Raw genomic sequence first — 115343 nt, 5'->3', positions numbered from 1 at the left:
AACCCTGCCAACACAGACAGGAAGCCAGCTGAAAACAGCCATGATACCTTTTCTGCGTCTGCTTTGTCTTTTCGGCGCAACCAGTCGCCCGTCATAATTCCTAACAAGCCTGTTGAAATAGCCGGTAGTGTACTGAGTATTCCCTCGGGGTCCCAGGTCCGTGCCTGCCGCCATAAATGCCGCTCTCCCATTACTGTGCGGTCCAGCCATGCAGCCAGGTTAGTGCCCGGCTCGAGGTTAGCCGGCCCATATCCCGGAACAGGGACTACCGTCATGAGCAGCCAGTATATGATCAGAAATGCAAAACAAAGCCATATACGGGCCTTAGTACCCGTTTTGAGGTAGAGTAGCGAGATCACCAGGAAAACGATCGCAATGCGCTGTAAAACCCCTAAGATCCTTAGATTATAAAAGTCAAAGGAAGGGATCAGGCGAAAGGCCCATCCGATAGCAAATAAAATAGCCGCTCTGCGGAAAATGTGAATGATGAGTTTTGTATGTCCCGCCGCATCGTCCCTGCGACTAGTCAAAGCAAAGGTGACAGACACCCCTACCATGAACAGGAAGAAAGGAAATACCAGGTCGGTGGGTGTACAGCCGTTCCATTTTGAATGTTCCAGCGGGGGATAGATGTAAGACCAGCTTCCCGGGTTATTGACCAGGATCATAGCTGCAACGGTCAAACCCCTGAAAAAGTCGAGCGACAGGAGCCTCTGTTTCATTTACATAAACGATTTGGTTCTGGTTGAATCTTTGCCTTGCTGGTAAGATAGCAGAATAATCTTTATGTTGCACTAACTGTATCGGGAAAATAGTGTTGCTGTTTATTCCTATCAGCTACCTGCTCCTGCCTTATAAGCGAGGAACGCCTCTCTTCCATAATGGTCTGCCTTGCGGGTCGTTTCCGGCAAACGATATTCTATACACATCTTCAACACCAGCTGCGTAGCGGTTTCCAGTGAGATCTTATGCCCTACAGACACAAACACCGGGCTGATACCCTTTTGTGTACGCAGTGCATTTCCAATATGCTCGCCATCTTCTTCTGCCAGCAAAGCGCTGACAGCACCACGTTCAGCAGATAGCTCTTCATACTTTCCGGATAATCTTGTTTTGCCACATCCCAACGTAGGTATGTCCAACAGCACACCCATATGGCACGCAAGACCGAAACGGCGCGGATGAGCTCTTCCTTGTCCATCACAGATGATAATATCAGGATGTTGCTGCAACTTCTTCCATGCCTCAAGTAACACGGGCATTTCTCTGAATGAAAACAAACCAGGGATATACGGGAATGTTACCTCCATACAATGCGTTGCTACCTCCACTACTTCCAGCGTGTTATAGTCGAGCAAAACAAAAGCACCTGCAATCACATCGCTGTTCTTATCGTATTCCACATCTACTCCAGCGATCAGTTTTATATCTGCAGGCAACCGGTCTGACTGTATCACCTGTCCTCTTAGCTGCTGCTGCAATGCTATAGCTTCCTCTTCTGTTAGATTTGTATTTATCATGTGCGTAGATAAATTTATAGAAAACATTCCGTTCATCCAGACGTCTGTTCATCTCTGTAACTTTTCCTTTGCATCCCCGTTATACAGTCATCTATACCCGAGTTATCAACCAGACTACATGAAATGAAACAGTTCTTTGCTTTTTGTATCCTTATACTGAGCTTATCATGCTCAAAGGAAACTAATAAATCTTTCAGGGGGATCGTGTCAGCGGCGGACAATTGCTGTTCTTCTGCAGAAGGCGGCAGACTTTACAAGGTCAACATTATTGGCACAGACAGCACCATTACAACTGTGCTACCGGCTGAGATCAGCCTGGGCGATACTATTGCATTTAATATGCATGGGACAGATGCACCGCCGGCCGTATTTTGCCTGGCCATCTGTTTGACGCCGGAATTGGTACAGTTAAAAGATGTAAGTAAAGTGCGGTAACAATACCCCTATTTCTTGATAACCCCATCAAACTTCAATACCTTATTCAACTCTTCCCTGATCAGTTGCGAAAATGAAGGTTTGAAAACGTCGGCTTTACCTGCATCGAGCACATATACCGGAGGATCGTCTTCCAGCTGTTCACAATCAAAAAAATAAGAAGAAAGTTCCTGCCATTGCCCAAAGAAGAAATGGCTGTCTTTAATTGTAAAAGTACCGTTCCCCATACTGCCCAATGCTTTAACAGCATCTTTCCTGTTTTGTGCCAGGTATGCTACTTCGCTGGAATAATTTCTAAGGATACGTCCCCTCTTTTTACCAAAAATGGAGATAAATTCTACATAGGCTAAAGGCAGCTTAACATTAAACTGCTGTTCGATCGCCTTGATCTCGGTCTCACTAACTCCCTGAGGATCACCCAGGTGCTTCGCATATTGTTGTAAAAAGTCCAGATATTTTGCCATCTGTTGATCTGATATAAAGTTTAATATTAACAATATTTTCTATAAAACATATAAGTATTTCTATGAAAGCAGGTTAAAGTTGGCAAAAAGGAATCCTATATATCACAACATGCAAGGCATACCGTTTTATTTCCACAGATTAACTATATTCCACCCATAAACCCTCAGGCATACAAATGAAATTACTGGAAGTAACAAAAGGTCTGTACTGGACAGAAAACAAACTATTCTATTTCAAGGAGGCTGCAGACGGCTATTTCCAACTGGGCGAATACCTGAACACATTTCAGTTGGCAGATATCGATGAAGAGATCAGCAACCTTGAAAAAATGCAGACTTTTATTGAAGCAAACGAACCTGAAAAAACGCGTGACTATATCATGAACGAGCTTGCAGGCTTTGACGATTATGACGGTGAGGAATTCGCTTGCATCGGAGGCGATTTCCAATTCAGGTCACGTCTGCTCTATGACAGGGACGCCAATAACACTTTTCTTTATCCTAATTACGGGGACGGGGGGAAGTTCTATATAACGCTGCCCGACGCTATTGACCTGCTGTTACAAAAGAAAGTATTGGTCCAGACGCTGCTATCGCTATAATAACCAACAGGCCGGGTATAGTACCCGGCCTGCCAGTTCATCCTATTAAAATTCAGGAAAGACTGATTTGATAACACCATTTTCTTCAAACCAACGTATCCAGACGCCACTATCGGACCTGGCGCGGAACATACGGGTGTAACCTTCCACATTTGATTTTGCAGGATTCCTGATTGCCGAAGCACACTCCTCCATGATCTTATCGATACTCCATCCTCTTGGGAAAAAGGTTTGCGGTTCTCCTCCTGTCTTCTTCGGCATCCACCTGTGACCTACTACCTGGCCTCTGTCGAGCAAAGGCTTCCGCATTTCAATATCACCCTTCATCACCCCTAATGCATTAGTTTCTACCGTCACTCCCGGAGCAAATCTTACATCTATATCATCTACCGCCTCAATCACGTGAACACCTTTCTGTTTTCTCAGATCACCTTTTAAAATATGTTCTTTTAAATCCTCATTGGCCATGAGCTGCTGAAGAATATGACAGTCATTGTGTACAACAACACCTTCATTGCCTATACAATAATTATGAGTGATCGCTGTCTCAAAGTTATACACAGTCGCCGATGTGTCCATCGGTGTTACTGCCAGCACCGTTGCCATTAAACGGCCGGCCATCTTTAACTGCTGCCCTTTCATAATACTAACCGCACTTCTCCAGCCTTCTGCTGTCAGATAAGGATGTTCCGGTGTTGACAACAGCGTGTCCCCTGCTGTAACGATCTTAATCAACCTATCCGCCTGTTTGCTGAATGCACGGGTTACTTTCTGCCATACAGTATCGCCGGTTGCCGTATTTACACCCAGTACCATATCGTTTTCCTTAATCGTCTCAATTACCTTTACACCTGCAGTTCCTTTTACAAGCGTACCAGCTACGAAACAGGAACCTCCTTTACAGACAATTGTATTGTCAGCCTTTCTTATCACCATCAGATCATCTGTCATTTCTGCGCCCCCTTCTACCTTCCGGTAATGCGCATTTTCAACGATCTCCTCGATCTTATCTCCTTTATTGACCAGATTACCTGTTCGGTCAACAACCAGGCTTCCATCAGCAGCAGTATGAGCCACCTGGTTTCCTTTCTGGTCCAAAAACTTCAAAATGCCTTTTTCTTCTTTCTGTACAAGCCCGGTAAGTTCCTTGAATTTCGAAATGGTAGTACTGAAGGCCCTTTTGACACCTACCTTCAACGGATTGTACCAGCCCTTCCCAAATCCTGCGGCCTCACCAGATAATTCCAGTTCATCACGCATATGTTTAACGGCTTCTATCTGAGGTACATTCTTTCCGGAATACAATGCCAGATCGGCCTCCGCATCATAGGCGCTTTTCAGGAACTCTTCTGTTTTCATCCTCGATATCTTGGCCAATCTTCCATTCCTTAGAGATAATCCCACATTCGTTAACTGCAGCAACATACAAACGTCATAACACTTTGTGATTGCTTTGGCAATTTTACTATCCGGCGGAAAAGCTTCCAGGTTCTTCGCAAGGTTGCCTATAGCGACGATCTTCCCTCCATATTCCAACGTCTTGTATATATAGTTTGCCGTTTTACCCAGGAAGGCTAATTCACCCACGGGAGTGATCACCGTGATCAGATCAAATCCTATCTCTACACCTTTACTGATATCCTTGCTGATCTTCTTTTCCTCGGCATATTGCAGTACAATGGCCGGCACCATCTGGATTTGCAGCCCCCCGGTATTAGAGACCTCAGAAAAAAGGCTCAGATCTGACCTGTTTACAAAAGATACCAGCTGCAACGGCTTCAGGTCAAAAGGCGCTTCTTTCTCCCAAACAGGCATAGAAGAAGTATATTGCCCTAATCCACTTAAAAACGAAGCAGAATCATTTACCATCCTTTCAAACTCTTCGAGTAAGGGAGATTCTATCACGGTCCTTGCCTGCGCGTCTCCGAGTATGCTCGTCACCAAAGGACTGCTCAGAACCATTTCCGATATAAAGTTCCCTTTCCTGTACTTATATTCTACCAGCTGCTCTTTTGTTAATGTAATACCACCGTCTTTTATGTTATGTTCAACATCGTATTTATTAATGCCGGCCGGAGGGTCTGTCATCAGCGACAACAGATAACTGCGGTCCCACACTATTTTTCGCTTATCTGCATCCGCGTCCAGATAATAGTCTTCCACATCCTTTTCAAAATGAGAGGACCCGTTCACCAGCTTTATAAAGCTTTCCATCAACCGCTTAGCTACATCATCTTCACAATAACCTAGAAAACTTCCTGATATATTGTTGGTGATCTGCGACAACAGGCACCAGCCCACCTTCATATTAGGCGATTCAGCCGGCTCTCCTTCAAGTGTAGTGAACGATATGGATGCGGGCGCCAGTTCATTCAGTAGAGACATAGCATCCAGTATAGCGTCAATATCTTCAGCAGGTGTTTTTTCCAGCAGACCGGCCACCAGTTCTCCCCTGTAGCTGCTCAACGGTTCCCCGGCCAGCATCTTTACGGCATATAAACGCTGTTCCCTTGTAAATACACCATATGCATTATCCGTAACCTTGCTTAGCAAAGCTTCCATCTCTTCCGCCGTCTTCATCTTCAGGATATTGTCTTTCACCGCAGGATAGTTCAGGTAATCTTTATTATTGCCTGCAACTGCTTCAATAAATTCTTCCATATACTGAGGCGCATTATGGAAAGCCAGTTTAGACAGATAACTTTTGAGAATATCCTTGTAATTAGTAGAGATATCAGAATCGATGTTGTTATGCGGATAGTAGAGATAGAACTGGGTAGTTTTATTCTCTTTAATAAAGACCTTAAATTTCATGAATCCACAGAACAAGGTCATATTATCACTACCCGAAAGCATAGGTCCAGTAATACCCTTTATGATGCTCCTCGCTTCTGCCAGCGCCTGATTTGCAATAGCAGCACTCCTCGTCCCGGCATTTTCCTTGCTGAGCAGTTTTTCCAGTGTAGCATCTTTTCCCAGTGAATGCTCAAAGCTCATCGGCACAAAGTCAACAAGTAACACATAGGTCTTAATCTTTGTGTCCGGCGCATTATTTAAATCCCGCAACAGTTGATCGAGGTCGACTAAAGTTTTGTCATCCCGGAGAATAAAACTGCTAACAAGGTTAGGATCTTCCTTGTCATAGATAATGCGACGCTGCCGTATAAATTCCTTATCCAGCACTACTACTTCCGGTACTCCATCCCTGGTTGTCATATTGAGGATATAACCATTCTCTTCAGAACGTCCCAGGGAATCATTCTTCTTATTCTGTTCAGACAATCTTTTGAATCCCTCCCTCCCTTTTTCGATCATCTCATCGATCAGGCTGTCTTTCCGCTCAGCAGCAAATAGAGCTCCTGTAAACAGCATCAGAACGATCGTTATGTATAGGCTTCTTAACATACACCGTTATTTGCTTAATAATTCAATTATTAAATTTTCTACTTTTTCTGACAGCTCATCCACGATCTGCGCTTCAGTCTTATTGTTCTTCTTCTCGTCATTAATGAAATCTACCAGGTGCGCACCATTTATCCGGAATATCTGTACCAGCAGGTTGTAGTATTCCTTGTTGGTAATATCCCTGTCGAAAATATCAATCGCTGTCAGTTTATTCTGCTCCTGTTCGGCTTTCTTATAAGCTTCGCTCAGGCGGGAGAAGTCAGAATCGTCCGCTCCTGATACACTTGTACTGTCTATGAATATAATAGCCGCATCTGGAGAGATGGCTCCATCCGCAGGCACTTCTGCTCCATTGAGGAGGGCCTTTTTAGTAGCCGTAATCAGCTCTTTCAATTCTTTCCTGGTTTGGGCAAGCGTACTTTCAGTAGCTGTTCTCTTTTCCTGATCATATTTCTTCTTCAGATTCCTTATCGCCTTTACCATCAGGTCTGTTACCACGTCTACCACTTTAGCTTTCTCCTTTTCTATTGCATCTACTTCTTTTTTAGCTTCTTCAAATGTCTCCTTCGCCTTATCCATCTTATCCTTTGCAGCAGCTTTTTCTTCAGGCGTTGTAGCATTCTCATATTCTTTCTTCGCTTCGTCGTATTCCTTTTTGGAATTCTCCAGTTTATCTGCTGCTTTTATGGCCTTGTCTTTTAATTCCTGTGGCAATTCGTCTTCGGCTATTTTCCTGATCTCGTCTGCCATTTCTTTCACCAGGATATAATCTGCGTCAATAGAGAGATGCGCCAGGTCTATTACCACGCTGCCCAGATCCTTTACCGCCTGTATCACATCACCCGCTTTCACCACCTGTGTTTCCAGGCTGTCAAAAGTGGTCAGGATCAAACCTGTCAGCAATTGACGATTGGTATTGACGGTGATATTATTAAACTTCACCTTTATCTTCGCATCACTCAGGAATGGTATCATTACATAACCCGTTCCCTGGAATGTGCCTGCACCTGATACCGTCATGAGACGTACCGGGAAATCGCCCGCCATGATCTGATCGCCGTTTTTCAGTTCTTTTATAGCCGTCTGATTAGCCAGCTTGATATCAGGCAGGAGACCACAATTCTTATTAACAGAAGAATCTTTTGCCGGCATCTTAAAGCCATGCAGATCTCCCATTGTTTTTGTTTCAGCTACGCAATAACCTCCTACACGATATTCATAACTTCTTCCTGGTATTGCATCATAGATGGCAACATGATCTTCGGATGTTTTCACATTGAACCATTCCGCATCATCCTTGCTTTCGCGATATTCTACTATGTATTCAGACATTTTCGGCTGTGGCAACCAGCTGACGGTAACTACATTCTTTTCAACTGTAGCCAGTACCTGTTGTGGCGGCTGACAGTCCTCCTGTAATATGAATGTGTATATCTCACTATACCCATTGTTTAGAAATACATCATACTCATCGATACCCATCTTTGCTTTTGCCTTTACACGCCAGGCGTATCGTTTACCAGGAATAAGCTGTGGCTGCGCAGGCCCATATAACAATGTTGTGGCAGGTGTGATCGTCTGGTACAATGGCGCCGTATTCAGAAATGCCGCTTCCGGTGGAATAGTGGTGTCCCACAATTCGGATAAGGTGAATTCATACTCTGTCTGGAATGCCGCATTTGCGCTGCTCATATGCCGTGGGGTCCAGTTGAAGGTAAGGTTCAGCGGCTCTCTGTAAGCAATCCCTCCCCCTTTGAGAGGAAGGTTCAGTAATGGCGGCTGACTGGTACTGATCCATACCGGTGACGAACAACCCAGTGCGCTGGCGCTGATCACCTGACCACTATTCACCTCCACCACCTCTATGCAAAACGTATAGTACCCATCTGGTAAACGGCTATTCTCCAGCAACTGAGACGGAGAGATCCCCGTAGCGTCAAGATTGCTTATCTGAAAATAAGGAGCCAGATCATCCAGCGTTAGTCTTAGAGGAACACCTGCATCCAGCTGGATACCGGGATAATAGCCATAATCCTTATTGCGCAACATCGCATTCCCACCTTTTATAGTCAGCCGCAACCTTACAGACAAGGAAGGCTTTTGCAGATCTATGTTCAATAGGGTGATGATCATCCTGGGCTGTGTACCACTATACAGATTGGCAAGCTGTGGCGATACCGGTTGCAATAACTGCACCTGTACTTTCACTGCATACTGCTGCGCTGCCGATCTGAAATGACCGGCGCACAGCAGCATACCTGCCAGCAATACTATACGGAACGTGTTATATATGCTTAGTTTCATTTTCTGACTGCTACTTGTTTAGTACAATTTTCCTGACTGCATTGCCCATTGGTGTTTCCAGCAACAACAGGTATGTACCCGCTGTTACATTCAACTGGTAATTGATATTGAACTGTGTTGCGGCATTTTCTTTTCTATCGCTGACCAGCTGATTGGAAATGATATTGATCATGCGTAACCTGATCTCCGATTGTTTATCCAGCTTCACCTGAACAGAAAACTGTCCGTCGGTCGGATTAGGCATTACATTGAAGTCGAGAATGAACGGCATCTGTGCTCCTCCCGGTATAGGGAAGTCCTGCCCGTTAAGGATCGTGAAGCGCTTGGTAAACACCTTTTCACAATTACCGATATATGCACGGAGCGAAATGGTATAGATACCGGTATCGGCAAACTGTAACTCTACCAGCATATCTGTTTTACTCACCACACTAACACCGTTGCCTTCTGGCAATACCCATTCTACGCGTTCAGGTCTTGGGTTACTTATGTTTACGAACGAAACCGTCTGTTTACTGAAGGCCTGTGTCGGAGCAACGAAATCCGCAGCAATATCAGCCTGATATTGTTTGATCGCAATGGTATCCGCTCCTTTACAACCCTTACTATCTGTTACCTGAACATAATAACGACCGGTCTGACTAAGCGTAACAGCAGGTTTATCTGCACTGAAACCATTGTCGCCACCCCATTTGTATTTCGCCTGCGCGTCAGGGATAGCCGCATTTACTGTCCATGTCTGCGCGTTACAAAGGGTTTTATCAGCACCAATATTAATAACAAGCGGTGCAGGATTATTTATTGTAAAGGACTGTATGCGTTTGCAATTATTGGCGTCTGTAATGGTCAGCGTATATGTACCGGCGCAAAGTCCTTTCAGATCTTTTTCCTTGCTGCCATTGCTCCATGCATAAGTGTAAGGTGCGATGCCTCCGCTTACCCCTACTGTGATAGCGCCATCACAATAGTTATTACAGGTCGGCGCTTTCACAACCGGCGCTGTCTTAATACCTTCGGGGATATAAACATCTGCCTGTTTCAATGCTACACAACCATGCGCATCTGTTACATACACCATGTAGGTACCTTCCGTCAGATCATTAATGGTAGGTGTGGTTGCACCATTCGTCCATTCATAATGATAAGGTTGCGTACCACCGCTTACATTGGCTACGATACTACCATCCATACCTGAAGCACAGGTTACGGCTTCCGTAGTAAAGCCTATTTCCAGTTTGGCTGGTTGCTGTAACGTAAATACCGGAGATGTACGGGTGATGTTATTGAAGTCGGTCACCCGAACCAGGTAATTACCTGCCGGCATACCTGTAATGATACTATCTGTTTGCGGGATCAGCGTTTCCACACCATTCAGCACACTGTACCACTGATACTTATAAGGCAGACCTGTAGTAAAAGGAATGCCTCCCTGTGCATGAGCGGCCACCTTACCATCTGCGAGGTTGATACAGGAAATATAGCGATACTCCCTTAATGCTGCTTCCAGTAACGGTGGTTCATGTAATGTATAGGTAGCTGCAACATAACACCCCGCAGTACTGCCATCCGCAGAAATAATATATTGTGCATCTTTTACTTTCAGCGTGTAACTACCATCTCCTGCATTCTGTAATAAAGTAACTACACCGTTTGCCACCTTTGTTTGTGTAAACGTAGTTAGCTGCCTGCCTGTGGCATCTGTCCATTCAATATTATAAAGACCTGCCGCATCAGGCGTACCACCGGTCAATGTTACCTGGATAGTACCATCAGCATAACCGAATGCTTTAGGATCAATCTGTATCACATCTGCTACTGCCAGCGGCATTGCAGGTTCAATGACGGTCGTATCTTTCTGTACGATACAGGCATGTCCGTCTGTGAGCAGAAGTCCATAGTTCGCTGCTGCTACATTGATAATATCCTGTGTATTGGCACCGTTAGTCCACGACCAGGTGTAAGGCAATGTACCTCCTGTCACGGTCGATTTCACAAAACCATCTGTTCCGCTATTACAGCTTACCGCACGTGCGGCCAGTTTCACTTCAAGTAATTCCGGTTCTGTCAGTGAGAAAGTATCTGATTCTTTGCTTACAGTATTTATGTCTGTTACGATCACTTTATACTTGCCTGCAGAAAGACCGGATGCAATAGCGGTTGTTTGTGACAATAATGTTGCTGTTCCATTCTCCAGGCGGTACCATGCGTAGAGATAAGATTGTGGTCCTGCATATGGCATACCACCAGTCGTCACTACGCTCAGTGCACCGTCTGTATCTCCTTTACAGGATACATAATGAGATTCTGATACCGTTGTGATGATCGGGTCCGGCTGGGTTACATGGAATGGCTGTTCAATATAACATGCCTGAAAATCGGACGGCAAACCGGCGCCTGAGTAATTGGCATCAGTCACCGTCAGTACATAATCGCCAGCACCGATATTATTAAGGATTGTTTCATAACCGCCTGGCTGTACGGTGGACGTGTAGTTGCTTAACACAGTACCATCCGCTCTTTTCCAGGTAATATTGTAGGATGCATCCGCTTTCGGCGTACCTCCTTTCAGTAATACACTGATATTACCATCTGTATACCCATAACCGCGTGGGAAGGTAATCGGCGCATTAACAATATGTAATGCCTCCGCAGGCTGTCCGATGAATGACAGATCGGACACTTTACAACCATGATAGTCTGTAACATCCAGTGTATAACTGCCCATAGCAAGATTCGCAGCTGTTACTGCCATTGCACCACTGGTCCACGCGTAACTGAATGGTGAAGTACCCCCTGTTACGATCGCTGTAGAAGTACCATTGCTACCACCAAAACAGGATACAGGCGTTTCATTAAACTGTATCTTCAGGTCTCCGGGTTCTATAAAATCTTTAGGATCTGAATATTTCTGAATGTTATTGGCATCTGTCACCAGTACCCTGTATCGTCCTGTATTCAGCCCTGTAGCCTCCATACTGGTCACATTCAGGTCCTGCCAGCTACCGCCTGCTTCCTTATACCAACGGAAAGTATAATAAGGCGCCAGTGCCATTTTCACACCTCCCGCAGGTACTGCACGCAAACTACCATCACTCTCTCCGTAACAGGAAATACTGTCAGCTACTTCAATACCCGCTTCCAGTACCGGTGGTTCTGTCAGTGTCACCTGTGTTGTATAAATACAACCTCCATTTCCTGCGGGTGCAGCAGCATCGTAGTTTTTATCCTTTACTGTTAGTGTATAGACACCATCCCCCAGGTTACTAAGGGTGGTCGTATAAATATTATTTCCTACTGTATTTACAGGTGCAAAAGATTGCCCGCCTTTTGTCCAGGTAACATTATATGAGCCATCCGGGAAAGGCGACCCACCTTTAAGACGTACCGTAATGCTGCCATCTGTACTGCCATTTGCCAATGGATCAACAGCAGTCACATTATCTCTTTCCAACGGAGCATCCGGCTGTGTTACTGTTACCGCCACTTCCGTTGCACCTGCTGCATTTTTCGCAGGACAATTGTTTTTATCGGTGATGGACACCACATAATCTCCATTCCGCAGATTACTGAAGACGTTAGGATTAGCCGTGAAATCTGCAACACTGAAATCGGGTGCGCCGGCATTCTTATACAATAAGCGATATCCCGGCGTACCACCTGTAGCCGTCAATGTGATTGAACCATCACTTCCGTCAAAACATTTTACTGCTCCTGGTACTGGTGTTGAAAACACCAGTGGATCTGGATCATCGATCGTAACGGTCGCTTTATGCGTAGCATCTCCTGAATAGATAGCATCTCCTTTATATCCGCCGATCAGTGTTATATTGTAAGTACCTCCCGGCAAGGGTCTGTCTTCCGGTGTTGTAAATGTACTATCTGCACCTATCGTAACAGGGTATGTCTTAACTGTACCTCCCGGTCCGGCATTAGGATCGACCACCTGCAATTCCAGTGTTTCATTAGGATACAGCCGTCTGCTGAACTTTAACGTGACTCTTCCATCCTGCTTTCCGGGACAGGTAGCATCTATACCTTTAGCATTAAGTATGTCCGGAGCAGACAACCTGATAGTAAGATTATACGGCGCGGAATACCGGTCATGCGCACACATATCGTACCCTTTGATGGAAATGGTCCGGCCTACATAATCAAGCACATTATTCCCTAAAAGGTCCCTGGCCGAAAAATAGATCGGATTCTTCCGTATCAGCAACAAGGGAATCCCATCCGGGAACCAGGTTTTAGTCGCCCAGTTATCAAAGCTATACATCCAGCTCATCACATCTGGCAGTATAGTCGGATTTACCGTCGCCATATAGATCTTTGAATCTACCGGCAGAATAGTATTATTTACTTCGGGCCCGGATTTCAGGTACATAAAGACCTGCCTGCGCGAAACGTTGACAGTCGCATCTCCGGCAGACAGACTTCCGTAAGGCTGCGCCACATCAAAATTGAAATCCTGCCCGCCATTACTAACGGTGATCTTCTTCGTTGCCGTTTGCCAGCCCTGATTTGACTCATTCTTCCATTTGTACGTGATGTCGATATCCTTTATCACTCTGCCGGGATAAACCATTATACTACGCGAGGTCCGTTCGTCTATGTAGGCGCCAGTATAGCTCTTATACTGAAGACTCATATACTCACTTAACCCTTCGGTATAATTGACAGTGGCTGTTGAGTTGAATTCATAGGCATATCTATTCAGTTTGTGGTTCGTATTCAACGTCAACGTATACATGTTTGTCGTTGGCCGGAACTCCACTGAAAACTCTGAGTCGTTACGATACCCCGGAAAGACATCATTGTTCGTGTTCTTATGTACCAGGCGGTTACATACCACCGTCCAGTCTATATTGGCGGTGTAAAAATTTCCCTGCCCCGCTACACTACAATTCTGGTTCTTTTTGACAGAAGTAACACGGAAACGTCTAACCCTGTTGGCAGTTGTGAATGTATATGATCCATAGTACAGTCCAAATCCACTTCCTCCGGCTCCCGGATACACATCATTTGTTGCATTGTATGCTACCAGTTCTTCCGTTCCATTTTCCATTTCAGCAATAACAGTAACATAGCTATCACACCCTGTCCTTCCATCCTGGCCATACAGGCGTACGCTCCAGAAGATATCATAGGGAACAACATCATTTTGGGCCCAACAAAACTCTGCAATCAATAAAAACAGCCAAAAGAGCAAAAATCTTTTCATAGCGATTGCGTTTATATCTTTAATATTTAACTTCTAATTCCTGGTACTGCCCCATCGCGCCATTGTCCTTTACCACACGGATACCATATTTATAAATAGTATTGATCCTGATCTCCCGGTCTGTAATACTTCTTGTGGAAGCATCCACAACTTTCCAGAGTGTTAACGGTTGATCCTTCTCTCCTTTATACAACTGGTATTCCGCAGCCTTGTCTGCTATGGCATTCCAGGATACTTCTATATACCGTTCCTGTCTGTTGGCCAATGCATTGAATCTTTTCACACGGATAGATTCCGGACTTACCGGTACTGTCACCGTTACCGGTTGAACGGGAACAGATTCAAGACCACTGCTGTCTTTTGCCGTAATAATATATGAGTAGGTGATACCTCCGGTAACAGCGGCATCAGAATAACCGTATATACCAGGGGCTGTGCTACGGCTGATAAGATCCCATTTGGTTGTTTTATCCAGTCCGGTTTTCCTGTACAGCAGATGTTCCGCCACATCTTCGTCACTGCTGCGTGCCCATGACAGATACACGGTATCGTTCTTCACACTATACCCTGAGAAGACCGGAGATGCAGGCGGCACTACATCCGGTTTCTTCGCCTCCAGTACTTCCGAGAAAGGAGATTCGTTATAACGTTGGTCCACCGCTTTCACTGCGTAATACACTTTCCTGTTCAGTGACTTTACCACTACACTATCCCTGAATACATTATTACGGTATACTGAATCAGTAATCGCAGACATTTCTTCTCCCGGATTGTTACCGCGGAAGATGGCGTATCCCAGCATGTCTTTTTCTTTATTCTTTTCCCATTTCAGTATCACCACCCCATTACTGTCTATTACTGCTGTAAGACCTACAGGTGCTGCAGGCGGCACGGAATCTACCGGTTGTATCAGTACGGGAAAGGAAGTAGTGGTATTACCTCCGTCTTTCGCTACAGCTGTCAGCGTGAAATAATTCGTAGCATTGAGATTACCGTATTCCAGGGAACGTTTGTCGGGCGCGATATTATCCACCACTACCTTAAACGGCCCGCTCACAGTTGGCGCCTGATTAAGACGGAAGCCCCTGATCAGTTTATTACCTGCTTCTTCAAACTCCCAGTTGATCGTCACGATACCTTTTTCATCCACATTATTACTGCGGATGTTCGGCACATATCTCAGCAAACTTTTACCTTTACCTGATGCTGGTTCTGAAGCAGGTCCCAGCTCGCCGAAGGGCGAGATACCCCTTACACGGTAATAACAGATCTGCTCATTATCGGGTAAGGAATCCATATAGTACATACGCGGAGAAGGCTTATTGTCCTTCTCATTGATATTGGCCACCGGAAGGTCCGTAGCACGTTTATAGGTCACACCATTGTCCAGCGACTTCTCAATGATCCACGAAGTATAGTAAGACTTGTAAGCATTATATTCCCAACTCAACATCACGCTTTTATCGCCGAATATGGCGCCCACATCACCTGGCTTGGGTAATTCTTCATAATTACTCATACCGATATACACGTTGCCGGTATCTATTTTCAGTTTGCTTACAGGCGCCAGCGAATAAATACGGTAGAGGTATCTTTCCGTAGGCCGGGTTGTATTGTCTTCCCAGCCCCAGCCAGCCATTTTAGCTGCGGCGAAGCTATTGTCCGCGGCATACAATGAGAAGGCAAAACGCTGTTCCTGTTCAGCAGACTGCGCGATGATAGAAGCCACGCCCTTATTGCCTGTATTACCGGACACCTCGAAGGTCTTTCCATAAAGCGCCTGTGCAATAATAGCCGCGTACTGATCCTTCTGCGATATGCTTTCCCAGGCATCCAGCGGCAAAGGTTTCAGCGGTGTATTGTTCAACACTTTTCTTTCGGGCGCTTTCAATACCTGTCCATCTCTGGCAACGGTATATCTTACCAGCTCAAATCCATATTGATTGGTCGTTTTCCAGGCAGCAGGATTATCCGCAGCCCAGCGTAGCAGCACACCTGACTTACGTACAGTAGCTTTCATATACAATTTGTTCGCTGCTTTACGTTGCGCACTTGCGGGTGTCTGGTATAATACCCCGGTCATCAATAGCAACGACAATAATATTTTCAGTTTCTTCATTACCGGATTTTCAAAGAATTATAATAGTCAAACATTGCATTGCTGGTCTTCGTACCATCTGGCAATACATATTGGTATTTCACTTTATAGTTTCCGTACCGCATAAAAGGGAAGGAGCTATTGAGGAGCACATTGGCGGAACCGGCATCTCCGGTATTTATATACCGCTGTACTGCCCTTGTCTGCATGTCGATGAAGTCAGCTTTATAAATGAACGGCAGATCATACAGGTAAGGGATCCTCGTTTTGTACCAGGAGGTAACACCACCCGCTGCTGCTTCTGCCAGATAACTCGGCATGATGAGCAGTGCTTTATCGGGCACTACGCCCAGCACATTCACATCCCTGTTGGCAATTGTGATCTCACCATCTTCCTGATAATGCTGATATAATAGCGGGTTGATATCGGCACCAAAGTAGGCGTCTTCCATAGTGGCAGTAGCTGTGATCAGCGGACTAAAACCAGTACCGTCGTTACCGGTCATTTCCGCAACCTCGAAACCTTCATAATTACCAACGTCTGCCAGGAGCCTGATCACATCAGAAGTGACACGTTCATACAATCCGTCTTTCAGCTTCAGTTTACCCATCTTCTCCGCGAATGTTTTATGTACGCTGGAGTGGAAACTGTAGTTAAGCAGCGACTTGGTAACGTCTCCTCTTGTAACCACCTGCGCTTTGTTGTTTGCCACTTCATAACTGCCGTCTTCGCTTTCTTCCTTCTCCGGCAGCTTGTAAACAGCTACAGTATCTGTAGCCGATGCATTTGGCGGAATGGCTATGATATCGAACCGGTAAGCTGTACCCAGCGCCAGCGCTGCCTGGTTGTAACGGATCACTTGGTTAATCGAATCATAAGACATATCAGCCTTCAATGTATTGCCACCTGCAGCGGCTATTCTTACCTCATATTTCCAACGTGGATCAAACAGGTACGACTGTCCTCTTCTAAGAGAAATGAAGCCCTGCGGATATTCATCCTTATAGAAGTTCTTCTGGTTCATCACCGGATAGGTGTATGCCAGATTGCTGACTGGTATATAATCAGGCGCTGTACCTGTTGTAAACGTGACTGTTTTTTCCTCGATGCATTCCTTGCCATCTGCGTAGTAAGTCTGCCAGGTGCCATTCTTTACTTCTTCGAACGTGATCTTTACATATGCTTTCAACGGTCTGCTGGAAGGCAGGATCTCTTTTGAATAGAAAGAAACATTATCCCCGTTGTCATTCCATTTTAACACACCCGGTATTGCCACACCGTTATCAGTAATGGTGAACGCTGATAAACGGGAGCGGTAAGAATGCTTACCATAATCATCTTCCACCTCAAACACTTTACCTACGCTCATATTAAAGGCTGCCTGCGGAGCAGTGAATACATCCACGCCATCGCTTTTATCAGCCGGAGTAACGTCAGAGATCATCTGTACGTCGATAGGGCTGCCGGAGCCATTGACGATCTGGCACTCTTCACCAATGGTCACTTTCAGACGCATATTTCCTTTAACCAATCCGCCGAGTACACTGAACTTCACAGCCATATAACCACGCATCCAGGTTGGATTGGGCAATTTCGCCTGCATCAGTACAGCTGCGGCGCCAGAGATGATAGGGAAGCGTCCTTTGATAAAGCGGAGATTTACTTTTACCCCTACCTCACCCTGCAGGTATACATATGACTGGCCATTTGCGTACCAGCCGTCCATACCAATAGGTTCGGTACTACCCACACAATGCGCCTCACCATAGTCTTTCAACATGATATCGAAACCAACACCACATTTAAAGTTTGCATAAAGAATAAGGAAGGTGATATCGCCGGTTTCCACTGTGAGACTAGCGCCGAACGCAAAGCCTTTACCTCCGCCGGTTGCGTTGAGGTCACGCATATAATCCAGCTCACTCATTTCCACACCCAGGATGTCAGCCACTTCCTGTGGAGGAGGCGGAGATCCCGGAATATTATCTCCTGCCATCAAATATCCGCCCGACTGTATTTTGATACTACCCAGACTAAACTTCAGTCCCAGCCTGTTTTCCGGCGTACCCATATAGAAGTACCATTCCCCAGGTGCAATGTGTATTACAGCCCATCCGGCCCGGTTACCACTGGATACGCCTGTTAGCATACCGCCTGCTATGTTGACATAAACATCGAAATTCGCGTGGAAGGTGGAAGATGTAAAGTCATATTGAATACCTACGTAAGCAGACAAGCCGGTTTCTCCTACCCGGTAATCGTCACCCGCCATTGCCTGTCCGGCGGCTGAAGGATTGGATACTTTAAGTGCAGCCAGTTTTTCTCCGACGCCTCCCAGGCTCTTGATCGCTTTGGCTTCTTTTTCTGCGAGCTGCTGGAATTTCTTGCCCAGCCGCTCCGTTACATTGCTTACACCAGGTATTATTTTCAGTATCGTAGCATATCCGTAGAAGCCCATAAAGTTGATACCTCCGCTATTATTGAAGGCCACCTCAAAGGTCACCTCTCCATTCGCCACCTTCGCGCCAACAGTGAACAGTACAGTAGCTTTAAGCCCTAACCCGGTATTTTCATCCGGAACGTAGTTCACACCTGTAAGGGAAGCCTGCATATTGACCCCGTCTTTCTTCATGTGGTAATACGCGCCGCCGCCAAATCCATTGATAGCAATAGGCGGTATGACCATGATGCCCAGTCCGAGATCGGCTTTCGCCTCTACGTACCAGTAACGGAAGTCCTTACTGCCGAACAATGCCTTTGCATCTATTTTTACTTTCCCATTCAGTACTTTCATCTTGAGGGTACCGCCGATGGCATCACCATAAACAGGATCATCCCGCATGATCACCAGTGTACCGTCTATGGTCATAGCGCTGCCCAGTTCTGCATGTATGGAGATCATGTCCAGCTGCAGCTTTTCGAATTTCCATGACTGGTAATCTCCTTTTTCTTCAAAGGCGCCAACCACAGATACTCTCGTTTCCCCACCGAACTTGCCCGACATAAGGTTCACCTTCACGCCGAAGAACAGGGATGCATTTTTCTCATTTGCAGATAATCCTATCTCGGTAATGGTCACCGGGAAGTTGCTGAACTTCGCTTCATCATTGTAACCGAAATAAGTAGCTGTGAGATATGGTGCTTTTGTTTGCAGGTGCAGGTTCGTAAACTTGATACCCTGGAAGCTGACGATCTTCTTCTTTGTACTGTCAGTATCTCCTGCGGTACCCGAGGTCGTGATCCCTATCTTACCATTCAGATTGGCTTCCGGTTCAAAATGCCCGTCAGCCAGTTTCAGCTGCACCCATGAATTGGAATCCAGATCAGCTTTTGCACCCCATACATCAAAAGACAGCTTCTTCAGTGTACCCATTTTCAGCAGGTATTCGTTATCCGCAGTAATGAGCGCAGAGTAGAAAAAGGGTGTAGAAGAAACTGGTAGCTGGATGGTACCATCAAAACCTGCTCCTGTGAGATGGTTAGCCTCCAGGTCTAAATTGAATTTATCTACCGAAAATTTCCATCCTGAGGCAGAACCTGATGGTAGTATATTCTGGCCGAAGATAGTGCCTGAAATACCGTTATTATCGATCACAAGGTTCCTTGCCCCGAAGGCCACCCGCTCCTTGATATTTTTGCCCTTGCTGAACTGCCGGGGAAGCAGTACTTCCAAGTCCTGTATATAAACGCCTCTCCACAATTCCGGCCGGCCAGCCGGCATGTACCGTTCTGCATATCCTTTCGGATAAACGATGTCCATACTGTTCCTGACATCACTACCATCATACACGGCCTTTCCCACATGGAAGCCGAAGTCTTTCAGTGAAGTGATCTCAAATGCAGGTAATGATACGCTCACAAGAATGTCATTCCAGTCCCTTACCGTAGTCTGGAAAGACGCCTGTACCACTTTAGAACTGTCTTTTACTCTTTCATCGTTTTTATCCAGTGGTGTAAGCAGCGAACGGGGGAACATGATATCCGCAGAAATACTCAGCTCTTTAAAACCGGAACAGTCCATGGTAACATAAGTCTGGTCCAGCCCCTGCCCTGTCTGCATATCCATGCCGCCCTTGAGGATAATGGCCGCACTTCCGCCATTGATATTGATAGGAATATTTCCCAGCAGCACCAGTTTGGCATCGCCAATGATACCGCCGGTATAAGAAAGTTTCAGTCCTTTGATACCAAAGAAGATCTTCTTCGGGTTCTGGGGAATTTCCAGTTTGGCATACACGGTCAGCTCCGCATAACCGGAATGGAAGATCACGCTGCTGATAGCTATTTTCACATTGGTATTGCCGATCTGCTGTGACAGCCCTATGGGCAATTCATTCAGATCGTCGGGTCCCAGTTCGCTGGTATAATGATTTGATTTATTCAGCTTTTCAAACTCCTCCTGCGCTTTCAGCTGATAGGCATTCACGCTGCTGTCTGCCGTATACAAGCTATTAAGATACGCTGTTGTGAACAGTGACTCTGTAGTGGCGGGTAATGCAGTGCCAGCCAGCAACTGATCCATCTGAGGAAAACTGCGCTGTTCAGTCATCATAATATTGTTCACCGGAAATTCTTTACCCGGACCATGCAGCCCGGAAGAATCAAGGTCTCCGGCCCATGCCTTCGTGCAGCACCAAAGCAGCATAAACAGTAAAGAGAACGGATAGTACTTATTCATAGGTAGGGATAATACGTAACGTTAAAAATTATAGTTATAGCCCAGTGTCACTGTCTGATCATTCACTGTTCCTTTCACAGGTATCCAGCGAAGCTGTTGCATAGCGCTGAGGTTTAGATTATGTTTCTTCTGCACCCTGTATCCGGCATTAGCGCGAAGGTTCAGCACTTTCCCCTGCTCAACGCCACTCGCGGCACTGGCATTGTAAGACACACTACCTCCTGCCGTCATCTTCTTTTTGAACAGACGGCTATTGAAAGCAGCCGTAGGGCCCCAGGTAAGATTATCTTCCCTGCCGATCGTATTGTAACTCAGGTTAAATGCAGCAGTCACATTGACCTGTGCAGGAATGAACATCAGTGAATACGCCACATTACTGTTATAGAAGCGGGAGCCATCACCTTTGTGCAGCACTCCTTCACGCAGGTCGGCAGCATCCTGCAAACTCAGATTCACGTTCAGGTTATGACTTTTACGTTTATCCGTTTTCAGGATGTAGTTCACATTCAGTGCTGTATTCTGTGAGATCTGGGTAAAGTTCAGTGTGTCAAGGTTCTGTATAGGGGTGGTCTGATTGATGGCATCAAACTGCGAACGCATGTTCATGTACGTCTGGAAGTTCGAATACGTGAGACTCATATTCAGCCTGTCGCCCGGATTGTAATTCATATTGACAGAGCTTACCATACGGGATGTCCGTCCTGATTTGGTATTGGCCAGGTCGTCACGCTGATAGCCTACGTTAACGCTGACATTAGCTTTGCTCTTCAGGAAAGGCTGTGAAAAATTCACAGTAATATTCTCCAGGTCATTATTGAAATAATAAGCGCCCAGGGTCTGATATCCCGGGTCTATCCGTTCATAACCCACTCCTATTGTACTTTTCATGAAGGTATAATTCATACCTGCCTTGATAGCTTTATAGAACAGTGTTGACTTATGATCATACATGAACACACTGCTCAATAGATTGCCTCCCTGTTCTTTTACGATATTGAAGTCCCTTTTATTCATCTGCACGGCGCTATTGGCATATTCCATCGTCAGCTCAAGGCCTTTCGCAGGGCGCACCATACCATTAATGCTAAAGGTCACGTTCTTTTTGGGGAAGATGTAGAGACTATCGGGTATTGTTGGATTAGAGGAAGGATCATCCTTCGCGGCAAAGATGGAAAATCCCAAACCGTACTTTTCCTTCGTGAGCGTCAGTTTTGTACCATACCCCATACGCTGGTACGTTGGCAATACATTCTTATTGGCAGTGTCATAAGCTACTGCCCGCGATAGCCGTCCATACATTGCACTTACACTCCACTCATTGGTAGGGGCCACATCCACACCGACACCCCTGAACTGCATACCGTTGAGCGTATAGGGTGAAAAGGTCATGGCCACATCTCCTATATGTCCTGTAATACCTTTGTACGTAGGATGTAAACTTAGCCGGTTAGGGGTAGTCGGATAGGTATAGTTGATACCCGCATTGGTAAGGTTAAAAGAGAATGGCAGATTTATCTGATTAAAAATGCTCATGCTCATATTTCCATTCAGATACCATGTAAAGGGTTGACGGCCCGATGTTTCACTACCGTTATGGAAAATGGTACTGGCATTCAATCCGCCCCTCACTTTTAAAGGAGCGTCCTTACTGAACATTCCCTTCAGATTGGCAAGATCTACCTGTTGCGCATGCGATAGCAATGGCAACAGCAGGATGCCCAAACAATACAATAAATATTTCATACACGTAAGGGATCTTCTTTTTTACGACTTTCAGTTTGCTGCTACTTCTTCTGTACTTTGATGTCTATGATTATATATGAGGATGTACCATTGGGTACAAACGTTTTTACTTTAATGGCTCCCATTCTGCCATCGGCAGTACGGAATAAAACAATACGCGGGCTAACTGCATTTGTAAAAGGCACCCCGCCTTCTGCACTACTATTGATACTTATGTTCTTCAGCGGCACATCGTCTGTCATCGCATCGAATTCGGCGGCGGTAAATGTCAGGCCGCATCCACAAGCTTCCAGGCTATTGATGTAACGTGTATATTTAGCCCCGGGTATGTTTCCAAACGCATAGGCGGTTGATGAATCGGGCGAGATAAACATGTTATAGCTGAAGCCCTGATTCAGCCCGAAGAACACAATATCAATATCCTTACCTGCCGTGGACAAATCATCCCCGCTCCTGAACACCTTACGGAGACTGGTTGAATAATAAGCCCCTATCGTCGATTGAGCGGCATTGATACCCAGCTTAACATCCCTGATAATACGCAGGCCTGTATTAGCTCTTACTTCTATAGTCTTTGTGACCGTCTTTGATTGTTTTCCATTCTCTGCTGTTAATGTTACATTGTAAGTACCAGGGTCTTTGAAGTGGATGCTTGTATTTGCGGCAGTGTCATCAGCTATTGTTCCTCCTGTTGCGGTCCACTTTCTGGTTAACAGATTTTGGGCTTTGCTCTCCAGTATTGCTGTTAATGGCGCTTCATCATCTTCATCATCAAATGATGGCTCCATTGTAAAATCATTTGTCAATGCAGGCTTTACCGTTATGATCTTTTCTGTTGTAAACTCCTGCCCGCCATTAGTGACCGTAAGTGTGATCTTATGTGTACCCGGTGTTGTAAAGGTTACATCAGGCGGCGATTGCACGGTAGCGCTGGCCGGCTCTCCGTTTTCAAATGTCCATTTGTAGGCTGATGCTCCGGTTGTGTTATTAGTCAGCCGGACGGTTACAGGTGAGAAATCATTGATCAGTATCTTGGCATCAAAGGCTGTATTTACAGTGCTGTCGATGTGAATGGTATGGGTCTTTATTTGCCTTTCGTCTTCATTCCATGCTTCGAGTGTGATCTTATAGTCTCCGGCCTGCCTGAATACCACTGTTCCCGGATTTTCATAGTCAGAAGAAGCAGGTTCTCCTCCTTCAAATGTCCACTTAAAGTTAGTAGCACCTATAGTGCGGTTTGTAAAACTGATATTTGCGGGTGCGGTGTATATGCTATCTTTTGCAGTGTAAATAAAATCAGTAGTAACGGTTATTCCTACTTCTTTAAAACAGGATGTCAACAATAGGCATAACCCCAATCCGTAGGTTATTCTCTTCATAGGTAGGGTCTGGTTGTCCTTAACAAACTCTAATCAGCCACAAATATATCACAATAATCCCAAAGTATATATATTTTTTATATATCAATGATTTCCAGGAATTCATATACAGCTGACTGGAGAATACGAGGCCACCACCTCATAAGGAGAAAAAAGTGAGGGAAAAGTTGTGTGGTTTCCGGGTACTGTCAATTAATGGTAAATGGATGAAAGGCCTTTTTTCACGTTACGAAAAGCTGAAACCTGGGTACTGTCTTGTTCCCAAATTAGATGCCAGAATGTGGGGCATTTTACACACCAGTATTCGTATAGTACTGCCAGAGCACGGTTTGCAGGCATTGTCATTACTGTTTTTCTATGTACATCATATGGCAGCGAAAGGAGAGCGCTATCCTTTGAAATAGCTTGCCAATAAGGCTTTAAACCATTTCATGTTTATTCCGGTTAAGCATTTCTACCTAGCCCGGCGGGAAGATATGATCAGCAAACGCTTACTCCTGGCATTTAATGGTACGAAAGTGGTATGATACTTTGCATGAGAAACGGAACAAGCGCGACTACCAACATAGCCGGGACGAGGAAGGAGACGGTAACACGGGATATCAGACGGAACAGCTCGAAGGATATTGCCGTTATTGCCGGAGTAAGCGCCATTGCAGGCTCACGTGCAATGCTAGCTCCTGCCCTGCTCTTCCCTGAAAATAAGGTATTAACGTTAATGGCCGCCGGAGAAGCCTATGTGGATAAACTGCCAGGCATAGGCGACAGGATCGAAACTTCCGGATTGATCGGAAGAAGTATCTCAGGTGCTGTAACCGGAGCGATCGTCAGTAAAAGAAGACGTCGCAGTATGTGGTTGGGCGCTTTAGTAGGCGCTGCGGCAGCTTGTGCCAGCGCTTACGTAACCTACTATGCCAGGAAGGAACTGGGGAAGATCACCGGAATGCATGATGCGATTGCCGGACTTGTGGAAGATGTGGCAATGATATGCCTGGGTAGTATACTACTTGATGACGACCGGATATAGACTATGTATAAACCTAAGGCCGTCCGCCAATGGCGAACGGCCTTCTTGTTTTATAACTCTCTTGTTAATGGCGGATGTGACACAGGCACTATCACCACCGGATATTTTTCTACGCTTACGTTGCTCATATCAAGCCCAAAGTTCACAGACTCTTTCACACTCATATACTTCAACGTAAAATAACTCTTCATCAACAGGTTCTTCCAAAACGGCATTGCGTTTTCGAACGACAGGAAAGAATCTGTCAGCAGGAATTTATAGTCTCCTATTCTATTATCCTGGTAAGATTCTTCGCATCTTTCTGAAACGTCCACCTCTTTTGTAGCCACGAGATCATTTACCACCTGCCTGAAATAATAATCGATACGCGGATTTATCCTGAAACCAAGATTGAATTCAATAAAGTAAACGTCGTTTTTTACAATGGTATCAACATGATAGCGCATCGCATAAGGCTCATCCAACACATTTACATGCACAAACCAATAGATATCAGCACGCTTAGGAGAACGGGAAAGAATAGAGTCGATCGCTGTCTTTTCTATCTTACGCGGGGTACCTGAACTGGTGAGGTACACAAGGTTAGTAGCATGTTTCGGGATGTTCATATCCATACTTAACCTTTTTATCAGTTCGATGTAGCCGTCTACAGGCAACATCTTCTTCAATGAATTAGTAATGTACCGGCCCTTTTTCCATATATACATGACCATAAAAAGCAGTATACCGATCACCAGTGTGATCCATCCGCCTTCTTTTATCTTTTGCAGATTAGCGATCAGAAAAGACGTTTCTATTGCCAGGAAAAAGCCTGTCAGCAGTACGATCCATACAAACGGAACACGTTTGGCGTGCAGGTAGAAGTTGATCAGCACTGTGCTCATTAACATGGTCAATGTTACACTGAGGCCAAAAGCTGCTTCCATACGGGTGGATTCCCTGAAGTGAAGCACCATTCCGATACATCCCAGCATCAGGAACCAGTTGATAAATGGTATGTAAAGCTGTCCTTTGATGTTACCAGGAAATAATACCCGGTGTCTTGGCCAGAGGTCCAGGCGGATCGCTTCGTTAATAAGTGTAAAACATCCGCTGATCAATGCCTGGCTGGCAATAATTGTAGCCAGTGTTGCGATGATCAGTGCAGGCAAATAGATCGCGTCCGGAACGATATGATAGAACGGACTGATAGTACCTACTTCTTCTCCTACGTGCGATAATAACCAGGCCGTTTGCCCCGCATAACTCAGGATCAGCATGACCTTGATATAGATCCAGCTAACGCGGATGTTATTCCTTCCGCAATGTCCCATGTCACTATAAAGTGCTTCAGCACCTGTCGTACACAGGAAGATACTTCCCAGCAACCAGAAGCCGTTAGGTACCTCTTTCAACATCACATAAGCGTAATAGGGGTTCAGTGCTTTAAATACAGCCGGGTTGTGGCTAACCGCCATTACTCCCAGCACACCGATGAACGTGAACCATATTGCCATTACCGGTCCGAAGATCTTTCCTATTTTCTCTGTGCCGAACTGTTGGAACAGGAAAAGCCCGATCAGGATACAAATGACAATCGGCACTGTATCTATATGTGGGTTGATCTTTTCTAAACCTTCGATCGCAGAGGCAACAGAGATCGGCGGAGTGATGATCCCGTCTGCCATCAGGAATGCACCACCTGCCATAGCAGGGAATACCAGCCATTTCCCCCAGAACCGGCGGATCAATGCATATAAAGAGAAGATACCACCTTCACCTTTATTGTCCGCCTGTAATGTGATAATGACGTACTTAAGCGTCGTCTGAAAAAACAACGTCCAGAAGATTGCAGATAAAGCGCCTAAGGCAACATCTTCTGTAATAACGCGATCATGAAAAACTGCATTGAGTGTGTAAAGCGGGGATGTCCCAATATCGCCGAAAACGATTCCCGTAGCAATGAGAATACCGGCAGCCGTTATTTGCTTATGAAATACGGCAGGTGACGAAGCATGCATGTGTTCTTAAATTAGCGGCACCAAATTACAATTATTTCCAATCTAAGATGAAATGTGCACAAATAAAAAGGGAGGCTACCCGTGATAGCCTCCCTTTTCTACTAACAATAGTATCTAGCGTCTTTCGTTATACACCCCGAATTCTGCGATAGCAGGAGGCGCACTGAATTCATCTATGAGGATGCGCACTTTTCCACCCCATACACTGTCAAACCGGTGGATCTTCACACGTCCTCCGCCTTCACCTTTTCCTAATGGTTTCCAGGTTCCATTCTCATTATATTCAAGACGGTATTTTTTTATTTTGTCGCCATCTTCCACAATGCTGATCATGTTAAAGCGCTGGTCCTTGTCAAAATCAATTTCATACCAGGGTTGTTTTACCGCAGCATTAGATTGCCAGCTGCTGCCAAAGCGGTCATCGTTTGCAAAATCCATGATATTCATATCATCGCTCCAGCTGGAATTGCTACGCTGGAACTTGGCGATATTTGATGAAATGATAGGCGCTTCCGCTGGTGGCAAAGCCGGCATAGCACCGGTGTTCTTCCAACGTTTGCCCACTTCTTCCAGGGCCTTCACTGCATTCGGATCGATCAACCCTTCGCGGTTAGGCGCTACATTAAGAATGAAGTTACACCATGCCTTATTCAGCGGTACCAGGATCTCATCTGTCAGTTTCACCGGATCTTTCACTGGTGTGGTCGGAAAATTCTCTTTCCAGAACCATGCGCTGTTGATAGGCAGACAGGATAAAGCAGGTAGTCTGTTAGCCTCTTTAGAGATATGTTGTCCTGCACCTTGCTCATAAGATTTGATATCGGTGTAAAACAACGCTTCTGTCGGATATTTTGCAGCATTGAGGTCCATCACCAGGCAATTAGGTTGCAAGCTCTTAATGAGGCGGTAAACCTCTTCAAACGGGATCTCATCATAAGAGATCCTGGACCAGGGTGCATCCCATCCGTCAATAATAAGAGCAGTGATCTCTCCGTAATTCGTCAGTAATTCCGTCAGCTGCGCCTTCACCATGTCAATATGCTTGCGTGTAATATCGTGCGGGCGCAGTTTATGATGGGTGTCCAGGATAGAGTAGTACAACATTACCTTCAGGCCTTTAGCGCGGAAAGCATTTGTATATTCCCTTACCACATCTTTTTTATAAGGACTGTTCATCACGTTATAGTCAGTCGTCTTTGTATCCCATATACAGAAACCACTGTGATGTTTGGTAGTGAGACAGCCGTAGCTCATATTCGCTGCCTTTGCAGTAGCGGCCCATTGGTTGCAATCAAGCTTCGTCGGATTGAAGAGCGATACCGGTGCTTCCGGATCAGGCCAGTCCTGGTTTGCGAAGGTAGGGATGTTGAAATGTATGAACATCCCAAAACGCAGATCAACAAATTGCTGTTGCAATGTAGCTAGTGGCGTACCTGCGGATTTCACCTGTGCTTTTAACAGAGCAGGTATTAATAGTTGGATGCTCAGTAAGAGGTGTAAACAGAATGTCTTCTTCATAATAACTTTTAATTCGATTTTGGATTTGAGACCCTGTGGATTTCGTGGATAATTCCTTTCTACAATGCTACTAAAATATAACAATCAGCATATGCATTCCAGCTATGATAATACAATATAACTAAATGCGAATATCCCATTAGTTGATGCTTTTTAACAATTTAACAAGAATAAGCATGAGTACGTTTTAAAATGTGGCATGGTGTTGGATTTATCCGAGGTATTAAGGGACAACAGCAAGAGTCATTTTAAAAAAACAACATTTATATGAGACATAGAGTCACATTATTAGCTTTATCACTACCTGTTCTATTATTCTCCTGCGTTAGTACGAAGAAGTTCAAGGCTTCTGAAGCTAAGTATGCAGATCTAAACAACCGTTATGCAAGTCTGCAAAGTAAACTGGAAGATTGTCAACGTAGTTTACGAGATACCGCTTCCGCATTTGAGCGTGCCAGAAGCATTAGTGAAGAAAGAGTGGAAGGTCTAAAGCAGAATAATAGTACACTATTGAACCAGTTGAAAGATCTTTCCGTAATTAGCGGTTCACAGGCGGAAAGCATCAAAAAATCATTGGATAATATAGGCGCTAAAGACGCCTACATACAGGACCTGCAATCGGCCATTGCACGTAAAGACTCACTGAACATGGCGTTAGTGATGAACCTGAAAGGCGCTATCGGTAACCTGGATGACAAAGACATTAACATCAAGGTAGAGAAAGGTGTAGTTTATATTGATATCTCTGATAAGATGCTGTTTGAAAGCGGCAGTTACGATATCACCGCCAGAGCGAAAGAAGTGCTGGGTAAAGTGGCGAAAGTATTGCTTAACCAGCCTGATATTGAGTTCATGGTGGAAGGACATACAGACACCAATCCATACAAAAAAGGCGTACTGCTGGATAACTGGGATCTTAGTGTGAAGAGAGCTACTGCAGTAACAAGGGTATTACAGAATGACTATGGTATTCCCCCTGCTCATATCACTGCAGCAGGTAGAGGTGAATATCTGCCGATTGCCAGCAATGATACACCTGAAGGCAGGGCTACGAACCGCCGTACACGTATCGTGATATTACCACAACTTGACCAGTTCTTTAAACTGCTGGAAAAGAAATAATATCATCCATTTCATTATAGCAAGGAAGGGCGTCTCTTTAATAGGGGCGCCTTTTTGTATGTTATATCATTACTGCCAGTGCCTGACGCGTTTTTGTATCAAAGAGCAGGATCCCCTCGCTGGTAGCGTCCAGCTGTTCAACAAGTACTCCTGTATTATCCCATATGGCGGATCTGCCGGCGCATTCAAATCCATCGGACTCGCCTACTGCATTGGCAAATAGAACGGTCATCTCATACTGCTCACCGATTTCCGCCAGCCTGGCAATAGCTTTATCAATCCCTCCTGTCGACTTCACCGCACTGGCAACATAGATCTCCGCACCACATTTATAGGCATCTTCCACATGTTCTGGTACAGACAATTCATAACAGATGGCCAGTGCAACATCATGTTCTTCTCCCAGCAGACTGACAGTGCTTTGTCCGCTAACGAAATACGGGTCTTCATCTGCATGCAGGTATTTCTTCGCATACACATCCCGTTCCTGGTCAGGCTGGAATAATACCATACCAATAGTGATACCCGCATCAACTTTCAGTGGCATACCCACCCCAATAGTTACTTTTTGGGTATTGCTGATGTGCTGGAAATCGTTCAGGCATCCGTCATTGACAGCGATTGCCAGTTCTTTGGCTAATGTGGGCTCATAACCTGTTATTGACAATTCCGGGAAGATGATGGTGTCTGCTCCGTGAGAAATAGCCAGATCAATGATCTTCCTGTGGTTCTCTATGTTGCTCCGGATATCTCCTTTTACCGCTTTGGCCTGCGCTACGCATAATTTCATAGTCTGCTGAGTTTTTTATGGGCGCTTACCGGTTCCCTGATAATGTAATATTATCGCTATATTTTAACAAATAAAAGGGCCATCCTGAAAAATATCAGGATGGCCTTTTATTGCACCGCCGGTGCTATAAACTAATTGTCGTTACTCAGTCTGGGCGTATTAACACTCGCTGCACGGCTATTGGTCGTAATTACCTTGCGTTGTTGCAGATCAAAGCGTTGCCCCCTTCCCAGGAAGTAGAATGGTCCGTCTGTGTTATACTCTCCCGTAGGACTTTTCTGTTTTTCGTTAATATGCGCTATATCGTAAATTGCTACATACGAATTCCCGATCACTTCAAATACATCTTTCTGCACTACAATTGCCGTACTTTCATCAATACCTATACCTAACAACTCAGGATGTGCTTTAATAACACCTACCAGGTCAAATTGCCGGTTACGGCGCAGGATGTGCTGGTCAATAGCAGTATGATGGACCAGGTCAAGTCCCTGCAGATGATCTCCTTCCAGGATGCCATTCCCTTTGGTATCACCTCTTAGCAGGAATGAGCCCTGGATAGTAGCACCGGCGGAAGTTCCTGCTATTACGCCCCCGCGGGTAAGCACTGCTTTGATCTCTTTTTCTGCGAGTGTATGCAGGTAAGCATCTGCGATCTTCCACTGGCGGCCACCAGGGAACCAGATGCCCGTCGCTTTCTTTAGAGGCGCTACAAAACTCTCTGTATTCGCAACTTTAGGATCACGTGTGTGCAATACTGTTACCTGTGCCACGCCCAGGTCCTGCAACAGCTCTTTTTCGAATGATCTTCCGGTAGCGAGCGCAGAGTCTTCACCGGCAGTAGGGATCACTACAATATTGGCATTAGGGCCACCTGCCAGCTCAATAAAGCGCGCCCATATTTCGGGGCCTACCTTACCACCGCCTACAATTATGAGTGCGCCTTTCTGAGGACCAACAACGGCATTGGCCTGTTGTGCAGAAGAGGATGTTTGTGCATTAGCGCCAGCTGTTATGAACAGAAGGCCAGCAGAAAAAATTGATATGATCAGCCGTTTCATCAGGTTGTTTATTTAAAGGGTTTTATAATTATGTTTAATATCCTGGATTGGGTTCGAGGTCTTTATCTGCCAGTAATTCATCCGCAGGGATCGGGAACACCAAACGATTGGGATCTGTTACCCCCAATACAGCTGTAGCTCTGCCAGTGCGTACAAGGTTGAACCAACGATCGCCTTCAAAAGCAAATTCCAGCCTTCTTTCATTTTCTATTGCCAGCAACAGCGCATCTTCCGTAGCAGCATTACTGGGTGCAATGCCTGCACGGTCACGGATGGCATTCAGATCATCCAATGCAGTTGTCAACTGCTTATTCTTTGTCCTCGCCTCCGCACGGATGAGGTACAGTTCTGCGATCCTTATCAGGTATGCCGGATCAGTCCCTGTAGGTGTGCGGTAAAACAACTTGCCATACCACAGATTACCGGGGGGAGCTGTTTGCGCGATCAGTGCATTCCTGTTACCACCGATCGCCGGATCGTTCAGGAGCTCTACCAGCTGGGCGTTAGGCGCCCATTCCCTTCTGCCGCCGAGGGCAGGTGGCAGCCACCAGTTGAAATGTCCGTTCTTAAAAGACACACTATAACCGATCTCAAACACCGATTCCGCCGTTGCCACTGCATTGTTGGCATAGAAAGCATTATAAGGCTTTAATAACTGATAACTTGCGGCATCGTCAATGATCTTTGTGGCATATACATCGGCAGAGTCCCATTGCTCCCGGTACAGGAAATAACGGGCCTTTAATGCCCATGCAGTTTTACGGGTCGCCTTATTCCTGTTGGTTGTCAGTGGCAGTAATTCCACCGCCTTATTCAGATCACTGAGCACTTGTCGATAAGTCTCCTCCAGACTGCTTCTTTTGATGCCTGCGTGATCGCCAGGCAGGCGTGTAGGTGTCAGTATTAACTGCACACCGCCCCAGCCACGTGCCAGATCAAAATACGATAATGCTCTCACAAAATAAGCTTCTCCGGTCAGCTGATCTTTCTTCACCTGTGTAAACAATGGATCAGATAATTTCGGAATAGCGTCGATGATATAATTCGCAGAAAGGACCGTTCTGTAGATAGCAGCCCAGGAAGAAGCGACGTTGCCATTATCCGCACTTAACTGCCTGTTGGCAATCTGCGCAGGCGCTGACTGAGAGCCCGTCCACTGAATATCTCCGCCAGACAGATAAGAAAGCGCCTGGAAGTTGGAACCATAATATGCATCAGCACCCAATAAGTTATAAAGACCATTTACCGCCGTCTCTGCACTTCCTGCACTGGTGACTGCTTCTGAGGCATCCACCTGCTGCTCCGGCTGTACATCGAGGAACTTTTTGCAGGAGCTTGTTAACAGGGAAATACCCGCTAAAAGATATATACTCAATCTCATGTTCATCATTTTAAAGTGTAAGGTTCAGGCCAAATTGTACGGTACGCGGCTGTGGTGGTGTGCCCAGGTCATAGCCCTGTACATTAGGATCGGAAGTAACATTGACTTCCGGATCAGGCCCTTTGTATTTTTTCAGCAGCCAAAGGTTCGTACCACTCAGATAAAAACGGATGTTGCTGGCATGAATACGGTTGGCCAATAGTGCAGGCACGGTATAACCCAATGTGAGGGAACTTAGTCGCAGGAAAGAACCATCTTCCAGAAAACGACTGATAGGATTCAATGCATAGTTATTACCGATGGTAGTGATCCTCGGCACATCGGTCACATCACCGGGTTTCTGCCAGCGATTAAGCTGGTTCTTGTTGATAGCCCTGCGGTCGTCCCGTGTACCACCAGATTCATGGAAGAAACGATTACTGTTATATACTTTATTGCCCCATTGGAAGTTGAAGAAAACAGCCAGGTCAAATCCTTTATAACTTACGTTATTGTTTAATCCTCCGAAGAACTTAGGCGTAGCCTGGCCTGTCATCTGCCGGTCTGCTGCGGTGATCTTACCATCCTTTGTTATGTCTTCATACACCGCATCGCCTGTTTTATTATCAACATATAACTGGCGGTACACAAAGAAGGAGTGCATCGGATAACCTTGTGCCATTCTCTCCACAGCATAAGAAGCATCAATTGGAATATTGAGCTTTTCAATCTTGTTGATGTTGCGGGAAATATTAAACCCGGTTTGCCATACAAAATTTTTACTGCGGATATTGGTAGTGTTGATACCAAGCTCAAAACCTTTGTTACTGATCTCTCCGGAATTGCTGGCAATAGTACGGAACCCGCTGCTGACAGGCAAAGGCAGGTTCAATAAAAGATCGCTGGTGTATTTATCATACCAGTTAAATTCTATGCTGATACGATCGTCGATCAGACCCAGGTCCACTCCTAAGTTCCACTGCCTTGTTGTTTCCCAACCCAGTTCGGGATTGGCTAACTGCTGCGGAATAGTACCCGGATTATCGAGGTAATTGGAACCACCGCCCCATAGTCCGCGGGAGGCGAAATTACCTATACCGTTCTGGTTACCTGTCAGCCCATAGTTGGCCCTTATCTTCAGATCACTGATAGCATCTATGGCTTTCAGAAAACGTTCTTCTTTTGCCCGCCATGCAATACCCAGTGAGGGGAAATATCCCCACTGTTTGTCTGTACCGAATTTAGAGGATGCATCTGCACGGAAATTTACTTCCGCCAGGTATTTGCCTTCATAATTATATTCTACGCGGGAAAAGAAAGATACCTGCCTGTTCTCTGCACGGTTAGAAGACGCTGTAGTAGTAGCCGCAGAGGCGATCTGTTTGAAAGCATCACTAGGAAAATTAGTGCCTTGTGCAAAGGTTTGCTGGGAAGTATTACCCTGGATAGAGTTACCCACCAGTACCCCCAGTGTATGCTTCTGCCCCGGGCTGGTGCGGTATGACAATGTTTGTTCATTTACCCATACCAGGTTCTTACTTACACTGGAGGTAGCCAATCCTTTACTGGCACTGCCCCGGTTCGTATAACTGTTCCAGTATTCATACTCATCGTAGTCATTATAGTCAAGGCTCCAGCTGGTGCGGAACTTCAGCTTACGAAAAATATCTGCTTCCGCATACAGATTACCGATATAACGTGTACTGATAGAATACATATCTGTGTATTTGATCAGCACATCCAGGTTATCAAAACCTGCCCACTTAGCGTATGTACCATCGTCATTGAATTTCGGAAGATATGTTGGTGTATGCAGGGCTGCCTGCAAGATCCCTCCCTGCGGCCCATCACCAACACGCGCATTCGTGCGGCGGGAACGGGACAAAGCGTTACTACTTCCTATGCGTACCCTGTCATTGATCTGCTGATCAAGATTAACTTTCAGACTGGCGCGTTGATAGTCGTTCGTTTTGATATTCGCCAGTTGTTTGTTATAACCGCCACTCAGGTAATATCTGGTTTTCTCGTTACCACCTGACAATGAGAGATCATAATTCTGTATAGCGCCGGTGCGGAAGATGTCATGCAGACGATCAAAAGTCGGCTGCTCTTCCGGCAAACCACGGCCGCCTTCTGATTTAGGTCTGAAGGGGCGTGTAGCAGAAGGCTTCCCATCGTTGGTCCAGGCCTCATTGATGATCGTTGCATGTTCCGGGCCTGATACCAGGTCCCACAATTTAGGCGCCCATGCTGCACCACCGTAAGTATTGAATGCCACTTTCGGGCGGCTGTTATACGTGCCACGCTTTGTGGTGATCAGCACTACACCATTGGCCGCACGTGCACCGTAGATGGCAGTAGCGGTAGCATCTTTCAGGATAGAGATGGACTCGATATCCGCAGGATTAATATCAGCCAGCGGATTATTTGCTTGTCCCTGTGTGGTCACTTTTTGCAGCGACTGATTATTGATGAATACACCATCTACTACATACAGCGGATCATTTCCGGCATTAATAGACGTTGTTCCGCGGATACGGAAAAAGATCCCATCACCGGGAACACCGGTATTCGCGCTGACCTGCACACCGGGAGCACGGCCTTGTAACTGCTGATCAAAACTTGCAACAGGCCTGTCTTTGATGCCTGCGGCTTTAATGCTGGTCACAGCGCCTACTACTGCTTTTTTACTTTGTGCACCATAGCCGACAACGATCACTTCGCTCAAAGCGCGGTTCATTGAAGATGCAATGGAAGTGTCTGGAGGAGTTACGGTTTGTGCATTGCTGATTAAAGGCCCCACCAGTATGCATAGCATGATACGGACGTGTAAATTTGTTTTCACATCGGACAATTTAGATAATGGAATACTTACCGGCAGCAGCTGCCGGCAGTTCTGGAAGATTTGCTAAAGTATTGATAGGTATCAGCCGTTTTGTGTTGGTGGGATACAAACGGGCTTTAGTCTACTAATTATGTAGACAAAAGTAATTCAAAAAATCAGTTATCAAAATATTTGGGGAAATTATTTGGGGTACTATCTTTTTACAGAGTGGTTTACTGTGTAGTGACCTCTGGTATGGATAAGACAGGAACTGGTGCTCGTGAAATCAAAATTGATTGAAAAGATCAGGCAACTTCTGTTGCCGTTCCAAGTCAAGCAGCACAGACTTATTTTTTAAACCACCTGCGAATCCTACAAGCTTGCCAGACGCTCCTACGATCCTGTGGCATGGTACAATGATAGCGATCGGATTTTTGTTTAATGCACCTCCTACTGCGCGAACAGCATTTTTATCACCGAGCATCTCAGCCAATTGTCCATAGGTTTTTGTTTCACCGAAAGAAATATCAAGTAAAGTGTCCCATACTTTTTTCTGAAATACTGTTCCTTTGCAGTCCAGGGGAAGGGTAAAAAATGTACGCTTCCGGTTAAAATAGTCGTTCAATTGAAGTTCTGCTTCAAAAAGTATTGGGTTATCAGCTTCGTGTTCAGGATAAGCCAATTTGGTCCTTTTAAAATCTTCGCCTTCCCACAACACTGCTGCCAGGCCTTTCCCTGTTGCAATCAGTCTTAGTTTCCCAACAGGAGAGTTAATATCTTTATATACTAATCGATTTACTATTGTTATCATAGGATAGGATGCTTTATGGAACTGGCAGTCAATACGAACGAAATTTTCGATCCGCTGTTGCTTCTTCATAGGTAAGGCTACCAGCCATCTACAGAAAACCAAAAGTATAACAAAGTCTGTTATATTCTGAATAATCCATATAATACATCCATGTAGGGATCACCGGCTCTCTCTCTCTGCAGTGGCAACATTACCTGGCAGGTCTGTTGCCGTGACGAGGATGCGCGTACCTTTTAATGTAGGATTAGTAAGGGTAGTTGCATATCTCCAGTAAGAAACCCTATCACCCGGCACAGCCTCTCCCTCCTCTAATTCGATACCTGTTGCAGACAGCAGTCGCACCTTCACAGATTGAACACAGACTACGTTTTTGACTGCAAGAGTGATCACATCCCCGATGGTACCGCTATACTGTTTCGTATCAATTAAGACAATCTTAGGAAACGTCGCCGCATCCTTAAAGGCGACATTATAGGCAGTTTGTCCGCCTTTTGCAGCTGCTGCATACATCAGTTTCTTTATGGGATCAGCTATCGCTTCCCTAGCATACGATAATGCGTCTTCAAATTTATCCCTTGCAACTAATTGCCGCATTGTAGGCGGTAATGTGTCAGGACCACGCTTAACACACACCACAGTTTTACCCTTTCTGACCTTAAGGGTCATCTGTTTGGCGATGGTACCGGACAGACCATTTACGAATATATTTTGTTTTACATAAGCCATACTTTCGTTTTTAAAGGTTAAAAAATAAGGTTACCATTGGTTGCCGGAATCTGTCAAAGGAGGCGCTTCTCTCCTGTTGCAGATGAAGCAACTTTGAGCAATAAAAATAAACAGTTTTGTCTTTGTTCGGATTGCAGAATACCTGGGGCGACTAGGCAATATCTACCGTGCGATCATATGCTTACAAAGGTACGAAAAAATGCTCATTAAAACATCAGAACAACACTTACTTATTCCTGACCAAACCCTTACTGTACAAGGATTATACAAGCTTTATCTTACGTTCATCTTACGTTCAAAGACGTAAGATGAACGTAAGATAAAGCTTGTATAATCCTTGCATAATTGAGATTAAATGGGCGCCATTTACAAGTTAAAATTGCGTAAAACCCGCAATGAAAAATACCGTAATTTTAAATAAAAAAACTATGGCAAGAACAAACAATCATTTATTCGACGGCCTCAAAGTAAGCCGTGGAAAAAACACCAAAGACTTCGTGTTAAAAACACGGGGCGGAAAAACATTTGTTAGCAAATGTCCTGACATGAGCAAGGTTGTTCCTTCAGCATTACAGCTTGAATACAAAAACAGGTTCATGCTTGCAGTGGAATATGCTAAAAGCATCATTAGCGATCCGGTACAGAAGGCTAATTATAAGACAAGGCCAGGCAGTACAGTATACCATTCCGCAATTAAAGACTACCTGGAGAGCCTATAATTCCAGGTACAGGTAATAGCTTATTCGCATTAAAAGGTTACCCTCAAAAACGCACTAAAGCGTCATACCAGTAACCGCTACTCCACCGGGCTTGTAGTAACGGCAAGCTGAATATATTTCGAATTGATATACCATTGGACCTTCGTCGTGTCTGAGAATGTAGAGATCAACCTTCCATTGGCATCAAATCCCCGTATCGTCATCTCGTAGGCACCTTTTCCTCTTGCCGTCACATGATTCCATGACACGCCTTTATCAGATGAATAATAACAGTTGGAAACATCTAAATTGGGGCGGTTCACAAAATAGGCATCTACTGTTATATAAAGCGTTCCTTTTGCATTCATGTGTACTCTCCTAATTACTGGCACGCTCACATCTCCCGGCAAAGGTAACTTCGTAACAGTACCTCCAAAATTTGCACTGTGGTAGAGGCCTCCTGAGGTAGCAACATATATATCGCGATCCTCACCGGATGTAAAATCCCTTAAACTCTCCATGCTATCTTTCTGAAACACTATCTTCCATGTTTTCGTCATTTGATCGTAATACAAGATAGCACCGGAATACATTTGAACAAATATATGCCCGGCATTATCAACCACAACCTTTTCAATTGAATTGTCATCATAACCTGGAATTAACAGCGTTTCAAATGTAGTCCCCTTGTTCCTGCTATAGACTATATAACATGATCTTTCGCCGTCTTTGTTGTCGGCAGTAAGACCAACATACAGTACACCATTTTTATCCGTGCACAACGTGTTAAACGCCCTTACGCTCAGTGGCACATTATACTTAATATCGGACACTGTGGTATAATCTTTCTCCAACCGGAGCAAGCCATCTGTGTTTGTGCCCCAATAAGAAGCACGCAGGTATAACTCGCCGTCCTTACCACCTGCCATTTGCTCCAGAGAGGTTCCATATTGTTTATGCTCATAATAATTTTTCTGCATTAACAGTATATCTCCGCCTATCTTTTCAACTTTATATGATGCAACCCATCCGAACATACTGACATGGAACAGACTATCAGGCGTAGCTTTTACATCATAGTATCCTATGTCGGTCTCTTTTACAATATCCTTATATCCTATCCAATAGGGCACAGGACGTGGTGGTGACGGTGACTCCGGGGTTTCATTCTTTTTACATGCGTTAATGGCTGCAAGAAAGATCAGCAGCACTAAAAGTTTACGATAATACTTATGCTTCATAGTGATATAGGAATATAAAAATGCATGCGAAGGTAATTATTTCCTATAATGATGATGCATATACTATCCATAACCAACTGCGCCCTTTCATCCCGGAAGGTGAAAGAGCGCAGTTAAAAGCCTCTTTTTTACATGCTGAAATTCGGGAAGTCGGTAAAGCCTTTCTCTCCATTCCTCGTATAATATGCAGAGCGATCAGCCACAGTTAGTTGCCAATCGTTCTTAAAACGGGCCACCAGATCCGGATTCCCTATAAACGGCCTGCCGAAGGCTATCAGATCTACCCAGCCGGTAGCTAATGCTACCTGTGCGGACTCTTTGTTAAAGCTGCCACACCAGATGATAGCGCCTTTAAAGATGTCCCGTGTTTTCCTTACGAATTCGTCCGGCAGATGGCGCTCATTGAATTCGGTGACCTCCTGCATGTTTCCTTTCGGCATTAATTCGTAAAGCAGATGGATATAAGCGATACCCCGCCGGTTTAACTCATCGCACAGGTGGAAAAAGGTTTCTTCTCCAAGCGGGTCATCGGGCATACTGTTGTAATGCCCGAACGGAGAAAGCCTTACTCCTACGCTTCCGGCGCCTAACTCCGCTATTGCTGCATCTACAACCGCTAATAGAAAACGGGTGCGGTTCTCAAATGTCTGACCGCCATATTGATCATCACGTGTATTGAGCGTTGCGTTCATGAACTGCTCAAACAGATATCCATTTGCACTGTGGATCTCCACGCCATCGAAGCCGGCCTTTCTAACATTGCTAAACGCAGTTTTAAAATCGTTTATTAAAGCAGGCAGTTCGTCTGTTTCGAGCTGTCTTGGTTTGCTGGCACGTACGAATGTCAGCTTGCCTTCGGCATCATGCGCAAACACGTCTGACCCGATTGCCTGTTCATCAGTAGCGCCCCATGGTGCTTGTCCTTCAGGCATCATGGAAGTATGTGACATTCGTCCTACATGCCAGATCTGCATGAAGATCTTACCGTTATTGCGATGCACTTCATTTGTTACCAGTTGCCATCCTGCTATCTGGGCATCTGTATAAATGCCAGGTGTCCATAGATATCCTTTGCCATGCGGCGCTATATCCGTTGCTTCAGAGATCATTAACCCTGCGCTTGCACGCTGACCATAATATTTCGCCATCAGGGCGTTCGGCACATCACCGGCCGAGGTACGTGTTCTTGTCATTGGCGCCATTACCACCCGATTCTCTAATTGATGAGATCCCAGTCTGTTTGATTCGAATAAAGTCATCTTTTTTTAAGCAAAGTACCGACACACTCACCTCATTTGCAATAACTTACGACAATGTAAGTGTACTGAAATCAAGGTTCGTATTGTTCATTTTCAATTACTTGCTGAATTGGGAAGGCCGACTTATGACGCAAGAATGACAGTCATTCTGAGCGTTTTCTGCGTTAATTTTGTGGTTAAATAAACCAGGTAAAAATTGGCATATAACAGAACACAGCGATCAGCATGGGTATCCAATCCGGATGCATGCGCAGTTGAAACAGCGCTTGCTACCATTGGTGGGAAATGGAAACTCAGGATCTATGATCTCCTGAGAAGAGAACAATCTGTAAGGTATAATGCTCTTAACGCCGAACTGGGAGATATATCAGAAAAAACATTAACTGCCCAGCTGCGCGAAATGGAACAGGACGGGATTATCAACCGTATTGTTTTTCCAGAGGTACCTCCACGGGTTGAATACCAGTTAACGCCCCTGGGAAAATCATTGCAAAGCGTTTTTGACGCATTATTGAACTGGGGAAGAGAGTTCGCAGAGAGTAAGACCCCTATAGCTTAAAAGCCTGCTGATGCATAAGGAAATGGATCATTCGTTATTCAGATAACAAAACAGGAAAGCAAAAGCTTCCCCGTTTTGTTATAAGCTTCAGATACTTTAAAATGATTTCATCACATACCCGAAAACCCCATGTGTTTCATTAGACGGGCCGGCTGTATAAAAGAGTTGTTTAGCATTAGTAGACGGTACATTGTTTTCGAGCGCCCACAGGCCGTCAATAACAATAGGCGTACCACCTCTGGTCAACGTACCTAGTAATTTTCCATCCTGATCGAACACATTAATTTTCCCGTCCCCAAAATTGCCTATAATGATGGTGTTATCAACTTCCCAGAAACCATCTGCAGCAGCAACAATTCCCCATGGTGAATTCAATGATCCCTGTGAAGTAAATCTCTTCACAAAGGAACCATCCGGGTTGAATATATTCACATATCCGTTACCCGCTCCTGCTTCATCATCTTCCTTACCAGTTTCCTGCTTGGCATATGTTACATACAACTGGTCTCCAATACTTCTGATATTAAACGGAGCAAAACCGGCAGGCATAGTAGCATCTGCAAAAGGTTTGGTATTGACTAAATTAAAATCTTTATCAAACACGTCGATCGTGCCTGCATAGAAGTTAGCCGCATACAGGAAATAATCTGCACCATCTTTCGCTAAAGCGAGTCCTTTATATACTGCATTGGCCGCTGAGCGATCTGCTACAATGGGAGCTACTGTTCCCGAAGCCCATGCTGCAATAGTACCATCTTCCGTATCAAAAATGAATTTAGCAGGCACACCACCTACCTTGAAATCTGTCGTATTGTTATACACAATACCGGTAGCTTTACCTCCTGACGGACTGCCCGGAGATGCAATGGCAACTGCAGGCAATAGTGTGGAACCGCTATTATCATATATCGTACTGAAGCCTGATCCCGCATTGGCTATCCAAAAGGCCCCTGTAGGAGTAAAGGCAATACCCCAGGCGTTTACAAGTTTCGGATCGACATTGGTAGAGCTATATGGGCCTCCGTCAACATCTGTAACCAAGCCGACCTGGGTGTAATTTTTATTACCTGATGGGGGTGGATTGGGATCACCATCACCATCACTTTTACCACAACTGATATTTAGTAATAGGAGTATGGCTAAGATGCCAGCTAAAGATCTGCCGGCAACCTTTCTTATGGCGGATTCAATGGTTGATGGCTTTATCCCGGCCCCTTTCTCAAATAACGGTATCATTTTCCTCAATTTTAACAGTGAATGGATAAACGCTCACATGAATATGTTCCTCACTACAGGATTCATTCAGAATTGTTTTGTTTACACTTCTACTATTATTAGGGCAGGAAAGAAAACTTATTTATATAGGTAGTCTTATTAGTAGATACGTGCGTTTAGCCGGAAAGTTGCCTTGTAGTCAAAGTATATTTTCCACTTCTGCCTTTGCTGCATGTTATTTTGGCACTGGTAAACCAATCTCTTTCTAAAACACTACAGATCAATCCATTTTAGAATATTCTTTTAACATGCAGATTTTTTTTCCGGGGTACCCAACCTTTCACTATTCGTTCACCGTTCATCTTTATAAAATAACTTCTCTATGAAAAAACTTATTGGCATTATGGCCCTTGTGGGCGCCATTGTTCTTGTACAAAGCTCGTGCAGCAAGGAGGCAATGGACCAGAAACTTAAGAACAACGGCCTGGCATTAGACCACGATTCACTTCCTACGGATAGTCTTCCTCATGACAGTATCCCATACCCTCCATATGATTCAGTACATCTGCCTCCCGATTCATTTCCTCATCTGCCACATGACACTTTCCCGCATCTACCGCATGATTCATTCCCATACCCACCACACGATACTTTCCCGCATACACCTTACCCACCGCATGATACTTTCCCACAACCACCCTATCCACCGTATGATACCACATTCCCTCCGAATCCGCCGTATCCTCCTTACGATACCGCGCATCCTCCGTATCCACCATACGATACAGTTGGCGTACATAAAAAGTCCCGGAGGCGATTGTAACTAATCAGGCTACGTAGCGTTACAGTTGCTAAAGGCCACTGGTTTACTGTAACAGGCAGGCTATATAAACGCTTTTACCGGAGATGCCCATAAGGGGGGCTATCCGGTAAAAGGCGTTAAATTGCGGCGCTATTAGAGCGGTAAGAGATCAGAATAACTTATTGTATACTCATCGGAAACTTCATTTGGAAGATACTCAGGAATTGATCAGACTGTGCGTAGCTAACAACCGGTTAGGACAGGAGAAACTTTATAAGAAGTTTTATCCTCAGTTATACCTTTTGTGCCGTAAATTCTTTCCTGAACAGGCAGATGCATTGGAAGTACTGAATGATGGTATGCTGAAAGTTTTCAGGAACATAACATTATTTAAAGACGATAAGGGACAATTCTTCAACTGGGTTTATACAATAGTCCGCAATACCGCCCTGGACAGACTTAAAGGAGCAAAATGGTCAGAACATGTAGTCGTTGATGATATTGAGATATCTAATAGCGACAATCCGCTTGCCGCTATGGAATCGGGCGATATTTATAAATTGCTGGATATACTACCACCTGCCACCAGGGCGATATGTATTCTATTTTACCTCGAAGGATTTTCTATTAATGAAATATGTGCGAAGCTGCAATTAAGTACGGGCACTGTGAAATGGCATTTGAGTGAGACAAGGAACAAATTAAAGCCGGTATTACTAAAGTATTATTCTTAAAATGACGGAACAGCAATCGGACCATACAAATTTCAACAAAGAGGAATTACCAATTCCTATACCACCTGTGGATCAGGCGTGGCAGTCCATGCAGCAAAAGCTGGACATGGAATTGCCTGTGGTAGAAAATTTGCCGTCCCGCCCTGCTATGCGTCACATTTGGATAAAGACCTTAGTGATCACAATTTCAGCGGTTACTGCCATTACGGCCTTGTGGTTATATAGCCATAAGCATCTCAAAAACGCGCCGTCATCTGAAAATATTGTTGATGATACCAGCTTAATTATTACATCTCAAAACACACCTTCTCATAGACTGTCTAACACAGTACTTCAGCAATCTGCACCTTCAGCAATAAACAACATATCAGATGAACGATCTGATACGGTTCATAACAACCAACTATGGATATCCTCTTCCTCATCCAGATCATTACCATCATCATCGCCGTCAGCGGAATTATCTGTGCCACCACGGCAATCTGTGAACAATAAACAATATCCTTCCAGGAAAAATACTGGTCACCCTTCCACAGACCTGCAAACAACACACCAACAGGAGACACGATCAAAAGCGTCTGACAAACGATATTCGATGGAGAAAGCGGATGCACTGGCAACTGCCGCTCAACAGATAACAACGCAGCAACCATTACCATCACCTGCATCTGATCAGGAGCATCCTGTTGAAAAGACAGCTGTTGAAGCACAACAAAGAACAACCAGCCAACAGTTGCCGGCGGAACATAACACTTACACATCCGATCATTCTACAGGTGGGACGACAGCACATCATCCATTGCAGTTAACCCTGATAAAAACACCGTTTGCGAAATATAATACCAGCCTTCAGCATAAAGCAGCCCCGCTGGTACTTCGTCAGTTCAGTAGCAGAGACCGAGAGAAAAAATGGGCTTTATATATTCAACTAAATATACCTGTCCCACTATATAGAGACAGTATTTACTTTGTGGGACCGAATGGCAAAGATCAGTTCTATCGTAACCTTGTCCCTGCATTAAGAGTTGAAAGAAAATTATGGGAGGGCGCATTGTCATTAGACATACTGCCTGCCGTCAGTTCCGATCTCAAATCCAGCATACCTGCAAAAGATTCAGGCACCACATGGTTCCCGTTTGATACTTCCAGCGCAGTTCTAAAACAATATGGATGGGGATTAGCTTTGCAATATCAATTCCTTATTCACAACAAATGGCAGATCGGCGCAGGTGTACAAACATCCTTCCTGCAAAAAACTGTTGTGTATCGGGCTACCAGCGATACTTTCGGGCATACAACATCTGGTATTTATCCGGCCCTGCCGGCAGAAAAACAAGACCTCTCAAAAGTGCGGATCAATGCTATGGCTGAATTAAACTATGTTGCCGGCAGATGGCAATTAGGCCTTCGCACGCTCGTACCAATTACACGAGTAAGCAAAACCAGGGATATCTCCGCAAGACCGTTGAATATGGAATTTATAATCAGGAGAAGATTGTGGGCGAAGTAAGCGCTATTAATTCTCTAACATGTGTGCCAGAATAGGCGCACATTTTTCTTTACAGGGTGCATAGAAATGTCCATGTTTCCAGGTAGCAGACTTAGGCGACTGTCCCCACCAGAACTCAGCCAGCGCCAATGGCTGCATCTCATGTAAAAAGGCATATTGCAGTAATTTAGGCGCTGCACATTCTCCCGCTCCCGCCGGAGGATTCTTATAATCCGCCTCTTCAAATATGTCTATCAGGCTCTTCGACCGGCCCGCCCGGTTCAGAAAATGATACTGTTCAAATATTCTTCGTTGTAAGCCCATAGAATGCGTTTTACGCAGCTCTCTGAGCGCATGTACCCTATCATCTGATCCATGTGCTTCCAGGGCACTTATTTCGGCGTTAATACGGGTTAACTCTCTCATTCCATCATTTACAAATCCACCTTCCACCAGGCCATCAAACACAGGCGGAACAAATTTAGCATGATGGTTCCCTCCTGCCAGCTTGCCCGAAAACGCCGCCAGGTATCCCAGCTCAAGTGCTTTTGTTCTCACTACGAGTACACCGAACATCTTTCCGATCACTGCACCTGCCGCTCCGGCAGACAGGCCGAAATTATGCTCCCATTGGTCTTGTTCTTTCAAATGAGCCTGTAGCTGGCTGACTGCCAGCAGGCAGAGCGGATGAGGTTCGTTATCCTGCGAAATGGAAAACACCTCCGGCACCTCGTGCAAGGACGCGGATCCGTCGAAAGGACTGAAGATCAGGTTTAGCTCTTTTGTTGGCGGTGTCATTTGAAGGGCGCAAAGTTAAGGAGATTTGAGAGAAAGGGGAAGAATTGGAAAGACTACGTTACCAATATTTTTATTGGCAGAAAAGTTGCCAATAAAAATATTGGTATATATTTGGTGAAATATTTTCATCAATGAGTTGGTTATCACCCAATACCATTACCGGAGATGCAGCTACCGGTAATAGACTTTTCAGGAGAGAAATGATCAATGGAGAGTTTTGGAAGGAAATAGAAAAAGGTAACCACATTCTTTTTGTGGCCCCCAGGAGGGTTGGCAAAACTTCTATAATGATGGACCTTGCCGAAAATTGCTCTGATCAATATTCCTGTATATACCAAAATATTGAGGGAGTCAGATCCCGAAATGAATTCTATCAGCGCTTGTTTACACTTATTATACAGTGTCTGGGAAAGAGCCGTGCTCAATCTGTTAAATCTTTTGTACAAACGTGTTTAAAAAGATACGCCATAGAAGAGATTACGGCGTCCGGTCTCAAATTTAAAACCAAAGAATTAGACTACGAACAGGAATTACGAAATCTTATTCTCTCTCTGGAAGCAACAAAAGTGCATACTATCATATTCCTGGATGAGTTTTCAGAGGTCATCAGTAAAATGAGCAGATCGGGTCAAAAAGAAGATGCAATTGCCATATTACATACGTTAAGAGAGATCAGGAGTTACAAAGAATTTAAGAATTTCTCCATAGTCTATGCAGGATCTGTTGGATTAGAATTTGTAATCAGGAATATTGCCAGGCCAAAGCTCATCAACGACCTCCATCCAATACAAACGGGTGCACTCACTATTGAAGAGGCGCAACAGTTTATTCATCAGTTGACAAAAGGCGCTACTATAAAATTGTCGCGGCAGTGTGTACAACATCTGATAAATGTGATAGAGCATACTTTACCTTATTATATTCAGTTGATGTTGGAAGAGATTGACCATATAGCCAAACTTCGGAATAAACCCGAAATATCTGAAACGGATATTGACAATGCATTCGAAAGCGTGCTTAAGAAGAATAAAAATTTTGAAGATTGGCACGACCGTCTCAAAGACTACCAGTCCACTCACTTTGGATTTATTAATGAAATATTAAAACATGCAGCGCATAAAGAACAAATAACAATACAAGAGATTTACAACATAGCCTGCCATGAAACATATAAGAAGCAGGATGACTATATGGATTTTATAGATCAGCTAACCAACGACGGATATTTAATCGAGTCCCCTAAACATATTTATAAGTTTATTTCTCCCTTCCTGAAGAGATTCTGGCTGGGAAAATACCCCGTGTATTATGAACAATTCAATTTATCAACGCCCTCTATTTTATCAATCCGCTAACGCTGATGACGAAGCTATCAAAGCGAACTTCCTAATCCGCCTGGCTGAATACGACATTATTATCCAGGATATCCTGAGAAATCCCATGAAGGGATCCGTTCAGCATTACCTACTGATTGGACGCCGGGGTAGCGGAAAGTCTACCCTTCTGAAACGGCTGCAGGTTGAAATAGCGTCCAATCCTCTTCTTAAGGGCAAATATATACCCATCAATCTTGCAGAAGAGCAAGCGAATATTTATAAGTTATATGATCTTTTAGAAGAGATCATTCGCGAACTGGCGCAACACGGAATATCCAAAAAAGAACCGGTATTCAATGACGATATTCACGTTTATTCCAGACAATTATTCGACCACATACACCTACTGGTTACCAAATCCGGGAAGAAAATTGTTCTGCTGCTTGATAATGTAGATCGCATTTTCGAAAATATAGGAGAGGATGCAAGTCTATTGAGAGAATATCTTCTTAACCATGATGATATCAGGATCATTGGCGGCAGTACGAGAATGACTGAACATTTCTGGAAATATAACCAACCATTCTATCAGTTTTTCAGGGTACTGGAGCTAAAAGCATTAACCGCCGAAGAAGTAAGGACCTTATTACTTAGCTGGAGCGAAAAGCAGAATATTCCACAACTTAGATCCTTTATCGAAACCCGCCCCGGACAACTAGAGGCGATCCGGTTGTTAACAGACGGATTACCAAGAACACTACAATTCTTTGTAAATATCCTATTAACAAATACACAGGATACTGGTTACGAATATCTGCGCCATGTAATGGATAGCGTTACACCACTATACCAGGAAAGACTAAATACACTACCCTCCTCACAAAAAAAAATCGTACTGCAAATGGCTTTTATCTGGGAAGCTACTGGCACCGGGAAGCTCGCTGAAGCAACGAAAATGAATAACAATGTGATCTCAGCACAGTTGAAACAACTAAGTGAAAAAGGAATTGTTGAAAAGGTAGAAACAGGAACTAAAAACCATTTATATAGGCTGGCAGAACGGTTCTTTAATCTCTGGCTCATATTTACACAAGGAAGTCCGGCAGATAAAAGAAGAGCAAAATATCTAACCATTTTCCTTGAAAATTTCTATAATGCAGAACAAATACAGCTATTGGCAAAAGAACACCTTGATGCATTGGATAAAGGTGCAATCCCTCCCAGTAAAGCAGTTTTGCTTACCAAAGCATTTGTTCAATCCAACTGTATCAAATCAACGCTCCGCGAACAGCTAATTACGAAAACTTTGCAATTAACAGATATCGATGACGATATTAAAAAACACCTTCCCCCGACACTAGAACATATCATGGACAGCATTCTTTCCCTGGTTGAAAATGGTAAATTCATGGAAGCGCTCCAGCTAGCCGCTGAAATTGAATATGAAGGTGGGATACGTGAATTCATACAAGGTTATATATACCTTATAGAAGGGAACTCAGAAGAAGGAGAAAAAGTACTGCTGGCTAGTATTAAAAATGGTTTCCCATCCCATCATATGCTTGCATCTCTACACTTAAGGCATAATAATGTGACTGCAGCAGAAAAAATGTTCCTCGAAGCTTTGAGTCAAGATAGTAACATCCAAATTCCAGAGCAGGAATCTGCATACAGCGAGGATGATAAATATACATTATTATTAAAAGCACATTTTGTAGAGGAAATTGAAAGGAACAGTGAACTGGCTAAAAGCATTGCTACCATTTACGCCGCTAACTCAGAATTTGAGGAAGCTGAATTTTTTCTCCGACTGGGCATAAAAAAAGGAGTAAAGAGTGCCGCACACGACCTGGCACTCATTCTCTATCAACAAAATATTAATAAACAGGAAGCGTTACAATTAGTAGCCGAAAACTATGAAGACTACAAAGATGATATTGATTTCCAAACCGTATCAATTATTGTAAATGCATGGTGTGGTAATCTTCAACACCTCCATCGTGAAGTCTATGACTTCGTAAAAGCTTATCCCAACGATTCCTGGGCAATACTGGAGCGGCTATTATGTCATGGCCAATCCAATCTTGTTTATCAGATATTTCATTCTTCCGAAACAGCAGATGCATTGCGTGAACGATACTTACCTATTTACTATGCATGCCTTCTGTTAACTCAAAACAAAGAAAACATTCATCTAAGGATCCCTCCTGAAATAGCATCAACTGTTAATGAAATTATTCAGGAAGTAACACTCTCCATAGAATATTATAAAGAGAACTAATGATAAAGCTGAACAAAGACGGGGTAATATCGCCTAATACAGCTTTATCACCTGGCCCGTATTCGCCCCGAACACAGCTTTCCGAAAGCCATATTCCAGCTCCTGCATAGTTACCGGAATATCTCCAGGAAAGAAAGGAAAATACTGCGGAGAGCTCTCTATGACCGTGGGACTTATAGCATTGATCCGCACGCCATTTTCCAGTTCAATAGCCGCCGCTCTTACGAATGCCTCCACGGCACCATTAGCAGCAGATGCATTGGCAAAGTTCAACTGCGGCTCATACGTCAAAGCTCCGGCTATTAACGAAAAAGAACCTTTAGGATTAATATAATGCTGCCCTATCAGTACCAGATTAATCTGTCCCATCATTTTTCCGTCGACACCTTTTCTGAATTCTTTGTCAGTCATTTTTTTCCAGGGCCCTACATAGGTCGGGCCTGCAGTTGAGATAAGGGCATCAAAAGCACCTACCCGCTGATACATGTTCTCAATGGATGCTGTAGAAGTGATATCCACCTGTACATCGCATCCCTTAGTCGCAGCTGTAACCACGTCATGTTCCTTTCTGAATACGTTTGTCAGATGTTTTCCCATAGTGCCAGAGGCGCCAACAATGATAATTTTCATTTGTATAAATTTTGATAGCTTATTTATACAAAAGTAAATGCAGCAGTAGCTGGTACGATAGGACAATGATACAGTTGCGTGGGACTTATTTAAAATTATGTCTGAATACTTCAGGAGAGTAGCCTGTATGTTTCTTAAAGAACCTGATAAAATAGGACACGTCTTCATACCCTAACAGATCCGCTATATCCTTTATCTGATTAGGTGTTGCCAGCAGGTATCTTTTTACTTCAAGGATTATATGCTCATTGATCAGATCTGAGGCTGTTTTGCCAACAATTGATTTGGTGATATCGTTCAGCTGATATGGAGAGAGGTTCATCAGGCCGGCGTAATGTACTACCTGCTTATGTATAGTTATATGCTTATCCAGCAATTCCAAAAATTCCTCAAAGCGCTCCTGCGTATAAGAATTTGTAGCTATATCCTCCGTTTTAATATTATTGCTTTGTCTGACAAACCCGATACATAAAACATCCAGGTATGCCTTAATAACGTCCTGATATCCTTCTTCCCTGTCAGTCAACTCCTGAAACATCAGGCCGAGCGTTGTATTTATCTGACTAAACCTGGTTGCATCAAGTTCATAGTAATTCCTGTTACTGGCCTTTCTCAGCCGCTGACCTGATAACTTTTCTTTAGGATGATAAAATCCGTTATTAAACTCAACAAGGTAACCTGTACAACCTTTCTTCAATTCAAGCTGATGTACCTGACCGGGGCGCAAAAAGAAAACCGAATTATCAGCAACCTTATAGTTTGTAAAATCTATTTCATGAGATCCATTTCCTTTCTGCACAACAAGTAAAAAAAAGAAATCATGCCTGTGAAGGTCTTGTACCAGGCTATTATCACCAATAATATCCTGTAGGCGGCGTATCGTAAACCGCTCGGAAGAGGATGCCCCCTGATGAGCTGCTGTGATCTGCCTTATTGGAATCTTTTTCATGTTCACGCTGTGTTGTCCGGCTAAAGTACGCATAATGCATAAAAAAAAGGGCACAAGGCCCCAACAGCTCCTTATTGCGATCCTATCACTTGTTTCCCTTAAACATCCTTAGATCGCACTGTAGCGTGAACATAAAATACCTTCCCAACAATCTGTTCTGACTTTCAGTCACAGTGTTGCCCGATATGGACTGCGATAATCTGGACGTTTCATCCAGTACATTAAACCCCTGCAAACGGCAGGTAAGCTTCCTTTTAAAGAGTGTCTTCTCCAATGTAGCATTTATCAACAGCGGATTAGCGGTTAACGCGCCGTTGAAACCACTGTTCAGCTGTTTAGTAAGATCAGCGCCCAGGCTGAATGTTTTCAGAAAATATACCTTTCCGTTCATGTTAAAGTTCCATGTACTGATATTCGTGATATTATTCTCCTGGAGCACGTATACGTTCCGGTTGTAGGTATAGGCAACCCCTCCTGTCAGTTCCAAAGATTCCCTCAACATATTACCTCTTAAAGACTGCGACAAGACCAGATTCTGCCCTGTTTTACGAACATTATCCATATACAGGATATTATTATTGTAGCTACTGTTCCCGTCCAGGAAAAGGTTGTACTTGCCGTTAGCGAGGCGGTAAGACCATCCGTAGATAAACCGAAAATTATAATCGCCATCTGTATTCAAGAAACGGGTTTCCTGTTTAACGGTATTAAAGCTATCCTTAACAAGCGATACATTCGTCACTACCTTATCCTGAGTAAAGTTGCCGGAGAGGTGAATGAACAAGGTATTTGTCCCTGCATTACGGTAATTGAAGTACACCGAATTTGTAAATGCAGGACGCAGGTCCGGATTACCTATGATGGGGAACTGTGCATTCGTAAGGTCAGCTACCGGCTGTAATTGCTGGTAGGTCGGGAAAAGTACATTGCCCGCATAAGAAATGCTCATCATCGCCTGTTTCGTCAGTTTGTACTGGATGCGCATAACTGGCACTAACTTATTACTTGTAACGACAGCCCTGTTTGCACCTCCTGCCATACTGCTGGTCAGACTGGCAGGCTGTAATCGCATACCGAAGTTATAATCCCACTTCTTTGTAGCCCTACGAAAGTTCAGCTCCACCTGTTGTTGTACCATCGTGTAGATATACTGATTGCTGAGCGAGTCTATAACATTGACCTTACCATCGGGATTGACCCAGCGGGTTTCCTGACCATTATCTGTACGACTGTAATTGACCGAATAACGCAGTTCAAGACTGTTTGTTGAATCCAGCGGCTCAACATAAGACAGTTGGCCATTGGAGGTAAAGTTGGTATTCTTTTTATCCAGCAGCTGATGCAACAGGGAGTCCTTTACAAGGATATTGTCGGCATTATAATAACGCAGGCTGTCAACACCATCCTGTAGATTATCGTTCTTTGTATTATTAACATAAAGGCCAAGAGAGACTGTCCTCCCCAAACCCTTAAAACGGTGGGATGCGAACAATCCCGCCAGGAACACGGGCGAAGTACTTGTATTCAGACTGGAGGTGATCTGGTCCTTACGTTGCAAACCCGTTTGTATCGCCCGGGTGATATTGCTGTTATAAGAATTGTTGCGGCTATAGTTCAGGTTGAAATTAAGCATGTCCCCTGGCTTCGGTTTGTATTCCGTCCCGATATTGATATTAAGATTATCATTACGGGCGTTGCTGTTGCTGGTATTCTCACTATTCAGCGTACCGTCTGTAGTGACTGTTTTCACAGTACTGAGAGACTCCTGTTCACTTGTTGTGCGTCCGCCGACAAGACCAACATTCACAGAGAATTCTTTGGAGTAGTTTCCGCGGTAGTTGATATTACCGGTGGAGGTGACAGTGTTCCCTACCTGTGCCGTGATATTGTTGGTATTACCATTAATAGACAACTGTTGTTTCTCACTGAAATAATTTGCCAGTAAAGCACCATTATAACGGCCATCATTACCTATACCGCCGAGGAACTGGGTTTGATAGACCCTGTCAAGATCTGCTTTTGTCTGGATGTTAAGCACCTTTTCCGGCTCTCCCACCTTTCGCCCTGTAGCACGCGCCAGATCACCATAATCGTCTATGAGCTGTATCTTATCGATGAGATCTGCCGGTAAGAGGCGTGTCAGTGTTTTAATATCTGTGATCATGAAGTCTTTACCATTGATCCTCACTTTGGTGATCCGTTGCCCCATGGTCTGTACATTGCCTTCCATGTCCACCTGCATGCCCGGCAGACGTTTCAGCAGATCCTCCGCTACTGCATTCTCCCGGAGGCGGTACTGGTCTGCACGGTACTCGATCGTGTCTTCCTTTATGACTACTGCCGGCAGTTGCCCTTTCACAACCACTTCTTTCAGGGTGCTTGTTTTTATAGACAGTCTTATTAAAGGCAGGTCTATCTGGGTACCGGCTTCCTTATAGGAGAATTCCCGGTACCAGGTTTCGAACCCGAGCAGCGTGACGCGGAGTGTAAAAACCGGTTGGGGTACATTCCGGAAAGTGAACCTGCCGCTTTCATCGCTGAAGGTATGCAGCGTATCCCTCCCGGTGATCAGCCATATATTTGCGCGTATCATTTCCTGACCAGTTGTGTCCTTCACAGTGCCTGATACGCTATAGCCAGTCTGTGCCAGCACTGTATGCAGACAACAAAGGAAACAGATGAGCAGGAAGATCCTCTTCATATAAAAAAATGAAATTCATTCAGACCTGTAGAATTTTGAGGGATACGTTTGGTTACGGGCTAACTGGTTAACTGGGCTAAGCGGCTAATAACAAATTATCATGATTCCGGGTCTCCTGTAAGTGGCAAAAGTATCCGACAGCGATAAGCTGTTTTGTTTAAACAATTTAGGCATTTTTAGGGAGACGGCCAGTAAAAAAATACCACTACTGCACCATGATTGCGGTATGGGGATAAAACCGGTAAAAAGCTCCGCAGGGAGCTTTTACACAGCTTCAAGCGTTTGCTCTCTTTCCATCATTTTGCGCATGTTCATAACGGCATAACGCACCCTTCCCAGTGCGGTATTAATACCTACATTCACGGTCTGTGCGATCTCTTTAAAAGAGAGATCGGCGTAATACCGTAAGATCAATGCTTCGCGCTGTGCTTCCGGCAGGCGATCTATTAACACATGTACGGAAGCATGGGTTTCACGCGTAATGATGTTGTCTTCGTGACTGTTCACGTGGTTGTAATTATTGTTCGCTAAGTCATCCCTGTAGATGAGGGCAAAAGCAGCTGTCTTCTTACGAAAATGACTGATGCAGCAATTATGGGCTATCCGGACAGCCCATGCAATAAAGCGGCTGTTATCCAGGTAATGCCCTTCGTTAAAGGCATTGATGATCTTAATAAACACATCCTGGAATATATCTTCCGCCAGGCATCTGTCTTTTACCAACAGCATGATCGTCGTAAAGATCCTGTTCTTATGGCGATGCACTAGTACCGTAAAGGCACGGTCATTGCCGGATCTGTACATTTTTATAAGTTCTTCATCTGTCAGGTCACAATATCTGTTCATATCATTATGTTTTAAAAATACCGGGCAAAAAAGAAGTTTTAAAAACCGGCCGCCCTGGATAAAGCAGCCATCTTACATGTGGTTTTGATGGAGATGGTCATTAGTAAACTAGTTTTTAAAGCCAAGGAGTGCTTTCACCTCAGCATAATTGCTCCAGTTGATGCTTCTGCCACGTGCAGCGACATTACCCGGAACTACTACATATCTTATCTGGAACCTCTTGTTACCGTTAGCTGTTTGAGTACTTACATTGTAGTTGCTGAACAATAGTAAGCCGCCCTCAGTTATTACTTCCCTGATGTACAGATCACCCTCTGCATAAGGAATAGATGTAATATTCGGCTGATCGGCAGTAAACAGGTTCAAATATATTTTTACAAAACCGGTGCTCAGTAATTCAGCGTCTATCTCTGGTACGTCCACGCCCCATACATATTCACCGGCAGCTGTATCCACTTCAAATTGTGTATCTATCCAATCTGAGTAAGTAATAGTTGTTGATCCCGGATCACCTTTATCCCCTTTGTCTCCCTTATCTCCTTTATCACCCTTCTGGCCAGTTTCACCAGCCGGACCTGCTGCACCATCCTTTCCGCAGGATGTGATACCGATCATCAATGAAAACATACATGCGACAAAGAAGTAGCTGGAAATTCGTTTCATAAGTAAATTGTTTGTTAGTGTTTAATGAAGATGTTTTTGTGAAAAATTATAGTTCTGTCATTCCATCCTTTCGGTTAAAAATTGTTTCTCGGGCAGAGGTCTCCATAACGGTTACCAAGCAGAAAACCGATGAGTATTTCATGTGTGCCTTTGCTGACCACATTCAGCGATGACATGGTGTAATCATAGGAATAACCAATATTCACCGTCGAGCTGATATTCACACCCAGCATGGCAGCAAAACCATCCTTGATGCGATATGAGCCGCCAAACCAGAAGCGGTCCCTGTACAGGAATTTGGCATTCACATCAAAACTTACAGGTGCTGCAGTCACGAGTCTTACCATGACGGATGGTAACACGCTGACATCATCATTCATCCATAACCTGTAACCTCCCGAGAAAAAAAGGTGCGGCACCAGCTTTCCCCTGTATAGAGAATCACCCACTACTTTACCATTATCATAGGCTACTTCCTGGGGAACGATATTCTGGGCAGCCGCACCTATATAGAAGTCTGCACCATACAGTAACAAACCGGCGTTCACTTCCGGGCGCCATTTGTTCAACAGTGAACTTGAGGCCACCACGGGATCGCCGGGCTGCTGGAATTGCAGTTTAGCGGCATCTACCGATACGGATTGCATGCCTATGGAGATACCACCACTCACATTCAGCCGCGATGACAACGGAATGTGATGCGCATACGTAGCACTGATCGAGAACCTGTTCAATGGGCCGGTTTTATCGTTCAGAACAGTCAACCCCATTCCCGCGTGAGAAGGCGGTGTGGTATACTCCTGCCAGTAAGCCCTGCCCCTGGGATTCTCACCCGGAGGCGTCAGACCTGTTACACTGGCTACAGGGTAATCACTTTTACGAAGAGGACCGTGAACGGTCAGATAAGTCGTAACCGGTGCGCCATTCAGCCCTGTCCACTGGTGCCGGTGACTTGCCTTTACATCCCAGTAATTTTCAATACCAGCCACTGCGGGATTGATAATGAACGGGTTCAGGATGTACTGCGTATAATGCGGCTGTTGCTGTGCATATATGCCCTGCGATAAGACTGTCAGCAGCAGCAGCAACAATGGTTTTCTTTTCATAAGCTTTTATTTTTAAAGTGGTGTGCGGATAGCTTACCTGCCGCTGATGATCCTGAATTCCGTTCTGCGGTTACGCGCACGGCCTTCCGGATTGTCAGATCCATCAGTATTTGTATTCGGTGCTATCGGACGTGTTGCTGCATATCCTTTAGATTGCAGACGTTCAGATGCTATTCCCTTGCTTACGAGGTAGTCCACGCAACTCTTCGCTCTGTCTTCAGATAATTTTTCATTCAGTTTATTCGAACCCTTGCTGTCCGTATGCGCGCTCAGTTCGATCACGATAGCCGGATACTTTTGTAGCATAGCTACCAACCTGTCAAGCGATGGGAAAGATGCAGGTTGCAGATAAGACATGTTGAAATCGTAGTAAATATTCTCCAGTACGATAGGACCATCTGTTGTTGGTGGTTCCAGTGCAATGATCTGTGGTTCTGGTTTTGGCGCAGGTGGCGGAGGAGGAGGAGGTGGTACTACTTTCTGCAATGAGAAAAGTTCCAGACAACAAGCTGCAGCGCGGTCAGACGACAACCATACATTCTCCAGGATATTTTCCTTACTCCCCTTACTGATGAAATACATGTCATCTTTTACGGAGTTTACCGGATAACCGAAATTAACGGGCTCACTCCAGGCGCCTGCGGAGTCTTTTGCGTAGAAGAAATCAAAACCACCCATACCTACTCTTCCATCTGTAGAAAATATCAGCAGCCTGGAAGCAGCATGCACATAAGGCGCTTCTTCATTCCAGGCAGTATTGATCACCGGACCGAGATTCTTTGTAAAGAAAGGCGTTCCTTCTCCGTTCAATTCTGCTTCCCAGAGGTCAAATCCTCCAACGCCTCCAGGTCTGTCACTGGCGTAGATCAGACGTTTACCATCGGGTGTTACGAACGGCTGTTGTGAACTGTAACCCGGTACATTCAATATAGTATCCAGCAATACAGGTTCGCCCCAGGTATCGCCGCTCTTTTTACTACTATAGATGGCAGCGCTCTTTTTACCCTGCTTCACTGTCCAGCGTGTCATAAAAAGGATATTGCCATCCGGACTTAATGCTATTACGCCCTGATCAACATCTTTTGGTTGTGCAATAGCGAGACGGCTTACTGTATCCGGCTGTCCGGAGGCGTAATTAGCGCTGTACAGGCGGTTCACAAATGCATGTCCTTTAGCGCCCTTCTCAGGTCTTGTAGAAGTAAATACCAGCACACTGTCTTTAAACCATACAGGCGCATAGTTGGCCCCTACAGGATTGATCACTTCAGGAGCCTTTTCCACTTTATACAGATTGAGATCAGGCTTCGCCATCTCTGTAATGATGAAGCGAAGGTTTTGTAATTCGCGTTGCGCAGTTTCACGGTAAGTGTCCTGCATTGTATATGATTCGAGGAAATAGGTAAAAGCTTTCTCTGCCAGTTCATGCCGGCCTAATGCACGTAATGCTACCGCATAATGATAAGGAGCCAGTGGGAAAGCCGCTTTATCGAACTCCATCGCTTCTGCATACCAGGGCACTGCCTTGCTATAGTCGTGCAGCAAACGGTAGCTCTCCGCCAGTTTATAGATAGCCTGTTGTTCTGTACTTACTGTTGCTAATGATTTCTTGGCTGATGGCTGCGTGTTATATGGCCTGTATGCAGCGTTGCTTACGATCGTTCTGGAACCTGCCAGGTATTTTTCATAATACGGTGCAGCAGAACTATACTCTGCATTTTTATAGTAATAATCAGCAGACCTCAGGTAATTATAGGCAACCTGTGCTTTGCTTATTGTTACCGCCGAAAACAGTACTGCTGTAAGAAATATATGTTTCATGTTTTTCTTTTGATACATTTGATGGATGAGGGTTCATATTAGAGGCGCGGACAAACAAACTCCACTTCCTGTGACCTGAAAAGTTTTCTGCCGATGAAGGTGAGCGACAACTCAAAGCTGTTAGAACCTCTTGCCATCTTGCTCAGTTCTGATGTATTAATATCATAGCTCACACCAAGCGTAAAGCTCTTGTAGGTAAAACCGGCGTGTGTGGAAACTGCATCCTTGAACCTGTAGTTGAAACCCAGCAATACATCCGTCATAGGGTTTACGAATAATTGTCCGTAAGCACCAGCCATCTTCTCTTCTGCATTACCTTGTCTCAGATACAGGATGTTAGGCGTTACGCTGATCGTTTCTGTAACAGCCAGTTTCACCCCTGCATGTCCTGTAAATCGCATCGGAAAACGGGCATCGCCGTTCTTACTGAACTGGTCGGTCGGACGTGTAAGATGTGACACAGAGAAACCACCGAAGATGTTATATTTCTTTCCCGGTTCTGCATCATAGTACAGGGCACCGGCACCGGCGTCAAATGAAGTAGACGATGTTCTGCTGAAAGCATCCCCACTTGGCGTACCTGGATTATAACCGGTAATGGGGTTCCATTGATCGCCAAAGGTTAACTTGGAAGCATCGAACTTACGCTGTATCATGCCGAACTGTAATCCGAATACCAGCCTGTGATAGCCTTCATCGCCGAAACGGACACCGGTGTAAGAAGCGCTTCCGTAGGCAGTGGTATAATTGTAACCACCATCGCCTGCTTTCTGGTTCAGTACACTGACACCGAAGTTGAATTGTTTGTTAGTGGTAAAATCAGCCGCCACACCATACGTTGTGAACGGATCACTGATGTTTCCCCATTGATTACGATAGATGGCAGAAATACGATATTGGCCATCAAATGCGCCGGTTAACGCCGGGTTAAGCCAGGACGGATACACATAATACTGGGAAAAATGCGGATCTGTCTGCGCTGTTGCTGTATTCCCTGTAAAGATCAGAAAGGGCAATACCAGGATGATAGATAGTATATTTCTCATTTTGGTCGATATTTTAGAGGTTGTTATTGTAAAATGACTACATACCCACTTAGCGGTGCGAATCCATTCTTTAGTTTTATGATATAGTAATAGGTAGCCTGTGGTAATGAGCGGCCCTGATAAGTACCATCCCACGGTGTACGATAGCCTTCAGAATAGTACACGCGCTGTCCGTAACGGTTGAACACTTCCACTGTGCAATCTGCATAGTCAGACAGGTTAGTCAGTTCCCACCTATCATTCATCTGATCGCCGTTCGGAGAGAATGCGTTCGGCACTTTTACGGGTTTGAAGACTTTCACTGACAGTTCATCCGTTGCTATACAGCTGCCTTCTCCGATCGCAGTCAGTGTATATACCTGGTCTTCCATTGCCTGTAACGTTGGGCGCAGCGCCGTAGGATCAGATAATCCATCGGGTGGCGTCCAGCGGAATTTCAATACAGTAGAATCGTTGGCAGTTGCATTGAAAGTGACTAAGCTGGCCTGTGTCACGATGAAAGATTGCCCTGCATCGATAACCGGCTGAAGATATACCACTACATTGCTGGTGAATGGTACAGATACACAACCGGCTCCATTAGCTACCACCAGTTGTACAGGATAATCACCTGGCTGACTGTAACGCTTCACCGGATGCTGTTCTGTAGATCCACTGCCATCACCGAAGGTCCATGCCCACGATACGATGTTGTTATCTGCATCTACACTTCTGTCAGTAAAGACATTGTCCGCACCCTGGCACAGCGTATCGGGAGATACAGTGAAATCTGCCAGCGGCTGTGCGAAGAAGGCATCGAGTAGTTTTTCCTTACTTGATGTACAACCATACACAGAGGTAGTTGTCAGTGAAACAGTGTAAGCACCAGCTGCGCTATAACTATATGCAGGAGAAGCGACCGTTGATACGCCTCCATCACCAAATGCCCACTGGTAAGTAAGTCCGGCGTTGTCAGGAACGGTGGACATGTCAGTGAACCTGGCAATACCTTCCGGCATACAAATACTTCCAGGTAATGCAAAGTCTGTAACAGGTATAGCATGCACCGCTACTGTTCTGGTGGCAGTGTCACTGATACAGCCGTTGTTACTTACTGTTACCAGTTTTACTTTATAAGTATTCCATACAGTGAAAGTCTTGTCAAAAGGAACATTGTCTGTCCGGTTTTCATTAGTGCCGTCTCCGAAGGACCATTTCCAGGTGGCAATAGTACCTGCTGTAATGGTGGACTGATCTGCAAAGTTCACCGCTTCGCCAAGACAAATATTCTCATTGGCGGTGAAAGCAGGTTGTGGCTTCGGATTCACGGTAATAGTAGCAGATACGGAATCGATACATCCTTTCTGAGTAGTAAACACATACCACACAGTATGTGTGCCTGCACCTGCTGTCAGCGGATTAAAAATACCGGCAGCCGATACGCCTGGACCTTTGTAGGTACCTGTACCAGGCACGCCATTCGTTACACTGCCTTTCGCTACAGATATGATGCTCTTATCGTTCACACATACTGCCGGTAACGCTGCTGTAAATGTGAGACGTGGCTTCAGATTGAAATTGGCAGACACCGTAGTGTCCTTAGAACAACCCTGGGCAGTGGTAACAGTATATTTGATATTATAAGCACCGAAGGTGGTATAGTTGTGCTGTGGATTAGCTATTGTAGCAGTATTCGGATTTTGCGGTGTAGCACCTGCATCACCAAAGTTCCATGCATAAGTGCTGATCGCCTGTCCATCCGGCACAGTGGTTGTACTGGTAAACTGTACAAGCCCGTCTACCTCCAGACAATTATTTGGATATGTGAAACCTAATATTGGTTTCGCATTGACCTGTATCTGCTTCTTCACAGTATCACTCACACACAGCTCACTTATTTTTACAACATGTGCAACAGTATATGTACCGAACCTGGAATAATGCGCAGTCTGTGTTGTTGATTTATCCAGCGAAGCTGTAGTATCATTCCCAAAGTTCCAGTACCAGTTCTTCATCGGAGCTGTACCACCATAAGTGGACTGGTCTGTCAGGCTAACACTTCCGCCTTCACAAAGCGCAGCAGGTGCTGTAGTAAAATCAGCTACCGGTTTTGCCACTACAGTTATCGGAATGATAGTATCTGCCAGACATCCCTCTTTAGAGATCACACTCAGCTGGATATTCTGCACACCTACCGCGAACTTACGTCTCACCAATGCACCACTGTCCTGTATCGCTCCCGGGAAGGTCCACTTCCAACGGTCAATATTATATCCGCTTCCGCTACTGTCGCCTTTAAAATAAACAGTATCCATTGTACACCCGGTGAAATCAGTTTTAAAAGAGGCTGTTGGCTTACGTTTAACATCTACATAGATCTTTACTTCTTCTTTATGATCACATTTTTCAATACTTGGATGTGTATTGGTGATCGGTATTTCATACTTGCCGATCGTACTAAAAAGATAAGTGCCTGGTAAAGTATATTTATAATACGGTACGCCGTTCACCAGTTCCTCTCCGGTAGGTAAAGGATTGGTAAGAGATACATCAGCATTAGGCGTTATCATATTTCCTAGCTTGCTGATATTCCATTGCATTTCTGTTGGCTTGTATGCCAACAGTACTGACAATTCCACCGGAGTTTGTGTACACGTAAAATCATTCTTATAAGATGATGTATCCTGTTCATTGTGAATAACACCAATGACGTTCAGGTTATTGATGAGGGTACCGGCGTTATAACCATAGCTTTCCACCGAGCCTAAACCATAAGTAACGGCGGTAAACGCAGAGTCACTTTGTACGATAGCCTGCGCCTGATTGGAATTCCATCTTTTTATAACAATGGCATAACCGGGTTTATTCGGATGATCTATCAACGAAGACCACGCGTTACTCTGCCCATCGATCATAAGGGATCTGGTCCCCTCTTTAGGAATGATCAGGGTAAGATAATTCACGCGGATACTCTCTCTGTTATTTCTGTAGAAACCGATCCTTTTAATGGATTGCTCTACAGGACTGAGATAAACCATTTCAGGGTCGCCATCACCACCTGTATTGGGACAAGCGCCGGTAGATGCCATATATTGAGCGATCAGGATAGGCTTATCTGATTCTATATAATCCGGTGTATTACTTTCAAATTCGTAGAAAGAATTATTCTGCAAACCGGTTAGCTGCAGACCGTTGCGTTTTACAATAGTAGTAGGATCTTTCACTACAACCTTATACGGATTGGTCATGAAACTGGCCGGATTATTATCAGTCGAAGTAGGCGCTGTGAGGTAACGCTTGCCCCATGCCTGCGATGGAAAGACTTGCTGGATATTATTATCGCCACTGGACCCAAAATTGCCCTGGCAGGCGATAGCCGTACGGCTGCTTCCTGAGAACACTGCCACCGGGAAACAGGTATCATTCGCGTTAGCGATCGATCTTACTGTAGTACCTGTCATTTCACGGCCTGCACTACCACCCAGGGAAGCACCCACCACCTGGTAGATCTCACCTCTGTTCAGTGTAACCGTGAAAGGAACACCTGCAGGTTTACCATTACGGGTCAATACAGATGGGGTGATCTCTACAACAGTATTGTTATCTTTTGCTACAACGAACATCCAGGAGAAGCAGTCGAAATCATAATCCTGCTGGCTGTTCAATGAAACATAATAGTAGCCCCATGTTTCTTCCGGCATCAGCATCGTAGCACCGGAAGAGGCGGAACCATAGATGTGCGCATACGCTACAATGGGTACATCACTTACGATATGAATTCCTTTTTTTGTAAAGAGGCCCTCTCCTCCTGTACCACCGAATGTGGGCGGTACTGAATACAATCTTGCATCGAAGGTACCTGTCTTGGGGATCGGGTCCGTAGCTATAACAGTATTGGCAGGAATACTGAATGTTCTTGTCCAGGTAGTGCCATCTAATGTTACGGTTACATTTGCGGGTTCTTCGGCACTCAGGTACAATACCATTTCCTGCGAGTTACCTCTATTGGGCTCCATAAACTGGTGATGGCCGTATCCCACCCAGAAGCTTTTACCTCTGTTGGATAAATTCTGACCATAGGTTTGCAAACAAGTCAACAGAATGAGCAGTGTAGCTATCAGACTGCCGATCGACCTCCTGCTGCCAGTGCCCCCGCCGGAAGGCGGGGTGCAATAGCGAGCAAAGATTTGTCTGGATAATAATAATGTCCATTTCTCCATAAAACCATTTTTAATACTACCTGAGAAGGTTGAGTGTACCCTTTCTTTCTATCGAGGTACCATCAACCAGTTTCAGTTTACAGATGTAGATGTATACTCCGGAAGGCTGGGCCTTGCCTTTGTAGCTGCCATCCCATCCTATATTCTGCGTATTGGATTCGAATATCTTCTCACCCCACTGGTTGAACACCATGAAATGAAGCTCTCTCACTACCGCGCCGTATACCTGCCATACATCGTTCAATCCATCACCGTTCGGTGAAAATCCTGAAGGGATAAATACACCGTCTGGCAGTGTTTTACCGGTAGCTGGCTGGGACACTTTCTCTTCACAACCTGTTGCTTTCACCAGCAGTGTTACTGACTGCTGCGGTTTAAGACCGCTTACTATATGCTCAAGTGCTTCTGAACCTGCAGAAGGCGTGATCCAGGTGGTGCCGTTGTCAAGAGATACCAGGTATCCTGTAGCACCAGCTATTTCATTCCAGGTGAAACGGATCAGGTCCACTCCTATTGAATCTACACGGAGTACAGGGGTAACCAGCTGTGGTAATACCAGTAATACTGCTGGTGTACGTGCCAGACCTGCACAACCACCTTTCGTTGTTTCTACGTAGTATACTGCAGGGCTAACCGCGTCTTTTATTTCGAGTGTAGTACCTGCTTTGATCAATGCACCGCCTGTCGCGGCGTTGTACCAGTTGTAGTCAGCAGCAGGGTCAGGGTTCTGTACAGTGAATGTGGCATCAGTATGTGCACAGATCTTCAGTGTATCCGAATTAAGCGTAGCGGCAGTCGGTTCGTTCACTTCAACTGTCTTCACTGTATCGCCCACACAACCGTCTTTCGTAATTACATGTAATGTTTCAGTATAGCTACCGGCAGCTTCGTATTCCTTCGTCACACTGCGGGTATTTGCTGTAGTACCATCGCCGAACGTCCATTCCCATTTGCTGATGGCTGCATTGTTCTCAGTAACAGCCGTTCCGTTGAATACTGCTATGTCGCTGATACATCCGTTGTAACTGATAGAGAAGTCTACTACCGGCGCAGCAATTACTTTCACACTGAGATAAGTAGTGATACTGTTATCACAGCTGGCGATATCAGGGTTAGTCACCTTAACCGGGATCTGATAAGTACCAGGAGCAGTGAATGTATATTCAGTAGCGATTTCGTACTTGTAGTAAGTCTGACCATCAATGACCAGCGTATCTACCGGAACAGGATTATTAGTTGACACATCTGCAGCAGGCGTCAGATTAGCTACCTGGCTCAGTTGCCATGTCAGCGTAGCTGGTACCATTGGCAGCAGGGCTGTGAGACGGAACGGTGTTTTAGCACAGGTGTAAGTATTCTTATTACCTGTTGCGTTGTTTACGTTTGTCAATGCAGGCTGCACGTTCAGGTTCCTTATATGCATGCCCACATTATGTGCATAGCTTACATCAGTTCCGAAACCATAAGCTATAGCAGTGAATGCAGAATCACTCTTGATCGTACTCAGCCCGTCCGCGCCATTCCAGCGTTTCACTATTACTACATAGTCAGGCCTGTTCGGATGATTATAAGAGTAGCTGAACGTATTAGTACCATCAATCAGCAGGGAATTCAGACCTTGCTTATGGATAACAAGTGTCACCAGGTTATAAGTTACAGCAGCTTCATTGTTACGATAGAAGGTTGCTTTCTTTACTGCCTGTTCTGTTGGTGTGAGGTAGACCATATCCACATCTCCACCACCCGGATTAGCACAGGAACCGTCATTTGTGAAGTATTGCGCTACAGTGACCGGCTTATCAGCTAGGATGTAGTCGGCTGTTTTACTTTCAAACTCGTAGTAACTATTATTGATCAGGGTATTGAGCGGTAATTGTGTATTATTTCTTTTCACCACTGTTGCAGGGTCTTTAACCAGCACGCGATAGATGTTCGTCATCAGGCGTATCGGATCGGCCATACCGGAAGATGGCGCTGTCATGAAGGTCTTACCCCATGACTGTACCGGCTGGTTCTGCTGCACCACATTATCACCATCATTACCGAATCCGCCACCGGAACCACCACAACCGAATGAAGTGTAACTATTTCCGGAGAATACGGCTACAGGGTAACATTTACCATTCGCGTTCTGTACTGCGCGTACTATACTACCGGAAAGGTCATTGCCTTCAGTCTGATCTTTCATTGCGCCTAATACCTGGTACACTTCACCTCTGTTCAGTGTTACGGTAAATGGCTGACCTGCTGCATGTCCACCATTGGTTGCCTGTGATGGCGTGATCTCTACTGCGGTGCTGTCATTGTCGGCGATAATATAGAACCAGGAGAAGGAATTTGCGTCAGCAACCTGGCGGGCTGTCATCGGACGGTATTCATATCCGTATGTACCTACCGGCATCAACAGTGTAGCAGCGGCTGTGCCCCAGCTGTACTGATGTGCATATGCTGCTATCGGTGCGTCACTTTCAATGCTGATACCGAAAGGAGACAGACCTTCGCCGGTCAGACGGGCATCACTTAAACCAGATTTAGGTATCATGTCGGTAGTCAGCGCTGTATTGGCAGGCACCAGGTAGTCTTTGCCCCATGCTGTACCATTCACCTTCACTACAACATGCGCGTCGGTCTGTCCGGCTACGAGATAAAGCGCCAGGTTCTGATCATTGTCTGTCATGAAAGATCTGTCATGACCATAAGCTACCCAGAAACGGGTGCCGATATTAGAAGTATCTGCACCGGCAGGACCGTCCTGTTCGAATATCAGGTTGCCTCTTAAACCGGTGAATTTGTCGAGATATTGTAAGGCTGTATCTGCAATGATATTGTTCGCTACATCTACCGTACTGCTGTCATTGATGATCCAGTTATTGGCAGCATTTGTTCTGCCCAGGCGGATGTTCTTTTCCCTGTCCATATAGCCTAGCCAGGAGTCTACATAGAACTGTTCCAGGTTGAATTTATAAGCACCACTGCCGGTTACGTCAATATCTGTATAGAAGTACATGTATGGCGTACCCGCAGCCAGGTTTGGAGGCACCACACCGGAGTAACGTTTCAGGGTAATGCCTGTAGGTACTGCCGTGTTAGGGTCCCAGGTGATCTTCGCTACAGTATCAGAACCATAGAGGAACTGCTGCGTAATACCCGGAGCCGGTACCGCAGGAATAGCCTGCAATACAGTTGGCTGTGCCGTAGGCAGGAATTCATAAGCACCCATGTCAGGCACACCTGCTGTTAAAGTAACAGGTCTTGGGTTCCTATTAATATCATGATCATTTCCGGTTACCTGTACACCACGACCATGAATAGCCCATACATCAGGATTGGTCAGTGCTGGTTCCAGCGTGTTGGTGTTAGCGAAAGCTGGCTTATGAACAATTGAACTGATATCAAGATCAGAAGCGTTGATCCAGTCAGCCAGGTTATCATAATCGTCACCTGTACCGCTTCTTGAGATCAGTACTGTACCTGTTGTATAGTAAGTATTGTAATCGCTGTTGATAAAGTCGCTGAATACAAATTCTGCAGCCACACCACCACCTTCATTTGTAAAGATGTTGTTACGCAATTTCACATTACCTTCTGTAGGGTCTGTATGAGAGAAATATCCGGCCACATTTGTACCTACAGCTGTGGACGCATTGTATACGGAGTTATTGTAGTAGTTGATATTATTACCCTGGTTGCTGTACAGGCCATAGGCTACTGCTCCTGACGTATTCACGCTGATCACGTTGTTCACAGTGGTATTGTAGTCAGATGCATTGTTTGACAATCCCCAGATCATACCAGTATTACCTGTTACTGCCAGTATCTTGTTGGCTTCAACCAAACCAGTAGCCGCAGCTGAAGCTTTACAATCTTCGAGAGAGATACCCCAGGCCGAACCACTTGTATTGCTAATGGTAACGGTATTGTTGGTAACCCTGTAGGCAGTATCACCATGTGTAATTAGAATACCATAAGCGGCAGTAGCCAATGGATCTTTAATTTCAACGGTATTCTTTGTTACAGCCGGACGGGTAACGTTCGCAATATTGATACCACTGGTATATGCACCGCTCACGTTATTGCTGTCAATCACCAGGCCACGCACCTGCTCTACATCTGAAGGCCCGGAGAAGTGGATACCACTTGCACCGTTTCTGATCTTGTTGCCGATAATGGCGATGTTACCACCTCTGAAGTCTTCAGCAAACACACCCACCGCATCGGTATTGTCTATTGTAACTGCAGGAACATTGATCGTGTTGGTCAGTAAGCTGTCTTTGGCAGCGTTACCTGCAAATACGACTGCACGTCCGTTTGTTGCATCGCTGGCAGTGATGGTGATATTCTTATAAGTAATATAGCTCGCGCTATCAAGTTTCAGTACATAATTATCAGTAGCAGTACCGGCAAAAGTCAGGATAACTGAAGCAGGGTTACCGTTCTGACTACGGAAGGTTACACGGCTGGTATCTGACGCACCAGGGATCTTATGCATGTATACCTGTTCTGTATAAGTACCTGGTACCACATCAAAGATCACTTCACCGGCAATACCACATTCCATAGCGGCTACTGCGGCTTTAAAGGAAACAAAATTCCTGCTGCCCGAACCCGCAGGGTTAATAGTGTACAGACCTTTCACCAGCGGCTGGTTCATATTCACAGATGCCACTACAGACCAGGCTGTGTCGGTATTGCTACATACCAGCTGGCAACGGAAGTAATTGTTGGCGCCCAGTTCAGTTTTCAGTGCAGGAATGTAAGCAGTATCACTGATATTCACCCACGGACCTGTTGCTGAATAAGAACCCTGCCATTGGTAGGTCAGTTTACCAGCTGTCGTATTATCTATCAGGTCAAGTGAGATCATAGTACCCATACAGATACCTGTAGATGGATCTACAACTGCTTTACCTGCATTAATAGGCGTCTGGCAAAGCGGCATGCTTATTTCGTAGGCACCCACATCCGGAGTGGTCGCACTTCTTGGTTTACCAAGTATATCGATGGCCACACCTTCAGGTGTACCTGTGTTATCCATCTTATAGAACAATGGCGACAGGTTACCTCCCGCGAGGTCTGTATAGATAGGATCAAAATCTGTAGCTGATGTATCCTGTCCGGTAGCAGTTTTCCATTCAGCCAGTGTTCTGCGGTCTCCATTGAAATCGCCGATGTAGTTATCAGTACCGCCGGCTTTAACGAAGTAGTTATTATTCTGGTGGGTCACAGTTCCACCGGAGATAGAGATTCCATATTTCAATCCTGTTCCTGTACTGGTGACTGTGATATTGTTGTTGGTGAATTTAATATTGTCGCTGAAGTTAATATAGGCGCCTGAAGTTCCTGTCCAGGTAACACTACCACCCTCACGGTCTATAGATACAGTATTGTGTGTTACTACGATATTGTCTGACCAGTTCACATAGATACCATTGCGGGTACCTGTGCTGTTCAGGTTATACACGATGTTGTTCACTACTGTATCCGGCTTGGTATCGCTTACGGCGACGTTGTCAATTGCGATACCATAGTAGGTATAATCGTCGGCCTGTGGTTTACCATCGGATATTTTGTTACGGGCGATCTTAAGCGCATCAGCACGTCCGCCGATAGAAATACCATATACGGTCCAATCGCCATCCTGACGGGTTGGACGATCTACTATATTCTCTGCTATCAGGGCATTGCTGCTGTATCTCACTTTGATACCGGCGGCGTAGTAATCCACTACCTTGTTCTTAGCGATCACATTATTTTTGATAGCACTATTGGTGATACCTGTCAGGGAAATACCGTAGTAACCACCTGAAATTTTATTGTTGGTGAATGTATTACTGTCACACCAGTTGTTACCACCTGTGTTATCAACATCCTGATCAGAAGAACTAACTACGATACCATTGTAGGAAGCGCTGGTAGCATCTAATGACACCAGGATCTCACATCTTGTAATGGTGTTGCTGTCTGCATGATTGAACAACTGTACGCCATAACCATAATCACCCGTACCGGTAGCATCAATTTTAAGGCTATCAAATGTGATATGATCCGCTTTACGCAGTTTGATCACCGCTCTTTCTGTTGCGTTATCACCACTATAGTGAATGGTATTACCATTACCTCTGAAAGTGATCGTATTGATCGCGGATGTACCTGGAATGGAATCCAGTATGAGCTGCTCTTCATAAGTACTACGGCCTGCAACTACATCGAATATCACCGGACCAGCAATACCGCACATCATTGCGTCTTTGGCGGCATTAAAGCTCACAAAGTTTGTAGCACTTGGAAGCGCGTTCTTGTCGATAGTATAGGTATTACCTGGCAATGCGTTGTTCACTGTCAGTAATACCGGAGCCGAGTAGCTTGTATTGACACCGCAGGTTAGTGCCGCCCTGTAGTAGAGCGTAGCCGTCGCCACGATTGTCGTATCGGCATAGTCGCCTGCTGCTCCGAGATCTGTATAAGGACCGGTAGCAGTAGTAGAATATTGCCATTGGTAGGTCTGCGATAAACCAAGCGTATTGCCTGTCAGGCTTAATATCACCTCATTACCGGCACACACTATCGGCTTGCTCACCTGCGCCGTACCACCAGTAGGCGGTGTTACGCACGGAGGCGGCGTAAATTCATATGCTCCCAGATCGGGCGCACTTGTATTACGTACAGCATTGTTGATATCAATACCCACATTTACTACAGCACCTCTGTCATTCAGTGTGGCGCTTGTGGCAGAGTAGTTACCGCCAGCTATAGCCTGGTAGAAAGGGTTTGTTGCAAAAGAACCTGCATCCTGTTGGCTGGATGTTTGCCATTCTGCCAGTGTTGGCTGGTTCTTTTCATAGAAACCTGTAAACTTATTTGCAGCCAGCGGACTGATAAAAATATCATTCTTATCAGAGATCACATCACTGGTAGGATAGGCACTATTGAAGTAGATACCATATTGCGAGATATTCGACGTCGCTGTCAGCGTAATGATGTTATTAATAAACTCTACGCCTGCAGCAGAAGATGTTTGCATATAACCCGCTATCCTTGAAGAAGCAGTATTGGTAGTAGAAGTACCATCCATAGAGATGGTATTATGATAGATCCTCACATTGCTGGACCCGTTATTGTAAATACCATAACGGATACCATTACCATTCAGACCGTAGACCAGGTTGTTGATCAGTTCATTTTCCAGGCTCGATATCGCGTCCACATTTTCTAACAGGATACCATAGAAAGAACCGGTATTTGTCAGGGCACCACCATAAGGATTACTGATGCGGTTACCGTCCAGTATCACTTTCGTATTCAGGTCTGTGAGGCTGATGGCGGTAAAAGCAGCTACGTTCGCTCTCGTCGGCCTGTTGAAAGTATTATTCTTTATCACAGCGTTAAACGCTCCATGTAAGTACACACCTCTTGAATAAAACTCCGTGATGTTGTTATTGAGTACCTTATTCCGCTGGTTCGCCACTGAAGCGTTACCTACCAGCGTAATGCCGTAGTAACCGCCTGTGATGGTATTATAGCTGAACGTATTGTCATCACAACTGGCAGCTCCCCTGCCAATAGGGTCCGTGTCAGAACTACTGACTACGATACCCGCATAGGAAGAAGAAGTGAGTGTTTGTTGTATAGGGATCACGCAACTGTCGATCGTGTTAAAGTCAGCGTCATTGATCAGCTGTACACCAAAGCCCCATTGAGCGGATGTCGTCCCCTGCGGAACTATCCGGAGATTATTAAATGTAAAATAGTCTGCACCATTCAGTTTGATCACTGCGGACTGGTTCTGCGTAGTGGGGAGATAAGTGATGGTCTGTCCACTACCATTGAAGGTGATCGTATTGGTAGCAGAAGCACCACCTACAGGCGTGATGATGAGTTGTTCATCATATACGCCACTGCCTGGCGCTACGTTAAATACCACTGGACCGTCGATACCGCATTTGATGAAATCATATGCTGCATTGAAGGAAGTAAAGTTACCGTTACCGGCAGGGGAATTTTTATCAATGGTGAACCAACCGCTTATAAGTGTAGGACTGGCTACCTGTATAGCGGTAGAGTTAGCGCTGCTACCAGAGCCGGTACACGTAACTACGCAACGGTAATAAGTGCTTGCCGTCTGTGTCCTGTTCAGGAAGGCGGTGTTAGCACCCTGAATATCTGTCCAGGTTGCATTATCAGGTGAAGATTGCCACTGGTAAGTCAGTCCGGTAGCAGCTGTGTTTCCCGTAAGACTTAATGTAAAACTGTTACCCACACATACCGCATTGGCAGTAGTAACAGTAGTACCGGCCACCGGTACACCTGTACAGGCAGCAGCAGGCGTATAATTCAATATAATGTCAGGACGGGTGGTCATGGTACCAAAATTGCTTGTACTATTGGTACCACACAGATTGCCCAGTCCATCTGACCTGAAGGTATGAGAGCCATTAAAACTCAGTCCTGTCGTCCATCTTACACTGGGGTTCGATGTAAAGTCATTACCTCCGTTACATACTTCCACCAGCAGGTTATCTGTGCCATTCCAGAAGAAGGTTGGCAGTAATGCAAAGCTGTTCACACCAACAACCGGTTGGTAATCTACCGGTCCGAATACGGCATTTCCCACAGGCTCCCATGCATTAGCATCCAGGGTTGCCTTTGTGGTAGATGCGATCTTGATCGTATACGCTTCGACAATATCGGTGCCGTTTACATTATTGACAGTAAACTTCACCGCGTTAATGAACCCTGGCTGCATCCCTGCAGCTATCAGTTCACTTGCCCGGTACAGATACTGCGCCCTGGAGCCTTCATAGAAATCCTGTAAGGGACAGGGATATGCATTGCTGGAGTTGGCGCCGTTGTTCAACCCGATCGTGATATCGACCTGGGCGGAGAGGCGCAGTACGGATAACAACAATATGACCAGGTATAAAGAAGCCTTGTATAATACAGGAACAGGCTGTTTTTTCATGGCTGTTTATTTTAAATATTTCTTTCTTGGATGAATGATAGGGTGATGGTATTACTGTTGCCAGCTGATCCACGTACGGGCATCTCTTGCATTCACCATGTCATAGGAAGTACTGCTTGTCTGCACGAAATAGAACCCTTCGCTTTCCTGGTATTTGGCTGTGATCTGCGCCATAGTAGCTGCTGCTGCTTCCGGTATTTCCCCGAATCCTCCGCCGGGATAAACAAAGGCAGTAGTGCCATTAGTCCTGAAAGAGGGCTTAAAGGCCGGACCAAAGGCAAACTGGTCGGGTACTATACCTGCAAAGTCATAGCCTTCACCATAATTGGGGTAATAGAACATAAAATTGAAACCTGCAATACGATTCACGTCGTAAGCATCATCTATTCCATTGACGTGGAAACCTTCTGTAGATCTCCAGAAAGCGCCAGTTTGCAATGCCTGGTTATACCAACGCTGTCCGGCGTTCAGATCTATCATCAGAGGTTTAATCACGCCCGTGATCGTAGCTGCAGCATCGCCGGCCTTCAACGTCATCTTCTGTCCGGATGCGTCCCATTTAATATCTGTCAATGCAGAGAAGCTAAGTCCATCGTCATTAAAAGGGCTGGAGAATGCAATACCAGTTCCGTCGAAATAGTAGCTGACGTTAATGGCCTTTTCGTCATCACCATCGGGGCGCACAAAGCTGATCTGGCGATACAGCCGGTCAACATACACGTCATACTTTTTGCTACTCACGGTCAGTTGTTTGAAATAGGTAAGGAACCGGGATATATTATTGAACTCCCAGTTCCGTTTTTTATCGTAATAATCCTGTGCCTCCTGTGAGGTAGCTTTGACGAGAATGGCCTTACTACCATTCAGGCGTCCTGTAAGTTTTATGGTATCGCCATAAATACCTTCTATGGCAAATTCAAAATCAGAGAACAACCCTTTTCCATAATATCCGCCGTTCTTGCTGGCATCAGGATCACATAACACATGGATATAGGAATAGGTATCAAACAACAGGCATGGCTGCTGTAAGGACTTCAAACGGAAACTGCTCTGCCGTACATTAACGGACGAGAGCGAGTCAAAGTCTGAAAACATATCGACCCTGTTGGCCGTATCAAATTTGAAATAGAAACCGAATGCCGTATTTGGCAAACCGGAAGGATATACAAGTCCTTTCCAGCCATAGGGTGCACCCGTCAACGCATCATTATATGCTGCCAGCGTTTCATTGATCCTGGTGTCCGGAGATTCATCAAAAACATCGTCGTACTTCCGGCAGGAAGCAATTGTAACGATAATCAGTAAAAAATATAATGATAGATTTTTTCTCATAAGGAGTTCGAAATTGATCTGGTTGATAAAGCCTTAGTACAACAGTTGTACAATAGATTTTCTGGTGTTATCCTGCAGACTGTAGAAATCAATGTTGTAAGACGCTTTGAAATAACTTACCACCATCGCTTCCTTCTGTCTTAACCGCTCTTTTGCCTGCGCCTGAGAACTACCGTTTACACTGAATCCTTCAGGAATACTATTCACGATCCTGTCAAAACCAGCCTTTCCTTCTATCAGCATCATAGCAATCATCTCAACAAAATCTTCGTTTTCATTAGACATGGCATAGGCTGTCACAAAGCCGTCCTGACGTGCTTCAGAATCAAGGATATTATTCCAGTTACCAGTGTAGTATCCGGCACAGATCTTTTTAAACTCAGGAGGGTACATCTTTGTCTGATGGAGGATATGGCCGAATTCATGTTCAATAACATGAAAGATCTGTTTCACATTTCCCGTATCTCTCATCGTGTATCCGGGCATCGTTTTTGTACGGAAATCGTTCAGCAGATACATTACTACTTTACGTCCGCCTTCAGCAGTACCAAGTGTGATGGTACCGTTATCGTTCCATTCGGCGCTGCCCGACAGGATAAAGAATTTAGGGCAGTATTTTTTAAAGAAAATTTCATCGGCCGCATTGATATAATTATCTATCCACACTTTCTTGATAGCCATGATAGCAGGTATCACGACTTCCTCTCTTGGCGGCACCAATGTTTTGGTCACATCAAATTCAAACTGGTCCCATTTGTATTTCACCTCAATATTGTAGGGAACGGTCATTGTATCGTGCAACCAGGCATCTAAAGATCCCGGAACCCAGGTATCGCCACCCAGGCCCGGGATGTCTTGCACACCACTGAGATCGTCTTCTTTTGAACAGGCAGCGAATACCACTGCTGCAAACAGGAAGAAGAATATTTTTATACGTTTCATATTTGTAAGTTCTTTTTGTAAGGGTTGAGATTATCGGGGATTCAATGCTATACCGGAAGTAGTTGCCGATACAGGGATCTGCAGTACGCGGCGTTTATCACCTGCTTCCAGCACCATCCTGTCTCCTTTGTCGGTATAATGTGTTACAGGCTGTTTGTACCGTTGCAGATCGAACCAGCGATGTCCTTCCTGTACAAACTCCGCGCGTTTAAAATCAATGATCGTCTGCAACAAACCACTGGTCACATCCTGGATACCGTAATAACTTCTGATCTTAGTTGTGGTAATACGGTGCGTGGCAACATTGTAGTTGGTGATACGCTTGCTTGCAAACAGGTTCAGGTCCGCCAGTACATCATTGTTATTACCCAGATAAGCATTGGCCTCTGCCCTGTTGAACAGCACTTCTTCCGTAGTGAACAGCGGCACCATTACATAGGGATCACCGATGGTCGCATTTACAGATGCCTTTACGAAATATTCTGTCAGTTTTGGAACAAAGTAGTCTCTGGTACCATAGTAGTACAGCGGATAAGCAAAGGCGCCACCGGTTACATTGCTGCCCAGTATTTCCTGCTGAATGTTATAAGTAAGTCCGTATCTGAACTGTGCCACATAACGGCCATACAGCGATTGGGTTTCCACCAGCAGAAGGTTCGCTTTCTCAGATGCTTTGGCATAAGTATCCCAGATCACTGCCGGGGTCATAGTTTTATAGGTGGTATTCCACGGGCGCATATTGCTTGCCAGGTCATTGTTAGGGAATGTCTGGTTAGCATATTCCAATACCTTCTGATAATCTTTCTTAAAAAGGTAGAAGCGTGTGGCAAATGCATAAGTGGCCGACTTGTTGAAATGATAGCGGGGCACATCATAATTCTCATCACTGATCAGCTGCATACCAGCCAGCAGATCTTTCTCTATCATATCGTAGGTATAAGCAACTGTTTTGCGCTCGTATTGTTTCATCACTACCTTCTCCGGTTCTGTTACATAAGGGATACCCGGATCGCTGGAAGCGGTCGTTGCATCATAGAACTTCGAGAAAAAGGTCACCAGCATAAAATGTGCATAGGCCCTGGCTACAAGCGCCTCCCCTTTCTGCGCGGTGTAGCGGCTCTTATCGGGAGCAGTTTCACATGCCTTCAGCGCATTATTCGCAGCAGCGATAGCAGTATAACAAGCCTGCCAGTAATACTCAGGAGAATCCTGTTCGGTAGCAGATACATCGTTAAAGAAATAAGGGTCCAGGTTTGTCCTGTCGGTAACACCTCCTCCCTTATCTTCAACATTATCTGTCATCGCTTCTGCGAAAACTATATAGTTAGCCTGTGGATAAGCAGTACCTAACAACTGTGATACTTTGGTGGGAGTATTCAATTCTGTCCAGGTACTATCAGGCGATTTGTCAAGATATTTATTACATCCAGCTATGGTTATCAAACAGCATCCAATAACTGATACCCGTGTGAAAAATTTCGTCATAACCATCTTTATTTAGAGACCTACTTTTAGTGAAAGCGTAAATTGTTTCTGTATCGGCTGTGCCACACCACCCGTGTTAAAGAACTCAGGGTCCTGTCCTCTCAGTTTCTTATCTGAATAGATCAGCCAGGGATTGATAGCGGCGCCCGTGAGCGTGATATTGTTGAGGGCTGTCCTTTTCAACAGGGTTGCAGGTAGCTGCCAGGTAAGTGATACAGTTTTCAGACGTATCATATCACCTTTTGCTACTCTTGCGGTGGAATAGTTATAGTTGTTGTAAGGATAAGCTCCTCCCAGCATTACTTGTTCCAGACCATCAAGAATAGATGGCGTCTGTGTTTCTTTCTCATCTCCCGGCATGATCCAGCGGTCATAGAACTCTTTAGGCATAGCGTCCAGATCAGAGTATGCAGTTTTGAAAGCAGGATACAGGCGGATCTTATTACCCCACTGGTAGGTCACAAATACGTTCATGGACAAACCTTTGTAATGGAAGGTATTAGACAGACCACCTGTAGCCGGCGGATCGACTGGGCCCTGGTATACCAGGCGGGAAGTATTCAGGTCTTGCAGGAATACATCTTTACTTATAGCACCATGTGGGTTTACAAACTGTGGAGCACCTGTATTCGGGTCAAGCCCTTTATATTCGAGAGAGAAAAGACCTCTTACGGGGTAACCTTCCTTGTTACCGCCTTCAGCTACTACCAGGTCAAAGATCCTCGGGATGTTTTTGGCATTAGTGATCTTATTGGTATTGTAACCGAATGTCACATTGGTTTTCCAACCCCAGTTCTTCTTCTTAACGACATCTCCGCCGATCAGCACTTCCACACCTTTTGAATCCATATCTGCATAGTTCGCGGCTTTGAAAGTTTCACCACCGATACCGGAAGTTTTGATGATACTGATCAGGTCAAAGCTCTTACGGCTGTAAGCATCGATGGTGAAGTTCAGACGTCTGTTAAACAGGGTACCATCCAGACCGATATTGGTCGTATACAGTTTCTCCCATGTCAGATCATCGTTTTGCAGATGAGCAATCTTGATCACTGATTCTACTTCATCAAGGTGTGTTCTTTTTGTATTAATTGTCTGGAATACAATGTTAGAGTTAGTGGCAGGTCCCATACTGGCTGTTAATCCATAGCTGGCTCTGAGTGCCAGGTAATCGACCCAGCCCAGGTCCTGTATGTAGTTTTCCTTGTCAATATTCCATGAAGCGGACACGCTCCAGGTAGGTAACCAGCGGGCGGTGCTCGATCTTCCCAGCCTGTTGGAACCATCGTAACGGGTGGTACCTGTCAGGTTATATTTGCTATTGTAGGAATAAGTAGCAGTCGCATAGAATGCTGCAAAGCGGTCGTAGTCCTTGCTCATACCGTAATACGGGAAACTGCTCTCGATAGTTTGTTTTAGAATACGATAGTCGGTGAAAGGCACGCCACCATTATTATACTGGTAGCCGTACCCTGTATTGGACGAATTCTGACGGTCAGCATATTTCACCTGCTGGCCGATCATGGCCGTCAGACTATGACGATCGCCAATAGTAGTATTATAGTTTAAGCTATTACGGAAGTCGAAGTTGACCAGCTGATCTTCTGTGCGGTTGTAGAAACCACCATAAGGCAATACGATGACCGGCAATGCATCAGGGTTGGCAGGATCGTGATAGAGGAACTTGTTGTTCTCTGCGATCGTAGCATTGTCTGCCGCACGGTAAGCATTGGCCATGTTACTGTTTTCGGTGATCTGGTGTTCACGGGAAGACTTTACGTAGCGCAGGGCGCCTACAAATTCATAACGCAGGTTTTTAGCCACCTTCCAGGAGAAGTCGCCCTGGAGACGAAGGTCCATCATACTCAGGTTCAGGTAATTGTTTGCCGATTCGTTGATGATATTGAACGGCGCGTAATTCCGTCTGAAATATTCCAGGTTTCCCTCCTCATCGAACGCTGTCAGGGTACGGCTGGTGTTAAGGGCATAACTGAATGGGTTGATGTCAAAATCGCGGTCGTATTGGCCTTCTACGGGGTTGCTGGTACGGGTCAGTGCACCGGGTGCTCTTTGCTGACGCGCAGAGCCTAATACAGAGAAGCCTGTATTCACCCTGTCAGAGATCTTGTAGTTGTTACGGAAGTTGAGCGTATAACGGCTCACTTTATCAGCAACGGTCCAGCCGTTGTCATGGTAATAGCTGGTAGAGAAATAAGACTGTCCTTTATCTGTACCAGAAGAAATACTGAGGGAGTGTTCCTGGATAAAGCTGGTCTTAAAAAGGATATCAAACCAGTCTGTATTAGCGGAAGCATATCTTAAAAGGAAGTTCCGTTTGGCAGCGGGCGTATTCTCCAGCGGAAAATTTCCCTGATCATCCGCATTCAGCATTTCATACATCTTACCGTACACACCGATATCGCCACGGGACAGGATATCGGAGGTGAGCATGCCCTTCCGCTCCAGCTCTGCCAGTACTGACATCTGCTGGGCGGAGTTCATGATATTATAATTGCTATAGTTAGGCTTCAGCTGCGTACTGTAGTTGCCGCTGTAGGTAATAACAGGTTTTGCACCGGCACGTCCTTTCTTAGTAGTGATCACCACCACCCCGTTCATAGCGCGTGCGCCATATAACGCAGTAGCTGCGGCGTCTTTAAGGATGTCAAAGCTCTCGATATCGTTTGGGTTCAGACCAGCTACGGCAGAACCGAGCAAGGTGGTAGGATCACCGCTTGATAACTGGTCGTTTGAAATGTTCACCACATCTTCCAGCACCACGTTATCTACCACCCATAAAGGCTTATTATCACCGTTAATAGAAGTAGCACCACGCACACGAATCTTCGGAGCCGTGCCAAATGTGCTTGACACATTCTGGATAGCCACACCCGCTACACGGCCTTCCAGCATACGGCTGACATCCGGCATACCGTCTATCTTGGCTTCATCCATTTTGATGCGGGCGGAAGCACCGGTGAATTTGCTCTTATCGATATCCTGGAAACCTGTTACAACCACTTCCTGCAGTTTGGTCGTCTTTTCCTGCAGATGTATATTGATGACGCCACTTTTGTAAGCAGCTACATTTACTTCCTGTTGCTGATACCCTGTGAAATTGAATACCAATATGGCATCTCCTGGAACGTTCTTCAGCTCGAAAGTTCCTTTGTCGTCGGTAGTAGTTCCCCTTGTAGTGCCTTTAATAACAATGGCAACACCAGGGAGCGATTCATTCTTAGCGGACATCACTATACCTTTTACGTCCTGGTTGCGCTGGGTTACCTGCCGGTTGTTTTCCGGAACGGTGAGGTTGTCCATTTTTTTTTCAATGGGCCTGATCACTACACGGTCATACAGGACCGTATAAGAAAGGGACAAGGGCTTCAGCAGTTTCTTCAGCAGGTCTCCCACTTTTTCATTGTGAGCGCTGACATCTACTTTATTAGCTACGATTATCTTGTTACCTGCATAGATGAAAGATACTTCTGCGAGGTTACCGATCTTGTCCAGAGCTTCTTTTAGTAACACATTCTTCAACTCCAGTGATATCTTTTTGTCGAGAGCATCCTGTATTCCTGAAGTAGCTGCGGAAACTGTGATTGACTGAAGCAACACGAGTAACGCGAGCATTACCAGGTGGAGGGATAGGGTCGCCTTCTTAAGCATCGGTTATGATTTGATTTTGGTTCGTTTCGGGAAATAGAAGTCCCATTACCGGTCCTTGCGGGATCAGTGCAATAGGGTGCCTGCTGCAGTGCAGAGCATATTTGGTTTACGAGTTAACTTTTATAGGGTATAGTTAACCTGATGGCGTTCTTTCCTGAGTCGTCATAGAGCGATTTAGTTTGGTTGTGTGCAATATTTATACAAAAACAAGCTGGCAAGCATACACGGGTATGCTCAGTACATATATTTGATTAAGGCATCTGGCAGGTTAACTGTAAAGTTTGTGTCTTTTGTCTAATGACAGTTACCTCCGGCAATTATATAGCCGTTTCCATTTTTATCCTTATTGATTTTGGCGTTCAGCGACACTGCGATCAGATCGAGTGCCTTCTCCAGGTCATCCACAATGTTTACATCTCCGTAAAATGCACAGTGTTGTATCCTTCCGTCTACTTTGATCTCCGTATTATAAAACCTTTCCAGGTCGTTTACTACTTTTATTACTTCTTCTCCATCGTAAATAAACCGTCCCTGCTGCTTCTGTGAATAAAACCTTGCATCGTCGGTGGCGTCGGACATTTCCAGCAAATGAGTGTTCTTATTATATACAGCTCCTTTGTTGGCGGTTAGGATCATTTCTTTATCCTCCTGGCTTTCTTCTCCTTTTGCTTCAACCTGTACCATTCCTGTCAGTACAACTACTCTCGCCTCTGTTACATTCCTGGCTTCCATGTTAAAGGAAGTACCCAGTACTTTAGTGCTGATCAGTGCTGAAGCAACTATAAAAGGGTGTTTGTCATCCTGCTGTACATTAAACAGTGCTTCTCCTGTAAGCGTTACATTACGTTCTTCTTTACCATAGTTACCGGTATACTTTAAAGTAGTTCCGGGTTCAAGATAGGCGACCGAACCATCAGGCAGGGTAACTGTTTTCCGTTGCATCCCGGATGTAACTAAAAGCTGTTTTACAGGTTTTCTGAGCAGGCTTAAGATGCCTGCTCCTGCAATCAGAATAATGATGGCAGCAGCGGCTACTTTCCAGCGTCCGAAACTGATCCTCCTCACAACAGGCTCTCTTCTCGAGCTGATGCGCTGATGGATCTTCTCCAGTATGCGCTCTGAGTGTTCTCTTTCTAGTACAGGCTCTTCGCTAAGCACATCAGCATCATATGCTGACGCAGCGACTTCCTGCAAGTCTGTAAGATCGTTCTCATTCAAATATTGCAGCAGCCAATCCCGGTCTTCCTGTTTCCACTCTTTTTGTTGCAACAGTTGCTTTAGGTATTCCTTCCTGTTCTGCACTATTTTGATTGATTTACCCTAAATACGGCGACCCTGAGGATATGGGTGGGTGCGTTTACGAAAAATATTACATATTCTTATTCTTAATGTGTTCAAGCACAGTACGGCTGGTTTTTTCGCATATGTCTTTTGGTTATATAACGGCCCTGCCATTGGGTTCAGGGTAATTTTACATTCTCTTCCAATGACAGTCCCTTATGGTTTACGACTTAATTTTTCATAAATAGCAGGAGCAACAGTACATATTTGTGTTCCTTATTTTTCTGAACATACTCATTGATGCGGGTCATCGCGATAGATAAGTGTTCTTTAACGGTATTTCTTGAAATTTTCAATTCTTCAGCTACTTCATCGTACGTCTTGCCTTCCAGTTTACATAAGGTAACGATCTTCTGCTTTTTTGGAGAAAGCTGGGAAATTGCCTCTTCCAGCAGATGATATTGTTCTTCGTAAGCAGCCGGGTTATCTTCCCAGTTGCTCCCCTCAATGTTCAGATTGTATAATTCCTTGTGAAAAGTATGTTCACGCAGTTTCTTTCTGACATAGTCCACAGAAAGATTGAAGCTGATCACAAACAACCAGCCGGCAACGGATTGACCGGCATTAATGTCCTTTCTTTTTTCCCATAGCCGGGCATAAACTTCCTGTAAAATATCTTCTGTTGCAATGGGTTCCTTAACAAACTTGAAAATATTTCGATAAACTGCCTGGTGATATTTCCAGTACAGGGCATCAAAGGCGCTTACATCATCTTCCAGTAATTTTACTACTAACTCGGCATCTTGTGTATTCATATCACGTCGTTTATATAATTCGTACTTCCCAATACAAATTATACGGCAGTTTTAATGGCTCCGGGTTTTCATTACAATGTTAAATCTCCATCTTTTCGACATATAAAATAGTAACAATTCTTTTTATTATGTACTATTTTATAACAAAAAATTAAATTAAAAGTATTTGGAATGTATTTACTACTGTGGAAAAGGGAAAAAGAAAAAAGGCAAAAAACAGGAGCTACCACTTTAAGTAGGTGGTATTCCTGTTTTTTGCCTTTTTTATACTATCCTGCAAGCAGGCAGTTCATTATTGCTTGATGATCTTCCTTATCTCAGTATCCTTACCGTTAGAGATCCTGATCAGGTAAACGCCTTTGCTTACTCCTGACAGATCGATCTTCTCACCATTCACAATACGTTTCGCAGGCAGTACAGTTTTGCCATCCAGGGCGAACACTGTTACGTACAGGAATCCTTCCTTGCTTGTAGCAGTTGTTCTCACAACCACATCATTCACGAACGGATTTGGTAATACATTCAGCGTAGTGCCCAGTTTGCTTTCAGCAGCTGCTGTACTTACCTTCTCTATGTACTGCAGTGAGCTTGTAGTACGTGCTGCCGCAGCTGTTGATGGCTGGATCACTACAGAAGAGGTCCAATCGTTCAGGTTCAGCGGTGCACCGTTCAGTGAAAGATTTACAAGACATGCAAAATCTCCTCTGAATACATATGCATCTCCACCGAAGTTGTCATGCTGATAAAGGATAGCCTCATAACCACTTCCAACTCTCAGGGAAGAGATATCATCATTTACTACACCTCTCGCCTGCAACTGAGACAATGTATAGCTACCTACCGGTAATCCGATGGCATAACCACCATAGTCGCAATCCTTGTAAACCGTAGCCACATTAGTGGAAGAAGAACCGATGGTACCGGTTATTGCATAGCTACCCAGAGATCCGTAGTTGGAATAACCTGTATTAGCCGGATTCAGATATCCCGTACCGGTTACAGAAATGTAATAGGTACCCGCAGCAAGTGTTGTGTTCAGAGAAGCTGACAACCCTGCCGGATTATCGGTAGCTACTACACCGCCTCCACTGTTATACAATGTTGCTACGATATCCAGATTAGGATGGCGTGTAGGCGTTGCGAAATTAAGTGACAATGTGCCGCCGCTTGTAGTAAAGCTATAAAAGTCTGCATCGCCGGTGCGTTCTATCACACCATTCCTGTTTACCGCACCACCGCTGCCAATGCTCAATGCAACAGCTGCACCGGTAGAACCGCCTGCATCATCAGTTCTGTAACCTACACCGAATGTGCTGCTCGCAATTTTCGCCAGGTCATCTTCCAGTTGGTTAGCGCTTGTATATTCACCCTTGCTCCACTGTACTACCGGTACATAGTAACCTACACCCATGATAGGCGCCCAGTTGCCATGACCTGCGTAGTAACCTTCTGCTGGCGTGTTACGGCCATCATGTCCCAGACCGAAAGTGTGTCCTACTTCATGAGAAGCAGCATCACCAGCACCTTTCACACCACCGTTGAATACCCAGCAAGGTGTTTCATTTCCCCAGTTGAAAGAACCGATGTATGCAACACCACCTGCTCCCGGAGCAGCAGTATTGGTCGGCGTGAAGATACAACGCATTCTCCTGTTGGCAGGATAAGTGTTATATACAGCTTCACTGTTGGTAACATTCAATTTAAAAGGACGGAAATCTTCACTTACCAGTTCCCATACTTCCAGTTGCTGTGCTTCTGTAAGTGTAGCTGGCGCTGCATTGATAGGGTTACCGTTGTTCCATAATGTGCCTGATACATACTGACCGTCAAAGTCCAGCAATACTACACCATTTGCGCCCGGAAAACTTTGCAGCTCCGGCAATGCCAGTGCATCGAGCAGGCTCGTATTAGCCGGTGCCGTTCTTGCGGCTGTTTCGTCCGGTGCTTTATTATAGTCGATACATATCAGAGATTCAATGGGTACTTCTTGTACATAGGCGGCGCCTGTTTTATCTGTATAATATTTATAACCTTTTTTACTGCTGCGCAGGATGATGTTTCCTGTTACATCTCCATCTTTTACCTGCAGGTAAAAAGAAGAACCTGGCACATTCTCGATCTCACCGATCACAGATTCCATATTCTTGCCATCTGTATGACGGGTGTTCACTTTACCTGTCAATACAGCCCCTGCGCCTATTTTAAGTTCCGCTGCACTTACTAATCTCGCATGTGGCTTCTGGGCCTGCGAACGGATGTCCTGCAAAATACCGGCAGGTGTTCCGAGACGATAGGGTTCTTTTTGTTGTGCATATGTAACTGAGGCCGCCAGTAATGCTAATGACGTACCTGCTATATATTTTAACATTTTGCTCATAGGGTAAACTGTTTGAAGTTTTTAATACTGATCTTGGTTTACAATTTGGTTATGCGGAACCAGTTAATGTTCCAGCCACCTGTTTGGGCGAAGACGCCAAAGTTGTAGGTGCCGGCATTGATAGTAACGTTGTGCGAGATGGTCGTCCAGTTCTGCCATCCTCCTGTAGAAGGAATGTCCAGGTAACCGAGTACGTTTGCACCTGCATTTACATCAAGCGACAAACGGCCGCCGCCACTCTGGCTGGCTACGCGGTATTCGACCCTGTAAGTGCCGGTAGTAGGAATAGTTACAGCAGGATATGCCATCCAGTCGCCGGTTTCAATATAACCAACGTTAGATCCGCCACCGGTATCAGTTGTACCTTCTATCTGTACGCCAGACATTGAACTGTAAGATTCTGCCTGAATAGTTTGCGTAAAGCCACCTGGATTGGTACCTCCGCCATCCTGGTAAACTCTTACATAGTCTACATACATTTTACCTGGCAAAGCGCCATTGTTCACGTTAAAGCCAGGCCAGTTACCACCAATAGCAAAATTGAGCAGGAGGAAGAAATCCTTATGGAACTCATCGGTACCACCTACATTGTTGGCGATGTTGATCACGTTATATTGTGCACCGTCTACAAACCATTTGATGGCATTTGCATCCCATTCGATGCTGTAAACATGATAGCCCGTCACACCTACAGGTGTAGTGCCGCCATAAGACGCATGTCCATTGGTGCCTGTCCAGTGCACAGTACCATTTACTTCTGCATTTGTGTTCACGTGTTCCATAATATCTATTTCACCACAGGAAGGCCATCCGAAACCGGGCTGTGTAATGTTGCTGCCCAGCATCCAGAAAGCAGGCCAGGAGCCTGTGAAAGATGGAATAGCGATACGGGCTTCTATCTTGCCGTATTTCCATGATTTCCTGCCCTGGGTTTTCATACGGGCAGAAGTGTAGTTCATACCGCCAAAGCTCTCCTGTTTGGCAGTGATAACCAGCTGACCATTTTCAATAGTAGCGTTTTCGCGACGATAGTACTGTAATTCATTGTTGCCCCATCCTCCGGAACCGGTACCGGTTTCGAATACCCAATCGGGGCCTATACTGTTCGTAAATTCGTCCTGCCAGACCAGCTGCCAGTTCTGGGCTGATGCGGCGCTTCCTGCAAGCGCCAGACCAGCGGTTAACATGAGGGACAATTTTAATGATCGCATCATAAAAAGGGTTTTGTTTAAAATGGTTAATAAAAGGGACTGTAAAAAAGGGAAACACTCTCCGCCGGAGGCTACGGATCAGATTATCTCTTCACGAATTTCTGAGTAACTTTTTTCTCGCCTTTGGTATATACCAGCAGGTAGGTACCTGAAGGCAACGCATCTACGCTGATGTTGCTAACGCCACCTTTGGCATTCAGCACTTGTTTACCATTCAGATCATAGATAGTGATAATACCACCTGGCTGGTTGAAGTCACCTTTCAGGTTCAGTGAAGTAGCAACCGGGTTAGGGAACAATAAAGGTGCTTTTTCAGCAGCCTGGTTCTCTAATACTGGTTTTACGCTTGTTGCAGCTACGGTTTTAGCAGCAGCGCTCACTTTTGTAATACGGAACCAGTTAATATTCCAGCCACCTGACTGAGCATAGATACCTACTGAATAAGTACCTGCAGTAGCCACATTCACATTGTGTGAAATAGTGGTCCAGGTCTGCCATCCACCGGTAACAGGTACGTTCAGGTAACCCAGTACAATAGAACCGGAATTGAGGTCGAGTGATAACTGACCACCAGTGCTCTGACTAGCTACCCTGTACTCTACCTTGTAAGTACCGGAAGTTGGGAAATTGATGTTGGAATATGCCATCCAGTCTGTGCTTTCAATATAACCTACGTTAGAACCTCCGTCTGTATCAGTGCAGGCTTCAACCTGTACACCTGACATAGAAGTATAGTTCTCTGCCTGGATCAGGCCAGCAGGAGGATTGGGGTTATTTCCACCACCACGCTCCTGCTTAACCTGGTAGATAGCACTCAGCAAAGAGTTACCATTGTTAACATCCTGAGACAGTTCCCACATCATGATACCACCACCATTATCAAATGCCAGGTTGGTTTTTGATTTGATGGTTGGAATGCCGTTGTAATAGTCGCCTCCGAAATAGTCAGAGTTTGGACTAGCACCCTGATTCAGCAATGTTGCATAGCTGTTCCAGGAAGGACGCGCATAGAAAGGAACGCCTAATACTGCCTTAGATTTAGGCAGGCCTCTACCTGTCCAGTAGGCCAGAGACTGAGAAGCATAAGAGTAAGTAGAGTGTTCGTAATTATTATAATCATAAGCCATGAGGTTTAAGAAATCAACTACATTGAATACTCCGTTGAGGATGCTGGAGCCACCGGTACCAACAACAGCTGCTGTCAGCAGTTTACCTTGCGCATGCAGCGCGTTGGACAACTGAGTCATCAGTGTAAGGTAGTTGTTGGCAGAAGCTCCGTCATTCGGATACTCCCAGTCCATGTCAACGCCATCCAGTCCGTATTGGTTTACGAAACCAACCAGGGCGTTTACAAAATTGGTACGGTAGGTAGCATTTGCAGCAAGTGCCTCAAATGCACCATCATCACCGTTATTCCAACCTCCTACTGCAATCAGCACTTTCACACCATTGGCGTGACCGCTGCTAACCAGGCTGGATAATTTGGAAGGATTTTCGATAGGTTGTAACCCACCGGTGTAAGTTGGTAATGCGAAGGCGTAATTAATGTGCGTCAGTTTACTGTACTGGATCGCACTTACACTACCCGACCAGGAAGGCATATAACCTACTACCTTGAATTGGGCAAATGTTTGAACGGACATGAACGCACCTGCTGCAAGAAGCAGACATGCTTTGATCCATTTGGTTGTTTTCATGCTCTGTTTGTTTTGAGGGATTTAAAATGTGCCGGTGATTAACCGTGCATTGCCATATCACAAGTTCTGCCCATTGCCTCCGGACAAAGAAGTGTTTCCCTTTTATACTTTTTATTCAAGAAGTGTAAAGCAGAACTTGCAACAAGGATATATTTCAAATGGTTATTGTTTTACAAACTGACGGGTGATCACGTTGCCACTCTTATTAACAACAAGTGTGTATACTCCCGCTTTCAGCCTGGACAGGTCCAGTCTGTTGTTGATATTCCTGAGTGACATAACCGGTCTTCCCGCCAGGTCAAATACCTGCAGGAATGCGCCTGCGAGGTCTTCACCGGCTGCCAGCCTTAACTCATTGTTGGCCGGATTAGGATAGAGGATAAATCCTTTTAGTACCGGTGCCACAGAAAGGTTTGTCTTCCGTCCTGCTTCATCAGAAACAGTCCTTGCACCGCTGCCGGCGCGTACTATCAGGGAGCTTGCCAGGTCGTTCCAGCTTTCGTCTACCAGGCAGGAATTGCTGCTTGTTACAGCCAGGGAGTTACCGCCGAAATTATCGTTTACGTACAGCCGTGTACTATATCCACTGTTTACGTTTACGGAAGAAATATCGTCATTCCTGATACCATAGGAAAGTAATCTCGCAAGTGTATAATCGCCTGTTGGCAAACTGATACCCAGTCCGCCGTAATTGCAATCTCTGTAAAAAGTAACTGCTGCTGTATTAAGCGTACCTCCGCCAAATACATTCCTGATGGCAGTAGCATAAGCGGCCGTCTGCGAGCTATTGTCAATATCATCATACAGCCATATGAATCCACCTTTAACACGTGCATTGCACGCATTCTTCCATGTATTCAGCTGGCTTTGTACCTGTGCTGTTGTTTTCTCCGCATCCCATAAACCGGCATATACTGGTATAGTGCCGAAGTTCCAGTTACAGGGAGAATTATTACGGCCGCCGGAGTAACATTGCAGGTCTACCCTGTCAACTGTTCCCGGCCGCTGATTATTGGTATTGGTCGCTACGCTTGTCCAGAAACCGGAGTTGGTATAGGGACACAGGCTCACTTTAAATCCAAGATTGCCCAGCATCACCGCCAGTGCGGTAGCTGAACTTACATCATAGGTGCTTTCATCATCAAAGTTGATTGCATCCACCATTGGAAACGTATTCCGTAAAGCCTGGAAGTTTCGGTACAGGATGCTACCGGAGCCTGTTCCCTGCGACGCGATGAGATTTCGTATGTTAGCAAAAGTAGAAGATCCCCAGGCGCTGAGACCGAACTCAAGCCTGTTGATCGTAGTCGGCGCAGACTTCAGTCTGGCCATATCATCCGCAAAATTGGGATAAGCACTTCCTCCTATATAAGTGCCATTCTGCACCAGGGGAAACTCTGCATTGAAGTTGAAATTACCGCTGGCATCAATGTGAATGGTCCACACCACAACATATGTATATCCTGAATTTCTCAGCTCGTTGATGGCATAACTGCGGTTCTTGTAAATGGGGCCGCCTCCGTAAATACCTGATTGCGCCAGCACCGTTAGGTGGCCGGCTGCAATCAGGACAGGAATAATAAAGATCTTAAAACATAAACGTGTAAATTTTTTCATCATACTATGGAATTTAGCGTTATCTGATACCAGTTATTATGAGGGAGGTGAAGGGGCGCTCATGGCCTGCTCCACAGAAAGAGCGTGTTAATTACAGTATTTCTGAACAGTGTATAAAGCAGCATATTGACTCTCTTTAGAAGACATGGTTGACAGAAAAATCAGAAATTAAGAATCAGGAACTAAGAATATCGCAACAACAAATGATCTCTTAGTTCCTGATTCCTAAAAATACCTGTTACAGGCGTATTACTTTCGCAGTGCCTTTACGGCTGCTCTTCAGATTGCTGGTTTTCAGTATCCAGGAACCTGCTGGTACCTGAGAAACATCCAGATCAACTGTTTGCTGGCCTTTAGCGGCTGCGATATATTGTTTACGGATGATAGCGTTACCGCCGGTGCTCCATAATTCGATCAGTACTTTTTCACCTGCCGCAGCGTTGAACTGTACTTTCAGTACATTACCTGTCAGCGGGTTAGGGAATACCAGTACTTTCTCATTTACAACAACTGCATCAGGTACCGGAGATACTGCCGCTACTGTAGCTGCACCTGCTCCGCAAGCACCCAGTGGCTTCCACCACCAGTCAGCTGTACCTGGAGTTACGTTATACAGTCCGTTAGACTGGCTTTCGTACAGGTTACCGTTGTATACCACTTTATCGCCCAGGTTGTACACCGCAGGATATGTCTGATAAGTCGGTACACCTGCACAGTTGCCGGTGTTACCACCGTTACCTACCTGGATAGTTACTGCCGCGCTGGTAGTTTTACCGTTGGCGTTATCAGTTGCTACAGCGGTGATGCTGTAAGAACCTGCTGCAACATTGCTCCATGTGTAAGCGTATGGACTTGCTGCAACTTCACCCAGTTTGTTGCTGCCATTAAAGAATTCAACTTTAGCAACAGTGCCATCAGCATCGGATGCTGTAGCCTGGATAGTTACGGTAGCTGGCGCTGTAAATGAAGCACCGCTTGCAGGAGATGTGATAGATACTGACGGAGCCTGGTTACCAGGATTTGTACCACCACAGTCACGTACATATGTCCAAACCTGACCGGCGCCGCTGTGTGTATCAGGCTGATCGCCCTGTGTCCACCAGTTTGCAGAGTATACCTTACCGTTATAAACAGCCTGTTGGCTACCTGTATAAACTAAGGTAGGTGACCATGCTGCAATGCCATCGCAGGTATTACCACCTGTGCCATTTACGGTCACGGATATTGCAGATGATGTTGAAACTGCACCGCCGTTATCAGTAGCAACAGCTGTGAGGCTATAAGTACCCGCAGCTACGTTAGTCCATGAATAAGAGTAAGGACTTGTTGCATCTTCGCCCAGTTTGGTGCTACCATTGTAGAATTCAACTTTAGAAACAGAACCATCAGCATCGGAAGCATTAGCAGTGATAGTGATGGATGCAGGTGCATTAAAAGTAGCTCCTGCAGATGGAGAAGTGATGCTAACTACCGGAGACTGGTTACCCGGGTTAGAACCGAAGAAGTAAGGATAGTAGTTAGAAGCGAACTCTCTGTTGTGCGAGTTATCCCAGTTAACGGACCATGTCATGATACCACGCATGCCAGGATATCCACCTGCTTTACGCAGTGTGTAAGCACCACCAAAAGACTGGCCTTTGGTCAGATAGTTCAGCGCTTTCTTCACTTCAGCAGGCTGCGTATAACCGCTACCTGCAGCACCTGGTGCAGCTGGCAAACCAAATGCTACCTGGTCTTCACGCAGTGCAGGGAAAGTCTGGCTTGTACCTGCCACCGGGAAACCTTGTAACAGCATCTCAGTCATCGCTACGATGAAATCGGCAGTAGCTGAGTTGTATACTTTATTGTCAAGACCATTTACAGAACCTGTGTTATACAACTGTGGCTGGATCCAGGACAGTTCGTTACGCAGACCGTAGATGATTGGCAGGTAAGCGCCTACCAGCGGAGAATAAGTGCTGCTGTAAGCAGTTTGTACATAGTAAGTTTCAGGAGCCATTGTCAGCAAACAGTTTTTGCCCTGACCCTTACGGTAAGCGATGATCTCTTTTACGGCAGAGATCAGGTTAACTACTTTAGGCGTAGTTGGCGCCATGAAGTTGTTATCGCCGTTGTTCAGAATTAAAGAAGTACCACCTTCAATATCGATATCGAAACCATCGAAGTTATAAGTATCCAGGAGGCTCTTCATGCTGTTAACGAAAGATGTTCTGTTAGCAGCGGTAGCCAGTACAATTGTACCGGTTTCACCACCCAGCGACAGTAACACTTTCTTACCCTGTGACTGCAGTGTAGCGATATCAGCTTTGAAGTCAGCTACAGTAGTTCCTTCCGGAGTGAAGTTCACAGTAGAGAGGTCGCTACCGGTAGTACCGAATGCAACTTCAATAACATTGTAACGGCTGTCCACATCGCGTAAGCGGATATATGGAGAAGATGCATTGTTCCAGTTCTGCCAGTAACCTACGATCACCTTACCAGTGGTTGGAGGAGGATCTACAGTACCGCCGTTGTTAACGGTAACAGATACTGCGGAAGAAGTAGTTGAAGCGCCTGAATTGTCAGTAGCTACAGCGGTGATGCTGTAAGTACCAATAGCTACGTTACTCCAGTTAATGCTGTATGGAGCAACTGAATCAATACCCAGGCTGGTGGAACCATTGAAGAACTGTACCCTTCTGATGCTGCCATCGCTGTCAGTAGCGTTAGCGCTAACAGTGATGCTTGCAGGTGCAGTGAATGTTGCATTCGCAGCAGGTGCAGTCAGGTTTACAGATGGCGCCTGATTTACAGGAGTGCTGCCATCAGCAAAGGTTGCATTGATCTTGTTTACCAGTGGAGAAGTAGTATTAGGACAATAGATAAGCTTGCCCTTAGCAACGGTACTGCTGGTCATGTTCAGCATATCACCGTATACCTGCCAGATAATTACACCTGCCAGTCCATTGTCCTTGATATATTTAGCTTTTTCTCCTACAGAACGCTCGTTATCGTAACTCAGGAAATAATTGCCTTTTGTTTTATAAGGAACTTTAGCTACATCATCCCAGCCTTCAGTCCAGCCTGAACTTGTTTGCTGAAGAATGTAGCTGTAGTTCGGTGTACCGTCCCACAGGTCTTTCGCCCAGTTGGTATAGTCGGCGCTGGTCTGGATAGGACCATCCGGCTGTACCGTTTCTGCGCGTTTGGAAGTAGCGCCGTTCAGTGCAGCAGGGCCAGTGGTAACTACGCCACGGCCATAGAAAGGAGCACCGATGTTTACTTTAGACATATTTACGCCCAGCGCTCTCAGTGCTTTTACAGTAGCATCTACAGAGAAGTTGCTGTATTCAGCACCAGGATAATCGTACAGAGGAGCGTTGTGACCGGCTTTGTTAGACCATCCGCCATTGTAGTCGTAGGTCATCATGTTGTAATAATTCATTGAATTATTCAGACGAGGCCAGTCAAAACCCTGCAGCTTAGCAGGAGAAGCGGCGAAAGCTGCAGTGATCAGTTTATTAGGACCGATAGCAGTTCTTACTGCTTCTACCAGCAATGCGAAGTTGGTGTAATCGGCAGTGCTGTATCGTTCGATGTTCATACCCGGATCGTTAGGATATTCCCAGTCGAAGTCAATACCGTCAAAACCCATGTTGATCAGGTCTACGCAGTTTGCTACAAATCTTGCGCGTTTGGTTGCATCAGCTGCCATTTCAGGGTAGTGCTTACACATACTCCAGCCGCCGATAGATGCCATTACTTTTACGCCTTTGGAATGCGCCAGGTCCAATACGCCCTGTGCACCGCCCTGTTTAGGGACAGACAGCGGGAAGGCGCCTGTTTTGCCAGTATTTACGTTTTTCCAGCCACTACCTTCATTGCGGTATCCGAGGGAGTAAGGATAGCTACCATCAGAGATATAATATATAGGAGCTTCCAGTTCACCATACAGCAGGAACATGTCCCAGCTGCTATAAATGTCTTCATTTACCAGCGCACCCGGTTCCTGTACCTGGCCTACCTGGTAAATGTTCTTGTTACGGAAATCCCCGCTGTGCAGGGAACCGTCTTTAGCTACACCGAAGAAAGAGAAGTTGAGGATGGTGTACTGTGAATAATCTACGTTCAGCTGGTTGTAACCACCTTTGGGCACAATACCGGCTACGTCTTTCCATGCATCCCATTGGGTGATATATCCTATCACCTGTTTGTTGTGGTTCTTTGTCGTTGCGGGCACCTGCGGGCTAACCTGTGCCATGAGGGGGGATAAGCCCAGCATTAGCACCAGCAGCAGGAGTGCATGCCTTACATAATGGTATGGCAATGCGCTACGAAAGGTAAAGTTTACTTTCATTTATAACGGTTTTTTTGAGACAGACGATATGGAACTACTGGTTTATTTCTGCTTACAATCCAGGCCACAGGTTTTCATTATGTCAGGTTGCTCTCTAAGTAAGTATGTGCAGATATAAGACCGGTCTTCACAGGCAAATGGTATTTTAAGGCGTATGGTTAATACAAAATGTCTTTTAATTCGCTCTTTTCCAGACTCTCTATAAAGGTGTCGTACCTAAAGTAGTAAGGTACCATCCCAAAAATAATTTTTTTTATTATATGCAAAACGCCCTCCCGGCATCTAACCGGGAGGGCGTTCCTTTATTTAAGTAGTATTATCTTATTTGTGAATGATTTTCAGCATTGTACGTCTGGCGCGCATGTACTGTTCATCCGTACAAGGTGCACCTTTACCACATGGATCTGCAGGGTCCTTACCGATGTTCTCGTAGTAAAGTCTGCTGGATACCACACCTTTCTTCACCAGGTAGTCAATTACCGCATAACAACGTAAAGCGGAGAGGTCCTTGTTGTAAGCGTCAGAACCACGGGCGTCAGTATAAGAACGGATCTGCAGTTTCCAGTCAGGATACTGGTTCAGTACCACCGCTACCCTATCCAGCAGGTTCCTTGACTTAGTGGTCAGGATCGCACTGTTATAGTCGTAGTAGAACTCCATAGTTTCCATTTTGTTCTGGATAGCATGGTCCATTTCTGACATTTCCGCTTCCTGTTTTGTTTCCGGTTGTGGTTGTGCTACTGCTACAGTTTCAATCTTTTCAACCGGCTTTTCTACAGGTTCTTCTGTCTTCGTTTCCGGCACAGGTGGTGCTGTTACAGGAGCAGCTACGACCACCGGCTCCTTCACTGGTTTCTTAACAGGTGTTTTAGCAGGAGGACGTTTTGTCGGTGTTGTTTTTACCGGCTCTTTCGCTGGTTCGCCTACCGGATCATTTTTCGCTACTACCGGATCAGACACAGGATGCTGTGTAGATGTAACGGCACTAGGAATATCTATCGGAGCAGTTACCTGCTGTCTTGGATTCGTTACATGTGGTTCTTCAACAGGCTTTGTAGGCGTTGATGTAGATGCTGTTGTTGTTGGCATGCTGATCGGCGCACTTACGGTCTGTCTTGGAGAAACAACTGTCGGTTCGTCTGGTTTGGTAGCTACGCCTACAGATTCGGTTTGCTTAGCAGGCGTATTCTGTGCCAGTATTACCGGATTTGGCGTTGATCCTGGTTCAGGATCTTTATAAGGCTGGATACCCTGATCATTATTGAACCTCTCTGTGAAGTGAGTATCCATGAAGCGGTAGATATCATCGCTACCACCACCACCGGTACGGTTCGAAGAGAAGTAGCCTTCATACATATTTGCTTTCATGATGAAACCCAGATCATCGCCACCGGAGTTGAAAGGATAGCGCAGGTTCTGCAGACGGTGCCATTCAGATCCCTTACCTGCTACACGGAAGAGGTCAAAACCTCCCATACCCGGATGTCCTTTACTGGAGAAGTACAACATATCTTCTTCATTATAGGTCGGGAAGGCTTCATCGAAGGGAGTGTTGATAACCGGACCACAGTTCTTAGGTTTACCCCATCTGCCGTTCTTTTGTTTCTCACTGAACCAGATGTCCATTTTACCCTGACCGCCTTTTCTGTTGGAGGCAAAGTACATGGTCTTACCATCACGGCTGAGTGCAACATGACCGGAAGAAGAACCGGCAGAGTTGATCTCTTTCAATGGTTCCAGCGGTCTCCAGTCATCACCTGTTTTCACTGACCAGAATACCATCATTGTACGCTCACCATTCACAGGACCGCGTTTCTTACGGTTTGCGATGTCCTGTTGCCAGGAGTTCAGTGTAACATAAATGGTGTCTTCTCTGGCATTGAAACATACAGGGCCGACGTGATAAGGTACCAGGGCTAATAATGATGGCACTACTTCTTCAACGAAAGTATTGGCCACACCCTGTGAATATTGTTTAAAAATGTATGCTTTGTAGTAAGGCTGATTAGTACGACTGTCAATCTTCGGATTTTTTTCCGGTAACAGGTTCATAGTCATTTTACGATAACCGTTGGATACCAGCAGGAGCCCCTGTCTTGTAACACCGCTTACGTAATCAGAACCTGAAGAGCTCAATTCCTTGATATTCTCCATCGCCATGTCCAGACGGTTGGTCCTCCATGCCATAGCACTATCACAACCGGCTATCATACTATTTCTCAGCAGGATACTATCCGGCTTTGAACTTGTAAATTTAGCTAACTGTTGTTTTGCTTCAACATATTTACCCGCGCTTTTTAAGATTTCTCCATATTGCAGATGTACCACTGGCGGACAATCCGGGCGGTCCTGCATTTTCTCATACCAGAAAGCTGCATCATCATACTGACCAATTTCGCGGTTGCACAGCGCTATACGCTGCAGGAGATCAACAGAAGTTTTAGTTTTCTTCTTTGAGATGATCCTGGCATACAGGGATCCTGCAACAGCATACTCCTGCCGTTGATAAGCCTCATCAGCCCTTACCCGCACGCTTTTTTGCTCCTGGCCAAACAGCATCACCGGAACCGTCAGAGTGGTGCATAATAATATCGCGTAACAACGTAGCATATTGAGATTTGATGATCTTTTTTAAATATTAGAAATAGCGAGGATTGGATGTGCTGAATAACTTCGAATTAAATAATATGCCAATCGAAAGCTCATGAGAACCACCCTGTAATCCTGCCAGTTTATTCATGCTATAGTCGTAGGAATAACCTACGCGATATTTAGCAGAAATGTAGTATTCAAGAATGGCGCTTGCCGCATTGGCTTTATCAAGAGTCTGACCGGATACAATTGATTTCTTGTTAAATACAGAGAGGTTTGTTCTGTAAGAACCACCCACCCATAAAAGTTCATCAATATGCATCATCAATGTTGCATCCAGACCTGCAGGACCTGCAAAATCTGTTTTGAACAGCACTGATGGTTTGAGGGAAATGTTCTCGTTTACCGGGAACATATAACCCGCAGTTAAGTAAACATGTTGTTTCCTACGGATACTTTCATATGTATAACCTCTCCATTTGTAACCGGAGCTGCTGTACTTTGAGAAAAGATCAAGTGCAGACAGGCCGATATAAAGGGAAGGAGTATAGAAATAGATACCAACGCGTGCATCAGGAGTAGTGGACTTCGCAGAACCATCAGGGATGATACGGTCACCATTATCAAGATATATAAGGTCCTTTCCGCTCAGACCATACTGTGTTGCACCTACACCGACACCGAGGCTGATGCGACGGGTGTCTTCTTCGTCGAGGCGTATACGATACGCATAGGAAGCATACAGAGAGATCGCGCTCTGAGGGCCGAGATTGTCCATCATAGCCTGTATACCAAGACCTACGTTTGCGTCCTGGCCGCCTCTGTTCAGCGGGCCATCCAATGAAATGGCTGCTGTACGTGGAGCGCCGTCTATACCAGTCCATTGCTGGCGGAAGGCGGCATTGAGATGCAGTACATCCTTATAACCTGCATATGCAGGATTGATGCTCAATCCATTAAAAATATACTGGCTGAACTGGACACTTTGCTGTGCACGGGAACCTGCTGCCAGGCAAAGTAAGAATACTACAGTAAACCATTTTTTTGTCATGTACATAATTGCACTTTTAGGATCACAGTTCATTATCTAATAATCATTACCCAGCCTTTGAAGACCTGCACCCCATCGTTAGGTGTGTTTAATTCAAGGCGATAGTAATAGGTACCTTCGCTTAGTCCCGTCGCATTCCAGCTGTTCTGATAGTCCTTGTTCTGGTATACAACACCACCCCAACGGTTGAATATGGTTAATGCACTTCCCGGGTTCTTTTCAATTCCCCTTACATAGAAGAAGTCATTCTTACCATCTCCGTTTGGCGTCACAACATTGGAGATCACCATACCTGCAGCCTTACCAGTGGTCTTGATACTTGTTACAGTACCCTTGTCACAACCTGGTTCCTGCGGATCGCAATGGAATGTTGCCTTAGAGGTAGAGTCGGAGTTACCACCGATCTGCAATCTCGCCGTATTATCTATGCTCTTTATTCCGTCCGGAAGCGGATCAACTTTTACTTTAAAGTGAAGCTGTCTTGGAGAAGCACCTGCTGGCAGGTTATTGATCGCCCAGTTAACAGTGTTTGCACCTCTCAGGAACAGACCACCATCTGCAATTGATACGAAAGTTGTCTGTTGAGGAATGTTGTCACTTACCTGAAGTGTTTGAATATCGGTGTTACCTGTGTTACGTATATATATGGTATAAGACAGTGTTTCGCCTGATGATACAGTACCTTCACCACTCTCGTTTATAACGATCATCCAGCCTTCGAAAGAAACAACACTAACAATTGGAATAGAGGAAGATGGTTTGCCTGCGCCATTCGGATCTGGCAGGTTAGGATTTGATGCCATGGAAGGTAATGTTGCAACAGCCCCTTTACCATTCCCGTTATTTACATAAGCTGTATTTTCTATGGCCTTGATACCTGTCAGCGCTGCACCTAACCTTGCACGGAAGGAAACTACGGCTGACTGTCCCGCATCTATTAGCGGAATGGTCCATGACAGTAAGTTATTTGCATCCGGAACAACCTGTTCAGTGGCGTCCACAAAGGTGGTACCGATAGGCAGGTAGTCCGTTACAAGCACACTGGTCAGCGCCACATCGCCTGTGTTCTGAACATGTATTGTATATGTGATCACGTCACCTGACTGGATATTACCGTTTGGACCGGTACCATTGTAAAGAGCACTCAGCCAGGAGATAGAGTTCATTCCATTGTCAACAGAAGCCCTGGTAGATGGCCATCCTTTGTCGATCCCCATTGCCGAGTTGATATTATTATCAACTGCAGGAGCCCATGTGTGTTGTAATCCGGCACCATCTCCTATATCAACGTATCCTGTGTTATTAATATAATCAACACCGGTTAATGGTCCTTTGACAGTAACTGTTGCTGAAACGGAGATCTTTTGACCCGGAGCCAGGGTCAGGCCTGTCCATGACAATACGTTATTATTCAGGGTGCCTCCAGGAGAAGCTCCATAGAATTCTGTGTGCAGCGGTAGTGTGTCCACTACACGAACGTTAGATAATGCCTCATCACCGGTATTCTCAATGGAGATCCTATATTCTATATTATCCCCTTCTTTCACTGCATTCCCTACGCCAGAACCGTTATAGGAATAAGCCACCCATATATTAGCAGACTTAGTATAAGGCTTACCATTAACAGCAACTTTTTTTCCGGCTGCTGTGTTATTTGCCATTGCTGGCAACCAGGTCATACCTACCATAATAAGTAGTATGAGGAGACTACGATCAGATATCTTTCTGATGTTGGTGAGGATCATGCCAACTCGCTGCTGCATAGATTTTTGCAGATTTAAGCGAGTGGTATTATAATTTGTGCGCATAGGCTTAGGATTACTGCAGATAGTAAATTTGAATGCTATTGTACCAATGTTGTTAGAAACGCCTCGAAGCAACTCTCCCCTTATTATTATATATATATATCCGGGCAAGCCGGGGGTGATGGTCGGGCATGTGAAATACCGCTACCAGAGCGGACCACAATTCATATAAGGCAGCTTTCTTCATTGGTTTAGGATTATGATTTATAAATATCCGACAGTCAAGGATATAGTAAATTCGAATATAAAAATATCTATATTTATTGATAAAACAATATCTTTTTAAAAATTAATGAGCATTAACCCCTCCTACTTCTGAATTATAAATCAAAACATTACAAATGATATTGAGGCACATACTATCCATTTTAGTATGTAAAAATGGCCATTTTCCGGGATGCATCACATGTTATTTAATAAACATATGACCCCTTGCAGCAGCTTACTGATAAAGGCTTCGGGGCATTCAAATATATATTTTGCTGCATACAATAAATGTATAGGAGGTGAGCGTTATAGCTACCTTTATCGCCTCTACGAAAAGTGGGCTTATCCACATTTCAGACCAGTTTTTTGACCTGAAATGTGGATAACTTTTCTTTACCTGCTTGTACGCATATTTTCAAATCGGCTTTTTCATTAATATTATTTTCACCCATTCAGATACCATTCATTCCCCGGACCCATTTCTGTTATAATAATTCCATATTCAAACAAATCGCTATATTTACTAATATTAATGGAGTCGCTCATAGCGGTTTACCAGCCCCGGCGGAAATAAGCAGTAAGTATATGTGCACCTTTTTTTGAGTACTAGCGCTTATTTTATATATGACGAAGATCATTAGTTGAAATCGCACCCGTTATTCTATTCATATTTACGCCACTGGAAAGACCATTCCCATATCTTCTACCTGAAAAGCCATGTATAAAACAGCTGATGGAGGCTGCACGCACGACGGAAAATCTATGCCAACTCGTGTGTCTGCATCTACCGCTAACTACTTAATATTAACCAATTTAAAATGCACACGACCATTCCATTCTGTTATTATGAGAGTTATTCGGGCCTGCGGAGGCCTGAACCATTAAGCATGCCTGATAAGTATCCGCCTTATGTATGGGTATTCTAATCGGTTACATTCATACCTGTATATCAACCTGCAAACACTTTTCTGATGAATACTGCAGTCTATAAAATTTTACTTGTAGATGAGGATCAGGTATTTGTAAGACAGACCCGGCAGTTATTGATTACCCAATCTTATGATATTCATACAGCCTCCTCAGAAGAAGAAGGAATCATCATCTGTCAGCAACAGCAACCCGACCTTATCATTTGTGGTGCACACCTGCGCGGAACAGGCGGACATCATTTTATCATGGCACTAAGGAATGACCCTGGTTTTGATCATATCCCGTTGATCTTTATCAGTGTAAAAGATAACAAACAGGAAATGCGCATGGCAATGAACCTCGGAGCAGACGACTACCTGGCAAGGCCGTTTAGAAAACGCGACCTTCTGCTCAGCATCCGTTCCCGGCTAGGCCGCTTTGCGAAGTTCAATCATGTGCATACTCCTGACGAAACCAGAAGTGTATCTCTTGCTAACTCATCCACCGCTCAACAGGCACTGTATCACAGACTTGGTAAAGCCGAAAACCGCATCATAAAAATGATCGCTGAAGGCAAAAGCACCAAGCAAATGGCTGATGAACTGAACGTGAGCATCCGTACTATTGAAAATCACCGGTACAGAATCGCAGGCAAACTGGGTATTGCAGGGCGTAATGCGCTGACCGAGTTTGTAATCCGGAATATCATTCAGCAACAGAAGCAGTAGCACAGAAAATCAGGAATTAGGAACTGGAACCCGGAATTCAATGCAGTAGCCAGCCGCAGGCTTCTTACTGTAAACGGATTGACTAAACTATTAGTAATGTCAGTTTGTATTTTGTATATTCTCGCTCCCATTTCTTAATTCCTGATTTTTAATCCTAATGCCCTGTTACGCATGGTCAGATCTACCTTTCTTACAACAGCTTTTCTCCTGCACATATGCTGCGTGACCGCACAGCAGTTTACCATGGAAGCAGTTACCAGTTATCCTTTCCCGTCAGAACTCACAAGCGCTGCCAGTGGCTCCGGCATTGCCTGGGCGCTGAATGAACAGGGTAAACGAAATGTATATGTTGCAGCCGGCCCGGACTTTACTCCCCGGAAACTTACGGCCTATAATGCTGACGACGGACAAGAGATCAGCAGTGTCCTGATATCCCCCGACGGCAAATGGGTTATATATATCCGTGGTGGTGATCATGGCGGGAAAGATGCAAGCAATCCCGTTAATCCGGAGCATCTGCCCATACCTCCTAAAACAGAGATCTGGTCTGTTCCTTTCGCCGGTGGTACTGCTAAAGTATTGTCTGACGGCGACTACCCGGTCATCTCTCCCCGGGGCGACAGTGTTGCATTCATCAAAAGCGGCCAGATATGGATAGCTCCGTTGGATGGCGCTACACCAGCCAGAAATGTGATCACCGCCAAAGGTTCCTGCAACAGTATTGTGTGGGCGCCCGATGGTGCCGGACTAGCCTTTGTGAATAACCGTGGCGATCATTCCTACATTGGCGTATACCGTAATGCCGCTACTCCTCTTCAATGGATAGCTCCGGCCTTTTCCAAAGACTATTCCCCCCGCTGGTCGCCCGATGGGAAAAAGATCGCCTTCATCCGTACTCCCGGTACAGGTGGTGCAACCGACTCCCTGCTGGCCCGAAGGCATCAGCCCTGGGCTATCTGGACCGCCGATGTGGCCAGTGGTGAAGGCAAACTGTTATGGAAATCGCCGGCCACTCTGCCTGGCTCCATCCCCACTACCGACGGCGGCACTAATCTTCGCTGGCCAGTGGCAGACAGGATCGTGTTCCTCTCCTATCATGACGGATGGCCGCATATCTATTCCATTGCTGCTGGTGGTGGTACTCCCCTGTTATTAACACCCGGCGCTTTTATGGCAGAACATATCGACATTTCATCAGATGCAAAATGGGTCGTGTTCAGTGCCAATACAGGCGCCACACCAACAGATATTGACCGCAGACATCTCGTACGTGTACCGGTTGACAAAGCTGCGATGGAAATACTTACTTCGGGGGATGGTATAGAAGCTTATCCAGTAGTTACAGGTGATGGACAAACCATTGCAGCACTTACGGCTACAGCGCAACAGCCTTTATTGCCAGCTGTGATGCCTTTTAAAAAAGGAACTCTTAACGTGATCGGCAAATCGTTATTACCGGCTGCATTTCCAAGCCAACAGCTGGTTACACCTAAAGCAGTCACATTTAAGGCAGCCGACGGAACATTAGTGCATGGCCAGTTGTTCGAGCCGAAAGACAAGGCTGAAAAACATCCTGCCGTAGTATACATTCATGGCGGACCACAACGCCAGATGCTGCTAGGCTGGCATTACATGGATTACTATTCCAATAACTATGCGGTCAATCAGTACCTGGTTAACCAGGGATTTGTAGTGCTTTCTGTGAATTACCGCCTGGGTATTGGCTATGGATATGAATTCCATAAACCTCCGCATGCCGGTGTCGTGGGGGCGGCAGAGTACCAGGATATTAAGGCGGCCGGTCAGTGGCTGGCAACACAACCACAGGTCAATGCCAGGAAAATAGGTGTTTATGGCGGCTCCTATGGCGGCTTTCTGACAGCACATGCGTTAGGAAGGGACTCAAAACTATTCGCCGCAGGCGTAGATATACATGGCGTACATACCAGCGCACAATTCTTACCTCCCGTACTTCTTGTTCTGGCGCCCGATTTCGATACAGCTAAAAAAGTAGCATGGCTGTCCTCGCCGGTAGCCTACGTAGATACCTGGACATCTCCCGTACTACTCATCCATGCCGATGACGACCGTAATGTGGATTTCGGCCAGACCATAGACCTGTTCCGCAGACTGGAAAGCAAAGACGCTTCATTTGAGTACCTCGCCATTCCTGACGATACCCATCACTGGATGAAATATAGTAATGCCCTTACCGTAGATAAAGCGACAGCGGTATTCCTGATAAAACATCTGAAGGAATAAATCTATTGCTTTCCAACTTTACCCAGGTGGGTGTCTTTAAAGCCGGTTTCATACTTTAACCCGTAACCGAAAATCCTGTCCATCACAGAATGGGCAAACATGATTATGCCGGTAAATACGATCCAGTCCTGATGAAAATACAAACCGGCCACATAAACGATCAATGCGATCCCTTTGTGGTGCACCAGGTTGTAAAGGAATGCCCCGGCACGATTACCGGCCAGGTAACCGATCATGGAAAGATCAGGTAACAGGATACACGCGGGAAAGAGCCACCAGGCATAAGGCGACTGAAAATAAAACGCAAGGATGGCCACCAGGAAAAGCGCCAGCTCTTCGAGTAAAAGAACGGTTTTCATATATACTGGCAGATTTAGCTACCTGCCATAAAGATAAATAGTTATATGATTCTGCTATATCGTATCTCTAAGGTATGTATAACCATACTAAAATAGCATTAAAAGGTCATTTAAAGGTCACTTCAATATCCTTTCGATATATAGATGCCCTTTTAATGACCTTTTGGTAACCTTATAATAAGCTTATATCAAGCCGATTTACAAGGTCGGCATCATGCGAGTAGCGATACCGATCCTGTTCAGAGAGTTGATCGCTGTAGCTGCGATCATTACCTGGGCCGTCAGTTGTTGCCCCAATACTTCTATGGCTTCATCATATGTTGCATCGCTTACACGGTTGCTGATGAGGGTTATTTCTTCCGTCAGGGCCAGAATAGCTCTTTCTTCACGTGAGAAAAAAGGGGTATCCCTCCAGGCATTCAGGGCGTAAATGCGCTGTTCCGTTTCACCCAGTTTGCGGGCCTCCTTTGTATGCTTGTCAATACAAAAGGCGCAGCCGTTCATCTGGGATGCCCTGATCTTGATCAATTCCTTGTGAAGGGGCTCAATTTTGGTAGTACTCAGGTAGCTGTCCATTGCTATCATAGGCTTATAGCCTTCTGGTTCTACTTCTCTCATAATAAAACGTTTCCGCATGTCGTCTCTTTTGTGTTGAGCAAAGTTGCAATAGACAGCTTTCTGAAAAATTGAACCAGTTTAAGAAATGGATGAAATTTTCTTAATATGTTTCCGCAAATACGGATGCTGTAAGCAGGGCAATCCTTCTCCTGAAGGACTGCCTCGTTTTATGTAACCCATTATTCTTTTACCGGAACGAGATATGGCGTTCCTACCGGTCCTGTGAAATAGACCAGCAGTTTCGCTTCTTTGGTTTTGCTCAGATTTCTGGCACTGGTGTGTAAACCGTTCGGTTCTTCCCAGAACATTTCACCCTGCTTGTAAACACGGGTTTCGCCTTCGAATGTGGATTCTATCGATCCTTCCAGAACGTATCCGATAGTAGCCACCGGATGCCTGTGTGCTGTGTGTGTTTCGCCGGGAGCGAATTTCACCAATACCACCTCTACCTGCTCCCCCTTCACTGTGGCAGGAAGCGTCTTTTTGAACAGTGTTTCAGGTGGATACTTCACTGCAAACTGGTCATGAGATGTTGCGTGTTGCGCTTTTGTACTGAATGTGAATGCAGTGATCATTACTGCGAGACTGAATACGAACTTTTTCATAATACTTTGTTTTTTGTTTTTAAGTTTAAAATTTACCGGCCTGTATGGCCATAGACAATACTCACCTCTTCCCCTGCACATCAGCGGCGAAAACAAGTCATTTTAGATCCTGAGGAATGAAAGAGGAGGGCGTGTACAGAAAAGGGGACTAAGCGAAAGTAAAGAACATCAATTAGCAGCGGGCATTAAGCCGGTGGCGATACCGATCCTGTTCCAGGAGTTGATAGCTACAGCTGCCAGCATTACCTGGGCAGTGAGTTGTTCTCCCAATACTTCTATTGCTTCACTGTATGTAGCATCGCTGACATGGTAGCTGATAAGGGTCACTTCTTCTGTCAGGGCCAGAATAGCTCTTTCTTCACGTGAGAAGAAAGGGGTATCCCTCCAGGCATTCAGCGCATAGATACGCTGTTCCGTTTCTCCCATTTTACGGGCGTCTTTTGTATGCAGATCTATACAGTAAGCACAACCATTGATCTGGGATGCTCTTATTTTGATTAATTCCTTGTGTAGCGGCGCGATCATTGTTACACTAAGATACTTTTCCATTGCAAGCAAGGTTTTGTAACCTTCAGGTTCTGCCTGCGCCATATTAAAACGTTTCTGTGTTTGCATCATTTGTGTTTTTGCTGACACAAAATTGCGACACCTCCGGCTGCCAAAACTTAATCAAGTTCAAGAAATGGCGGATCAGATTTTCTTACTTCTGATCTTACTCAGGAATTCGGGCGTAAAGCCCAGGTAGGAAGCCAGCATGTATTGGGGGATACGCTGTATGAACTCGGGGAACAGGTTGCTGAAATGATAATACCGCTCCTCCCCCGTAAACTCATAGATATATTTGATGCGTTGCATGGATGCCGCATAGGCACGTTGCAGGATTAGCCGGAAATAACGTTCTAAGCCCGGTATTTTGCTAAAAAGCTCTTCTCTGACCCTCTTGTCCAACACGGCGATTTCGGAGTTTTCTACAGCCTGTATGTAGTATTCTGAAGGGGTCCTTCTTTCCAGGCTGTCATAGTCGGTGATCCACCAGTTATCAATACCGAAATGGATGATCTGTTCCAGGCCTTTTTCGTTGATATAATACTGGCGGAAACACCCTTTTAAAATGAAGTAGTTTGCATTACAGACCGCGTCCTGCCGAAGCAGATAGTCTTTCTTTTTCACCTCCTGGTATGGTATACAGGATAGTATTGTTTCCCTGTCTTCGTCAGTCAGTTCTATGAATTTGCCGATATGCGCTATAAGCCTTTGCATACGCAATATTACGGCAAAAAAAGAGGCTCCGGATGGGAGCCTCACTGATTTAATATTTTGCTGCCTGACCTTTTGCAGGGATGGATTCCATAATGAACTTCCGGAGGTTCTCATTCGCGGCCGCCAGATCATCCTTTCTCAGGTACATCATATGTCCGCTGCGATAGCCTTCCCACTTCAACCGGCCTTTCAGTTTGCCGCCCGGGTCCATCTGCCACATGCTGTATTTGGCATTGAAGTAATCGCAGGCGCCGTCATAATACCCTGACTGTACCAGCAGATGCAGGAAGGGATTCTGGGCAATTGCCTGCCGCAGGTTCTCCCCTGTCTGGTCATCTTTCCTGTCCCAGGGATGCACATCTCCAAACATGTTATACTTCAGGTCTGTTTTATAGTTCAGTTCATCTCTCAGGTAGATGTGGATAGCCGGCGTGAATGCCTGTAACCATGCTGTCAGCTCTGCGTTATAGTCAGGTCTGTCGCCCGCAATCTGGCGATCGATACCTCTGTAACGGGAATCCAGCCTTCCTACGGTATACCCCTGGTCACGGAGCAATTCTTTCCAGAACAGGTTGAAAGATACATCCAGGTTATTTTCCTGTACAACCAGCTCTTTCAGTCCGCTGTAACGGGCAATCTTGCTGCCGATACTCTTACGTTGAGCTTCATCCAGCGCTCCGCCTCTTGACAAGGCAGGAACCAGCTCGTTAATGGTGAAGTTCTCTACTTCCGGCAGTACCTCGTTCAGGTCTTTCTGTTGCAGGTCGGCAGGCAAGCGTTTGTGATACCAGGCCGTAGCCGCGAAATAAGGCAGCTTCAGCGCTGCATCCAGGGGACCGTCGCGCTTTATGCCCAGTTCTGTGGGAGAAACCAGGATAACACCGTTCAGGTACATCCACTGAGCATCCTGCAGTTCCAGGGCCAGACCTGATACGCGGGTAGTTCCGTAACTTTCCCCGATCAGGAATTTAGGAGACGCCCAGCGCCCTTTGCGGGTTACGAAAGTGTTGATCCATTCCGCCAGGTATTTGATATCGGCGTTCACACCGTAGAATTTACTGCCGGGAATGTCTTTGCTCACCGGACGGGAATAACCTGTATTTACCGGATCTATGTACACGATGTCAGCTACGTCCAGGATGGAATGCGGGTTATCCCTCATACCATAAGGCTGTACTGGATAGCCCTCGTCGTCTATATTCAGCATCCGCGGACCGGTATAACCGATTTCCATCCATACGGAGGGTGTACCTGGACCTCCGTTGAAGGAAACTACCAGCGGCCGGCCGGATTTATCTTTTACGTCATCCCGTTCGTAGTATGTATAGAACACACCGGCGATAGGTTTGCCTTCTTCATCCCATACGGGTATGCTGCCTGCTGTAGCAGTATAAGGCACGCGCTGTCCTTTGATGGTCACTTCGTGTTTTGTTACTACGGAAGAGTCAACATTCAGTACTCTGGAAGGCGAGGGTTTCATCTGTGCCTGTGCAGACGTTACAGCCACCTGTGTAATGACTGCTCCCGTAAGCATCAGGGGCAATAAGATTTTGTTGATCATAGATTGATTGATAAAGTGGTTTGAGGGATAAAGATAATAGAAGCAATCATCTATGTCACTGATTTTGGGATGAAAGGAAGGATTTTATGTCAGTCCGTTACCCATACAGACACCGAGCCTGCCGCGCATAAGAAATCCCCCCAACCTTCTTCATCTATCACAATTTCTTCTTCCCGCTTACCGGTGATATCCTTAAAACGTTTTCCTGCGTAACGCTTTCCAATTTCCATATGTTTATTCCCTTCTTCTCCGTTGGAGATCACAACCGCACAACCTGTGTGTTCCTCATCACCTTCACGTGTCCAGCCGATACAGTTAGGATGATCGAAATAGTCCCGCTGTTGACCATAGGCATGGTTATCCCTGGCGGAGATCAGTAATTCAAGTCCTTCGACAGGTACCAGTTCAATTTCAGTGTCTGCTCCTTCTTTGTTCTTGTCAGTATACTTGGCTCCGTAGAGATCAGGATAAAAGATGCAGGGATAACCATGTTCCCTTAAGAGGATCAGTGAATAGGCGATCGGCTTGAACCAGTAATCGACCGGCGCTTCCAGTGCCTGCAATGGCTGTGTATCATGATTGCCCACTACCGTCACCGCCAGGAAAGGTTTTTCTGCAACCAGTGAACCGTCAAAAATGGTCGTAAGATCATAATCCTTTCCTGCGAGGGAGGCATCATAGAAGTTGTGATGCAGGGATGCATCAAAGAGGGACATTTTACCGTTGGTCGCCTCTATGTATTTCAGCAACAGGTCCAGCTGACCAGGCGCCCAGTATTCCCCTACTGCAAAAAGTTCCCTGCCTGTATATTCCCTCATCTGGTCCAGCCATTCATTGAAGAAATCGGGCGTGATATGTTTCACGGCATCAAGGCGGAAACCGTCATACCTTACAGCGTTGTAATACCATTCTCCCCAACGCCGGAACTCTTCACGTACTGCAGGGTTACGAAATTCAATATCAGCGCCCATGAGATAGTCATAATTCCCTTTCTCAGTGTCTATGACGTCTTCCCAACCTTCTCCATATTCGTTCTGTATAGTGAAGATGCCTTCGTCCTTACCATCTTTGATATGATCGATGCCGGTAAAGCACTGATGGTCCCAAATGAAACTTGAATGAGCTCCTTTGCGGCCGGGAAAAGTGAACTTTGTGTAAGCTTTTACCCTAATAGGATCAGAAATAAATTCATTTCTGTCCTCGTCATTTACTTTCCGGACAGTTATCTTTTCTACTTCGTCGCCACCCATCAGATGATTGGCCACTACGTCCACATATGCCTGCATACCCGCATCATGAATGGCTTTGATCGCATCTATGTATTCCTGACGGGTGCCATAGCGCGTACGCACTGTTCCCTTCTGATCAAACTCACCCAGATCGTACAGGTCGTATACGTCATAGCCATGACTGTGGATACCATCAGCACCTTTATAGGCCGGCGGTAACCAGATGGCGTTAATACCCATGGCAGCCAGTTTCGGAGCTTCATTCTTAATTGTATTCCATAAACTTCCATCATCCGGCGTATACCAGTGGAAGTATTGCATCATTGTACCGTTTTTCATTTGTTGTCATTAAATGGAGGAAAGATGTGAATGGCGGTACAAACCACATGCCACCACAGTTACATGATGGTCACATCTTTTTTGCGGGAAGCGGGTGTCACATTCAGTTGCTCTATTTTCCCATTGCGGACCGTTCCTTCTATAACGGTGTTATAGGGCGCGTGGAGTTTAAACACGGCGTTCCAGTCTGCCGGCCAGGCGGGCAGCAGATAGATCTTTTCTCCGTCCACCTGCATGAGCATTTCCTGCAGGCCTATCATGGCAGAGCCGCCCCAGTTATGATCGGGTGTCCAGTCAAAGCCTGGTCCCCAGAAGGCAGGGAACCGGTGAGGCCCATTGGCGAATTTCGCCTTTGTGAGTTCGGCCGCCTCTTTTGTCAGCCCCAGGCGGGCGGCAAAAATGTTGTATTGCCGCCATCCGATATGGCTACGGAATTTAATAGCATGTGGATCATATTCCCAGGTGTTGCGGGCAATATCAAGGTTAGGTTTCCCCACACCGTAGATGCCCCACGGGAATACGGGGTACAACTGTGGCGTCTCCGAGTTCTGCACTCTCTCCCACGCAAGCGCCGGTGCTATTGTTGTATGTCCATCAAATGCCGTCAGTGCGATAGGCGGCACCCGTTTCTGCATTTGCAGCATCCTGGCCATGCGGACAGTATCTCCCTTCACCTCCGGCAACTCCAGCATTCTTTGCAGGATGACCTGTAAAGCAGCTATGACAGTTGTGGAGTTGTATGTCATCTTAAAGGTTTCTGCTGCTGATGTGGGGAACAGGATATAGTGCCCCTTTTCATTCAGTTCCCTGACACCTCTTTTCTTTGCCAGTTGCCGGTAATGTTCGTCATAGAACGTCAGGCAGCTTTCTATGAAGTCAATATGTTCCGCGTTACCGATACCTGTATAACGATTGGCGTCGAGCATCATCAGGCAGAATTCAAACACGGTTTCCCACTGGTATTCCAGCCAGGCGTTATGCTCCATTCCGGGATCAGTACCGGGAGGCCGCGTTGGGTCATATTCGGTTATATTGGGCAGACCGAAATTCTCTATCTGTTCCGTAAAACATGCTCCTGCATGGTCCCAGTATGTCTGGCTTCTGAGCTCAGCATTCTTCTTTATCCGCAGATAAAAATCAAACTGTCCTTTCATCATATCCACATCGCCACTTTTCAGAAATGGGTAATACACGAGCCGTTGGTTCTGTGCGGTCATTGTTCCACCACCCCATAAGCGGAAGTCGGGCGAGAACTTTAACTGCTCGTTCACATAACGTGGATCGAATGTAAAAAGACCTCCATTGAATTTAGTAGGCCATCTGCCGAAGGCATTACATCCCAGCATATACCGGAACAACTGGTAATTACGCCCGACGTCCACTGCGGCAGTGTCTTTACTGTCTATACAGATATAACTTCTGTTCCAGAACTGCTGCCACCAGGCTTCCGTTTTACGTTGTGCAGCGCTACGGTCTTTATCAGCAGTGAGCATTACCTGTTGTAATGCCTTCCGCCATTCACTGATCTCCGCAGTTTGCGCTACCTCCAGTCCTATGGCCAGGTGTTGTGTGCGCACGGCTTTTTTACTTTGCAAAGACCATCCCCGATAGGCTGCATCTGCATAAGTGCCGGAGTCTACACCGACAGCTAACATCTGGTCGCCATGCATCATTCCACCGAAGGTATTGTTCTTCAGCGGATCATATAGCTGATCTTTCACAGCTCTCATACCTTCATTGTCTACTGTATAGTTAAAAACGTCTTGTACATCGGCGCGGTTGCGGTGATAGAAGACGACGTCATTCCCCTGGAACGATATTTCATCCCTGTAGGTTGTAACGGGAAATGATTGCAGTCGTTTATAGGAGTTGGTACGGCATTCGCGGTTGTCAGTAACAAGATGGTCAGCATACCTCCATGACTCATATGTAGCCGTCACTTTCACAGGCTGATCGTGCTTTACGTTCACGTGTACCACCGGGTTGAACACGTCTACCCATATATCGATATCTGTGTGTTCATCACGGATGTGCACACTCCCCTTCTCCAGTTTTAACTCCTGTTTAAATATTTTGTTACCGACAGGACCGGAAGATAACCTCAACCGTACCCGTCCCAATTTCAGCATGGCATTGTTCTCATCGAAAGTGCCGCTTCTCGATAAATAGAATAAAACATCTCCGTTCTCCACCCAGACATTCAAACCGATATCGCCTCCGCCACAAGGCATGGCATCACCGGCATTGCGGCCCGGTGTATTCCAGGACACATCATAACGGGAAACGGGCGTATGCTGCGCAGCTGCGTATTGATTCCACAGCATCGCGATCATACTCAGACAAAAAATAAACCGGAGGATATCAGCACCTTTCTTCATACATGGAATGGGAAGTCTATATCAGTAAAAATAAGATGTAATATTGACAATTAATAGATTGTCACGAAAGAGAAATAAAATCGTCTTTTGAGAACGTATTTCTTTTTATCATAAGAAATCCCTTAGATTTGTATTACCTTATTGAAAGAACAGCACCAACTATTCGGCTAATCCTACAATTATTCTACAGCGTTCCTGCCAACACGCGGATAACCATTAATTATAATCAGGTAAATCTTTATTGATCCTATTCATTTACAGGCATTATCACATATTTTTTAACATTTATTATGACAAGTAGTATTGAACAACTTGCCGGTAAGAAAGTATTATTTGCTACTATCTCAGCTGACGACTATATAAACCCTCTGACCGGCCTGGCAAAACATCTTCAGGATTCAGGATGCGACGTACGATGGTATGCGTCAAAACGCTATACCAAAAAGTTCCATCAATTGTACATCTATCATTACACACCTATAAAATACAAGGATGTGAACAGTGGAAATATAAATGAGATACATCCGGAAAGGGCCCGTATTACAGGCAGGATCGCGAAGCTGAACTTTGACATGCTCAACATCTTTGCAAAACCTGCTGCCAAGCACTTTGAGGATATCCGTTACATCTACGAAGCTTTCCCCTTTGATGTACTGATAGTTGACACGCTATTCACTGCTGCACCTATCGTACGTCAGGTACTGGGTGTGCCGGTGATCGCTATAGGCGTTGTTCCGCTGACTGCATCTTCAAGAGACCTGCCTCCATATGGTTTAGGTATGACGCCTTCCCGCAATCCGCTGGGACGTCTGAAACAATCTGTTTTACGCTTCATGACAGATAAGATCTTTTTCAAGGAAACATTCAATGCATACGAGCAGGTATTCAGAAGATATGGCATTACAAACAATGGTATCAACATGCTGGACAGTGTTGTCAGAAATTCTGATATTGTGCTGCAGTTAGGTTCACCAGGCCTGGAATACCGGCGCAGCGACATCGGCGGGAATATTCGGTATGTCGGACCTATGCGACCATACGCTGTCGCCAGAAAAGGGCTTCCATGGTCGGACGAGCGGCTGCATCAGTACAAAGACATCGTAATAGCAACGCAGGGCACAACCGAAAAGGACCAGAACAAGATCATCATACCTGCGCTGGAAGCATTCCGTAACACCGACGTGCTTATTATTGTTACAACCCGTGGATTGAAGACAGAGGAATTGCGTGCCAGATATCCTTACCGCAATGTTATTATTGAAGACTTCATTCCTTTTGACGACGTGATGCCTTACGCAAAAGCTTTTATCACCAATGCCTCTTACAGCGGTGTGCTGTTAAGCCTACAACACAAACTTCCGGTTATTGCAGCAGGTACAAATGAATGTGAGAACGAGCTTTGCGCAAGGATAGGGTATCTGAAATATGGCATTAACCTGCATACGGATACTCCCAGTCCCGAGCAGATCATAGAAGCGTTTGAAGATGTGCTGGATACACCTTCATTCAAAACGAACATATGCAGGCTGAAAGAAGAGTTCAACCAATATGAGCCTATCCTGTTAAGTGCCGGATATGTTGCAGAATTGCTAAAAATGAGGGCTTCCTAAAGCATTTGCCAAGAATTGTTATATATTTCTGTCTCGTTTCCAATAACGAGACATTTTTTTTATATACAGGGACATCAACATACTCGTAAACTGTAACTGCATGCACAAAGTATTCATTACGGCTACCGGAAAATTCCTGCCCAATACCTCCATCCCCAATGACAAAATGGAAGATTACCTGGGCAAGATCAACGGCATGCCATCCCGTACCAAAGATATTTTTCTGAGAAAGAACGGTATCCAATCCCGTTACTATGCACTTGACACACAACAACACACCACACATCAGGCATATGAAATGGCGTCTAATGCCATAGACGATTGTCTTGAAGGAACAGGAACGGATAAACAGGACGTAGACTTTCTCAGTACTGCCACCACACAGAGTGATCTGCCCGTGCCCGGTTTTGCCAGTATGGTACAGGCGGAAAGTGGTATCGGCACCTGTACGCTGGCATCTCATCAAAGTGTATGTGCAGCCAGCATCATGGCCATTCAGAATGCATATATGCATGTACAGGCCGGACAGGCCGATCGTGCGGTATGTTGTGCTGCTGAACTACCCAGCAGGATGTTCAAGGCCTCCCGTTTTGCCCGGCAGTCTATTGTCACCTCAGACGGAACCCTTCCGGCAGACATAGACTTCCTTCGCTGGATGCTGAGCGATGGCGCGGGAGCCATGTTATTACAACCTGCTCCTTCCCGCACAAATATATCTCTGGAAATAGAATGGATTGACCTGCGCTCTTATGCTAATCAGTATGAGCTATGTATGTACACAGGGACCAACAAACAGGCTGATGGCAGCATCCGGAAAACATGGCTCGATTACGACAGTATGAGCGATGCGGACCATGATGGTGCTGTGAACCTCAAACAGGACATGCAGCTGGTAGATAATATCGTGAAACTGGGTATCCAGCGTTTCTTTGAGCTGGTAGATGAAAAGAAGATCACACCCGATGCTATTGACTGGCTGGCCTGCCATTATTCTTCACATCACTTTAAAAAGCAGATCACTGACCTGCTGGAAAAGGGTGGTGTGAACATTGCTGGGGAGAAATGGTTTACTAACCTGTATAGCGTGGGGAACATTGGCGCTGCTTCCATCTTCGTAATACTGGACGAATTATTACGTAGCGGAAAATTACAGCACGGACAACAGATCCTTTGCATGGTGCCTGAAAGCGGACGGTTCATCACCGGATACATGATGCTGAAGGTGGTGGTTCCCGGTACTCCCGGTATTATCAAAGAAGATATTGCTACCATTAAGGCGCCGGAGATCAGGATACAGCAAAAGCCGGTACAGGAATGGCTGGTACGGCAGCTTACAGGCGTGTGGTTCGATTTCGAGCGCTCATTGCAACAGGTACCTATTGTAAAGAAGATATTCAATGGTCAGCTGACAATGGAAGAATACAGGCGTTTATTGCTTAACCTCCGGCAGCAGGTGATAGACGGTTCCCAATGGATAGCCCGCGCGGCGTCCAACGTCAGCATGACCTATTTTCATGTACGCTCCTCTTTTATCAGGCACTCTTCTGATGAGCACCGCGATTATCAGATCCTGGAAAAGAACTACATTAACTGCGGAGGAAACGAAAAAGATCTTTATACTGGCGAAAAGAATATTGGCAGTGAGGCACTCAGCGCTTATATGTTCCAGCGTGCCAGTCAGCCGGACCCGTTTGATCTGTTAGGCGGCATGTTTATCATTGAAGGACTTGGCAACCGTGTGTCGGGCAAGTGGGGGCGCGCCATTCAGCAACAGCTGCAACTGAATGCCGACCAGGTGTCCTTCTTCATTTACCATGAAAGCAGCGACAGCAATGATAATCACTTTGAACGATTTGAAAATGCCATACAATCAGACCTGCTTACAGCAGAAATGGCACAGAAAATTGTAAAGACCGCGAAGGTGGTGGCAAGGCTATACAGGATGCAATTGGAAGAACTGGATAATTTCTAAACACCTTTTATGTTACATACTAAAGAGTACTATCAACAGATGCCGCATGACTCACGCAATCCCAGTCACTGGCATGCACTGTTCCTGGATAAAAGCATTCCCTTTAACCCGGATGCAAAGGCAGCGTTCCTGTATGACTCTTCTACCAAGAGCAGGCAGTTCCTGTATCCTGTCATTAAAGCATTTGCGCGCATCAGTATCGTGCTAATGCAGATCTTCAAGATCTTCATCCCGAACCTGATCAATGCACCCAAAATGCTGCATAAGAGCCTTTTCTGGGGCATGAAGTATTTTATAACCCCTGAGGCCAACTTTCTGATCTTACGCCATTTTTACCTGGGCTCTGAGGTATTGCGGTTCATTAAGGACAATGTAAAGGGAGCTGAGAGCATTCCTATGAATCCGCTAAAGCCGGTTAAAGTTGCAGACGTCAGGGATAATCTCTTCCTGGAACATGATCTGAACCTCTATAACTTTATCATTAATCTGAACAAGGCTATTGAAGAAAAAGGCGTACGCGTAAGTAAACAGGAACAGCCTGATTTCAGTGCTATTTCCACTGGTCCTCTCCCATTTGAAAACTTCCGTCATAAGTGGACGAACTTTATTGACCTGGGCACTGCAATAGAAATTTTCACACCGGTGTACCAGTTCTTCCTGACGGATGCAGACTTCTGGCGGGCCACCAATTCACTGCAGCT

71 protein-coding genes (2 of these 71 running past the window's edge) are annotated in these 115343 nt (G+C 45.3%); 16 read left to right on the top strand and 55 right to left on the bottom strand.

The window, feature by feature from the left end:
- On the bottom strand, window positions 1–722 hold the 5' portion of the coding sequence (locus tag C7475_RS20520) for an acyltransferase family protein (protein ID WP_110055258.1). It extends 355 nt beyond the left edge of the window; the window shows 722 of its 1077 coding nt (coding positions 1–722); the start codon lies at window positions 720–722; its stop codon lies off the left edge, out of view.
- Between the two features lie 111 nt (window positions 723–833).
- Window positions 834–1520: a deoxyribonuclease V gene (nfi, locus tag C7475_RS20515; protein WP_110055422.1), complete on the bottom strand. Its 687-nt coding sequence runs from the start codon at window positions 1518–1520 to the stop codon at window positions 834–836.
- A 123-nt stretch (window positions 1521–1643) separates the two neighbouring features.
- On the opposite strand from nfi, the gene C7475_RS20510 reads away from it, so the two are divergent.
- On the top strand, window positions 1644–1955 hold the full coding sequence (locus tag C7475_RS20510; protein ID WP_110055257.1) for a hypothetical protein: 312 nt from the start codon (window positions 1644–1646) through the stop codon (window positions 1953–1955).
- Between the two features lie 8 nt (window positions 1956–1963).
- Here C7475_RS20510 and C7475_RS20505 read toward each other — a convergent pair whose 3' ends face one another.
- Window positions 1964–2419 (bottom strand): SMI1/KNR4 family protein, encoded by a 456-nt coding sequence (locus C7475_RS20505; RefSeq protein WP_110055256.1) that lies wholly within the window; start codon window positions 2417–2419, stop codon window positions 1964–1966.
- A 176-nt stretch (window positions 2420–2595) separates the two neighbouring features.
- On the opposite strand from C7475_RS20505, the gene C7475_RS20500 reads away from it, so the two are divergent.
- A complete protein-coding gene (locus tag C7475_RS20500; RefSeq protein ID WP_110055255.1) occupies window positions 2596–3021 on the top strand; it encodes a hypothetical protein in 426 nt (141 codons plus the stop codon).
- A 45-nt stretch (window positions 3022–3066) separates the two neighbouring features.
- Here the strand turns inward: C7475_RS20500 and C7475_RS20495 are convergent, their stop codons facing one another.
- From C7475_RS20495 to C7475_RS20465, 7 genes are read right to left on the bottom strand one after another with little or no spacing between them, the layout of a single operon-like run.
- Window positions 3067–6426 carry a polymorphic toxin-type HINT domain-containing protein gene (locus C7475_RS20495; RefSeq protein ID WP_110055254.1) on the bottom strand — a complete coding sequence of 1120 codons (3360 nt, stop codon included), beginning with the start codon at window positions 6424–6426 and terminating at the stop codon, window positions 3067–3069.
- A gap of 6 nt (window positions 6427–6432) precedes the next feature.
- A complete protein-coding gene (locus tag C7475_RS20490) occupies window positions 6433–8730 on the bottom strand; it encodes a fibronectin type III domain-containing protein (RefSeq protein WP_110055253.1) in 2298 nt (765 codons plus the stop codon).
- A 10-nt stretch (window positions 8731–8740) separates the two neighbouring features.
- Window positions 8741–13948: a hypothetical protein gene (locus C7475_RS20485; protein WP_110055252.1), complete on the bottom strand. Its 5208-nt coding sequence runs from the start codon at window positions 13946–13948 to the stop codon at window positions 8741–8743.
- A 19-nt stretch (window positions 13949–13967) separates the two neighbouring features.
- A complete protein-coding gene (locus C7475_RS20480; RefSeq protein ID WP_110055251.1) occupies window positions 13968–16067 on the bottom strand; it encodes a fibronectin type III domain-containing protein in 2100 nt (699 codons plus the stop codon).
- The gene (locus tag C7475_RS20475; RefSeq protein WP_110055250.1) at window positions 16067–20725 is read right to left on the bottom strand and encodes a hypothetical protein; all 4659 of its coding nucleotides are present in this window, start codon (window positions 20723–20725) and stop codon (window positions 16067–16069) included. Before C7475_RS20475 ends, C7475_RS20480 begins: the two co-directional genes overlap by 1 nt.
- 21 nt (window positions 20726–20746) lie before the next feature.
- A complete protein-coding gene (locus C7475_RS20470) occupies window positions 20747–22468 on the bottom strand; it encodes a hypothetical protein (protein ID WP_110055249.1) in 1722 nt (573 codons plus the stop codon).
- A gap of 41 nt (window positions 22469–22509) precedes the next feature.
- A complete protein-coding gene (locus C7475_RS20465) occupies window positions 22510–23847 on the bottom strand; it encodes a PKD domain-containing protein (protein ID WP_110055248.1) in 1338 nt (445 codons plus the stop codon).
- A 206-nt stretch (window positions 23848–24053) separates the two neighbouring features.
- Between C7475_RS20465 and C7475_RS20460 the strand changes: the two genes are divergently transcribed.
- Together C7475_RS20460 and C7475_RS20455 are read left to right on the top strand one after the other, a co-directional pair.
- Entirely contained in the window at window positions 24054–24251 is a 198-nt protein-coding gene (locus tag C7475_RS20460; RefSeq protein ID WP_110055247.1) for a hypothetical protein, read from the top strand.
- 131 nt (window positions 24252–24382) lie between these two features.
- The gene (locus C7475_RS20455; protein ID WP_110055246.1) at window positions 24383–24874 is read left to right on the top strand and encodes a hypothetical protein; all 492 of its coding nucleotides are present in this window, start codon (window positions 24383–24385) and stop codon (window positions 24872–24874) included.
- Window positions 24875–24924: 50 nt separating this feature from the next.
- Here C7475_RS20455 and C7475_RS20450 read toward each other — a convergent pair whose 3' ends face one another.
- On the bottom strand, window positions 24925–26874 hold the full coding sequence (locus tag C7475_RS20450) for a KUP/HAK/KT family potassium transporter (RefSeq protein ID WP_110055245.1): 1950 nt from the start codon (window positions 26872–26874) through the stop codon (window positions 24925–24927).
- 114 nt (window positions 26875–26988) lie between these two features.
- On the bottom strand, window positions 26989–28392 hold the full coding sequence (locus tag C7475_RS20445) for an alpha-L-fucosidase (protein ID WP_110055244.1): 1404 nt from the start codon (window positions 28390–28392) through the stop codon (window positions 26989–26991).
- A 267-nt stretch (window positions 28393–28659) separates the two neighbouring features.
- On the opposite strand from C7475_RS20445, the gene C7475_RS20440 reads away from it, so the two are divergent.
- On the top strand, window positions 28660–29514 hold the full coding sequence (locus C7475_RS20440; protein WP_110055243.1) for an OmpA family protein: 855 nt from the start codon (window positions 28660–28662) through the stop codon (window positions 29512–29514).
- 61 nt (window positions 29515–29575) lie between these two features.
- Here the strand turns inward: C7475_RS20440 and C7475_RS20435 are convergent, their stop codons facing one another.
- The 6 genes from C7475_RS20435 to C7475_RS20410 all read right to left on the bottom strand — a co-directional run bounded on the left by C7475_RS20435 (window position 29576) and on the right by C7475_RS20410 (window position 37086).
- Window positions 29576–30304: a carbon-nitrogen hydrolase family protein gene (locus C7475_RS20435; RefSeq protein WP_110055242.1), complete on the bottom strand. Its 729-nt coding sequence runs from the start codon at window positions 30302–30304 to the stop codon at window positions 29576–29578.
- 131 nt (window positions 30305–30435) lie between these two features.
- Window positions 30436–31365, bottom strand: coding sequence for a cyanophycinase (locus C7475_RS20430; RefSeq protein ID WP_110055241.1), 930 nt, complete (start codon window positions 31363–31365; stop codon window positions 30436–30438).
- A gap of 34 nt (window positions 31366–31399) precedes the next feature.
- Complete coding sequence (locus tag C7475_RS20425) at window positions 31400–32746, bottom strand: RagB/SusD family nutrient uptake outer membrane protein (RefSeq protein WP_233259911.1); 1347 nt, start codon at window positions 32744–32746, stop codon at window positions 31400–31402.
- 10 nt (window positions 32747–32756) lie between these two features.
- Entirely contained in the window at window positions 32757–35570 is a 2814-nt protein-coding gene (locus C7475_RS20420) for a TonB-dependent receptor (protein WP_199236265.1), read from the bottom strand.
- A 265-nt stretch (window positions 35571–35835) separates the two neighbouring features.
- Window positions 35836–36429: a methylated-DNA--[protein]-cysteine S-methyltransferase gene (locus C7475_RS20415; RefSeq protein WP_233259910.1), complete on the bottom strand. Its 594-nt coding sequence runs from the start codon at window positions 36427–36429 to the stop codon at window positions 35836–35838.
- Between the two features lie 90 nt (window positions 36430–36519).
- Window positions 36520–37086, bottom strand: a complete 567-nt coding sequence (locus tag C7475_RS20410) for a hypothetical protein (RefSeq protein ID WP_110055239.1) — start codon at window positions 37084–37086, stop codon at window positions 36520–36522.
- 428 nt (window positions 37087–37514) lie between these two features.
- On the opposite strand from C7475_RS20410, the gene C7475_RS20405 reads away from it, so the two are divergent.
- Complete coding sequence (locus tag C7475_RS20405; protein WP_110055419.1) at window positions 37515–37805, top strand: hypothetical protein; 291 nt, start codon at window positions 37515–37517, stop codon at window positions 37803–37805.
- 77 nt (window positions 37806–37882) lie between these two features.
- On the opposite strand, the gene C7475_RS20400 is transcribed toward C7475_RS20405, so the two are convergent.
- Window positions 37883–39025, bottom strand: a complete 1143-nt coding sequence (locus C7475_RS20400) for a hypothetical protein (protein ID WP_110055238.1) — start codon at window positions 39023–39025, stop codon at window positions 37883–37885.
- A gap of 128 nt (window positions 39026–39153) precedes the next feature.
- Window positions 39154–40284, bottom strand: a complete 1131-nt coding sequence (locus tag C7475_RS20395; RefSeq protein WP_110055237.1) for an alkene reductase — start codon at window positions 40282–40284, stop codon at window positions 39154–39156.
- A 196-nt stretch (window positions 40285–40480) separates the two neighbouring features.
- Between C7475_RS20395 and C7475_RS20390 the strand changes: the two genes are divergently transcribed.
- Window positions 40481–40843 carry a helix-turn-helix domain-containing protein gene (locus C7475_RS20390; protein ID WP_110055236.1) on the top strand — a complete coding sequence of 121 codons (363 nt, stop codon included), beginning with the start codon at window positions 40481–40483 and terminating at the stop codon, window positions 40841–40843.
- A 96-nt stretch (window positions 40844–40939) separates the two neighbouring features.
- Here C7475_RS20390 and C7475_RS20385 read toward each other — a convergent pair whose 3' ends face one another.
- Together C7475_RS20385 and C7475_RS20380 are read right to left on the bottom strand one after the other, a co-directional pair.
- Window positions 40940–42079, bottom strand: a complete 1140-nt coding sequence (locus C7475_RS20385; protein WP_110055235.1) for a TIGR03118 family protein — start codon at window positions 42077–42079, stop codon at window positions 40940–40942.
- Window positions 42080–42567: 488 nt separating this feature from the next.
- A complete protein-coding gene (locus C7475_RS20380; RefSeq protein WP_110055234.1) occupies window positions 42568–42837 on the bottom strand; it encodes a hypothetical protein in 270 nt (89 codons plus the stop codon).
- 229 nt (window positions 42838–43066) lie between these two features.
- On the opposite strand from C7475_RS20380, the gene C7475_RS20375 reads away from it, so the two are divergent.
- A complete protein-coding gene (locus tag C7475_RS20375) occupies window positions 43067–43594 on the top strand; it encodes an RNA polymerase sigma factor (protein ID WP_233259908.1) in 528 nt (175 codons plus the stop codon).
- Window position 43595: 1 nt separating this feature from the next.
- On the top strand, window positions 43596–45104 hold the full coding sequence (locus C7475_RS32800) for a hypothetical protein (RefSeq protein ID WP_146217603.1): 1509 nt from the start codon (window positions 43596–43598) through the stop codon (window positions 45102–45104).
- A 6-nt stretch (window positions 45105–45110) separates the two neighbouring features.
- Here C7475_RS32800 and C7475_RS20360 read toward each other — a convergent pair whose 3' ends face one another.
- The gene (locus tag C7475_RS20360) at window positions 45111–45881 is read right to left on the bottom strand and encodes a pseudouridylate synthase (RefSeq protein ID WP_199236264.1); all 771 of its coding nucleotides are present in this window, start codon (window positions 45879–45881) and stop codon (window positions 45111–45113) included.
- Window positions 45882–46012: 131 nt separating this feature from the next.
- Between C7475_RS20360 and C7475_RS20355 the strand changes: the two genes are divergently transcribed.
- Both C7475_RS20355 and C7475_RS20350 read left to right on the top strand, forming a co-directional pair.
- Window positions 46013–47236, top strand: coding sequence for an ATP-binding protein (locus tag C7475_RS20355; RefSeq protein ID WP_110055230.1), 1224 nt, complete (start codon window positions 46013–46015; stop codon window positions 47234–47236).
- Window positions 47190–49478 carry an NACHT domain-containing protein gene (locus C7475_RS20350; RefSeq protein ID WP_110055229.1) on the top strand — a complete coding sequence of 763 codons (2289 nt, stop codon included), beginning with the start codon at window positions 47190–47192 and terminating at the stop codon, window positions 49476–49478. The genes C7475_RS20355 and C7475_RS20350 overlap by 47 nt, the downstream gene beginning before the upstream one ends.
- A gap of 33 nt (window positions 49479–49511) precedes the next feature.
- Here C7475_RS20350 and C7475_RS20345 read toward each other — a convergent pair whose 3' ends face one another.
- The 24 genes from C7475_RS20345 to C7475_RS20230 form a co-directional block, all read right to left on the bottom strand.
- Window positions 49512–50108 (bottom strand): short chain dehydrogenase, encoded by a 597-nt coding sequence (locus C7475_RS20345; protein WP_110055228.1) that lies wholly within the window; start codon window positions 50106–50108, stop codon window positions 49512–49514.
- An 85-nt stretch (window positions 50109–50193) separates the two neighbouring features.
- Window positions 50194–51057, bottom strand: coding sequence for a helix-turn-helix transcriptional regulator (locus C7475_RS20340; protein ID WP_110055417.1), 864 nt, complete (start codon window positions 51055–51057; stop codon window positions 50194–50196).
- A gap of 85 nt (window positions 51058–51142) precedes the next feature.
- Window positions 51143–53758 (bottom strand): outer membrane beta-barrel protein, encoded by a 2616-nt coding sequence (locus C7475_RS20335; RefSeq protein ID WP_110055227.1) that lies wholly within the window; start codon window positions 53756–53758, stop codon window positions 51143–51145.
- 264 nt (window positions 53759–54022) lie between these two features.
- On the bottom strand, window positions 54023–54604 hold the full coding sequence (locus C7475_RS20330; protein ID WP_110055226.1) for an RNA polymerase sigma factor: 582 nt from the start codon (window positions 54602–54604) through the stop codon (window positions 54023–54025).
- Window positions 54605–54712: 108 nt separating this feature from the next.
- Window positions 54713–55267, bottom strand: a complete 555-nt coding sequence (locus tag C7475_RS20325) for a hypothetical protein (RefSeq protein ID WP_146217602.1) — start codon at window positions 55265–55267, stop codon at window positions 54713–54715.
- A 74-nt stretch (window positions 55268–55341) separates the two neighbouring features.
- On the bottom strand, window positions 55342–56373 hold the full coding sequence (locus C7475_RS20320; RefSeq protein WP_110055224.1) for a type IX secretion system membrane protein PorP/SprF: 1032 nt from the start codon (window positions 56371–56373) through the stop codon (window positions 55342–55344).
- Window positions 56374–56406: 33 nt separating this feature from the next.
- Complete coding sequence (locus C7475_RS20315) at window positions 56407–58191, bottom strand: OmpA family protein (RefSeq protein ID WP_110055416.1); 1785 nt, start codon at window positions 58189–58191, stop codon at window positions 56407–56409.
- 38 nt (window positions 58192–58229) lie between these two features.
- Window positions 58230–59237 carry a PorP/SprF family type IX secretion system membrane protein gene (locus C7475_RS20310; RefSeq protein WP_110055223.1) on the bottom strand — a complete coding sequence of 336 codons (1008 nt, stop codon included), beginning with the start codon at window positions 59235–59237 and terminating at the stop codon, window positions 58230–58232.
- 23 nt (window positions 59238–59260) lie between these two features.
- Window positions 59261–63436 (bottom strand): PKD domain-containing protein, encoded by a 4176-nt coding sequence (locus C7475_RS20305; protein ID WP_110055222.1) that lies wholly within the window; start codon window positions 63434–63436, stop codon window positions 59261–59263.
- A gap of 16 nt (window positions 63437–63452) precedes the next feature.
- Window positions 63453–72395, bottom strand: coding sequence for a gliding motility-associated C-terminal domain-containing protein (locus C7475_RS20300; RefSeq protein WP_110055221.1), 8943 nt, complete (start codon window positions 72393–72395; stop codon window positions 63453–63455).
- Between the two features lie 51 nt (window positions 72396–72446).
- Complete coding sequence (locus C7475_RS20295) at window positions 72447–73727, bottom strand: DUF4302 domain-containing protein (protein WP_110055220.1); 1281 nt, start codon at window positions 73725–73727, stop codon at window positions 72447–72449.
- A gap of 33 nt (window positions 73728–73760) precedes the next feature.
- Window positions 73761–74669, bottom strand: coding sequence for a putative zinc-binding metallopeptidase (locus C7475_RS20290; RefSeq protein ID WP_110055219.1), 909 nt, complete (start codon window positions 74667–74669; stop codon window positions 73761–73763).
- Between the two features lie 30 nt (window positions 74670–74699).
- On the bottom strand, window positions 74700–76112 hold the full coding sequence (locus C7475_RS20285) for a RagB/SusD family nutrient uptake outer membrane protein (RefSeq protein WP_370445435.1): 1413 nt from the start codon (window positions 76110–76112) through the stop codon (window positions 74700–74702).
- 54 nt (window positions 76113–76166) lie between these two features.
- Complete coding sequence (locus tag C7475_RS20280; RefSeq protein WP_110055218.1) at window positions 76167–79823, bottom strand: SusC/RagA family TonB-linked outer membrane protein; 3657 nt, start codon at window positions 79821–79823, stop codon at window positions 76167–76169.
- A 294-nt stretch (window positions 79824–80117) separates the two neighbouring features.
- The gene (locus tag C7475_RS20275; protein WP_110055217.1) at window positions 80118–81125 is read right to left on the bottom strand and encodes a FecR family protein; all 1008 of its coding nucleotides are present in this window, start codon (window positions 81123–81125) and stop codon (window positions 80118–80120) included.
- Window positions 81126–81334: 209 nt separating this feature from the next.
- Complete coding sequence (locus C7475_RS20270; RefSeq protein ID WP_110055216.1) at window positions 81335–81919, bottom strand: RNA polymerase sigma factor; 585 nt, start codon at window positions 81917–81919, stop codon at window positions 81335–81337.
- A gap of 292 nt (window positions 81920–82211) precedes the next feature.
- Window positions 82212–84296, bottom strand: coding sequence for a T9SS type A sorting domain-containing protein (locus C7475_RS20265; protein ID WP_110055215.1), 2085 nt, complete (start codon window positions 84294–84296; stop codon window positions 82212–82214).
- Window positions 84297–84334: 38 nt separating this feature from the next.
- Window positions 84335–85510: a carbohydrate-binding protein gene (locus tag C7475_RS20260; protein WP_110055214.1), complete on the bottom strand. Its 1176-nt coding sequence runs from the start codon at window positions 85508–85510 to the stop codon at window positions 84335–84337.
- A gap of 80 nt (window positions 85511–85590) precedes the next feature.
- Window positions 85591–87204, bottom strand: coding sequence for a glycosyl hydrolase family 18 protein (locus C7475_RS20255; protein WP_110055213.1), 1614 nt, complete (start codon window positions 87202–87204; stop codon window positions 85591–85593).
- A gap of 162 nt (window positions 87205–87366) precedes the next feature.
- Window positions 87367–88824, bottom strand: coding sequence for a T9SS type A sorting domain-containing protein (locus C7475_RS20250; protein WP_233259907.1), 1458 nt, complete (start codon window positions 88822–88824; stop codon window positions 87367–87369).
- Window positions 88825–89059: 235 nt separating this feature from the next.
- A complete protein-coding gene (locus C7475_RS20245; RefSeq protein WP_110055212.1) occupies window positions 89060–93157 on the bottom strand; it encodes a glycosyl hydrolase family 18 protein in 4098 nt (1365 codons plus the stop codon).
- 321 nt (window positions 93158–93478) lie between these two features.
- Complete coding sequence (locus C7475_RS20240) at window positions 93479–95767, bottom strand: OmpA family protein (RefSeq protein ID WP_110055211.1); 2289 nt, start codon at window positions 95765–95767, stop codon at window positions 93479–93481.
- 28 nt (window positions 95768–95795) lie between these two features.
- Window positions 95796–96806: a type IX secretion system membrane protein PorP/SprF gene (locus C7475_RS20235; protein ID WP_158286562.1), complete on the bottom strand. Its 1011-nt coding sequence runs from the start codon at window positions 96804–96806 to the stop codon at window positions 95796–95798.
- Window positions 96807–96832: 26 nt separating this feature from the next.
- Entirely contained in the window at window positions 96833–98563 is a 1731-nt protein-coding gene (locus tag C7475_RS20230) for a gliding motility-associated C-terminal domain-containing protein (protein WP_158286561.1), read from the bottom strand.
- A 1220-nt stretch (window positions 98564–99783) separates the two neighbouring features.
- On the opposite strand from C7475_RS20230, the gene C7475_RS20225 reads away from it, so the two are divergent.
- Both C7475_RS20225 and C7475_RS20220 read left to right on the top strand, forming a co-directional pair.
- On the top strand, window positions 99784–100449 hold the full coding sequence (locus tag C7475_RS20225) for a response regulator transcription factor (protein WP_106602516.1): 666 nt from the start codon (window positions 99784–99786) through the stop codon (window positions 100447–100449).
- A gap of 171 nt (window positions 100450–100620) precedes the next feature.
- Window positions 100621–102711 carry a prolyl oligopeptidase family serine peptidase gene (locus tag C7475_RS20220; RefSeq protein ID WP_110055208.1) on the top strand — a complete coding sequence of 697 codons (2091 nt, stop codon included), beginning with the start codon at window positions 100621–100623 and terminating at the stop codon, window positions 102709–102711.
- Window positions 102712–102713: 2 nt separating this feature from the next.
- Here C7475_RS20220 and C7475_RS20215 read toward each other — a convergent pair whose 3' ends face one another.
- The 8 genes from C7475_RS20215 to C7475_RS20180 all read right to left on the bottom strand — a co-directional run bounded on the left by C7475_RS20215 (window position 102714) and on the right by C7475_RS20180 (window position 111060).
- Window positions 102714–103070, bottom strand: coding sequence for a DUF4260 domain-containing protein (locus C7475_RS20215; RefSeq protein ID WP_110055207.1), 357 nt, complete (start codon window positions 103068–103070; stop codon window positions 102714–102716).
- A 198-nt stretch (window positions 103071–103268) separates the two neighbouring features.
- Entirely contained in the window at window positions 103269–103706 is a 438-nt protein-coding gene (locus C7475_RS20210) for a carboxymuconolactone decarboxylase family protein (RefSeq protein ID WP_110055206.1), read from the bottom strand.
- A gap of 161 nt (window positions 103707–103867) precedes the next feature.
- Window positions 103868–104293: a cupin domain-containing protein gene (locus C7475_RS20205; RefSeq protein WP_158286560.1), complete on the bottom strand. Its 426-nt coding sequence runs from the start codon at window positions 104291–104293 to the stop codon at window positions 103868–103870.
- Window positions 104294–104461: 168 nt separating this feature from the next.
- Window positions 104462–104908, bottom strand: a complete 447-nt coding sequence (locus C7475_RS20200; protein WP_110055413.1) for a carboxymuconolactone decarboxylase family protein — start codon at window positions 104906–104908, stop codon at window positions 104462–104464.
- Window positions 104909–104983: 75 nt separating this feature from the next.
- Complete coding sequence (locus C7475_RS20195) at window positions 104984–105553, bottom strand: Crp/Fnr family transcriptional regulator (protein WP_110055204.1); 570 nt, start codon at window positions 105551–105553, stop codon at window positions 104984–104986.
- A gap of 49 nt (window positions 105554–105602) precedes the next feature.
- Window positions 105603–107114 (bottom strand): S10 family peptidase, encoded by a 1512-nt coding sequence (locus C7475_RS20190; protein ID WP_110055203.1) that lies wholly within the window; start codon window positions 107112–107114, stop codon window positions 105603–105605.
- An 89-nt stretch (window positions 107115–107203) separates the two neighbouring features.
- Window positions 107204–108682 (bottom strand): alpha-amylase, encoded by a 1479-nt coding sequence (locus tag C7475_RS20185; protein ID WP_233259906.1) that lies wholly within the window; start codon window positions 108680–108682, stop codon window positions 107204–107206.
- Between the two features lie 59 nt (window positions 108683–108741).
- Window positions 108742–111060 (bottom strand): DUF5703 domain-containing protein, encoded by a 2319-nt coding sequence (locus tag C7475_RS20180; protein ID WP_110055202.1) that lies wholly within the window; start codon window positions 111058–111060, stop codon window positions 108742–108744.
- Between the two features lie 290 nt (window positions 111061–111350).
- Between C7475_RS20180 and C7475_RS20175 the strand changes: the two genes are divergently transcribed.
- The 3 genes from C7475_RS20175 to C7475_RS20165 all read left to right on the top strand — a co-directional run.
- Window positions 111351–112670 carry a glycosyltransferase gene (locus C7475_RS20175; protein WP_110055201.1) on the top strand — a complete coding sequence of 440 codons (1320 nt, stop codon included), beginning with the start codon at window positions 111351–111353 and terminating at the stop codon, window positions 112668–112670.
- A gap of 100 nt (window positions 112671–112770) precedes the next feature.
- Entirely contained in the window at window positions 112771–114642 is a 1872-nt protein-coding gene (locus tag C7475_RS20170; protein WP_110055200.1) for a beta-ketoacyl-ACP synthase III, read from the top strand.
- A 9-nt stretch (window positions 114643–114651) separates the two neighbouring features.
- On the top strand, window positions 114652–115343 hold the 5' portion of the coding sequence (locus C7475_RS20165; RefSeq protein ID WP_110055199.1) for a hypothetical protein. It continues 205 nt past the right edge of the window; 692 of the gene's 897 nt are visible here — the first part of the coding sequence; the start codon lies at window positions 114652–114654; its stop codon lies off the right edge, out of view.

The organism is Chitinophaga sp. S165, assembly GCF_003182155.1.
Taxonomy (GTDB): domain Bacteria; phylum Bacteroidota; class Bacteroidia; order Chitinophagales; family Chitinophagaceae; genus Chitinophaga.
Note: the sequence above shows the minus strand (reverse complement) of the source record. Positions and strands in the feature narration are given on the sequence as shown.

Bases quoted from the DNA above. Each gene is read 5' to 3' on its own strand.
- nfi (WP_110055422.1), bottom strand. From the start codon at position 1,520: ATGATAAATACAAATCTAACAGAAGAGGAAGCTATAGCATTGCAGCAG.
- C7475_RS20510 (WP_110055257.1), top strand. From the start codon at position 1,644: ATGAAACAGTTCTTTGCTTTTTGTATCCTTATACTGAGCTTATCATGC.
- C7475_RS20505 (WP_110055256.1), bottom strand. From the start codon at position 2,419: ATGGCAAAATATCTGGACTTTTTACAACAATATGCGAAGCACCTGGGT.
- C7475_RS20500 (WP_110055255.1), top strand. From the start codon at position 2,596: ATGAAATTACTGGAAGTAACAAAAGGTCTGTACTGGACAGAAAACAAA.
- C7475_RS20495 (WP_110055254.1), bottom strand. From the start codon at position 6,426: ATGTTAAGAAGCCTATACATAACGATCGTTCTGATGCTGTTTACAGGA.
- C7475_RS20490 (WP_110055253.1), bottom strand. From the start codon at position 8,730: ATGAAACTAAGCATATATAACACGTTCCGTATAGTATTGCTGGCAGGT.
- C7475_RS20485 (WP_110055252.1), bottom strand. From the start codon at position 13,948: ATGAAAAGATTTTTGCTCTTTTGGCTGTTTTTATTGATTGCAGAGTTT.
- C7475_RS20480 (WP_110055251.1), bottom strand. From the start codon at position 16,067: ATGAAGAAACTGAAAATATTATTGTCGTTGCTATTGATGACCGGGGTA.
- C7475_RS20475 (WP_110055250.1), bottom strand. From the start codon at position 20,725: ATGAATAAGTACTATCCGTTCTCTTTACTGTTTATGCTGCTTTGGTGC.
- C7475_RS20470 (WP_110055249.1), bottom strand. From the start codon at position 22,468: ATGAAATATTTATTGTATTGTTTGGGCATCCTGCTGTTGCCATTGCTA.
- C7475_RS20465 (WP_110055248.1), bottom strand. From the start codon at position 23,847: ATGAAGAGAATAACCTACGGATTGGGGTTATGCCTATTGTTGACATCC.
- C7475_RS20460 (WP_110055247.1), top strand. From the start codon at position 24,054: ATGAAAGGCCTTTTTTCACGTTACGAAAAGCTGAAACCTGGGTACTGT.
- C7475_RS20455 (WP_110055246.1), top strand. From the start codon at position 24,383: ATGAGAAACGGAACAAGCGCGACTACCAACATAGCCGGGACGAGGAAG.
- C7475_RS20450 (WP_110055245.1), bottom strand. From the start codon at position 26,874: ATGCATGCTTCGTCACCTGCCGTATTTCATAAGCAAATAACGGCTGCC.
- C7475_RS20445 (WP_110055244.1), bottom strand. From the start codon at position 28,392: ATGAAGAAGACATTCTGTTTACACCTCTTACTGAGCATCCAACTATTA.
- C7475_RS20440 (WP_110055243.1), top strand. From the start codon at position 28,660: ATGAGACATAGAGTCACATTATTAGCTTTATCACTACCTGTTCTATTA.
- C7475_RS20435 (WP_110055242.1), bottom strand. From the start codon at position 30,304: ATGAAATTATGCGTAGCGCAGGCCAAAGCGGTAAAAGGAGATATCCGG.
- C7475_RS20430 (WP_110055241.1), bottom strand. From the start codon at position 31,365: ATGAAACGGCTGATCATATCAATTTTTTCTGCTGGCCTTCTGTTCATA.
- C7475_RS20425 (WP_233259911.1), bottom strand. From the start codon at position 32,746: ATGAGATTGAGTATATATCTTTTAGCGGGTATTTCCCTGTTAACAAGC.
- C7475_RS20415 (WP_233259910.1), bottom strand. From the start codon at position 36,429: ATGAAGAAGCAACAGCGGATCGAAAATTTCGTTCGTATTGACTGCCAG.
- C7475_RS20410 (WP_110055239.1), bottom strand. From the start codon at position 37,086: ATGGCTTATGTAAAACAAAATATATTCGTAAATGGTCTGTCCGGTACC.
- C7475_RS20405 (WP_110055419.1), top strand. From the start codon at position 37,515: ATGGCAAGAACAAACAATCATTTATTCGACGGCCTCAAAGTAAGCCGT.
- C7475_RS20400 (WP_110055238.1), bottom strand. From the start codon at position 39,025: ATGAAGCATAAGTATTATCGTAAACTTTTAGTGCTGCTGATCTTTCTT.
- C7475_RS20395 (WP_110055237.1), bottom strand. From the start codon at position 40,284: ATGACTTTATTCGAATCAAACAGACTGGGATCTCATCAATTAGAGAAT.
- C7475_RS20385 (WP_110055235.1), bottom strand. From the start codon at position 42,079: ATGATACCGTTATTTGAGAAAGGGGCCGGGATAAAGCCATCAACCATT.
- C7475_RS20380 (WP_110055234.1), bottom strand. From the start codon at position 42,837: ATGGTGGATACGGAGGATGCGCGGTATCGTAAGGAGGATACGGCGGAT.
- C7475_RS32800 (WP_146217603.1), top strand. From the start codon at position 43,596: ATGACGGAACAGCAATCGGACCATACAAATTTCAACAAAGAGGAATTA.
- C7475_RS20360 (WP_199236264.1), bottom strand. From the start codon at position 45,881: ATGACACCGCCAACAAAAGAGCTAAACCTGATCTTCAGTCCTTTCGAC.
- C7475_RS20355 (WP_110055230.1), top strand. From the start codon at position 46,013: ATGAGTTGGTTATCACCCAATACCATTACCGGAGATGCAGCTACCGGT.
- C7475_RS20350 (WP_110055229.1), top strand. From the start codon at position 47,190: ATGAACAATTCAATTTATCAACGCCCTCTATTTTATCAATCCGCTAAC.
- C7475_RS20345 (WP_110055228.1), bottom strand. From the start codon at position 50,108: ATGAAAATTATCATTGTTGGCGCCTCTGGCACTATGGGAAAACATCTG.
- C7475_RS20340 (WP_110055417.1), bottom strand. From the start codon at position 51,057: ATGAAAAAGATTCCAATAAGGCAGATCACAGCAGCTCATCAGGGGGCA.
- C7475_RS20335 (WP_110055227.1), bottom strand. From the start codon at position 53,758: ATGAAGAGGATCTTCCTGCTCATCTGTTTCCTTTGTTGTCTGCATACA.
- C7475_RS20330 (WP_110055226.1), bottom strand. From the start codon at position 54,604: ATGAACAGATATTGTGACCTGACAGATGAAGAACTTATAAAAATGTAC.
- C7475_RS20325 (WP_146217602.1), bottom strand. From the start codon at position 55,267: ATGAAACGAATTTCCAGCTACTTCTTTGTCGCATGTATGTTTTCATTG.
- C7475_RS20320 (WP_110055224.1), bottom strand. From the start codon at position 56,373: ATGAAAAGAAAACCATTGTTGCTGCTGCTGCTGACAGTCTTATCGCAG.
- C7475_RS20315 (WP_110055416.1), bottom strand. From the start codon at position 58,191: ATGAAACATATATTTCTTACAGCAGTACTGTTTTCGGCGGTAACAATA.
- C7475_RS20310 (WP_110055223.1), bottom strand. From the start codon at position 59,237: ATGAGAAATATACTATCTATCATCCTGGTATTGCCCTTTCTGATCTTT.
- C7475_RS20305 (WP_110055222.1), bottom strand. From the start codon at position 63,436: ATGGAGAAATGGACATTATTATTATCCAGACAAATCTTTGCTCGCTAT.
- C7475_RS20300 (WP_110055221.1), bottom strand. From the start codon at position 72,395: ATGAAAAAACAGCCTGTTCCTGTATTATACAAGGCTTCTTTATACCTG.
- C7475_RS20295 (WP_110055220.1), bottom strand. From the start codon at position 73,727: ATGAGAAAAAATCTATCATTATATTTTTTACTGATTATCGTTACAATT.
- C7475_RS20290 (WP_110055219.1), bottom strand. From the start codon at position 74,669: ATGAAACGTATAAAAATATTCTTCTTCCTGTTTGCAGCAGTGGTATTC.
- C7475_RS20280 (WP_110055218.1), bottom strand. From the start codon at position 79,823: ATGCTTAAGAAGGCGACCCTATCCCTCCACCTGGTAATGCTCGCGTTA.
- C7475_RS20270 (WP_110055216.1), bottom strand. From the start codon at position 81,919: ATGAATACACAAGATGCCGAGTTAGTAGTAAAATTACTGGAAGATGAT.
- C7475_RS20265 (WP_110055215.1), bottom strand. From the start codon at position 84,296: ATGAGCAAAATGTTAAAATATATAGCAGGTACGTCATTAGCATTACTG.
- C7475_RS20260 (WP_110055214.1), bottom strand. From the start codon at position 85,510: ATGATGCGATCATTAAAATTGTCCCTCATGTTAACCGCTGGTCTGGCG.
- C7475_RS20255 (WP_110055213.1), bottom strand. From the start codon at position 87,204: ATGAAAACAACCAAATGGATCAAAGCATGTCTGCTTCTTGCAGCAGGT.
- C7475_RS20250 (WP_233259907.1), bottom strand. From the start codon at position 88,824: ATGATGAAAAAATTTACACGTTTATGTTTTAAGATCTTTATTATTCCT.
- C7475_RS20245 (WP_110055212.1), bottom strand. From the start codon at position 93,157: ATGAAAGTAAACTTTACCTTTCGTAGCGCATTGCCATACCATTATGTA.
- C7475_RS20240 (WP_110055211.1), bottom strand. From the start codon at position 95,767: ATGCTACGTTGTTACGCGATATTATTATGCACCACTCTGACGGTTCCG.
- C7475_RS20235 (WP_158286562.1), bottom strand. From the start codon at position 96,806: ATGTACATGACAAAAAAATGGTTTACTGTAGTATTCTTACTTTGCCTG.
- C7475_RS20230 (WP_158286561.1), bottom strand. From the start codon at position 98,563: ATGCAGCAGCGAGTTGGCATGATCCTCACCAACATCAGAAAGATATCT.
- C7475_RS20225 (WP_106602516.1), top strand. From the start codon at position 99,784: ATGAATACTGCAGTCTATAAAATTTTACTTGTAGATGAGGATCAGGTA.
- C7475_RS20220 (WP_110055208.1), top strand. From the start codon at position 100,621: ATGGTCAGATCTACCTTTCTTACAACAGCTTTTCTCCTGCACATATGC.
- C7475_RS20215 (WP_110055207.1), bottom strand. From the start codon at position 103,070: ATGAAAACCGTTCTTTTACTCGAAGAGCTGGCGCTTTTCCTGGTGGCC.
- C7475_RS20210 (WP_110055206.1), bottom strand. From the start codon at position 103,706: ATGCGGAAACGTTTTATTATGAGAGAAGTAGAACCAGAAGGCTATAAG.
- C7475_RS20205 (WP_158286560.1), bottom strand. From the start codon at position 104,293: ATGAAAAAGTTCGTATTCAGTCTCGCAGTAATGATCACTGCATTCACA.
- C7475_RS20200 (WP_110055413.1), bottom strand. From the start codon at position 104,908: ATGCAAACACAGAAACGTTTTAATATGGCGCAGGCAGAACCTGAAGGT.
- C7475_RS20195 (WP_110055204.1), bottom strand. From the start codon at position 105,553: ATGCAAAGGCTTATAGCGCATATCGGCAAATTCATAGAACTGACTGAC.
- C7475_RS20190 (WP_110055203.1), bottom strand. From the start codon at position 107,114: ATGATCAACAAAATCTTATTGCCCCTGATGCTTACGGGAGCAGTCATT.
- C7475_RS20185 (WP_233259906.1), bottom strand. From the start codon at position 108,682: ATGAAAAACGGTACAATGATGCAATACTTCCACTGGTATACGCCGGAT.
- C7475_RS20180 (WP_110055202.1), bottom strand. From the start codon at position 111,060: ATGAAGAAAGGTGCTGATATCCTCCGGTTTATTTTTTGTCTGAGTATG.
- C7475_RS20175 (WP_110055201.1), top strand. From the start codon at position 111,351: ATGACAAGTAGTATTGAACAACTTGCCGGTAAGAAAGTATTATTTGCT.
- C7475_RS20170 (WP_110055200.1), top strand. From the start codon at position 112,771: ATGCACAAAGTATTCATTACGGCTACCGGAAAATTCCTGCCCAATACC.